The following is a 115,343-nucleotide window of genomic DNA, read 5'->3' on the forward strand; positions in this document are numbered from 1 at the left end:
GCGTAATTCACCAACAGGGATGTTTGTCTTTTCTTCAACGATCTGTTCCATGTCTTTAACACTAACTGCAGGTGTTTCTTCAGTGGACGTGTCGTCTTTTTGCATTTTTTCTAACTTGTTGACTTGGTCACGGTAATAAGCCGCTTTTTCATAGTCTTCTTGTTTCAATGCTTGTTGCTTTTGTTCTTCTGCTTGATCCATTTTTTCCTTGATCACTTTAGGATCAACGGTATCGATCGTTAAGTTCTTACGTGAACCAGCTTCATCGAGTAAGTCAATGGCCTTATCTGGCAAGTAACGATCCTGGATGTAGCGATTAGAAAGATTAGCAGCAGCTTCGATGGCTTCATCACTATATTTAACGTGATGATAGTCTTCATATTTCTTCTGTAAACCTTTCAGGATTTGAATCGTTTCTTCAACGGTTGGTTCATCGACCCGAACTGGTTGGAACCGCCGTTCAAGTGCGGAATCTTTTTCAATTTTACGATATTCATTTAGCGTCGTGGCACCCATTAATTGGAAATCTCCACGGGCAAGAGCTGGTTTCAAAACATTACCAGCATCCATACCGCCTTCAGCGTTACCGGCACCCATGATTTCATGAATTTCATCAATAAAGAGGATCACATTCGTATTTTTACGGACTTCATCCATTAATTGTTGCATCCGTTGTTCAAATTGACCACGGATACCAGTGCCTTGAACCAAAGAAACAACATCTAAACGAATGACTTCTTTACTTTGTAGTTTTTGTGGTACCTGACCGGCAACGATTTTTTGGGCTAGGCCTTCAACAACGGCTGTTTTACCAACCCCAGCTTCGCCAATTAGAACAGGGTTATTTTTCGTCCGCCGATTAAGGATCTCGATCACACGAGAAATTTCTTTGTCCCGGCCGATAACGGGATCGACTTTACCTTGGCGGGCAAGGTTAGTCAAATTGATCCCAAATTGAGCCAACAAGCCACCGCCGTTTTTATTGTTGCCACGGCCACCACCATTACGTCCAGCTTGAGTTTGCGGACCTTGTTCGAAACCCATTTGCTGGTTGGCATCCATGCCACCTTGACCCATAGCACGGAAAATGTCATCTAAATTACTAAAGCCAAAAGGATCACTAGGGCCTGCATTACGCACTTGGCCGCCTTGCTGCTGCTTTAATTGCTGATAACAATTCTGGCAGAGATCGATTTGCTTACGGGCGCCATTCACATTTGTGTACAAGTGAATCGTTGCCTCGTTTTTGCGACAATTTTGACACAGCATAGATCGCTTCACAACCTTTCGTACGAGTTCTGTATCGTAGCTCATTCTAAAAGATCAAAATTCGTTTGACCAACTTTGACCTTCAAACAGTATTATACCCCCCGACTTCTGAAATACAAGTGTTTGGCTCGCTTTTTTAGCAGAAAAATTTTTGAGTGCTAATTTGCGCAACTAAAAAATTTCGCTTACAATGTCAGTTTAGTATAGGTAAGGAAATGAGGCAAAAATTATGACCGATTATTTAACCCAGATCAAAGAATTAGCAACCGGTGAACGTAAGCAGATCGAGGTGAGACAAGCTGATTTTTACGCATTTCGGCGTGCTTGGTTGGAATTTCCACAACGGAAAAGTATTGTCGGTGAAGCACAGCGTGGTGGCGATGTCATCTATCATTTTGAAAAAGGGACTGAACAGTAGTCACATATCAATTTTCATACCAGTTTGCAAGCAAAAACGTCGGTAACAAGCCGGAAAATGGGCAAAAAAGGTTGTCGAACCGGTTGAAAAATGGTAGTCTTAAATGTTGAAAGGGCGACCTTGTTTTGTTGTCGATTAAAAGGAAAACCCTAACATAACTTTTAAACGCTAAAGGAGAATGATCAATCATGGAAAAACGCGATTTTCATATTATTGCTGAAACAGGTATTCATGCTCGTCCAGCTACATTGTTAGTACAATCAGCAAGCAAATTTAACTCAGATATCAACTTGGAATATAAAGGCAAGTCAGTTAACTTGAAGTCCATCATGGGTGTTATGTCACTTGGTGTTGGTAAAGATGCTGACGTTACAATTTCAGCTGAAGGTGCTGACGAAGCAGACGCCATTGCTGCAATTGCAGATACAATGACTAAGGAAGGTTTATCAGACTAATGACGGAAATGTTAAAAGGGATTGCTGCTAGTGACGGCATTGCTCGCGCAAAAGCCTACTTGCTTGTTCAACCTGATTTATCATTTTCTAAAAAGTCGATCGACTCGGTTGATGGTGAAGTTGCTCGTTTACAGGCGGCAGTGACAGCTTCAACAGAAGAACTACAAAAGATTCGTGATATTGCCGTCAAAAGCTTAGGTGAAGAAGAAGCTCAAGTATTTGATGCACACATGATGATTTTGGCTGATCCAGAATTTGTTGGTGCAGTTGAAACCGGCATTAAAAATGATAAAACCAATGCTGAACAAGTATTGCATGACGTTTCAACACAATTTGTTGAAATGTTTGAGGCAATGACTGATAACCCGTATATGCAAGAACGGGCAGCTGATATCCGCGATGTAACTAAGCGGGTTATGAGTCATTTATTAGGCGTAACTTTACCTAATCCTGCTTTAATCGATGAAGAAGTTGTTATTATTGCGCATGATTTGACACCAAGTGATACTGCGCAATTAAATCGTAAATACGTTAAAGGTTTTATCACTGACTTAGGCGGTCGGACCAGTCATTCAGCAATTATGGCACGCTCATTGGAAATTCCTGCAATCGTAGGGACGGAAAAAGCGACTGAAGTTGTGAATGAAGATCAGATGGTTATTGTTGATGGTAATACCGGTGACGCTTTACTTGATCCATCAGATGCTGATATTGCTAAGTATGACCAAGCAGCTAAGGACTTTGCGGCCCAAAAAGCTGAATGGGAAAAGCTAAAGAATGAACGGACTGTCACTAAAGACGGTAAGAATTTCATTACGGCAGCTAATATTGGTACCCCTGATGATGTTGTTGGTGCAACTGATAATGGTGCTGAAGCGGTCGGTTTATTCCGTTCTGAATTCTTATATATGGATTCAGCAGAATTACCAACTGAAGATGAACAATTCGAAGCTTATAAAAAAGCGCTCGAAGGGATGAATGGTAACCAAGTCGTTGTCCGGACAATGGATATCGGCGGGGACAAGCATTTACCTTATTTACCATTACCAGAAGAAATGAACCCATTCTTGGGTTACCGTGCAATTCGGATCAGTCTTGATCGTCAGGATATTTTCCGGACACAGTTGCGTGCTTTGTTGCGTGCATCTAACTACGGTAACTTAGCAATTATGTTCCCTATGATCGCAACCGTTAGTGAATTTAAGCAAGCGCGTGCAATCTATGATGAAGAACGGGCTAAGCTAGTTAAAGCTGGTACACCAGTTGCCGACAAGATCGAAGTCGGTATGATGATGGAAATTCCAGCAGCTGCTGTTATTGCGGATAAGTTAGCTAAGTATGCTGATTTCTTCAGTATTGGTACTAACGACTTGATCCAATATTCAATGGCTGCTGATCGGGGTAACGAACATGTTTCCTACCTATACCAACCTTATAACCCATCAATTTTACGTTTGGTTAAGCGGATCATTGATGCAGCGCATGCTGAAGGTAAATGGGCAGGTATGTGTGGCGAAGCTGCTGGCGACCCAATCATGGTACCATTATTGTTAGGCATGGGCTTAGACGAATATTCAATGAGTGCAACTTCAATCTTGAAGATTCGTAGCTTAATGCGGCAATTGGACACTAATGATATGAAAGCTTTGGCGGATAAAGCATTAACTGATGCGGAAACCAACGAAGCTGTCATTGCATTAGTTAAGTCAGTTACACAAGCTTAATTAACGTACAGAAGCGTCGAGTAATCGGCGCTTTTTTTGTGGATTGAAAGCTGTTGCGGACCGGTGACTGAAGGGGCTGACGCTTTTTTCTTATTGTTAGACGGATTACTGAGGAAAAACTCAGACTTTTGTGTGATTATTTTTTAGCTTTGTTTGGTTATAATTAGGTAACGTTGATTGGAGTGGGGGATTAAGGTGGCTGTTATTTGCGCTTTGGTTGCATTCCCACTATAATTAATCCAATAGACTGGTTTGGAAAGAAGGCAAATTGCGCGTGAACATTGGTATATTTACAGATACATACTTTCCACAGGTAAGTGGGGTTGCGACTTCGATCAAGACACTTCGTGATGAGCTTGAGCGTGAAGGGCACTCCGTTTACATTTTTACAACAACCGATCCGCATGTGGATAAGGACGAATTTGAACCGAATATTTTCCGATTTGCGAGCGTTCCTTTTGTTTCTTTTACCGATCGGCGAATTGCGGTACGCGGCTTATTTCATGCTTATCAGGTCGCACGTGATCTAGATCTTGATATCGTCCATACCCAGACTGAATTTTCGATGGGCTATATCGGTAAATTTGTGGCTAAAAATTTAAAAATTCCGTGCGTGCATACGTACCACACGATGTACCAAGACTATCTTCATTATATTTTAAATGGGAAGTTATTGCGGCCATACCACGTTAAGCAGGCAATGCGCGCTTATTTACATCATATGTATGGTGTGATTGCACCTAGTGAGCGTGTCGTAGCGACATTACAAAGTTATGGTGTTAAATCACCGATGCGCATCATTCCCACGGGGATCGATATTTCGCAATATGAAAATCCAGTTCCGGTTGAGTGCCGTAAGAAGTTAGGTATCAGCCCGGAGACACCGGTATTACTCTCGCTTAGTCGAGTAGCATATGAGAAAAATATTCATGAGATTATCGCGGCGTTACCACAAATTTTAGTTAAACAACCCACCGTACAATTAGTGATCGTTGGTGATGGGCCGGCGCGGGCTGATTTAGCTCAACAAGCGGAACAATTAGGGATTGCTGATCATGTTATTTTTACGGGTGAAGTACCCAATGATCATGTATCAGCGTACTATCACATGGCTGATCTATTCGTTTCGGCTTCGCACTCTGAATCGCAAGGGCTAACTTACGTTGAAGCGATGGCCAGTGGGTTAAAGGCGGTGGCAGCGGCCAGTCCGTACACTAATGAATTGTTGGATGATCCAGCGATCGGCACGACCTTTGAAAGCCAAGTGGAAATGGTCCATCAGATTTTGAATTATTTAGCTCATCCACAAAGTTACTCAGATCCAGCACCACGACAACAAAAGCTTTACTCGATTTCGGCGGAGCATTTTGCCGAGCAAGTAGTTCGTTTTTATCAAGATACACAGGTTTACTACGCTGAACGCCACCGCGATTCCGCGGATGTTAGCGATTAACAGCAATCTTTTATAATTGGAGATATAACTAGCATGTTAGACATACACATGTTTTCTACGGCCACTAAGGTCAAGGGACAAGGCGTTGGTAGTGCTTATATGGAGTTAGTCCAGCTACTGCAACGCCATTTTCAAAATGAATTTAAGGTCAGCATTAATCAATATGGTCGTTCAGATATTAGTCATTACCACACGATCAATTTTCGGTTTTTTCTCTCAACTTTTTTCCGGCGCCGAGGCCGTAAAATTGGTTATGTTCATTTTTTGCCGGAAACGCTAGAAGGTAGTTTAACGATTCCGCAGCCGTTTAAAGGGATTTTTTATCATTATGTGATCGCCTTTTATCGGCGGATGGATCACTTAGTGGTGGTTAATCCTAGTTTTATTCCTAAGCTGATCGCCTACCAAATTCCAGCTAACAAAATTACATATATTCCTAATTTTGTGTCGCGTAAGGAGTTTTATCCGCAATCACCAGAACAGATCACGGCGTTACGGCAGCATTATCAGATTCCAGCTGATCAGTTTGTGATCCTCGGTGCGGGACAGATTCAAGAGCGCAAAGGGGTTGACGATTTTGTCGAATTAGCTCGACGTAATCCCGATATTCAGTTTATTTGGGCCGGTGGTTTTTCTTTTGGCAAAATGACTGACGGTTATGAGCGTTACAAAAAAATCGTTGATACGCCCCCAGCAAATTTACGATTTACTGGGATCATCGAGCGGTCGGAACTGATGAACTTTTATAATCTAAGTGACTTATTCTTGCTGCCTTCCTACAACGAGTTGTTCCCGATGTCGGTATTGGAAAGCTTTGCTTGTGGGACACCAGTCTTGTTGCGTGATCTATCTTTGTATCGTGCGATCATTGCCGGTTACTACGTTGCTGCTACCGATGTTGACGATATGCATCAAAAAATCGCTGATCTGCGAGAAAAACCCGCTTCACTGGCTTATATGCAGCAACAAGCTCAGGCGGCGGCTGATTATTATTCAGAAGAGCGTTTGGTGAAAATCTGGCATCGTTTTTACGTTGAACAGGCTAAAGAGGGCTAGCCATGAGTCGAAAAAATATTGCAGTCCTAATTGGGATGTTGCTATTAGGCGGTGGCATTTTTGCCTACGAGTTGCGTACGGTGCGTTTGAGTCAATTATTACGCGAAATTGCACAACTTAATTGGTGGTGGTTATTGGTAGCAGCTGGGTGCATGGGCCTCTATTGGCTGATGGAAGCCTTTGTCGTTAAATTATTACTAAAGGGGCGCGTCGATCATTTTTCGTTTAAAAACGCGTTGCGGATACCGCTAGTTGAGCAGCTATTTAATTCATTGACGCCATTTTCTTCTGGTGGGCAACCGGCCCAGTTGATGGCGTTGATGCAATCGGGAGTCGATGGTGGCCGGGCTAGTTCATTACTATTGATGAAGTTTATTGTTTTTCAAGCAATGGTGTTGATCAACTTCATCTTGACCTTGGTTTTTGGCTTTAAGTTAGTTGCGGCTAAGTTCACTTATCTGGCTTGGCTAGTTGTTTTTGGTTTTCTGATTCACTTGGCGGTCATTACGGGACTACTACTGGTCATGTATTGGTACAATTTCACCAAAGGCTTGGTACGATTATTGTTACGGCCACTACATTGGGTAATGGCTGAGTCACGGGTCAATAAGTTAGAGGCAACTTTAAACCTTAAGATCGATAATTTTTATCGCGAAAGTTTGCGCATCAAAAATCAAACCGGCATGTTGATCAAAGCTAGCATACTGACTTTTATTCAATTGATCTTTTACTATAGCGTGCCGTATTTTGTGTTATTAGCCCTAGGGCTGCAGCCAAGCTTTATGGAAGTTTTAGTGATGCATATTATGATTGTCATGATCATTTCACTATTTCCGATCCCAGGCGGTTCTGGAGGCGCAGAGATCAGCTTCCGTGCGCTATTTGCGACCTTTGTTGTGGTAAATAGTAAATTAGTATTGGCGATGATCCTGTGGCGGTTTATGACTTATTATTTAGGGATGTTTATTGGCATCTTTGCTTTAGTCGTCAAGCCGGATAAAGTGAAAGAAATTGATTAGTGGCTTCGATAATATTAGAATTTCATGAAAAAGGTACCGCTAGAAGTTGGTTTAGTAGGCTATTGACCGAAAAAAACTAATATTTTTGAAATAACTGGCGCTGAAATGCTCACTTGGCCCGATTTTCTGGTATCATTATTGGGTAAAGATCGAATGAAGGGAGTCACGTCATGAAAAGCTCACAGCTAGTTGCGATCATCAGTCGTTTGGAAGCCATGCAGCAAGGTTCTGCGGACGATGAAGTCCGGACTCGCCGCTTTGAAAAAAATGGTGCCGAACGTGGTTTAGTCAGTTTTGACCCACAAACAGAAACTTACGAGTTAGAAGAATTAACTAATCATCAAAAATTTGAGTTCGATGATATTGATCTAATTGCGATGGAAATCTATGATCTGCTTGATGACTAATTAGTCTTCAAACGAATAAAACGAATCGACAGTCGTCAGCAAACTTATGTAGTATGGGTTTGTTGGCGGCTGTTTGTTACCAGATAAATAGGCGATTGAAATGTTTTGTCAATTGTCGCTAAATTATTTTTATTGCTGATTTAGTGTAAACATGGCAAAGAGTAGCTTATTCCGGATAGCTACACAATCCAAACGCTGCTTATTATTTTGCTAGGCTAGGTTCTATAAGCTGAGCTTTTTTAACATTCAGCAGTTAACAATATTAAATATTTCGTGAAGCTCGTGACCAGCAATTGTTTTTCGCAAGTAAATCCAGTATGATTTAAGAGACTTTGAATCGTATTTTATGTGACGGAGGTAAGTAATCATTATGGGGCAAGCTTTAAAGAAAGTGCGGTCGGGACTTAATACACGACTTGGCTTCTTTATCCTCGCAGTCTTACTGTTTAGTATCAAATCATATTTTGCATACAAAACAAAATTCAGCTTAGGGGTCAGTGGCGGGATGCAGGAATTACTGCTAGCGTTTAACCCGCTACCATTTGCTGTATTATTACTAGGACTAGCGTTATACATGCGCGGGCGTAAATCATATTGGTTTATGCTGCTGATCGACGCCATTATGGCGACTTGGCTATTTGCCAATATTCTCTATTATCGTGAATTCTCTGACTTTTTAACGTTTAACTTGATGAAGGGTTCTAGCGCCGTTTCGAATAACCTGAATCAAAGTATTGCTGGAATCATTCATCCGACTGACTTTTTAGTCTTTGCGGATGTGATCTTCTTGATCATTTTGTTAGCTTTCAAAGTGATTCGGATGGATACCAGAGTATTTAAATTGCGTTACGCTGCTTTAGTTTCTAGTTTGGCGGTCTTACTGTTTGGCGCTAATCTAAGCTTAGCGGAAACTGATCGCTCAGGCTTGTTGACCCGCACTTTTGATAATAACTATATTGTTAAATATCTTGGGTTAGAGGCGTACACCGTTTACGATGGGGTCAAAACGACGCAGAATAATGCTACCAAGGCTAATGCGGATAGTTCTGATTTAACCAGTGTACAGAATTTTCTATCCAAGAATCGAGTATCACCGAACGTGGAATACTCTGGTGTAGCTAAAGGCAAGAATGTTTTCATTATTCATTTGGAAAGCCTGCAGCAATTCATGATCGACTACAAATGGGATGGCCAAGAAGTCATGCCTAATATTGACAAACTCTATCATTCATCAGATACGCTAAGCTTCGATAATTTCTATAATCAAGTTGGCCAAGGAAAAACGGCTGATGCAGAAATGATGTTGGAAAATAGTTTATATGGATTACCAGAAGGCTCAGCGATGGTTATGGACGGTACAACTAATACGTTCCAAGCCGCACCAGCTATTTTAGGTCAAAATGGTTATACAACTGCAGCTTTTCATGGTGATGTGCCTAGTTTTTGGAATCGGGATAACACCTATAAATCATGGGGCTATGACTATTACTTCAGTAAGTCTTTCTTCCCGAATGCCGACAAGTCTAGCTATAACTTAGGCTATGGGATGAAAGATAAGATCTTCTTGCGGGATTCAGCACAGTATATCCAGCAACTACCACAACCGTTCTATGCTAAATTGATCACAGTTACCAACCATTACCCATACCTGATCGATTCACAGAACGAGTCGATTAAACCGTTCAATACCGGCGACTCAACTGTTGATTCTTATGTGCAAACAGCACGGTATCTGGATCAGGCGGTTGGAGAACTGATGACTTGGCTGCAAAAAACGGGGTTGGATAAAAACAGTATGGTGGTTCTGTACGGTGATCATTATGGGATTTCAAATAACCATAAACCTGCGATTGCTAAATTATTGGGTAAAAAGAAGGTCACTAACTATGATCTAGCTAATTTCCAGAAAGTACCATTTATGATCCATATGCCGGGGCTAAAGGGTGGAATCAACCACACTTATGGTGGTGAAATTGATGTTTTACCAACGTTGCTTAATTTATTAGGCGTCAAGAACTCGGATACGATTCAATTTGGGACCGACTTATTAGCGACTAATCGCAAACAGACGGTAGCTTTCCGTAATGGTGATTTTGCTTCACCAACTTATACAAAATATAATGGCGATTATTATGATAGTACGGGTAAACAACTTAAAAATTTAACAACAGCGCAGAAAAAGTCGATTGATGATATGCAAAACTACGTCACTAATACGCTATCTGCTTCAGACAAAGTGATCAACGGTGATTTACTACGTTTTTATCAACCAGAGGGCTTTAAAAAGGTCATTAAGGGTGCTTATAACTATAAGAAGTCAGCAGCCTTAAAACAGCTTAAAAAAGCGAATAAAAAGCAATCAACTAGTCTGGTTAGCAAAAATGGCGGTAAATCAACGATGAGCGAATATCAAACTGATGCACCAGAATTAAAAAAATAAAATTTTAACCGATAGATTCTTGATGATCTATCGGTTTTTTTATATCGTGAATAGTCATTGATTAGAGTTACAGGTTCTGGCAAACGATTAATTCCGATTTTTTATGCAAAACTAGCTTAAAAAGTTCGGATATAGGTTATTTGAGCCATATAAATTCATTCTTGACGCTACCGCGAAATGTTGATATAGTATTTGTTGTTGTCAGTTATAGCTCATGTCGTTGAAAAAAGTTTTTAAAACTTTTTGTTGACAGATCTTGCTTAACTTGATAAACTAATAAAGTTGTCACTTGTTGAGTTATTCATTCCTACTTGCATAAAGATGCAGAGGGAAAGCTTGATTTAACAAGGCATAACGAAATCGGAAATAAGCGTTTTGAATATTTATTCAAAAAAGTTCTTGACAAGCTTGGCTCGTCATGATAAACTGATTAAGTTGTGTTGAGCAACAAGGTAGACCTTTGAAAACTGAACAAAGTTTCGACAAATCAAATGTGTAGGGTCTTTATTTTTTACCGGCCTTCGGACTGGTTCGAGATAAAGCAAACATTTGCGAAGTCAATTCAATTTGAATTATAACTCGCTAGCAACAAAATCAATTGAGCAATCAATTTTCATTTTATATGAGAGTTTGATCCTGGCTCAGGACGAACGCTGGCGGCGTGCCTAATACATGCAAGTCGAACGCACTGACGTCGACCGAAGCTGCTTGCAGTGGACGTTGATTGACGTGAGTGGCGGACGGGTGAGTAACACGTGGGTAACCTACCCTTAAGTGGGGGATAACATTTGGAAACAGATGCTAATACCGCATAACCATTCAGACCACATGGTCTGAATGTAAAAGACGGCCTTTGGCTGTCACTTTTGGACGGACCCGCGGCGTATTAGTTAGTTGGTAAGGTAACGGCTTACCAAGACAATGATACGTAGCCGACCTGAGAGGGTAATCGGCCACATTGGGACTGAGACACGGCCCAAACTCCTACGGGAGGCAGCAGTAGGGAATCTTCCACAATGGACGAAAGTCTGATGGAGCAACGCCGCGTGAGTGAAGAAGGTTTTAGGATCGTAAAACTCTGTTGTTGGAGAAGAACAGGGACTAGAGTAACTGTTAGTCCTTTGACGGTATCCAACCAGAAAGCCACGGCTAACTACGTGCCAGCAGCCGCGGTAATACGTAGGTGGCAAGCGTTGTCCGGATTTATTGGGCGTAAAGCGAGCGCAGGCGGTTTTTTAAGTCTGATGTGAAAGCCTTCGGCTTAACCGAAGAAGTGCATTAGAAACTGGAAAACTTGAGTGCAGAAGAGGACAGTGGAACTCCATGTGTAGCGGTGAAATGCGTAGATATATGGAAGAACACCAGTGGCGAAGGCGGCTGTCTGGTCTGTAACTGACGCTGAGGCTCGAAAGTATGGGGAGCGAACAGGATTAGATACCCTGGTAGTCCATACCGTAAACGATGAATGCTAAGTGTTGGAGGGTTTCCGCCCTTCAGTGCTGCAGCTAACGCATTAAGCATTCCGCCTGGGGAGTACGACCGCAAGGTTGAAACTCAAAGGAATTGACGGGGGCCCGCACAAGCGGTGGAGCATGTGGTTTAATTCGAAGCAACGCGAAGAACCTTACCAGGTCTTGACATCCTTTGACCACTGTAGAGATACAGCTTTCCCTTCGGGGACAAAGTGACAGGTGGTGCATGGTTGTCGTCAGCTCGTGTCGTGAGATGTTGGGTTAAGTCCCGCAACGAGCGCAACCCTTATGACTAGTTGCCAGCATTTAGTTGGGCACTCTAGTAAGACTGCCGGTGACAAACCGGAGGAAGGTGGGGATGACGTCAAATCAGCATGCCCCTTATGACCTGGGCTACACACGTGCTACAATGGTCGGTACAACGAGTTGCGAACCCGCGAGGGTAAGCTAATCTCTTAAAGCCGATCTCAGTTCGGATTGTAGGCTGCAACTCGCCTACATGAAGCCGGAATCGCTAGTAATCGCGGATCAGCACGCCGCGGTGAATACGTTCCCGGGCCTTGTACACACCGCCCGTCACACCATGAGAGTTTGTAACACCCGAAGTCGGTGGGGTAACCCTTTTAGGGAACTAGCCGCCTAAGGTGGGACAGATGATTGGGGTGAAGTCGTAACAAGGTAGCCGTAGGAGAACCTGCGGCTGGATCACCTCCTTTCTAAGGAATAATTACGGAAACCTACACGATTTGTTTTGAAACTTTGTTTAGTTTTGAGAGGTTTACTCTCATACTTATATTAATTGGACGCTTTTTTTGGGCCTATAGCTCAGCTGGTTAGAGCGCACGCCTGATAAGCGTGAGGTCGATGGTTCAAGTCCATTTAGGCCCATTTCTAATTAATATGGGGGATTAGCTCAGATGGGAGAGCGCCTGCTTTGCACGCAGGAGGTCATCGGTTCGATCCCGTTATCCTCCATTAACAGCGAGAGCTGTTAAACGTTGTACTTTGAAAACTGGATATTCAATTTCTTTGTAATATATAAACCGAGAATTAACACTGCGTTTTAAAGAGTTTTTTAAGAAAGTATTTCTTAATCGCTAAACTCTAACCGTGATACCGTTAGGTATCAAGTAGGTTAAGTTAAGAAGGGCGCACGGTGGATGCCTTGGCACTAGGAGCCGATGAAGGACGGTACTAACACCGATATGCTTCGGGGAGCTGTACGTAAGCTTTGATCCGGAGATTTCCGAATGGGGGAACCCAGCCAACTTAGTCGTTGGTTACTCATAAGTGAATACATAGCTTATGAGAGGTAAACGTGGGGAACTGAAACATCTCAGTACCTGCAGGAACAGAAAGAAAATTCGATTCCCTAAGTAGCGGCGAGCGAACGGGGAACAGCCCAAACCATGATGCTTGCATTGTGGGGTTGTAGGACTGAACTTTGGAGTTACCAAAGTCGTTGATAACTGAGTCAGTTGGAATGCTGAACAAAACAGGGTGAAAGTCCCGTAAGTCAAATCAACGGCTCTTCGTTCAGGATCCTGAGTACGGCGGAACACGTGAAATTCCGTCGGAATCTGGGAGGACCATCTCCCAAGGCTAAATACTACCTAGTGACCGATAGTGGACCAGTACCGTGAGGGAAAGGTGAAAAGAACCCCGGAAGGGGAGTGAAACAGTTCCTGAAACCGTGTGCCTACAATTAGTTAGAGCCCGTTAATGGGTGATAGCGTGCCTTTTGTAGAATGAACCGGCGAGTTACGTTTGCATGCGAGGTTAAGCTGATAAGGCGGAGCCATAGCGAAAGCGAGTCTGAATAGGGCGTTTAGTATGTAGACGTAGACCCGAAACCAAGTGACCTACCCATGTCCAGGTTGAAGGTGTGGTAAAACACACTGGAGGACCGAACCCGTGTATGTTGAAAAATGCTGGGATGAGGTGTGGGTAGCGGTGAAATTCCAAACGAACTTGGAGATAGCTGGTTCTCTTCGAAATAGCTTTAGGGCTAGCCTCGGAATTGACCATCATGGAGGTAGAGCACTGTTTGGACTAGGGGCCCGTCTTGGGTTACTGAATTCAGATAAACTCCGAATGCCATTGATGAATTATCCGGGAGTCAGACAGTGAGTGATAAGATCCATTGTCGAAAGGGAAACAGCCCAGACCACCAGTTAAGGTCCCCAAATTTATGTTAAGTGGAAAAGGATGTGGGGTTGCATAGACAACTAGGATGTTGGCTCAGAAGCAGCCACCATTTAAAGAGTGCGTAATAGCTCACTAGTCGAGTGACCCTGCGCCGAAAATGTACCGGGGCTAAACATAATACCGAAACTGTGGATGACCACTTATGTGGTCATGGTAGGAGAGCGTTCTAAGGGCGTTGAAGGTTGATCGTGAGGACAACTGGAGCGCTTAGAAGTGAGAATGCCGGTATGAGTAGCGAAAGACAGGTGAGAATCCTGTCCACCGTATGACTAAGGTTTCCTGGGGAAGGCTCGTCCTCCCAGGGTTAGTCGGGACCTAAGCTGAGGCCGCAAGGCGTAAGCGATGGCCAACAGGTTGAGATTCCTGTACTAGTTTATTTTGTTTGAACGATGGAGGGACGCAGGAGGCTAAAGGATCCGCACGATTGGAAATGTGCGGCCAAGCAATAAGTCTTGGTGTGAGTCAAATGCTTGCACCTGTACGGACAAGTTGTGATGGGGAGCGAATTTAAGTAGCGAAGTCCTTGATGTCACACTGCCGAGAAAAGCTTCTAGTGAGAAATAAACTACCCGTACCGCAAACCGACACAGGTAGTCGAGGAGAGTATCCTCAGGTGTGCGAGAGAACTCTCGTTAAGGAACTCGGCAAAATGACCCCGTAACTTCGGAAGAAGGGGTGCTGATCTAACGATCAGCCGCAGTGAATAGGCCCAGGCGACTGTTTATCAAAAACACAGGTCTCTGCTAAATCGTAAGATGACGTATAGGGGCTGACGCCTGCCCGGTGCTGGAAGGTTAAGTGGATGAGTTAGTACTTCGGTACGAAGCCCAGAAATGAAGCCCCAGTAAACGGCGGCCGTAACTATAACGGTCCTAAGGTAGCGAAATTCCTTGTCGGGTAAGTTCCGACCCGCACGAAAGGCGTAACGATCTGGGCACTGTCTCGACGAGAGACTCGGTGAAATTATAATACCCGTGAAGATGCGGGTTACCCGCGACAGGACGGAAAGACCCCATGGAGCTTTACTGTAGCTTGATATTGAGTGTTTGTACCGCTTGTACAGGATAGGTAGGAGCCGTTGAAGCCGGAACGCTAGTTTCGGTGGAGGCATTGGTGGGATACTACCCTTGCTGTATGAACCCTCTAACCCGCGCCACTTAGCGTGGCGGGAGACAGTGTCAGGTGGGCAGTTTGACTGGGGCGGTCGCCTCCTAAAAAGTAACGGAGGCGCCCAAAGGTTCCCTCAGAATGGTTGGAAATCATTCATAGCGTGTAAAGGCATAAGGGAGCTTGACTGCGAGACTTACAGGTCGAGCAGGGACGAAAGTCGGGCTTAGTGATCCGGTGGTTCCGTATGGAAGGGCCATCGCTCAACGGATAAAAGCTACCCTGGGGATAACAGGCTTATCTCCCCCAAGAGTCCACATCGACGGGGAGGTTTGGCACCTCGATGTCGGCTCATCACATCCTGGGGCTGTAGTTGGTCCCAAGGGTTGGGCTGTTCGCCCATTAAAGTGGTACGCGAGCTGGGTTCAGAACGTCGTGAGACAGTTCGGTCCCTATCCGTCGCGGGCGTAGGAAATTTGAGTGGAGCTGTTCCTAGTACGAGAGGACCGGAATGGACATACCGCTGGTGTACCAGTTGTGCCGCCAGGCGCATCGCTGGGTAGCTAAGTATGGCCGGGATAAACGCTGAAAGCATCTAAGTGTGAAGCCCCCCACAAGATGAGATTTCCCATTCCTTTATGGAAGTAAGACCCCTGAGAGATGATCAGGTAGATAGGTTGGAAGTGGACGTGCCGTGAGGCATGGAGCGGACCAATACTAATCGGTCGAGGACTTAACCAAGTAGCATGTACGTAGTGTTAGTTTAAGGGCAAAGAAATGAATATCCAGTTTTGAGAGCGCAACGTTCTCAGAAAGTGGTGTGGTGGCGATAGCAAGAAGGATACACCTGTTCCCATGTCGAACACAGAAGTTAAGCTTCTTAGCGCCGAGAGTAGTTGGGGGAGCACCCCCTGCGAGGGTAGGACGTTGCCACGCACTTTTTCATTTGGAGGTTTAGCTCAGCTGGGAGAGCACCTGCCTTACAAGCAGGGGGTCACAGGTTCGAACCCTGTAACCTCCATTTGAGCCGTTAGCTCAGTTGGTAGAGCATCTGACTTTTAATCAGAGGGTCGACAGTTCGAGCCTGTCACGGCTCATTGCCAGTTTTAAATATTTTTGCGGGTGTGGCGGAATTGGCAGACGCACTAGATTTAGGATCTAGCGCCGTAAGGCGTGGGGGTTCGAGTCCCTTCACCCGCACTCGAGAGTTATGCCGACTTAGCTCAGTTGGTAGAGCATCTGATTTGTAATCAGAGGGTCGGGCGTTCGAATCGTCTAGTCGGCATTAATTGAATACATGCGGAAGTAGTTCAGTGGTAGAACATCACCTTGCCATGGTGGGGGTCGCGGGTTCGAATCCCGTCTTCCGCTTTAATAATATGCCGGGGTGGCGGAACTGGCAGACGCACAGGACTTAAAATCCTGCGGTGAGTGATCACCGTACCGGTTCGATTCCGGTCCTCGGCATTATTATTATGCACCCATAGCGCAATTGGATAGAGTGTCTGACTACGAATCAGAAGGTTGTAGGTTCGACTCCTACTGGGTGCATTGAGCGATTAGCTCATTAGTAACACATAAAAAGTTTCGGGAAATAGCTCAGCTTGGTAGAGCACCTGGTTTGGGACCAGGGGGTCGCAGGTTCGAATCCTGTTTTCCCGATTCACATATTTTTCTTGCGGAAGTAGTTCAGTGGTAGAACATCACCTTGCCATGGTGGGGGTCGCGGGTTCGAATCCCGTCTTCCGCTTGTTTTTTTGTTTAAAAATTGAATTCTCGGGAAGTAGCTCAGCTTGGTAGAGCACTACGTTCGGGACGTAGGGGTCGCAGGTTCAAATCCTGTTTTCCCGATTTATTCAACAGTCTAGTTTATGGGCTGCTTTTTTTTTCGCCCAAAAATAAAAACAACGTATTTCTTTGCAATTTTGGTAAATTCATCTATAATAATAGTCAATATTAGTCAAAGTTAAGGGTGAAGACGATGCAAGGGCGAAATATTTCTGATATTATTGAAGCCTACTTGAAAGAGATTCTGGCAGAGTCGGCGCGTGTTGAGATTAAGCGATCCGAAATTGCGGAGTTATTTAATTGTGTCCCATCCCAGATTAATTATGTGATTAAGACACGCTTTACTATTCAGCGTGGTTATTTGGTTCAAAGTAAACGTGGCGGCGGTGGCTATATCCGGATCGAAAAAGTAAAATTACTTGATGATCGTGATATGCTGGATACAATGATTCAACTGATCGGTGAACAAATTAATCAGCGTGATGCATTGTCATTGGTCCAGAAGCTTTATGATGATCAGGTGATCGAGCGTAAGGAAGCTAATTTAATTTTAGCGGCGACCAGTCGTGAGACACTCGCTGTTGCTGACCGTCAATTGGAGGAGCGGCTTCGGGCGCGTATTCTGATCGGTATTTTGAATCATTTACGATACGAACGTGAGTAAGCGAAAGTGAGGGACGCTTAATGGATAATTTATTTACGCCAAGCGCAAAAAACGTATTAGTGTTAGCACAAGAGCAAGCCAAATACTTCCGGCATCATGCGGTAGGCACTGAGCATTTGTTGTTGGCCTTAGTTATTGAAACTGATGGGATTGCTGGCAAAACTTTGCGGCAGTTATCAATCACTGATGACGATATTCGTGAAGAAATCGAACGTTTTACAGGTTATGGGGCTTCGGCTGAAACACAAAGCGATACCTATCTTCCTTATGCTCCTAAAGCTAAACAGATCTTATCGTATGCTGGTGATGAAGCTAAGCGGATGGGTGCCATGAAAATTGGTACGGAACATATTTTGCTTGGATTATTGCGTGAAGACGATATTCTGGCAGCACGAATCTTAACCAATCTAGGTTTGAGCTTAAGTAAAACTCGACAAATAATTTTGAAAAAATTAGGTGTGACGGATACTGCAGCTAAACGGCGTAATGCGCCACGTGGCCGCCAAGCACAAGGAAATAGCAGCGAAGGGACGCCAACTTTGGATTCATTGGCACGTGACCTAACTCAGCTAGCACGCGAGAATCAAATGGATCCAGTGGTTGGTCGTAGTAAAGAAGTACGTCGATTGATCCAAGTATTATCACGGCGGACTAAGAATAACCCAGTATTGATCGGTGAACCTGGTGTTGGTAAAACTGCCATCGCTGAAGGATTAGCGCAGAAGATCATTGCTGGTGATGTTCCTGATGATATGGCCAAGAAGCGGTTAATGATGCTAGACATGGGGTCCTTAGTTGCTGGGACTAAGTATCGTGGGGAATTTGAAGACCGGTTGAAAAAAGTTATTGATGAAATCTATAAAGACGGGCATGTTATCCTGTTTATTGATGAATTGCATACTTTGATTGGTGCCGGTGGTGCTGAAGGTGCAATCGATGCTTCTAACATCTTAAAGCCCGCATTAGCGCGTGGTGAGATGCAAGTGATCGGGGCAACTACTTTGGATGAATACCAAAAGTACATCGAAAAGGACGCTGCGTTAGAACGGCGTTTTGCAACGATCCAAGTTAACGAACCGACACAGGCAGAAGCAGAAGAAATTTTGCTAGGCTTGCGTAGTCGCTATGAAGAACATCATGGTGTAACCATTACTGATGAGGCCGTGCATGAAGCCGTTGTACTTTCGTCACGTTATATCAGTGATCGTTTCTTGCCAGATAAAGCAATTGATTTGATTGATGAATCAGCTGCATCCGTACGCCTAGATGCAGCAAGTAAGAAGACGCCAGAATCTAAACTGGAAACTGAATTAAATCAGTTAGTTAAAGATAAAGAAGCTGCAATTGAGGCCCAAGATTTTGAAAAAGCAGCTAGCATTCGTGAAAACGAAATGGCTTTGAAAGATAAGTTAGCAACTGAGCAAGCAGCTGCACCAACTAATGGTGTGCGTAAAGACGTTAAAGTCACGCCTGATGATATTGCGACAGTTGTTTCACAATGGACTGGTGTGCCATTGACCCAATTGCAAAAGAGCGAAACAGAACGTTTGATCAACTTAGAAAAGGTTCTGCATAAGCGTGTTATTGGACAGGAAGAAGCAGTTTCGGCTGTTTCACGGGCAATTCGGCGTGCACGCAGTGGTTTGAAAGATCCACAGCGGCCAATCGGTTCGTTTATGTTCCTAGGGCCAACTGGTGTTGGTAAAACAGAATTGGCCAAGGCTTTAGCCGAGGCAATGTTTGGCTCGGAGGATAATATGATTCGGGTCGATATGTCCGAGTATATGGAGAAGTATTCAACCTCGCGGCTAGTCGGAGCACCTCCTGGCTATGTTGGCTACGAAGAAGGCGGTCAGTTAACTGAAAAGGTACGGCAGAAGCCTTATTCTGTAGTCTTACTTGATGAAGTTGAAAAAGCCCATCCTGATGTCTTCAATATTTTGTTACAAGTCTTGGATGATGGTTATTTAACTGATTCTAAAGGTCGGCGGGTTGATTTTCGGAATACGATTTTGATCATGACTTCTAATTTAGGGGCCACTGCATTGCGGGATGAAAAATCAGTTGGTTTTGGTGCCCAAAAGGTTCAGCAAGATTACAAAGCAATGCGTAGTCGTATTTTAGAAGAATTAAAGAAGTCATTCCGGCCTGAATTTATCAATCGGATCGATGAAGTGGTTGTCTTCCATTCCTTAACTAAGCCAGAATTACATCAGATCGTGAAGATTATGGCCAAGAATGTGTTGAAACGGCTGCACGATCAAAATATTGATGTTAAGATTACGCCAGCAGCGATCGATGTGATCGCTAAAGCTGGGTTTGACCCTGAGTACGGGGCACGGCCAATTCGACGTGCCATCCAACAACAAGTTGAAGATCGATTAAGTGAAGAATTGCTTTCCGGTCATATCAAAGTTGGCGAGTCGGTGACGATCGGCGCACGTAAAGGTGAGATCACGGTCAATGTCCGCGACTCAGAAACAGATACGACGCCGACCGTTAAAGCTTAAATTGTAGTAATGAAAGTTGTCGCGTAGTTTACGACAACTTTTTTTGTGGCTTCAGATCATGAAATAGTGGTAACGCCTAATTCTTTTTTCATTTCGGCTGTGGTATGCTGAAACCATATATTGATGAGAGAAAGAAGCGAATTTTTTGATTAATCTGATTGCAACTGCAGCTTCGCGTAAGCAAGCAAGCCAACTGCTAGCTGCAGGTATTGATACATTATACGTAGGCGAGGATTATTTTGGCTTACGTTTACCACATAGTTTTGAACGTGCGGAACTAACAGAGCTCGTTGATCTAGTACATCAAGCTGGCAAGAAAGTGACAGTAGCGGTCAATGCGTTGATGCATAACGACCGGATCAATAAAGTTGGTGATTACCTCTACTTTTTAGCTGAGTTAAAAGTGGATCAGATCACAGTCGGCGATCCTGGCGTTGTTTATTTATTACAGCAAGAAAAATTACCGCTGCAATTTATTTACGATAGTGAAGTGCTGATGACTAGTTCGCGACAAATTAATTTTTGGGCGCGCCATGGTGCTATTGGTGCAGTTTTGGCCCGTGAAGTACCTTATGGTGAATTGGTCAAATTAGCGCCAGAACTAAAGATTCCGGCAGAGGTCCAAGTTTATGGGGCAACTTGTATCCATCAATCGGGCCGTCCGTTAGTTCATAACTATTTTAGTTTTGTTCAGGAACATCAAGATCGGGCTGATCGTCAACGTGGCTTGTTTGTTTCTGCACCACACAAACCGGAAACACATTATTCAATTTATGAAGATATTAATGGGACACATTTGTTTGCCAACAATGATCTTAATCTGATGGGGAAGTTACCTCAACTGCAAACATTAGGGTTAACTAATTGGAAGCTTGATGGTTTGTTTGCCGGTGAAGCTGAATTTGTAACGATTGCAAGGCAGTTCGTTCAGGCTAAGCAGGCGTTATCTGCTGGTGAATGGACGCCAGACCTAGCCGCGACACTAAGTGCAGCCGTTGTTGCGCAACAACCAGCCGAACGTGGTTTAGATACTGGTTTTTATGATATAGATCCAAGTGAGGTGCAATAATATGCGAGTAATTACAGATAAACCAGAAGTTTTAGCACCAGCGGGAACGTTGGAAAAATTAAAAGTGGCCATCAATTATGGAGCCGATGCGGTTTATATTGGCGGTGATGCTTATGGACTACGATCACGTGCAGGTAATTTTTCATTTGATCAGATGCGTGAAGGGGTAGCATATGCTCAGGCACACAATGCCAAAGTTTACGTGGCGGCTAATATCGTTGCCCATGAAGGTGATACCGCTGGAGCAGGTCAATTTTTCCGGACATTGCGCGATATTGGCATCAGCGCAGTGATCGTATCTGATCCTTCATTGATCGAGATCGCAATCACTGAAGCACCTGGCTTACCAGTGCATTTGTCCACACAGGCTTCAGCGACTAACTATGAAACCTTGAACTTTTGGCAAGCAGAAGGCTTAGAGCGTGTTGTCTTAGCACGTGAAGTGGGTATTGAGGAGATCAAAGAAATGCGGCGCCATACTGACGTTCAGATCGAGGCCTTTATTCACGGTGCTATGTGTATCGGCTATTCGGGGCGTTGTGTGTTGTCGAATCATATGTCGATGCGCGATGCTAATCGTGGTGGTTGCGCACAGAACTGTCGCTGGAAGTATGATTTATTTGAAATGTCTGGTGGCGAGAAACAGTCACAATTGGAAAATGGCGAGGCTTTTTCAATGAGTGCCGTTGATATGGCGATGATCGAACATATTCCAGATTTGGTTGAAGCCGGAGTTAATAGTTTTAAGATCGAAGGCCGGATGAAGTCGATCCATTACGTCTCCACGGTGGCAAATGTTTATCGGCAAGCAGTGGACAGTTATTGTGCTGACCCTGATCATTATGTTTTGAAGCGTGAATGGGTCGATGAATTATGGAAGGTTGCACAACGAGAAATGTCAACTGGCTTCTATTATGGCACGCCAACGGCTGATGATGAATTATTTGGTAAGCGGCGTAAACGGCCACAGTATGGGTTCGTCGGTGAAGTTTTAGATTATGATGCTGAACGTAAAGTGGCCATCGTGCAACAACGGAATAATTTTGGTGTTGGCGACAAAATTGAATTCTACGGACCGCACTTTACCCATACAGAGCAAGTGGTTGAACGTTTATGGGATCAAGACAATGATATTTTATATCGCGCCCCGGATGCTATGATGATCTGTCAACTGCCAGTTAAACAACCGGTTAAGGCAGGCGATATGATTCGGAAACAGCGGTAATGTATGTTCAATCAGTTCGTGCAATATGCTGATATCTGAGATTTTCGTTCCAAAAATCAGCAGTAGTAGGCTGCATTTTATGATCTGAGCGCTTTTGAAAACACTTTGGGTTGACAATCTTTAAATAGGCGTGTAAGATAAGAATTTGCTAAAAACTGTGGAATAGTCTAGCCTGCGATCTATTGTCCGTAGGCGGCATATATAGAAAAAAACAAAAGTAGTCGACAAATATCGAATGATAGCGTCCTATTTTTGGTTTTTTTTTGCCGAAAAACGACTCAGATTAGCAAATGTAATTTTTATTTAATATTTGTAACAGTAATGTCATATTACGCTAGACGCTACAGAAACCATAGAAGGAGTGAACAATTTGGCAGGCCATTTAGTTAAATACGGTAAACACCGCACTCGTCGTAGTTATTCACGAATTAAAGAAGTGTTGGATCTCCCTAACTTGATCGAGATCCAAAGTAATTCGTATAACTGGTTCTTGGACGAAGGCTTGAAAGAAATGTTCAACGATATCATGCCAATTGATGATTTCGCTGGCAATTTGTCCTTAGAATTTGTTGATTATGAATTATTAGAACCTAAGTATACGGTGGAAGAAGCTCGGCAACATGATGCCAACTACTCTGCACCATTACACGTTACGTTGCGTTTAACTAACCATGAAACTGGCGAAATTAAATCACAGAACGTTTTCTTTGGTGATTTTCCGTTAATGACCGACCAAGGTACCTTTATTATCAATGGTGCTGAACGGGTTATCGTTTCCCAGTTAGTTCGTTCACCAGGGGTTTATTACAACAGTGAAGTGGATAAAAATGGTCGTACAATTTATGGTACAACTGTTATCCCTAACCGTGGTGCTTGGTTAGAATTAGAAACTGATGCTAAAGATATTTCATATGTTCGAATCGACCGGACACGTAAGATTCCGATGTCTGAATTAATTCGTGCTTTAGGCTTTGGTTCCGATGACGATATTATCGGCATGTTAGGTAATAACGAAAGCTTAATGTTAACGATGGAAAAAGACGTCCATAAGAATGCGGACGATTCGCGTGTTGAAGAAGCCTTAAAAGATATCTACGAACGACTACGCCCAGGTGAACCAAAAACTGCCGATAGCTCACGTAGTTTATTGAATGCGCGCTTCTTCGATCCGAAACGTTATGATTTAGCAGCGGTTGGTCGTTACAAGATCAACAAAAAGTTATCCTTAAAAACACGCTTGTTGAACCAAACTTTGGCGGAAACATTAGCTGATCCAGATACTGGTGAAGTTATTGCCCAAAAGGGTGATGTAGTTGATCGTCAAGTAATGGAAAAATTAAGCCCATACTTGGACCGTGAAGACTTTATGACCACCACTTACACACCATCTGATGAAGGTGCAGTTACAGATCCAATGACGCTACAAACAATCAAGGTTGAATCAAAACGCAATCCTGAAACAGTTGTACCGATCATTGGTAATGGTCATATTGAATTAAGCTGGAAACATATTCGTCCTGCCGATATTATTGCTTCAATGAACTACTTCTTGAACTTACAAGAAGGTATTGGCTCAACCGATGATATCGACCATTTGGGTAACCGGCGTATTCGTTCAGTTGGTGAGTTATTACAAAATCAATTCCGAATCGGGTTATCACGGATGGAACGTGTGGTTCGTGAACGGATGTCAATTCAAGACACTAGCACAGTTACACCGCAACAGTTGATCAACATTCGGCCAGTTGTCGCTTCAATCAAAGAATTCTTTGGTTCTTCACAATTGTCCCAGTTTATGGATCAAACGAATCCATTAGGTGAATTAACGCATAAGCGTCGTCTATCAGCCTTAGGCCCTGGTGGTTTAACTCGTGATCGTGCCAGTTATGAAGTCCGGGATGTGCACTACACCCATTATGGTCGTATGTGTCCAATCGAAACACCTGAAGGTCCTAACATTGGTTTGATCAATAGTTTGGCTAGTTACGCCGTTGTTAATAAGTATGGTTTTATTGAAACACCATATCGCCGTGTTGACTGGAATACACATAAAGTTACTGATAAGATCGACTATTTAACTGCCGATGAAGAAGATAACTATGTTGTTGCTCAGGCAAACTCGTTGCTAAACGAAGACGGCTCATTTGTTGATGACACCGTATTGGCTCGTCGTGAAGAAGATAACTTGGAAATTTCCGTTGATCGTGTCGATTACATGGACGTTTCGCCTAAACAGGTTGTCGCTGTTGCTACTGCCTGCATTCCTTTCTTGGAAAACGATGATTCTAACCGTGCCTTGATGGGTGCTAACATGCAACGTCAGGCCGTTCCTTTGATCAATCCACATGCACCATTAGTTGGGACTGGTATGGAATATAAAGCGGCTCATGACTCAGGGACTGCTGTTGTTGCTAAGAACGCTGGTACAGTTGAATATGTTGATGCTAAACAAGTTCGTGTTCGGCGTGAAGATGGTTCATTAGATAAATATGATTTAATGAAATATCGTCGTTCAAACTCAGGTAAGAGTTATAACCAACGTCCAATCGTTAAACTTGGCGATCATATTGACGTTAGCGAAATCTTAGCTGATGGTCCAGCCATGGAAAATGGGGAACTTGCCTTAGGTCAGAACCCAATTATTGCCTTCATGACTTGGAATATGTACAACTATGAAGATGCAATCGTCTTATCCGAAAAATTAGTTCGCGAAGATGCTTATACGTCGATCCATATTGAAGAATATGAATCAGAAGCACGTGATACTAAATTAGGACCTGAAGAAATTACCCGTGAAATTCCTAACGTCGGTGAAGATGCGTTGAAAGACCTCGATGAATTCGGGATCGTCCGCATTGGTGCTGAAGTTAAGGATGGCGATTTGTTAGTCGGTAAGGTGACACCTAAAGGGGTTACGGAACTTTCTGCAGAAGAACGGTTATTGCATGCAATCTTCGGTGAAAAAGCGCGTGAAGTCCGTGATACGTCACTCCGTGTACCTCATGGTGGCGGTGGGATTATCCAAGACGTTAAGATCTTTACCCGTGAAGCTGGTGATGAATTATCACCTGGTGTTAATATGATGGTTCGTGTTTATATCGCCCAGAAACGTAAGATCCAAGTCGGCGATAAAATGGCCGGCCGTCATGGTAACAAAGGGACGGTTTCAATCGTTGTCCCTGAAGAGGATATGCCATTCTTACCAGATGGTACGCCAGTTGATATCTGCTTGAGCCCAATGGGTGTGCCTTCCCGTATGAACATCGGTCAGGTGATCGAATTGCATTTAGGGATGGCCGCACGTAATTTAGGTATTCATGTAGCAACACCTGTCTTTGATGGTGCACAGGATCAAGATATCTGGGCAGCCGTTAAGGAAGCCGGCATGGATGACGATGCGAAGTCAGTTCTTTATGATGGCCGCACCGGTGAACCATTTGCTAACCGTGTTTCTGTCGGGGTTATGTACTACATGAAGTTAGCCCACATGGTTGATGATAAGATGCATGCTCGTTCGATTGGACCTTACTCATTAGTTACGCAACAACCATTAGGTGGTAAAGCCCAATTTGGTGGTCAGCGTTTCGGTGAAATGGAAGTTTGGGCCCTTGAAGCTTACGGTGCAGCTTATACCTTACAAGAAATCTTGACTTACAAGTCTGATGACGTGGTTGGTCGTGTCAAGACCTACGAAGCCATTGTCAAAGGTGAACCAATTCCAAAACCAGGTGTTCCGGAATCATTCCGTGTCTTGGTCAAAGAATTACAATCACTTGGTCTAGATATGAAAGTCTTAGATGCTGACAAGCAAGAAATTGAATTACGCGACATGGACGATGAAGACGATGAAGTCGTTAGCGTCGATGCTTTGAGCAAGTTTGCCAAAGAGCAAGAAGCACAAAAGGCAAAGAAGGCTGCAGAAGAAGCAGCTAATGCTAGCGGCGACAGCGACAACAAATAGGAGGTCAGCTAAGTGATAGACGTCAATAAATTTGAGAGTATGCAGATTGGTTTGGCATCTCCCGATAAAATTCGTAGTTGGTCTTATGGCGAAGTAAAAAAGCCTGAAACGATCAACTACCGGACACTCAAACCAGAGCGTGATGGTTTGTTCGACGAACGTATCTTCGGACCAACCAAAGACTGGGAATGTGCCTGCGGTAAGTACAAACGGATCCGTTACAAGGGGATCGTCTGTGACCGTTGTGGTGTCGAGGTTACCCGCTCTAAAGTACGTCGTGAACGGATGGGTCATATTGAATTAGCTGCCCCCGTTTCACATATCTGGTACTTCAAAGGTATCCCTAGCCGGATGGGCTTAGTTTTAGACATGAGCCCACGTGCCTTAGAAGAAATCATTTATTTCGCATCATATGTCGTTATCGATCCTGGCGACACAGTATTAGAAAAGAAACAATTACTGACTGAACGTGAATATCGTGAAAAATATGACCAATATGGCAAAGGCTTCAAAGCAGCAATGGGCGCTGAAGCCATCAAGGAATTATTAAACGATGTTGACCTTGAAAAAGAAGTCGGTGAATTGAAGGAAGATTTGAAGACTGCCCAAGGCCAAAAGCGGACACGTGCCGTTCGTCGCTTGGACATTTTGGAAGCTTTCCGTCAATCTGGTAATGAACCAAGTTGGATGGTTATGGATGCAATTCCTGTCATTCCACCTGATTTACGGCCAATGGTTCAGTTGGAAGGTGGTCGTTTTGCGACTTCCGATCTGAACGACTTATACCGGCGGGTTATTAACCGGAATAACCGTTTGAAGCGTTTATTGGACTTAAATGCACCAAATATTATCGTACAAAACGAAAAGCGGATGTTACAAGAAGCCGTTGATGCGTTGATCGATAATGGTCGCCGTGGCCGTCCCGTAACGGGTCCTGGTAACCGTCCATTGAAGTCACTTTCCCATATGTTAAAGGGTAAGCAAGGACGTTTCCGTCAGAACTTGTTAGGTAAGCGTGTCGATTATTCTGGTCGTTCGGTTATTGATGTCGGCCCTACCTTGAAGTTCTATCAATGTGGTTTACCACGTGAAATGGCGTTGGAATTATTCAAGCCATTTGTTATGCGCGAATTGGTTAAACGCGAATTAGCTTCTAACATTAAGAACGCTAAGCGTAAGATCGATCGCCGTGATGATGATATCTGGGATGTTTTAGAAGACGTGATCAAGGAACATCCAGTTCTATTGAACCGCGCACCTACATTGCATCGTTTGGGTATTCAAGCGTTCGAACCTGTCTTGGTTGATGGTAAGTCAATTCGTTTACACCCATTGGCTTGTGAAGCTTATAATGCCGATTTTGATGGTGATCAGATGGCGATCCACGTGCCTTTATCTGATGAAGCACAAGCAGAAGCTCGTTTGCTGATGTTAGCTGCCCACCATATCTTGGCACCTAAAGATGGTAAGCCAATCGCAACACCTTCACAGGACGTTGTGCTAGGTAACTACTTCTTAACTTCTGAAGAAGCAGGGGTTATCGGTGAAGGTATGATCTTCAAAGATAGCAATGAAGTTTTGATGGCCTTACAAAATGGTTATGTGCAATTGCATACTCGGATCGGTTTGGCAACCAACTCATTACCTGACAAACCATTTACGCCAGAACAACGGCAAAAAGTGATGTTGACATCAGTTGGTAAAGTCATGTTCAACGAGATCTTGCCAAAGGATTTAGTTTACTTGAACGAACCAACTAATGGTAACTTGATGGAAGGTATCGACGACAAATTCTTTGTTGAACCTGGTACTGACGTTAAAGCTTTGTTAGCTGATCGTGATTTGATTGCACCATTTGGTAAAGGCTTCTTAGCTGATATCATTGCCCAAGTCTTTAATGTTTATCGGGTAACGGAAACTTCTGAACTACTTGATCGGATGAAGACTTTAGGTTACACGCAGGCAACCAATTCTGGGATCACAGTCGGTGTCGCCGATGTCAAAGATTTACCAGAAAAACCTGCTTTGGTGGCTGATGCACATAAACAAGTTGCAACGATCACTAAGCAGTTCCGTCGTGGTTTGATCACCGATGAAGAACGTTACCAACGTGTTATCGGCGTTTGGAACGGTGTCAAAGATCAGATCCAGAAACGACTAATGGACAACATGCCAGCTAATAACCCAATCTTCATGATGAGTGATTCTGGTGCCCGTGGTAACGTGTCTAACTTTACACAGTTAGCCGGTATGCGTGGCTTGATGGCCGCACCTAATGGTCAGATCATGGAATTGCCTGTCATTTCTAACTTCCGTGAAGGCTTATCCGTCATGGAAATGTTTATCTCGACCCATGGTGCCCGTAAAGGGATGACCGATACGGCGTTGAAGACCGCTAACTCCGGTTACTTAACTCGTCGTTTGGTCGATGTAGCTCAGGATGTCATCATTCGTGATGAAGACTGTGGTACTGATCGTGGTTTAGATGTTTCTGCCATTACAGAAGGTAACGAAGTGATCGAACCGTTATACGATCGTCTCTTAGGTCGTTATACGATGAAGTCAGTCTTTAATCCTGAAACTGGGGCAGAAATCGTTGGTAAGAACGTTATGATCGACGAAGTCATTGCACAACAAATTATTGATGCTGGCGTTAAAACTGTCACAATTCGTTCGGTCTTCACATGTAACACTGAACATGGTGTCTGCAAGTATTGTTATGGTCGTAACTTGGCAACTGGGGAAACGGTTGAAGTTGGTGAAGCAGTAGGTACTGTCGCTGCGCAATCAATCGGTGAACCTGGTACTCAGTTAACCATGCGTACATTCCATACCGGTGGTGTTGCCGGGGGCGATATTACCCAAGGGTTGCCGCGTGTGCAAGAAATTATGGAAGCACGTAATCCTAAAGGTTTGGCGACTATTACTGAAGTTACTGGTGAAATTACGGCAATCGATGAAAATCCTGCTGATCACACGAAAGAAATCACGGTCCAAGGTGAAACGGATACGCGGACTTATAGCGTACCATTTACCGCACGTGTACGAGTTCAAGAAGGCGACTATATCCATCGCGGTGAAGCTTTAACTGGTGGTTCAATTGATCCTAAACAGTTATTGCAAGTTCGCGATCGGCTTTCAACGGAAATCTACATGTTACGTGAAATCCAACGTGTTTACCGGTCACAGGGTGTTGAAGTGTCTGATAAGCATATGGAAGTTATGGTTCGGCAGATGTTACGTAAAGTTCGGATCATGGATCCAGGCGATACCGACATCTTACCTGGTACTTTAATGGATATTGCCGACTTCAAACGTCAAAACTATAAGACTTTGATCTCCGGTGGTATTCCTGCGACTTCACGGCCAGTCTTGTTAGGGATTACTAAGGCAGCCTTGGAAACAAATAGTTTCTTATCTGCGGCTTCCTTCCAGGAAACAACGCGTGTCTTAACTGATGCGGCAATTCGTGGTAAAAATGATCCATTACTTGGTTTGAAGGAAAATGTTATTATCGGTAAGATTATTCCTGCTGGTACTGGTATGGCGAAGTATCGTCATATGGAACCAAAAGGCGTCGGTGCCGTATCACAAAATGTCTACTCAATCAGTGATTTAGAAGAGAAGATGGCAAGTGATAACAAGGACCAATCCAAATAAAGTAAATTAAGAGAGCGACTTTTGAACTGCAGTAATGCAGCGCAAAAGTCGCTCTTTTGTATAGCTAAAATATTAAAGGACTGGAAACGCCTTCGGACTTAGATTAGAATAATAAACTAAGTCGTGAAAGTTCCAATTCGAGTAATCCCTTAGTCCACCAAGCTTTACAGCCTAAAAATTAACCTTCAACTATTGCTCATGCTCAGCGTGATCAGCGCCGAAGTTTGAATCGATAAGCCATTTAAAAATTGGTCAATCAGTGTCTTGATCTGCGCAGTCATTTTTGCAGGTGATTTAGTCACCTTTAGGTTAGTCAACTCACCTAGTAACTGGCCGATTGCAGTCGCCAGATCAATGATCGGCAGTAAGGTATCCAATTGATAGAAAATATCGCCAATCGTTGGGTCGCCTGGTTGGCGCCGCTGTTGCCAAGCCAACAGATCATAGGTCATCATGGTCACAGCCATATGCGCACAAAGCCCGTCATAATCCTGGATCTGAGTCTGATCAAGGCGTAAATATTGTTTGGCGGCCTTAAAATAGTTCTCAATCTGCCAACGGCGACTATAAAGTTGAATGATCGCTGCCGGGGTCAGATTGGTTTTTGTGGTCGCTAACACCAGGTAGTCGTTGGCGCAATGGCGTTTAGCGACAAAAACTAAGCGTAACGGTAACTTTGCGGTAGCGGTCTGAACCACGCAACTATATAAATAGTCGGCTCGTGGTTGACGATGCGATTGACGTAAGTACTGATAGAGCGTTTTGACGGTGTATTGGCGGCCACGATAGCGGTAATAGATCTTCTTGGTCCGTTTAAGCATGCCAATACCGATCAACTTTTGGTCGTTTAACGCCGCAAACATTTTAGGCGAGGTAAACCAACTATCGAATAGCACATATTTAGCTTTGAGCCCATTTGCCCGCGCTTGCTTGATCAGTTCTAGTGCGACCGCTGGCATTGGCCGCATCGCTTGGGCCCGCCGTTGTCCGGCTAAGGTGCGTTGATCTAAAGTTTTAGCTGGTGTGCCCACCCGATTACGTGCTTTCTGTGACGACAAAACTGCCGTCGTGACTGGCAACACGAGCTGGCCGTTACTCCAAGCCAAGGTCAAACCACGGTAACCTTTTAAGTAGCGTTGCCGATCATGATCGAAGGTGTTGGCTAAAAGCTCGGTTTGTTTCGCATTCAGTCGTGAGATCAGGGTGTCATCAATGATCAGCGCACCACTTTTGCGGGCGTCGAGCCACTGTGCTAGGCCAGTAATCACCCGTTGTGCCAATAAACAACTAAGCCGTTGCCAATTGATCCGACCGTCATTCAAGATATTGTAGACCGTGCGTTTGGTACACATGCCTGGTGCTTCTGCTCGGTAAAGTGTCCGCCGCTGGAAAATAACCTTGAGTAACCAAATCAAGATTGCAGTTAGTGAAACGTTAGAATGGCGGTGATCATTGAGCAAGCGGACCAAAGCTGGTAGGTGCGCCAAGGCACAAAATTGGGTAATTATTTTAAAACTTGATTTTTCAATTTTATTTTGCGGTATACTAGCCATAGCACAAGCACTCCTTTGTATCGTGGTTTAGACGACTCAAGTATACTTCAAGGAGCTGCTTGTGTTTAATTTTGGGCTAAAATAACCTAGTGCAATCAGGGTTTAGCTGGGTTTTGAACTTTCACGGTTTAGATAATAAAGATATCGGTTATACAAAGTTATAATATAAAATGCGCGCGTTTTATAATCAAGTTAGCCAATTAGATCCGGCTAATTGAAAAAATAAAAAACACCAAGACAAATCTCTGTTATCATTGATGTTCCAACACAAAAATGAAAGAGGTTATTGTCTGGATGCAAGAACAGAATACCACAGTCCGAGAAAAAGGTCACCACCTAACTTCATTTGAGCGCGGCAGAATCGCCACGCTACACAGCCAAGGATACTCTAACCGCGCAATTGCTAGAGTTATCGGCGTTTGTCATCAAACAATCAGTAATGAACTACGCCGTGGTGAGATCGACCAAGTTAAAAAAGTGAACGGTCAACGGCAATATCACCGCGAGTACTCGCCAGAAGCGGCACAGGCCAAATACGAAGCTAACCGAATGTCCTGTCATCGACCTTTGAAACTCGCTGGTGTCGCTGACTTTATCAACTACTTTACGGCCCATTTGCACCAAGACGGTTGGTCGCCTGATGCCGCGGTGGGCCGCGCTAAACTTGAAGGCTTATATCAACCTGAGGAGATGGTTTCGACCAAGACGTTATACCACTATATCGATGCGCAACTACTTGAAGTCCGTAATCTTGATCTGCTCGAAAAAAACCGGCGCCGCACCAAACACCACCATTCACCCAAGCATAAGCGTCTGGCCGGACGAAGTATCGAAGAGCGACCTAAAAGTATTGATCAGGTGGTTCGCTGACAAGACTATCTCCATAATTGCGGACGAAGTATCGAAGAGCGACCTAAAAGTATTGATCAGCGCCAAGAGTTCGGTCACTTTGAGTTGGATACCGTAGTCGGTAAACGTAACGGCCAAGAAAGTGTCATTCTAACGCTGATCGAGCGCCAATCTCGCTGTCAGATCCTGCGTTTGATTGATGGCCGTGACGCCGATTCAGTCAACTACGAACTGGCTAAGATCTGCCAAGAATACGGGCACATCATGAAGTCCGTTACCGCTGACAACGGGGCAGAATTCGCAGCGGCGGGGACGGTGCTTGACGGGGTTGCCGACCTTTATTATGCCCACCCTTACCGCTCTTCAGAACGAGGCACAAATGAGGCGCATAATCGAATGATCCGTCGTGATGTGCCTAAGGGCCTGTCCATGGATACTTTAGGCCCTAGTGATATCCAAGCAGTGGAAGCCAAGCTAAACAACTTACCACGCCGGCAGTCAGGTTACCAAACCCCAAAAGAGCTTTTCTCCGCTGCCGCTGGCTAAAGATTGAATCTTTAAAATATGAATATCAATGAAAATACTGTCTTGCCGGGATTTATTGCGTGGCTAATTTGTTCTTGCAATTTGGGATAATATAAAATGAGTTGGATACGGGGGTATAAGAATGATCTCTTTAGTTGGTACTGATCTAGATGGCACCTTGTTTAATGAGCATAGTCAGGTATCGGTGGCTAATCGTCAGGCGATTCAGCAAATGAGCGCACAGGGGGCAAAAATTGCTATTTGTTCTGGGCGAACCTTGCCAACGGTGGATGCATTATTGCGCGATACGTTACAAGTACCAGGATATCGTGTTTGTTTAAATGGTGCTGTTGTGTATGATCCCAACAATCAACCGTTAGCGGCAATACCAGTAGCTAACGAGTTGTTGATCGCAGCCTTTAAAATTGCACAGCATTGGCAGGTTCGGTTATGCATTTGTAGTTTAGACCAGATGCTAGTATTTGAGCCAAAGGAACTAAAACCGCTGGCCACGCGTGATCAACCTGATGGCCAGAATCAGCAAATAACGAGTTTAACTGAGCTGGAACAGGCTTTAACGCAACCCAATGCTAAGTTCTACAAATTTACGATCAATATGACGCACCATAACGTCTTAGGTGTCAGGCAAGCGGCCAAGGCAATCCAACAATTACCGCTACACTTTGTTCGTTCGGGCCGCTTTTTTTATGAAGCGACCGCACCCGGTGTGGATAAGTCAGCTGGGTTAGCAATTGTTGCTGCTCACGCTAACCTTGAAATGGCCGACTTTATGTGTTTTGGTGATTATGAAAATGATCTAGAAATGATTCGCGATGTTGGTTACGGGGTTGCCATGGCCAACGCAATTCCTAGTGTTAAACAAGTTGCTTGGCGTGAAACTGCTGATCATGATCGGGATGGGGTTGCACAAGTTCTGCAGCAGGTAGTCGCACAGCATTTGGCAATTTAGGGCCTATTCCCAGTATATAGCTGCTAAATCAGAGACTAGAGTGGGATATTGGTTCTTAGCGGCTAGCTCATTATAATCTGTGGCAATCATTTCTAAAAGTTTCTGGTAAGTAGGTGCAGCTTGTAGGCGCTGCTCTAATCCAAAGGGATCTTCATAAGTAACCTGATTATTCGTCGCCCATTTGATCACGGCAGGAACGACGCGAATATCTTGGTTGACGCAATAAAAATCATGATTAGTGGTACTGAATAATAGGAAAAGCCAGAAATTCATATTGGTAAGTGGATTACCAATCCCGGGACTGGAGCTACGTAAGACGCCTAGCTGGATACCATTGATGTAGCCAGGGAAAATACTGCCGAATTGCTCGGCTTGATCGGTGTATAAGTCGATTTGGGTAGGTTGAAAATCAAGTGTTACATTGTGATTTTTACCGTTACTGATCATCCATAGTCGTGCAAAAAAAACACCAAATTTCCCTAATTTACGTGGATATAAGTGACCATCGATTTGGATATTAGTGCGGGTCAGCATACGGTGAATGTTTTCTGGATCATGAGTACGATTGACTTGTGCATTTTGCTTGATTGCTGTTGGAACTTTAGGTTTTAGCATATAGCCCATCTCCTTTTACCCATAGTTTAGCATTAAAAATTAATTATACTAGTATTAAATGTACCAAAAAGGCGTTGCGACAGTTTAGCTGTTCAACGCCTTTTTGGTTGAGGAAAATAGCCCTAATTACTAGTTAAATTGGCTGAATGGAAGTAGAAATTCAGTCCAGGATAAACATAAATTGTTGTTGAGAAGTTGAAGATGATGTTATTCCCATAAAAATTTAGCTGATTCATTGTTAAAGCAGGTGTCCCCGTTGGTAATTCAAGTAGGGCAGCATCTTCTTCCGTCAGCTTTTCTAAGGAAATGTAATCTTCACTATTATTAGCGCTAATACCATAATTTTCGCGTAGGAAAGTAAAAATAGATTGATTGACGCTTTCAACTGACAAAAATGGTACTTCAGCACGTACATAGTAGGCTTGCTCCAAACAGTAAAGCTCGTTATTCAAATACCGCAGTCGGATCACACGATAAAGCTCGCTGCCGTTTTTGATGCTCATACGATTGGCCAAGGCTACGTCAGCATTGATCTTATCAAAGGTGATCACCTTTGATACTAATTTACCGTCGGCTAAGTGTAAGGGTTGTCCCGCACCAACCGATAAATTGATCACAGTTTTTTCCGATAAACTGATGTCGTTAATAAAATAACCGCTACCCTGTACTCGGCGTAGTAATCCCTTTTGATAGACTAAGTCGATCGCTTTACGAATTGTGTTGCGACTAACATTGTAACGCGCCATCAGCTGAACTTCAGTGGGTAATTTTTTGTCGAATAAACCTTCATTAATTGATTTCGTAATATCGTCCGCAATATCGTGGTACACAGTCATCACTCCTGTAAAAAAAATTAATGGTACTTGTAAAATTGGTACCTACGAGTTATACTTTCGTTGTAATGAAAGCGATTTATATGTCAACTCTTTTCGCTCGCTAAAACCTTGAACCAGTCGAATACAGTCGGCGCAAGCGCACAAAACGTTGCAACCCCTTTGTTTGATGCTAACACAAAATGACTAATGGCGCACTCTAATATTTTTCATTTACCGGTGTTGATCTGTGTTTGGCCCTAGAAAATAGTCTGAAATACGTAATCGTTATTTAAATGAAAATGAGGTAGGGATGGCAAATGATCGAAACCGAAACTGAGAACAGTAACTTACAGGCAGTAATGGGGTTGATTCTAAATGGCGGTAACGCAAAAAGTTCAGCCTTTGAGGCAATTAATGCCGCTAAAACGGGTGACTTTACAACGGCTGACGCAAAATTAGCTGAGGCAGATAAATTTCTTGTGGATGCCCACAATGCCCAGACTGGTATGCTGACAGCGGAAGCTAATGGTGAACACGCGAATGTATCACTGCTGATGGTCCATTCGCAAGATCACATCATGACGGCGATCACTTTCCGCGACCTAGCCGGTGAGATCGTTGATTTATACAAGCGTTTGGCGCAAGCAGGTAAATAAAGATCTAGTATTCTAAATAAAGATTACGGAGGCTTATATATGAGTGACGGAATGGCAATGCCTAAAGGTTTTTTATGGGGTGGTGCAGTTGCTGCCCATCAGTTAGAAGGCGGCTGGCAAGAAGGTGGTAAGGGCGTTAGCATCGCTGATGTAATGACAGCAGGTGCTAATGGTGTACCACGACGGGTAACCGATGGGGTTAAAAAAGGTGAGATCTATCCTAATCATTGGGGGATCGATTTTTATCATCGTTATCCGGCAGATCTAAAGTTATTTGCTGAAATGGGCATGACTTGTTTTCGGACATCAATTGCTTGGACCCGGATTTTTCCTAATGGGGACGAAACTGAGCCAAATGAAGCCGGATTGAAGTTCTATGATGATTTATTTGCGGAGTGCTTAAAAAATGGCATTCAACCGGTAGTGACGTTATCACATTTTGAAATGCCGTATCACTTAGTTAAGGCTTATGGTGGTTGGGGTAATCGTAAATTGATCGATTTCTTCCTTAATTTTGCGGAAGTTTGCTTTAAGCGCTACAAGGGCCAAGTTAAATACTGGATGACTTTCAACGAGATCAATAATCAGACTGATTGGCGTGATCCACATCCATTATTGCAAAATTCAGGTCTTCAATTGGATGAAAACGATAATTGGGAAGAAGCAATGTACCAGGCAGCCCATTACGAAATGGTAGCCAGTGCTTTGGCGGTTAAGTTAGGTCACGAGATCGATCCAGATTTTCAAATTGGCGCAATGGTGGCAATGTGCCCGATCTATCCACTGACCGCGAAGCCAGCTGATATTATGATGGCTGAGCGTGCGATGCAAACACGCTATTATTATGGCGATGTTCAGGCTTTAGGTTCTTATCCAGCCTGGTTGACAAAATATTGGCAACGCCATAACTATCAGATCGATATAACTGCTGCTGATAAAGCTGCTTTGCAGGCGGGAACTGTTGATTATGTTGGTTTCAGCTACTACATGTCTTTTGTCACTGAAGCAACAAAGGACGATCCAGATTTTGTTTACGATGAAGCCAATGACCTAGTCAGCAATCCCTATGTTCAAAAATCAGATTGGGGATGGCAAATTGATCCAATTGGTTTGCGTTATGGGATGAACTGGATGACTGATCGGTGGCACAAACCATTATTTATCGTCGAAAATGGTTTTGGTGCGCATGACAAAGTTGAAGTTGACGGCAGTATTCATGATGATTATCGGATCAAGTATTTCCACGATCATATTTTACAAATGGAAAAAGCCGTCGTTGATGATGGTGTCGATTTAATTGGTTATACCCCATGGGGACATATTGATCTAATTTCAGCTAGCACCGGTGAGATGGCAAAGCGCTATGGTTTTATTTACGTCGATCAGGATGATTTAGGTAAGGGCACCCTAAACCGTTCGCGCAAGGATTCTTTTTATTGGTTCAAGCAAGTGGTTGCTAGTAACGGGGCTGATCTAAGCATGAAGCCTCAGTATTAAAAACTATAAATGTCGTATTTTAGTCGTTTAGTGTTTAAGCACAATAACGACATGTTAATCGTTTTAAAAGGATAAGGCGGCAGCTGCTGCCTTATTTTAATTTCAGTTTGGTGATTGACACCGATATATGGAATTTATTCCTACCAATAGTTAAACGTGGTAAACTTACTTTAGTCCATACCAATTCTTTTTAATCTAAAAAAGCAGAAGGTGACAGCATGTTCTCATACCAGCAGATCCGTTCACTCAATCAGCTAGAAATGACGGTTTATAAATTTATTATCAGCCATCCGAATGATGTTGAACGTTTGACGATTCGACAGATGGCTGAACAAAGCCATGTTTCTGCCACTACGATTCTTCGTTTTCTAAAGAAGGTCGGCTATAGTGGCTTCTCTGAGTTTAAGTTTGCATTGAAGCAACAGCGGCAACAAGAAGCAGTCCAACCAAAATTACAGGACTTGGCGCTAATCAAGCAATTCTTCGATCAACTTAGTGATCATCATTTCAATGATCAGATTGCTCACGCTGCAAGTATGGTGGCGGCCGCTAAAACTACGATTTTTTTCGGCTTAGGTACAAGTGGTAGTTTAGCGCAATATGGCGGCCGTTTATTCGCTAATTATGGTATTTATACGCTGATGATCTCAGATCCGTTTCGTACGCCGCCAGTAGTTGAACATGATTTTTATGATAGTTTGTTGATCTTGTTGTCAGTTTCAGGGGAGACTGAAGAAGTTTTGCGGCAAGCACGTTTTTATAAGGAAAATGGTGCCAACATATTGGCAATCACAGCCGATGCGTATTCGACGTTAGCTCAATTAGCCGATTTTAATATTGCATATAATATTCCGCAGACACAGGACGTGCAGGGGCATTTATCTACCCAACTACCAGTTGTCTTTTTATTAGAACAAATTGCACAACACGCGTATCAAGAAGTCGCAGAGCATTTAGTGCTATAGCTTCGGAATATGTTCCAAGTGCGGAACATGTTTTTTTGTACAGTACATTTTCTAATTATGGGTAGAAGGGTATACAAGCTTTATACCAGGTGGTACATTTATTATGTTGAAAGCGCGTTCAACTGTGCTATTTCAATAATTAATGTTAGCCGTAGTCGATTTTTATTCTATTTGTAAATTGCCATTTATAAGATTGCGGGTAATAAAAAATGGGGGTTTTTGTATGAGCGAGAAGAAGTCCAGTTTCGTACAGGATTGATTGATACCATTAACTGGTAAAATCGCTTCTTCACGTCATCTAGTTGCATTGCGTGATGGCTTTGCGCTAGTTATGCCGCTGATCATCATCGGCTCAGTTTTCATGATCATCAGTAACTTTCCAATTCCAGCTTACTTGGCTTGGATGACTTCTGTATTCGGTCCTAATTGGGCGACAGTAGTTGGTTGGGCAACTAACGCAACGTTCTCGATCATTGGGATGGTTGCAGTTATTGGGATCTCTTATCAATTGGCACAATCGTATAAGGATGTTGATCCTTTGGCGGCTAGTATGATTGCCTTAGGTGCATTTATGTTAACGATTCCGTTGCATATTGATAAAGCCGGTGCTGCATTTGTTCCGTTAGCACAACTTGGTTCTGTTGGTTTATTTGAAGCCTTATTGATTGGCTTGTTCATCACTGATTTTATGTGTGGATGATGCATAAGAATTGGCAGTTCCACATGCCAGATACAGTTCCACCGGCCGTTGGTAATGCCTTTTCTTCATTAATTCCAGGTTTTGTGGTCATTATTGTAATGTGGTTGATTCGCTTAGGTATCAGCTTTACTTTCTTTAAAACGATTCCTAATGTGATCACCGTTATTTTAACACAACCATTAACTGCCGTTGGTGGTTCCATCTGGGGTGCGCTAGTTGCTGAATTCTTCGTTTCCTTCTTATGGTTATTCGGTATTCACGGGGCTAACGTTGTCGGCGGGATCATGGCACCAATTTGGTTAGGTCAAATGGCACAAAATGCTGATGCCGTTAAAGCACACAAAGCAATTCCGAATATTGTTAACCAACAATTTGTTGATAACTTCGTTCATGCCGGTGGTTCTGGTGAAACGATCTCCTTAGCTTTGATGATGTTTTTCTTAGCTAAATCTGCTAACTTAAAAGCCATTGGTCAGTTAGCGGGTGCGCCTGCACTATTCAATATTAATGAGCCGATCATGTTTGGGATGCCGATCGTTTTGAACCCAGTCATGGCTATTCCATTTATCGTTGTCCCGCTGGTATCGGTTATTACAACCTATTACTCAATGAAATTTGGGTGGGTGGCTAGAACCATTGGGGTTGCCGTTCCTTGGACAACACCGCCAATTATTTCTGGTTGGTTAGCAACAGGTCATTTATCCGGTGCTGTTTTGCAATTAGTCAACTTTGTTATCGGTGGGGCAATTTACTACCCATTCTTCAAGTTTGCTGATCGTCAAGCTTTGAAAGCTGAAGCAAAAATGGCTGCAGAAGAAGCTGCTGCTGCACAAGAAGCAACTAACTAAGCATTCTATAAAAATCTGTCGGCGTTTGCGGCAGATTTTTTTAGTCAATGGTCAATTAGGCCTGAATACGCTAAGATAAGTGTATAAGGCTAAATAATAACAATCATTCAAAATAAAAAAGTCTGTGAAGGGAAGACAGATCATGAGTAAACATAAACGAGTTGCCAGTGTTCAGGCTGAAGCAGCTGCACAAAAAAATGTGGATACGATTCTGCAGAATATGCATAAGGGGCAAAAAACAATTGCATCATTACCTAAATGGTCACAAGAATTAGCTCATCATCGCTTTGGTTGGTCAGAACTTATTTCATTTTTACCATTGATCATTATTACGCTGACATCACCGTTGTTGTCTAGTCAGGTATCAATGGGGCAAGGCTTGGTGGTTAACAAGAATGCCTTGTTCATCATTCCTTTTGCCAGCTTATTGATCTCAGCCGGATGTTATTTGAATGTTAAAATCCGGCGTAAGGGTGAACGTATTACCGATATCGATCATTTTGCGATGAATGAGATTTTTACCTTGTTATCGAATGTTGTTGTGGTTGCGCTTTGTTCAGGTGTTTTAATTTATCAATTGATTCGAGTATTTACCGCTTAATAAAATGGCTAAACCGCTTAACGCGGTTTTTTAATGCAGAAAAGTGAAAAGCTGTTGCAGCCAGATACCAAGACTGAGGTAGGGGATGAACGGAATCGTTTTGTGTTGGTAAAATGCATGTCCACCGATAGCCAATAAACAAGCAAACAACAGCATTTGGATCGTACTGTTAAATCCATAAAGTAGTCCTATTCCAGCCAGCAGTTGAACATCACCGCTACCAAGGCCACGGGAGAAATGAGCAAATAAACCGAGTCCACTTACGAGCAACAACATAGCCGTCAAATGAAGCGGTTCGTGTGGCAGCAATAGTAGCGTTATTAGCCAGGGCCAAAATAAAACGGGCAATAAGATACGCTGTTTAATGTCGATCCAACTAAATAAAAATAAGCCAGCAAACAATAAGCCAGTAAAACTTGGTGCAGCGGCCGTAAGCCAAATAAAGAGACCAAGAAAACCGCCGATAATTTCGCTGACCCAAGCGGCCAATGGAATTGGTGTTGCGCAGTAATAACAATGCCCCCGTAATAAAGGGTAACTGATCAACGGTAATAGCTGCCACCAACAAAGGGGATGTTGGCAAACCGTACAATGAGACTTGGGTTTGATGAGCGACTGGCCAGCCGTTAAGCGTTCTGCACATAAAAAGAGACCTGAAGCTAAACTAGCTCCAAAATAAATGATCAGTGTATATAATAGAAGTAACATGATAATCCTCCAGATAAATTGTCAGCGGGGTGTAAAAATAGGTCACTATATTTAAACTACGCAATTTTTTCGTAATTTGTTTTTGATCGTAAGTTGACACTGCGAAAATAGCATGGTATTCTAACAAAGGTGCTTTTTGTCGAACAGTTTTCCATTTAATTATGGGCGTGCTGACTGTGAGCGACTGCACATTGATTTCTAGATGTGTTTTCACTCTTTTTTATTGCGCGTAATTCACTACATTTAAAAAAGAGACACCTGGAAGTGTGGACTTATATTTTTGATTTGATTAGGAAGGGAGAATTCTATAGATGCCTACGATTAACCAATTAGTACGTAAAGGTCGTAAATCTAGAACTACTAAATCTGATGCACCTGCTTTAAACTTCGGGTACAACAGTATGAAAAAGATCCAAACTAACAATCCTGCACCACAAAAACGTGGGGTAGCAACTCGTGTCGGTACAATGACACCTAAAAAGCCTAACTCCGCATTACGTAAGTATGCGCGTGTTCGCTTGTCTAACTTGATCGAAGTTACTGCTTATATCCCTGGTATTGGCCATAACTTGCAAGAACATAGTGTTGTTTTGATCCGTGGCGGCCGTGTTAAGGATTTACCTGGTGTACGTTACCATATCGTCCGTGGTGCTTTAGATACTGCCGGTGTTACTGACCGTATGCAAAGCCGTTCCAAGTACGGTACAAAACGTCCTAAGAAATAAGACACTTAATTAACGCTAAAAACATAATTATGTTAGCAAGTAATGACTTGCTGATTCAGGAGGTTACGTAATATGCCAAGAAAAGGCGCTGCAGCAAAACGCGATGTATTACCAGATCCAATTTACAATTCTAAATTGGTTACGCGCTTGATCAACCGTTTGATGGTTGACGGTAAGCGTGGTACTGCGTCCACAATTCTTTACAAATCATTTGACAACATCAAAGAATCAACTGGTAACGATCCATTGGAAGTTTTCGAACAAGCAATGAAGAACATCATGCCAGTTCTTGAAGTTAAAGCTCGCCGTGTTGGTGGCTCTAACTACCAAGTACCGATCGAAGTACGTCCAGATCGTCGTACAACATTAGGTTTACGTTGGTTGGTTCAATATTCACGTCAACGTGGCGAACATACAATGGATGAACGCTTAGCACGTGAAATTATGGATGCCGCTAACAATACCGGCGCAGCAGTTAAGAAGCGTGAAGATACGCATAAAATGGCTGACGCTAACCGTGCATTTGCACATTATCGTTGGTAATCTAAAGTTATTAGTTAAAAGTCGGGCTATTATATGTGTTTCCATATAGTAGCCCCTTTTGCTGAAACGGCTTAATTATAATGACTATTGAGGTCGCATAGACGACTTTTTAATGAGAGGAGAAACATTTCTACAATGGCAAACACTCGTGAATTTCCGTTAGAAAGAACCCGTAATATTGGGATCGTTGCCCATATTGATGCCGGTAAAACAACGGCAACTGAGCGTATCTTGTATTACACTGGTAAAATCCATAAAATTGGTGAAACCCATGAAGGTGCTTCACAAATGGACTGGATGGAACAAGAACAAGAACGTGGTATTACGATCACTTCTGCAGCAACAACTGCACAATGGAAGAACCATCGGATCAACATCATCGATACTCCAGGACACGTTGACTTCACAATCGAAGTTGAACGTTCCCTACGTGTCTTAGATGGTGCCGTTGTTATTCTTGATGCTCAAGCAGGGGTTGAACCACAAACTGAAAATGTTTGGCGTCAATCAACTACTTACGGTGTTCCTCGTATCGTATTCGCTAATAAGATGGATAAGCTTGGTGCAGACTTTGATTATTCCGTTTCTACTATTAGAGATCGTTTACAAGCTAACGCATTGCCAATCCAAATGCCAATCGGTGCTGAAGATGACTTCGAAGGTGTCATTGACTTGGTTGAAATGAAAGCTGATCTTTATGACGAAGATGAATTAGGGACTAAATGGGATACCGTTGACGTACCTGATGAATATAAAGAAGAAGCAGCAAAACGCCGGACACAATTGATTGAACAATTGGCCGACATTGATGATGGCATCATGGAAAAATATCTTGACGGTCAAGATATTCCTAAGGATGAAATCAAAGCAGCTATCCGTAAAGCAACTTTGAATTTGGAAGCTTACCCAGTATTAGCTGGTTCAGCCTTCAAGAACAAAGGTGTGCAGATGATGTTGGATGCCGTTAACGATTACTTGCCATCACCACTTGATGTTAAACCATATCCAGCAACTGATCCTGCTACAGGTGAAGAAGTTGAACTGGTTGCCGGTGACGATAAAAACTTCGCTGCCTTAGCATTTAAGATCGCAACGGATCCATTCGTTGGTCGTTTAACCTTTATCCGTGTGTACTCCGGTACTTTGGAATCAGGTTCATACGTCTTGAACGCAACTAAGGATACTCGTGAACGTGTTGGTCGTTTGCTACAAATGCATTCTAACCACCGTACTGAAATTCCTGAAGTTTTCTCTGGTGATATTGCTGCTGCTATCGGTTTGAAGAACACTACAACTGGTGATTCCTTAACTGATGTTAAGCATCCATTGATTCTTGAATCAATGGAATTTCCTGATCCAGTTATCCAGGTTTCAATCGAACCTAAGACTAAAGCAGATCAAGATAAGATGGATATTGCTTTACAAAAGCTTGCTGAAGAAGATCCAAGTTTCAAGGCTGAAACAAACCCTGAAACTGGCGAAACTTTAATTGCCGGTATGGGCGAATTGCATTTGGATATCATCGTTGACCGTATGCGTCGTGAATTCAACGTTGAAGCAACTGTTGGTGCACCACAAGTTGCTTACCGTGAAACATTCACAAAACAAGCTTCCGCTCAAGGTAAGTTTGTTCGCCAGTCTGGTGGTAAAGGTCAATATGGTGACGTTTGGGTCGAATTTACACCTAACGAAGAGGGTGGCGGCTTCGAATTCGAAGACAACATCGTCGGTGGTGTCGTTCCTCGTGAATTTATCCCAGCCGTTGAACAAGGTTTGAAAGAAGCTATGGCTAACGGTGTCTTGGCTGGTTACCCATTGGTCGACGTTAAGGCTCGTCTATATGATGGTTCTTATCATGATGTCGATTCTAGTGAAGCCGCATTTAAAGTTGCCGCTTCAATGTCACTTCGTGCTGCTGCTAAAAAGGCTGGCGCAGTGATTCTAGAACCAATCATGAAGGTCGAAATCGTTGCTCCTGAAGATAATTTAGGGGACGTTATGGGCCACGTAACAGCTCGTCGCGGCCGTGTTGAAGGTATGGAAGCACGTGGTAACACGCAAATGGTTAATGCCATGGTTCCATTATCCGAAATGTTCGGTTATGCAACAACCTTACGTTCAGCTACCCAAGGCCGTGGTACTTTCACAATGACATTTGATCATTACGAAGCTGTACCTAAGTCAGTTCAAGCTGAAATTATTAAGAAAAATGGCGGCACACCAGCTGCAGACTAATTTAGCTTAATAAATTGTACTAAAAAATCCGTTATGAGAATAATTCTCATAACGGATTTTTTGTTTTAATCAACAATTTTGGCACCAAGGACGTTGGCAAAATGATCTAGGGCCCATTCTTGACCTTGCGGATTAAAAGTGGCTACGGCACCACGATGAATGACTAAGTGGTAGCCGAGGTTATATGCGCTAATGGCGGTGTGCAAAACGCAAATGTCAGTGCAGACGCCAGTTAGATGCAAGGTGTCGATCTGCCGTTCCCGTAAGCGTAAGTCCAAATCAGTGCCAGCGAAGGCACTATAACGCGTTTTGGCGAACTGAATAACTCTGGTCAACTTTTGATTAGTCGTGTACCAGGAAGCTAACTGGCCATATAATTCACGGCCCCAGCTGTCAGCAACATTGTGCGGTGGAAATAATTTGGTTTCAGGATGGTAGGGGTCGTGGGGCTTATGCACATCGGTGGGGAGAAATACCCAGTCATTGCGAGTGATAAATTGATCTGCTAATGCTACGATAGCTGACTCGATTACTTGCGCTGGTTTACCAGCAGTTAAGGCGCCGTTATCAGCTACGAAGTCGTTGGTATAATCAATGATCAGTAACGCGGTATTGTTTGCCAAAAGTAATCACCTCTATATAATAGTAGATTAAGCCTAAATCCACTTAGCGGCCTTGTCAACATAAACGAAATAAATTGCTTCTTGGTCCAAGAATATTGTATGATAGTCACCGTTGAATTACAGGATATTTGCCTTAGATTGAAAAAATGCAGCTTTTTACAAAAAGAGCTTGCAGTACCGGGCGTCTTCTCGTATAATAGACAAGGTGCTGATTTCCAAGGAGAGACAGCCCCTAGGGAAACCTAGAATTAGCAGTGATGTGGAAGGTTGCGACACACCCGGCCGCTTTGCCATGGCAGAGTGTATTGGGAATTTTCACGGAGCTAGTTTATTTTTAAAATGAACGAAGGAGGGAAAAACATGGCAAAACAAAAGATTCGCATTCGCCTAAAGGCTTACGAACATCGTATCTTAGATCAATCTGCTGAAAAGATTGTCGAGACAGCAAAACGGACAGGGGCTACGATCTCTGGTCCAATTCCGTTGCCAACGGAACGTACATTATATACAGTTATCCGGGCAACACATAAGTTTAAAGACTCACGTGAACAATTTGAAATGCGCACACACAAACGTCTAATCGACATCATCAACCCAACACCTAAAACTGTTGACGCTTTGATGAAGTTAGACTTACCAAGTGGTGTGGATATCGAAATTAAATTATAGTTCAAATACAATTAAATTGGAGGTGTACTCATGACCAGAAAAGGAATCTTAGGAACAAAAGTAGGTATGACGCAAGTCTTTACTGACGCCGGTGAATTAATCCCAGTTACTGTTATCCAAGCAACACCTAACGTGGTATTGCAAGTGAAAACACCAGAAACTGACGGTTACGAAGCTATCCAAGTCGGTTTTCAAGACAAACGTGAAGTTTTATCAAACAAACCTGCTAAGGGTCATGTTGCAAAAGCAAATACGACTCCTAAGCGCTTCATTCGAGAATTTCGCGATGTAGACTTAGGAGATATCAAGGTTGGCGATGAAATCAAAGTTGATACATTCGAGGCTGGCGAAATCGTCGACGTCACGGGTACAACTAAGGGTCATGGTTTCCAAGGCGTTATCAAGAAGAACAACCAACGTCGTGGACCTATGGCGCACGGTTCTCGTTACCATCGTCGTCCTGGTTCATTAGGTGCGATCATTAACCGGGTATTCCCAGGTAAAGCACTACCAGGCCGTATGGGTAACAACACCGTTACTATCCAAAACTTAGAAGTCGTTCGTGTTGATACAGACCGTAATGTGATCTTGATCAAGGGTAATGTCCCTGGTGCTAAGAAATCATTAATTACGATTAAAGACGCTGTTAAGGCAGCTAAATAATCAGGAAGGGAGGATTACAAATGCCAAATGTAGCATTATACAAACAAGATGGCAGCCAAAACGGCGACGTTCAATTGAACGATGACATTTTTGGTATTGCCCCTAACGATAACGTTGTGTTTGATGCAATCATCATGCAACGTGCATCATTACGCCAAGGTACACATGCCGTTAAAAACCGTAGTGCCGTTCGCGGTGGTGGCCGCAAGCCATGGCGTCAAAAAGGTACTGGTCGTGCCCGTCAAGGTTCGATCCGTTCACCTCAATGGCGTGGCGGTGGTGTTGTCTTTGGTCCTACACCACGTTCATATAGCTATAAATTACCGAAGAAGGTACGTCGCTTAGCAATTAAGTCCGTTCTTTCCCAAAAAGTGATTGATGGTAACATCATCGTTGTTGATGCATTTAGCTTCGAACAACCTAAAACAAAACTTTTTGCAGAAAGCCTTAAGAGCTTAGATGTACAAACTAAAGCATTAGTAGTTCTTGAAGATGGTAACGATCAAGCTGCACTTGCTGCACGTAACTTGCCAAACGTTTCTGTGGTTTCCGCAGATGGTATTAACGTGCTTGATGTCGTAGCTAACGATAAATTGATCCTGACTCAAGCTGCTCTTTCTCAAGTAGAGGAGGCTCTTGCATAATGGAAGCACGCGAAGTTGTTTTACGCCCATGGATCACTGAACAATCAATGAGCTTGATGGACGATAAAAAATACACATTCGAAGTTGACGTTCGCGCTAACAAGACACAAGTTAAGTACGCGATCGAAGAAATCTTCGACGTTAAAGTTAAAAATGTCAACATTGCAAACGTACGTGGTAAGTTAAAACGCCAAGGTCGTTATGCTGGTATGACTAAGAAACGTCGTAAAGCAGTTGTTGCTTTGACTGACGATTCAAAAGAAATTACAATTTTCGAAAAATAAATCAATTTTAAATTGATTCTAGGAGGGGAAACGCGTGGCGATTAGAAAATACAAACCGACTACAAACGGTCGGCGGAATATGACTGGCTCTGATTTTGCTGAAATCACAAAAACAAAGCCTGAAAAGTCATTAACCGAATATATGACAAAAACTGCGGGCCGTAATGCTCATGGCCATATCACAGTTCGTCATCGCGCCGGCGGTCACAAGCGTCAATACCGTGTGATCGACTTCAAGCGCCAAAAAGATAATGTACCTGCAATCGTTAAAGCTATTGAATACGATCCAAATCGTTCAGCTAACATTGCGTTACTACAATACACAGATGGTATTAAAACTTATATCATTGCACCAAAAGGTTTAGAAGTTGGCATGCAGGTTCAATCTGGCCCAGATGCTGATATCAAAGTTGGTAATGCTTTACCACTTGCTAATATCCCTGTTGGTACAGTTATCCATAATATTGAATTGAAACCAGGCCATGGCGCACAATTAGTTCGCTCAGCTGGTGCTTCAGCTCAGATCTTGGGTAAAGAAGGTAAGTATGCTTTGGTTCGTTTAGGTTCAGGCGAAGTTCGCATGATCTTGATCGTTAACCGGGCTACGATCGGTGCTGTTGGTAATGAACAACACGAATTGATCAACATCGGTAAAGCTGGTCGTAAACGCTGGATGGGTATCCGTCCTACAGTTCGTGGTTCTGTAATGAACCCTAACGACCATCCACACGGTGGTGGTGAAGGTAAGGCTCCTATCGGTCGTCCATCACCATTGTCACCATGGGGTAAAAAGACCCTTGGTAAGAAGACTCGTAACAAGCGCAAACAATCATCTAAATTCATTGTTCGTGATCGTAAACGGGGCAAACATTAATTATAAAATAAATCAGTTACGCCAGAGCCCTTCTGTTTACGACAGAAGGACATCTGCATTTGCAAGTCAGACTGTGTCACTTTTAGAAGTTGACCTGACTTATGAAAAGGAGGTTTCATAATGAGCCGAAGCTTAAAAAAAGGACCATTCGCTGATGACCATTTATTGAAAAAGATCGCTGCACAAGCCGATCAAGACAAGAAGACCGTTATTAAAACTTGGTCTCGTCGTTCGACGATTTTCCCAAGTTTTATTGGTTACACTATTGCCGTATATGATGGACGGAAACATGTCCCAGTTTATATTCAAGATGACATGGTCGGCCATAAATTAGGCGAATTCGTCCCAACACGGACATTCCATGGTCACGCAAGCGATGACCGTAAGACCAAAGCAAAATAAGCGAGAGGAGGATCATTAAATGTCAGAACAAATTACATCAGCTCGTGCCGTTGCTAAAACAGTACGGATCGCTCCTCGGAAAGCTCGCTTAGTAATGGACTTAATCCGTGGAAAGAGTGTTGCTGAAGCAATTGCAATTCTTAAATTCACCCCAAGAGGCGCTTCACCAATTATTGCTAAGGTATTAAACTCAGCAATTGCGAACGCTGAAAACAACTTCGACTTAGATGCTGAAAGCTTGGTAGTTAGCGAAGCTTTTGTTAACGAAGGACCAACTCTGAAACGTTTCCGTCCTCGTGCCAAAGGTTCTGCTTCACCGATCAACAAACGGACAAGCCACATCACAGTCGTTGTATCTGAAAAATAAGGAGGGATAACGCGTGGGTCAAAAAATTAATCCAATCGGTTTACGAGTTGGTATTTCCCGTGATTGGGAAGCCAAATGGTACGCTGAAAAAGATTTCGGTACACTTTTAAACGAAGATTTAAAAGTACGTAGTTTTATCGAAAAACGTTTAGCAGATGCTTCTGTATCAAAAGTAGAGATCGAACGTGCTGCTAACCGTGTCAATGTTTCAATTCATACTGCAAAACCAGGTATGGTTATCGGTAAAGGCGGTTCTGAAGTTGAAAACTTGCGTAAGCAGTTAAACAACCTAACCGGCAAACGTGTCCACATCAATATCGTTGAAATCAAACAACCAGATCTTGATGCAAAATTAGTTGGCGAAAGTATCGCTCAACAACTTGAAGCGCGTGTTGCTTTCCGTCGTGCCATGAAACAAGCCATCCAACGTACAATGCGTGCTGGTGCTCATGGTATCAAGACAATGGTTTCTGGCCGTTTAAACGGTGCAGATATTGCGCGTAAAGAAATGTATTCAGATGGTACTGTGCCATTGCATACATTACGTGCTGATATTGACTATTCTTGGGACGAAGCAGTTACCACTTATGGTAAATTAGGCGTTAAAACTTGGATCTACCGCGGCGACATCTTACCAGGTGAAACACACGGTGATTCAATCAAAGATAACATTCCAGCTCAAAATAACCGCAATAGTCGCGGTCGTGGCAGCAACCGTGGTGGTAACAACCGCGGCGGCAACCGCAATAACCGTAACAATGGAGCGAAAGGAGGAAACTAAACATGTTAGTACCAAAACGTGTAAAGCATCGTCGCGAATTTCGTGGCAAGATGCGTGGTGAAGCCAAAGGCGGCAAGAACGTCGATTTTGGTGAATATGGTTTGAAGGCTTTAGATTCTTCTTGGATCTCTAACCGCCAGATCGAAGCAGCTCGTGTTGCGATCACGCGTTATATGAAACGTGGTGGGAAAGTATGGATTCGGATCTTCCCGCATAAATCATATACTGAAAAAGGTATCGGTACTCGTATGGGTTCTGGTAAAGGTGCACCAGCAGGCTGGGTAGCCGTTGTTAAACGTCAAAAAGTGATGTTTGAAGTAGCCGGTGTTCCAGAAGAAGTTGCACGTGAAGCTTTACGCTTAGCTGCGAACAAATTACCAGTTCGGACTAAGATCGTAGCACGTGAGGAAGTAGGTGGCGAATCAAATGAAGGCTAAAGAAATTAAAGACTTAACCACTGCTGAAATGCTTGACCGCGAAAAAGAATATAAAGAAGAACTTTTTAATCTTCGTTTCCAATTGGCTACTGGTCAATTAGAAAACACTGCGCGTTTAAAACAAGTACGTAAAAATATTGCTCGCATCAAGACAGTATTACGTCAACAAGAATTAAACCAAGGCTAATAGCAGATCATAGATTAAAGGAGGTCAAACATTTTGAGCGAAAAAGAAACACGTAACGCACGTAAAGTCATCCAAGGCCGTGTCGTATCCGATAAAATGGAAAAAACGATCACTGTTGCGGTAGAAACGACAAAGCAACACCGTACTTACGGCAAGCGGATTCGTTATACAAAGAAATACTACGCTCACGACGAAAACAATGAAGCAAAAACTGGCGATATTGTCCAAATCATGGAAACTCGTCCGTTGTCTGCTAAGAAACGTTTCCGTCTGCTCAAGGTCGTAGAAAAGGCAGTTATTCTATAAACTGAATTATTAACGAGAGGAGGGCTTTTCCGTGATTCAACAAGAAAGTCGTTTAAAAGTCGCTGATAATTCTGGTGCTCGTGAGATCTTAACCATCAAAATTTTAGGCGGTTCACGTGTCAAAACAGCAAATATCGGTGATATTATTGTTGCAACGGTTAAACAAGCAACACCAGGTGGCGTTGTCAAAAAAGGTGACGTTGTCAAAGCGGTTATCGTTCGTACTAAGTCAGGTGCACATCGCCCAGATGGTTCTTACATCAAGTTTGATGAGAACGCAGCTGTAATCATCAACGCTGATAAGAGCCCAAGAGGAACACGTATCTTTGGACCTGTTGCCCGTGAATTACGTGACAACAACTTCATGAAGATTGTTTCTTTGGCACCAGAAGTATTGTAAACAAACAATCTGCAAAGGAGGTTCACCCATGTTCGTAAAAACTGGCGATAAAGTTCGTGTCATCAGCGGTAAAGACAAAGGTAAAGAAGGTACTGTTACTAAAGCATTACCTAAAACTGATCAAGTCATCGTTGAAGGCGTACATGCGATCAAGAAGCATCAAAAAGCAACTAATACTAACCCACAAGGTGGTATTATTGACGCTAATGCTCCAATCCATGTATCTAACGTTATGTTGATCGATCCATCCACTAACGAACCAACTCGTGTCGGTTATAAAGTTGTCGATGGTAAAAAAGTACGTGTCTCCAAAAAATCTGGAGAAGTTATCGATAAATAATTAATTGAAAGGAGGAAAATCGCTCAATGGCTAATCGTTTAAAAGAAAGATACGTAAAAGAAATTACACCAGCAATGATGGAAAAATTCAATTACACATCCGTAATGCAAACACCAAAGGTTGAAAAGATCGTGTTAAATATGGGTGTTGGTGATGCAGTTGCAAATGCTAAAAACTTAGATAATGCAGTTGCTGAATTAAAACTGATTTCTGGTCAACAACCAATCATCACTAAAGCTAAGAAGTCAATTGCCGGCTTCCGCTTACGTGAGGGTATGGCAATCGGGACTAAAGTTACGCTACGTGGTGAACGTATGTATGACTTTTTAGATAAATTAATCAATGTTTCCTTGCCACGTGTCCGTGATTTCCACGGTGTTAGCACAAAGTCATTTGATGGCCGTGGTAACTATACATTAGGTGTTCGTGAACAATTGATTTTCCCAGAAATCGATTATGATCAGGTTGATAAAGTCCGCGGTATGGATATCGTCATTGTTACAACTGCTAACACTGATGAAGAATCACGCGAATTACTGACACAAATCGGAATGCCATTCACAAAATAATAGGGAGGTAATATATCTTGGCTAAGAAATCAATGGTCGCTAAGCAGCAACGTCCTGCTAAATTTTCATCACAAGCTTATACTCGTTGTGAGCGTTGTGGTCGTCCACATTCAGTTTATCGTAAATTCCATTTATGCCGGATCTGCCTTCGTGAATTAGCGCATGCTGGTCAAATTCCAGGCTTAAAGAAAGCTAGCTGGTAAATCTAACTTAAAGGGAGGTTAAACTAAATGGTCATGACTGATCCAATCGCAGATTACTTGACTCGTATTCGTAACGCCAATATGGTGCGTCACGAGTCCTTAGAAGTACCTGCATCTAATATGCTCCGCAGCATTTCAGAAATCTTGAAGCGTGAAGGTTTTATCCGCGACTTCGAATCCGTTGAAGATGACAAACAAGGCATCATCCGCGTATTCTTGAAGTACGGTAAAGATAACGAACGCGTTATTTCCGGCCTCAAACGTATTTCAAAACCAGGTTTACGTGCATACGTCAAAGCTGATGCTGTACCGAAGGTTTTAAACGGCTTAGGTATTGCAATCTTATCCACTTCTGAAGGTGTTCTCACTGATAAAGAAGCTCGGGCTAAGAACATCGGTGGCGAAGTTCTCGCCTACATCTGGTAATTATTCTAAACAATAGGGAGGTGTAACACGTGAGTCGTATCGGTTACAAAGTAATCAATGTACCTGAAAAGGTAACAGTAACTAAAACTGGTGACAGCGTCACAGTTAAAGGTCCTAAAGGTGAATTGACCCGTGAATTCAATCCGTTGATCACAATCACACAGAAAGATAATGTGATTAGTTTTGAACGTGCTGATCATGGTAAAAAGAGCCGTGAATTGCATGGTACAGCCCGGGCTAACTTGGCTAACATGGTCGAAGGTGTCTCCAATGGCTTCACTAAGAAGTTACAATTGGTTGGTGTCGGATATCGTGCCCAATTACAAGGTAAGAAATTGATTTTAAACGTTGGTTATTCCAACCCAGTTGAAATGGAAACTCCAGAAGGCTTGAGCCTTGAAGTTCCTTCAAATACTGAAATCAATGTTTCTGGTATCAGCAAACAAGCTGTTGGTGAATTTGCCGCAGTTATCCGTAGTGTCCGTGCCCCAGAACCTTATAAAGGTAAAGGTATTCGCTACGTTGACGAATATGTTCGTCGTAAGGAAGGCAAGACTGGTAAATAGTTTTACCCAGTCATTCAAAGTTTTACAATACAATTCGCGGTTAAGTGCCGCATAATCTAACTATCAGAGGTGAACATTGTGATTTCTAAACCAGATAAGAATAAGACACGCCAAAAGCGCCATTTACGTGTCCGTGGTAAGATCTCTGGTACTGCTGAGCGCCCACGCTTGAACGTTTTCCGTTCTAATAAGAACATCTACGCGCAATTAATTGATGACGTAGCGGGTGTGACGCTAGCAAGTGCCTCTACATTGGACAAAGAAGTTGAAGCAAGTTCAAAGACTGAAGCTGCAAAAGCTGTTGGCGAATTGATCGCTAAACGTGCCGTTGCTGCTGGTCATGAAAATGTTGTCTTCGATCGTGGCGGCTATTTATATCATGGCCGTGTCCAAGCTTTAGCTGAAGCTGCACGCGAAAACGGATTAGATTTTTAGGAAAAGGAGGAAAACCCATTTATGGCTAAAGCGTTTATTGATCCAAACAAGTTAGACTTGGAAGACAATGTTGTATCCATCAACCGTGTTACTAAGGTTGTCAAAGGTGGCCGTCGTTTGCGTTTTGCTGCGATCGTTATCGTTGGTGACCATAATGGACACGTTGGCTTTGGTACCGGTAAAGCTCAAGAAGTTCCTGAAGCTATCCGTAAAGCCGTTGAAGACGCAAAGAAGAACTTGATCGAAGTACCGATCGTCGGCACAACTGTACCGCATGAAATCATCGGTCGTTTCGGTGGTGCGCGTATCTTGATCAAACCTGCTATTGCTGGTTCTGGTGTTGCAGCTGGTGGTGCTGTACGTTCGATCATGGAACTTGCTGGTGTCCAAGATGTCACTAGTCAATTCTTAGGTTCACATACACCGATCAATGTGGTTCGTGCGACTATGGAAGGTCTTAAGGGCTTACGTCGTGCTGAAAAAGTGGCTGAACTTCGCGGCATTCCAGTCGATCAATTAGAAAACTAGGAGGGCGAAATTCATGGCACAATTAAAAATCACGTTAAAGCGTAGTGCAGCACATCGGATTCCAAATCATCGTGCAATTGTTAAATCAATGGGCCTGTCTAAAGTTAATAGTTCAGTAACATTGCCTGACAATGAAGCCGTTCGTGGCCAATTATTCAAGATTGGTTACTTGGTTAACGTTGAAGAAGTTAAGTAACAATTATTTAGTTTAAGGAGGTGCTCCAACTCAATGAAATTACACGAATTACAAGCAAGCGAAGGCTCGCGTCACGTTCGTAACCGAGTTGGCCGTGGGACTTCATCCGGTAATGGTAAAACAGCCGGTCGTGGTCAAAAGGGTCAAAAAGCTCGTGGTAAAGTACGTTTGGGCTTCGAAGGTGGCCAAATGCCATTATTCCGTCGTATGCCAAAACGTGGTTTCTCGAACATTAACCGCAAAGAATATGCTATTGTAAGTTTGAATGACTTGAATCGTTTCGACGAAGGTACTGATATCACACCAGCATTGTTGGTTGAATCTGGTATCGTTAAAAACGAAAAAGCCGGTATCAAATTATTAGCAAACGGCGAAATCACTAAGAAAGTTACAGTTACGGTTAGCAAGGCTTCGGCTGCAGCTAAACAAGCTGTTGAAGCTGCTGGCGGTAAAATTGAGGTGATTTAATGCTGTCGACCATCAAAAATGCTTGGCATGTGAAGGACATTCGAAATCGGATGTTCTTTACGTTAGGTATTTTGTTAATTTTCCGTTTAGGGACATTTATTACTGTTCCCGGTGTTGATGCAAAGGCATTAACATCGATTGCTTCTTCCGGATTAGTTAGCATGCTGAATATGTTCGGTGGTGGTGGATTAACCAATTATTCCATTTTTGCGATGGGGGTTTCTCCTTACATCACTGCACAAATTGTCATCCAACTTTTGCAGATGGATATTGTGCCCAAATTTGTTGAGTGGAGCAAACAAGGGGAAGTTGGTCGACGTAAGTTAAATCAAATTACACGTTATCTGACGATTGTTCTTGCATTTTTGCAATCAATCGGTATTACTGCTGGCTTTAACGCTTTAAGCGGGCTAGGTTTGGTCAAGAATCCAAATTGGCAAACCTTTGTTATGATCGGTATTATCCTAACTGGTGGCACTATGTTGGTTACTTGGATGGGTGAACAGATCACGGATAAAGGCTTAGGTAATGGGATCTCAATGATCATCTTTGCCGGGATTATTGCGCGCTTACCAAGTGGGATTTATCAAGTTTACCAGCAATGGTTTGAGACAAATCCAAGTACCACACAATTCTGGTTGTACATTTTGTACGCTGTCTTGTTGGTGATCGCAATTTTCCTTGTCGTTGTCCTTGTTACTTACGTCCAACAAGCGGAACGGCGTATCCCGATTCGTTATACACGGCGGGTAACAGATGCTGGCGATAATAGCTACCTACCATTAAAAGTCAACGTTGCGGGGGTTATTCCCGTTATCTTTGCAAGTTCATTTATTGCAACACCGGGTACGATTTTGCAGTATTTTAGTAACACACACTCTGAAGATCAGTGGTTCAAGATCATGACCGATATATTTAGTATGACAACCATTCCTGGTTCAATCTTATATACAGTTTTGATCATTGTCTTCACTTTCTTCTATGCGTTTGTTCAGGTCAATCCGGAAAAGGTTGCCGAAAATTTGCAGAAGCAAGGTAGTTATATTCCAAGTGTTTGGCCAGGAAAAACAACTCAAAAATATATTTCCGGCACGTTGATGCGTTTATCAACTGTTGGTTCTGTCTTCTTGGGTTTGGTAGCTTTGCTGCCGATCTTGGCGCAGAATATTTGGAGTTTACCTGAATCAATCGGACTAGGTGGTACTAGTTTATTGATCGTGGTCGGGGTTGCTTTAGAAGCAGCTCGTCAGATCGAAGGATTGATGATGAAACGACATTACGTTGGTTTTATCCGCTAGAAACGTGTTGAAGCGCTAGCTTTAGCACGTTTCTTATCAATATGGTGAAAAGGAGTGCGTCTTTGATGAATTTGATTTTAATGGGTTTACCTGGTGCTGGTAAAGGGACCCAAGCTGAACAGATTGTAGATACTTACAAAATTCCCCATATTTCTACTGGGGATATGTTCCGGGCAGCAATGAAAGATGAAACTGAATTAGGCCTAAAAGCTAAATCCTTTATGGATAACGGTGATTTGGTTCCTGATGAAGTGACAAACGGAATTGTTAAGGATCGTTTGGCGGAAGCTGATACTAAAGTCGGCTATTTGTTAGATGGTTTTCCACGTAACCTAAGCCAGGCAGAAGCCTTAGAACAAATCACAGCAGATTTAAATAAGCCCCTTGATGGTGTGATCAACATTCAGGTTGATCCTGCATCATTGATGGAACGACTTACTGGTCGTTTTATCTGTAAATCTTGTGGCGCAACTTACCATAAACTTTACAATCCAACAAAAGTTGCTGGCACTTGTGATCGTTGCGGCGGGCATGATTTCTTCCAACGTGATGATGATAAGCCAGAAACTGTCAAGAATCGTTTGGCAGTAAACGAAAAGATGAATACACCGTTACTTGATTTTTACGGCAAAAAGAATTTGTTATTCAATGTTGATGGTAATCAAGATATCAATGATGTTTTTGCTGACATTAAAAAGATCTTAGATCCATTAGCAAGCAAGTAAACCGCAAGGATGCTTGCGTGACTTATGACATTTTGCTATAATTAGCAAGGTTATCTTTTCAAGCCGGTTAGATTATGGTATAATCTGCTGGTTAAAAATCGAAAAGGTGAGTGCAACGTGCTCTCACCATTTTTATATGGAATTGAGCACTTGTCTTAATCGTTTACGATTTGCGTGGTTTCGGCTGTGTAAATAGCGCTCGATTCAAGTAAGTATTGGTAGTCAGTTCAATTTTGGTTGTTGAAGCATAGCGGTTCGTTAGCGAATCAGCTGTAATCAGTTAAGGAGGTACTTCTGCGTGGCGAAAGATGATGTCATTGAGGTCGAAGGAAAAGTCACTGATACATTGCCAAATGCAATGTTCAAGGTAGAACTTGAAAATGGGGCAACAATTCTAGCGACTGTTTCTGGTAAGATCAGAATGCACTATATTCGGATCCTGCCGGGTGATCGAGTTACTGTTGAGTTGTCACCATATGACTTAACACGTGGCCGCATTACCTATCGCTTTAAATAGCATTTTGTATAGGACCGGAAGTTTAGCCTTTTATCTTAGGAGGTATTAGTCATGAAAGTAAGACCATCAGTAAAACGGATGTGTGAACATTGCCGCGTTATCAAACGTAAGGGCCGTGTCATGGTCATTTGTTCTGCTAATCCAAAGCATAAACAACGCCAAGGATAGTAACTAATTCAATTTAATGGAGGTGTCATTTAAATGGCTCGTTTTGAAGGTATTGATTTACCCCGTGGCAAGCAGATTGTCATTGCGTTAACTTACATTTACGGTATTGGTAATACCACTGCTAAAAAAGTTTTAGCAGCTGCTGGTGTCGCTGAGAATATTCGTCAAGATGATCTCACACCAGAACAAGAAGACAAGATCCGTGTTGAACTTGATAAGGTCAAAGTCGAAGGTGACTTACGCCGTGAAGTTAACATGAACATCAAACGTCTTCAAGAAATCGGTTCTTATCGCGGTATGCGTCATCGTCGTGGCTTGCCAGTTCGTGGTCAAAATACCAAGAACAACGCTCGTACACGTAAAGGCAAAAAAGCATCAATCGCCGGTAAGAAAAAATAATCAGTAAAAGGAGGTAAGTAATTAATGGCAAATAGAAAAACAACACGTCGTCGTCGGGTAAAGAAGAATATCGAATCTGGCGTGGCACATATTCATTCTACTTTTAACAACACCTTGATCATGATCACTGATCCCCAAGGGAATGCAATTGCATGGTCTTCAGCAGGTGCTTTAGGTTTTAAGGGTAGTCGTAAATCTACACCGTTTGCTGCACAAATGGCAGCTGAAACAGCTGCTAAAGCATCAATGGAATATGGTATGAAATCCGTTGAAGTTGCAGTTAAAGGTCCTGGTTCAGGTCGTGAAGCAGCAATTCGTTCATTGCAAGCAACTGGTTTGGAAATTACCGCAATTCGCGATGTAACGCCAGTTCCTCATAATGGGTCTCGTCCTCCGAAGCGCCGTCGTGTTTAGTGAGTACGTTTTTCATTTTGAGTTATAAACTGAAACGTACAACATCAAAGACACTTCTCGTTTTGAAAGGGGTAAGAAACTAAATGATCGAATTTGAAAAACCAAATATTGCCAAGGTTGATGAAAGCACAAACTATGGTAAGTTTGTCATTGAGCCGTTAGAACGTGGCTATGGGACAACTTTAGGTAATTCATTGCGGCGTATCCTCTTGGCTTCATTGCCAGGTGCAGCCGTAACGAGTGTTCAAATCGATGGTGTTTTACATGAATTTTCGACCATTGATGGTGTAACCGAAGATGTCACACAAATCATCTTAAACATCAAAAAACTCGCTTTGAAGTTGGATTCTGACGATGATAAGACACTAGAAATCGACGTCAAAGGTCCGGCAACAGTCACTGCTGGTGACATTGAAGCTGATGGGGACGTTGAGATCTTAAATCCTGATCTGTATATTTGTACAGTCGCTGAAGGTGGTCGTTTCCACATTCGGATGACTGCACACAAAGGTCGTGGCTACGTTGCCGCTGATGGTAATAAGGTTGATGACATGCCGATCGGTGTTTTGCCAATCGATTCGATTTATACCCCAATCAGTCGTGTTAATTATCAAGTTGAAAGCACCCGTGTTGGTCGCCGTAACGACTTTGATAAATTAACCTTGGATGTTTGGACGAATGGTTCTATTAGTCCACGAGAAGCAATTAGTTTGGCAGCTAAGATCTTGACTGAGCATTTGGATATCTTCGTTAACTTAACTGATGAAGCTAAAAACGCTGAAATCATGGTAGAAAAAGAAGAAACCCATAAAGAAAAAATGCTTGAAATGACAATCGAAGAACTTGATTTATCTGTTCGTTCATACAACTGTTTGAAACGTGCTGGTATTAATACAGTTCAAGAATTGACTAACAAGACTGAAGCTGACATGATGAAAGTCCGTAACCTTGGACGTAAGTCTTTGGAAGAAGTTAAGGCTAAATTAACTGACTTAGGTCTTTCATTACGTAAAGAAGATTAATCACTTAAATCCATCAAGGGAGGGAACACATTAATGAGTTACCGCAAATTAGGTCGCACAAGTTCACAACGTAAAGCTTTGCTACGCGATTTGACGACTGATTTAATCATGAACGAATCGATCACAACAACTGAAGCTCGTGCTAAAGAAGTACGTTCAACAACTGAAAAAATGATCACTTTAGGTAAAAAAGGCACTTTAGCTGCTCGTCGCCAAGCTGCTGCTTTTATCCGTGATGAAATTGCTGATGTACGTGAAGAAGACGAAAAAGTTGTCGTACAAACAGTTTTACAAAAATTATTTAGTGATGTTGCACCACGTTATGCAGAACGTAACGGTGGTTACACACAAATCTACAAAACCATGCCTCGTCGCGGCGATGGCGCACCAATGGTTGTTTTAAAATTTGTTGACTAATTGTCAATGATCAACCAGGATTAAAAACGATCACTTCTAAAATGTTTGACTAGAGTGTTATGATGTTGGTTAGTTGTTTTTCCAAGTCTAGCTCGATGGTTGGCGAATCGTGTATTCGATCACATTTTAGAATGTGATTTTTTTTTACGCAAAATTTTTGTCTTAGTGGAAAAAGACACACGAAAAGCGCTTAATATGCTATCATGGAAACATTGAGAAAAAGTAAATTGAACGGTAAAGGTGACTGTTGTGACAAAAATTATTGAAGTCGAACATTTAAATTTCCGTTACCCGCAAACGGAAGGACGACCAGCGCTAAGTGATGTTAATTTAACGATTGAGCAAGGCGAGTGGGTTGCTATCATCGGCCATAACGGTAGTGGTAAGTCGACTTTGGCGAAGTCACTAGATGGGTTGCTACCATTGAACCCAGAAAGTGGTAAAATTCGCGTTGCTGGAATTGAATTAACTGAAGATAGTGTGTGGGATATTCGACGCCAAATTGGCATGGTTTTTCAGAATCCTGATAATCAATTTGTTGGGGCTACTGTTGAAGATGATGTCGCCTTTGGCTTGGAAAATATTGGCTTGCCACGTGATGAGATGGTTACGCGTGTGCATGACGCTTTGGCACGCGTACGGATGACCGAGTTCGCTGATCGTGAACCAGCTCGTTTATCGGGTGGGCAAAAGCAACGGGTGGCGATTGCTGGTGTAATCGCGTTGCAACCGCAGATCATTATTTTAGATGAATCGACGAGTATGCTTGATCCCAATGGGCGGATCGAAGTTCTAGATACAGTTCGTGAGCTAAAGGAACAGGAAAATTTGACAGTGATCTCGATCACCCATGATATCGATGAAGCAGCTAACGCTAACCGCATTGTTATTTTGGACGATGGTGAGATCAAGGAATCAGGCACGCCAGCGGAAATCTTTCAGTATGGCGAGCGTTTGATCGAATTAGGTCTTGATGTTCCTTATGCCGAGCGGTTAAAGGCGGCCTTGCATCGCCAAGGCTTAATTGTACCGCAACAATACTTAACTGAGGAAGGGTTGGTGGATTGGCTATGGACATTACATTCCAAGATGTAGCTTATACTTACCAGGCCGGAACGCCCTTTGAAAGCCAGGCGCTACATGATATTAATTTAACGATCGCAGATCAGAGTTTCACGGCGATCATTGGCCATACCGGTAGTGGCAAATCAACCCTAGTCCAACACCTTAATGCATTGTTAAAACCTACTAGCGGCACAGTAACGATTGGTGACCGGCAAATTACGCCGGAGACCAACAATAAAAATTTAAAACCCTTGCGGCAAAAAGTTGGAATGGTGTTCCAATTTCCAGAGAACCAGTTATTTGAGGAAACCGTTGCTAAAGATATTGCATTTGGTCCGATGAATTTTGGCATGAGTGCAACTGATGCAGCGAAGAAGGCTGCTGAGATGCTTGATTTAGTAGGTCTACCGGCTGAATTACTGGAACGCTCACCATTTGATCTATCTGGTGGTCAAATGCGGCGTGTGGCTATTGCTGGCGTTTTAGCGATGGCTCCTGAAGTTTTGATCCTGGATGAACCAACAGCGGGCTTAGATCCAGCCGGTCGTCGTGAGATTATGGGGATGGTCACACGATTACATGAGCAACAAAAATTAACCGTTGTTTTGATCACGCATCATATGGAAGATGTGGCTAATTATGCTGATCACGTGATCGTGATGGAACATGGGACAGTAGCTAAGGTAGGCCAACCAAGCGAGATATTTCAGGATGTAGAGTGGCTGCAGAAACGGCAACTGGGTGTACCGGAAACCACTGAATTTGCGGCGCGGCTGCAAAAGCGAGGCTTTAAGTTTACCCGGTTACCACTAACTGAAGTTGAATTGGCAGCGGCGTTGTTGCCTCAATTACCTCGAGAGGCGGTGAGTCAGCCACATGATGAATAAATTGCTGTTTGGCCGTTTTATTCCTGGTAACTCGGTGATCCATCGTTTGGATCCGCGGAATAAATTATTGCTTAGTTTCTATTATATTGGAATCATTTTTTTAGCCAACAACTGGTTGACCTATCTAGTCTTGTTCTTGTTTACCATTTTAGCTGTACGTTTATCGAATATTAAGATGAGTTTCTTTATTCGCGGTGTTCGACCGTTGATCTGGCTGATTCTCTTCACCGTACTACTACAAGTATTCTTTACGCGTGGGGGAACTACCTATTGGTCTTGGGGACCGATTGTTTTATCCCAATTTGGGATCGTTAACGGGGTTTATATCTTCATGCGCTTTGTACTGATTATTTTCATGTCGACTTTATTGACGCTGACGACACCCCCCTTATCATTGGCTGATGCAATCGAGGCAATTTTGAAACCGCTGCGGATCGTACATTTTCCAGTGTATGAAGTTGCGTTAATGCTTTCAATTGCGCTACGGTTTGTGCCAACATTGATGGATGAAACTGAAAAAATCATGAACGCGCAACGAGCGCGCGGGGTTGATTTTGGCGAAGGTAATATTTTTCAACAGATGCGTGCAGTTGTTCCTTTACTGATTCCGTTATTCGTTAGTTCGTTTAATCGTGCTGAAGATTTAGCGACAGCGATGGAAGCGCGTGGCTATCAAGGCGGTGAAGGTCGCAGTAAATACCGCATTCTAACTTGGCGCGCTGCTGACAATTGGGCAGTGATTGCTTTTGTGTTACTGACAGGTATTTTAATTTGGTTACGTGCATAAATAATAACTGGTGGGTTTGAGGTGAGTAGTGCCTTTAACCCACCGTTTTTATTGGCGTTACAACAGGTGTAACATCAAGGTTGATCAGCGTTTTTTGCTAATCAACTACCTTAAAAGTGAAGTAGAGCCATGTTTCTTGCGGGACGATTTTTACCACAAGAATGGCCATCGCCCGTAACATCAAGGTTGATTAGCGTTTTTTGCTGATCAACTACCTTAAAAGTGAAGTAGAGCCATGTTTCTTGCGGGACGATTTTTACCACAAGAATGGCCATCGCCCGTAACATCAAGGTTGATTAGCGTTTTTTGCTGATCAACTACCTTAAAAGTGAAGTAGAAAGGAGAGCTTGGTTTGTTACGTTATAAAGTTACGATTGCCTATGACGGTACTCAATTTGCAGGCTTTCAGCTCCAAGTGAAGCAACGGACTGTACAGGGGGTCATGGAGAAGGCTGTACGAACCATTGCTAAATCACCAACCCGGATCGTGGTCAACGGTTCTGGCCGTACCGATGCGGGTGTTCATGCATTAGGGCAGGTCGTGCATTTTGATTTTCCATTTGTCTTACCAGCCGCTGCGATGTTAAAAGCCTTAAATAGTTTGCTACCATTGGATGTAGTGGTCAAGGATTGCCAAGTTGCGGACCCGGGATTCCATGCGCGCTATGACACAACAGGTAAACGGTATGTTTATCGCGTTAGCCGTGGTTATTATACGGATCCTTTTCGTCGTTTTTACACTGGTCATTGGAAGTACGCTTTAGATGTGGATAAAATTGAACTAGCGCTGACTGATTTTATTGGTACGCATGATTTTAGTAGTTTTGCTGCATCTGGTGGCAGTATTAAAAATAAGGTACGCACAATTTTTGCTGCCACTGTAACTGAGGATCCAGCGAGTGATGAATTAATTTTTGAATTCTATGGTAATGGCTTCTTATATAATATGGTACGTATTATGGTTGGGGTTGCTTTAGAAATTGGTAATGGTCGTCGGCCAGTGCACGATATTTTACGTTTATACGAAGTTAAAGACCGTACACAAGCACGTTACACGGCACCGGCTAGTGGACTTTACTTGAAAAAAGTCTATTATGGTGATGGTCCAGCTGATAAAGGTGATTTGGTTACGCTTTAATGATAAATAATTGCGAAATTGATTGACAGTTTGTAGTAAAATAGTTAAGATTATAGCTGGTACTGTTTACCCCACGATAAGCCCCGGAAACTTACTGGTGTTTAAACAGACACAGAAAAATGGAGGAATACACGTGCGCTCAACATATTTAGCAAAACCAGGCGAAGTAGAACACAAATGGTACGTTGTCGATGCAACTGATATTGCATTAGGCCGTTTATCCACAGTTGTGGCTTCTATCTTACGCGGTAAAAACAAACCAACATTTACACCAAACGTTGATACTGGTGACCACGTCATCATCATCAATGCAGAAAAAGTACTCTTAACTGGCCGTAAAGCGACTGATAAGATTTACTATCATCATACCCTTCATCCAGGCGGTTTGAAGCAGATTTCTGCAGGCGAATTGCGTGAAAAGAACCCAGTTCGTTTATTGGAATTATCCATCAAAGGGATGCTTCCAAAGAACACATTGGGTCATGCTCAATTTATGAAATTGCATGTTTACGCAGGTCCTGAACATAAGAATGCTGCACAACAACCAGAAACTTTGGATATTACAAACCTAATTTAAGGAGGGAAATGAATTGGCAGAAAAAGTTCAATATATTGGTACAGGCCGTCGTAAAAACTCAGTTGCCCGTGTACGTTTAGTACCAGGTACTGGTAAAATTACGATCAACGGTAAAGACCAAACAGATTATATTCCATTTGCAAATATTCGCGAAGATATGGTTCAACCATTTGGTATCACTGATACAAATGATAGTTACGATGTTTTCGTTAACGTTAACGGCGGTGGCTTCTCTGGCCAAGCCGGCGCAATTCGTCATGGTATTTCACGGGCACTATTAAACGTAGACCCTGATTTCCGTGGACCTTTAAAACGCGCAGGTCTCTTAACTCGTGACCCACGTATGAAAGAACGTAAGAAGCCAGGCTTGAAGAAAGCTCGTAAGGCTAGTCAGTTCTCAAAGCGTTAATCCGGCACGTTATAACAGGCCTGATTACGATTTTAATTTTTACCCCAATCAACAAAATTCGCTCAGAAAATTGAACGTTGGGGTAAGATTTGGGGTAATGGTTACCCTACAGAGAATGCTGAACGTCAGATTATCTAATCTGGCGTTTTTTTGTGCGCTCTTTTTTTAAACGATTCACGAACATTTCGTGCACCTTGGTGGAAATGATATCCGGTGTATTAACGTAGATCTTTGTTGTTGCTAAGTCAGAATGGGTGAGTGCTTCGGAGATATCCTCAAGGGAAGCACCACCTTCACGGGCAAGTGTACCAAAAGTGTGGCGCAACTTGTGTGGGTGTAATTTAGCTAATTCTGGATGCCGATGATGGATCGACTTGATTCGGTAATTTAGGTAGTCAGAATGTAAGGGAACATTCATGTGACCACGAAAATCGGTATACGTGAATACAAATTGTTCAGATGTTTGTTCAATTCCAATCTGCGCTAACTCTTCAGCTTGTTGCGCTTTCCATTCTGCAATCTCACTAACCAGTTCTTCTGGAATAGTTAGTTGAGTGAACTTATGGCCTTTAGTATCTTTGAGCTGTTTAGATTTGGAAAGACTCTGAATGATGAATAGTGAATTAGTCTTTAAATCGATGTGGCGCCATTGTAGACCATAAGTTTCACTTTTACGGTCACCTACATGTAAGGTCAGTAAGAAAAGTAAGTGCTGCATTAATGTGATTTTGCCAGCTTGATAGTCTTCTTCTAGTGCTTCGAGCCAATCTAGCAGTTCTTGCGCCGTGAGTGCTTCTCCTTTCGCTTGACGTTGCCTTTTCAGCTGATCATGATAAGGAGACGCTATCATGTTTAATACCTTACCAACGCGATTATATTCAATGTAATCCATTGCTTCTGCAAGCTCAAAAAATTGTCGAGTATAGCTCTTAATGTTACGAATATTGCTAAAAGTGGCAGATTTCATCGTTAGCTCGCTAATGATAACTTCTTTGTGATTATTTAAATAATTCAACGAGTAATTACCAAACATTGGTAGAGGATATGAAGTCTGAAAAGTGATTTTTGGTAATCAACAGTTTCTCTGGTTGGTACGACGTGTGTTCGACCAGTTGCACCTTTAACGTAAACATCCATGAAAACATTGTGGTAAAAGTCGCTGAAAGACATTTCTCCTTTGACTTGTAATGAACGGGGGCTATCATCCTTTCGTACTTGTTCAATTTGTAATAGTACATTCGCTTCTTGAACCTTGGCGGCCTTGAAGTTTGGCAGAGTTTTCCTATAGCGGCGTTTATTGTCGAAAAAAGGTCTGAGCGTTTTCGGGTATTGCACCTCTACAAGATAACTTCCTGATTTTGTTTTGCTAATAGTCATAACTACATTCCTCCAAAAAATTAATTGAAATTAATCAGAGCGAACGTAAGGCTTCGAAATCATTTTACCTCGAATGATTTAATTCGTCAGCTCTATTCTTTAACCAGTCATCAACTGCTGGACGATCAAAGCGAACACAACCGCCAACAATAATTACCGGCAAGCCTTGAGCAATCCAATTATCTAATGTATTGTTAGCAATTTGTAAATAATCACATAAATCCTTTTTCTTTAGATAACGAGCACCGATTGCTGCATCTTCACGTACTTTTTTGACTTCACTCATAATTAGTTGGTAGATTTCTGAACGCAGCTTATTTTGTTGTTGGTCGCTAATAACGATTGTAAACTCTGAAGTAGCGATAATATCATCTCCAATCAAGTAAAAGGGGCTTTGGCTGCAGCGTTAAGAAAAACATCACTTCCTCTCGTAAGAAAAATACTGATTCTAGTTAATATTAGAACTTGTTACCCTGTTCCGTCACTAACGGACATAGGAATTTCACCTCTCCTGCTTACGTGGGAGCCTCGCGGAAGTATCATTATCTACTTAAATTGTACGATCACTAGTTAAAGATCATAATTGAGAAGTGGGTGGCGCTCGCGCTTGGGTCATGGCGTCCACCAATCAACAGTTCAAGAAAAGTAAGAAAGTTAGGGTAGCAATATTCAATTGTCAAAGGGCACGCAGCTCATGTTATCTGCTCACTATATACATACAAATAAAAATAAAAGATGAAACCAAAAAAGCAAATTAATCAAAAAAAGATTAACTTGCTTCTTCGTCGTTCTATAAATACCGCTCTAAATCAAATTTATAGACGGTGCGAATGAAATGTTCACTCAATATTTGATAACGATCCTCGTCAAATTTAAATTGACCCCAACAAGTGATGCTAATAATTAGTGGCTGAAATTCTTCCAATATCCGTGCCATGGCAAGGGGATCACCATGCTGTGCGGCGTAAATCGTTTCGGTATAATTCATCGCTGTTCGCTCTCCTAGAGTTAGATTTGGGTCGTCTAATTCTAGAGAGTGTGGGGGGAGATCGAATACTTATAGTTAAGCTAGTCGTAGAATTTTGCGCCGATTTTGCTTAACACCTTGCGATGTTGTTTGGAAATCGCTTGGCTACTAACATGAAAGATTTGGCCGATTGCCTTATCTGACAGTTGCTCAACGTACTTATAATAAAGCAGCTTCTTTTGTAAATCAGTTAATCTGGCTACTGACATAATTAGGCGTTCATTAACAAAATACTCTTCAAGATGGACAGCCTGTTCTGCTGTAAGCAACTTAACAATCGGTGGTCTTTCCTCAATTGGATACTCGACTGTTTCTTCATTCAACGACATTTGGGGAACCTGGTGTTGTTCTTGCGAATAGAGTGAGCGAGTTTTGTTTACGAGTGATAGCTTGGCGTAGTGTGAAAAAGCTTGTTTGACATCTTGATCAGACATGACGATTCCTCCTTTTACCAAGCAAATACTTAACAAGTATTAAACATGAAACCGTATTGATAAATTTTTTAGATTTTGTTTGATTGATATACCGAAAAATGTAGTTGCTCTTTCAAAATAGGGTAATTAACGAAATAACATCGTTAATTACCCTATAATTAAACAAGCCCTTTGATTATTTTGTTGCGACTGTTTTGAGAATCAAATAACATTTTCCAGTCCAAATTTTTAAATCACTCAAAATCAATTAAAAGCAAAGCGTACTGAAATATTGCATTCCAATTAGACAGGTTTTCGATTTAAGGGTAATAAATATTTTGTGTTTTGTTGTTCCCAATTTTGTGCTGCAATTTGGACCGCATCCCAAGGTGATCCGACTGGTGGTGAATAGGATAAGTCCAGATCGCTGATTTCAGCCACAGTCATATCATTAAAAATTGCTGTTGCAAAAATATCACTACGTTTAGCCACTTCACTACCATAATGACCAATTAGCTGTACACCTAAGAGCCGCCCAGTTTTCTTATCACCAGTAATTCTGATTCTAATTTTTTGAGAGCCGGGGAAATAGGCCTTATGATCATCAACAACGGTGGTTACCGTTAGAGGATCGAACCCTGCATGTATTGCCTCACTTGCTAATAACCCAGCTCGTGCAACCACTAAATCGAATACTTTTAAAACCTGTGTTCCGATACTACCTTTAAAGGCACGTTGAATACCTGCAATATTAAAGCCTGCAGTTCGTCCCTGTTTATGAGCAGTTGTACCTAATGGTAAATACGTTTCGCCTAGCAAATGGTGTTTTGTTTCTACTAAATCACCAGCCGCCCATATATCAGGTAATGAGGTATGCATATATTGATCAACCTTGATTGCACCTGCAATTCCCGTTGTTGCTCCAGCCTTAATAAGTAATTCGGCATTAGGTTGCACCCCAACTACAATTAACACTAAATCGAACTTATAAGCTTCTGACTTATGACGTTCATTTAAGCCAATAACTTCCACATTTCGATTGTTTTCGTTTATTTCTGAAACGGTTAAGCCAGTAACAACATTAACTGAATTCATAGATAATTTTCGATGAACAATTTGGCCTAAATCAGCATCTACAGTGGAAAGTATTTCTGTACTGCGCTGAAAAATAGTTACATCTAATTGGCGTTTTTTTAGGGCTTCTGCCATTTCAATCCCAATATAGCCCGAACCAACAATTGCCACTTCTTGAGTATCATTTGTAGCTAGATTTTTTTCGATTGCAAAGTAATCCGCCATTGTGTGCAGAACATGGACTTTGCGCGACTGTTGTGTTCGTGATAGATCAACACCCTTAATATGCGATAGCTTGGGTTTTGCCCCGGTTGCCACAACCAAGTGATTATAGTGATATACTTTTAACTCACCTGAAAGCGAATGTACCACAACTTCATGTTGCTGTGAGTCAATTTTTTCTGCAATCATGTTCATTTGAAACTTGACACCGGTCGCGGTCAATTCTTTCAAACCGCGATGAGCCAATGACCGCCAATTAGCTACCTCACCACTGATTGCATAAGGTAAACCACAAATTGACAAATTGGGATATTCATCTGCCAACAAAACTTGAACTTCGAGTTCTGGTTTTAGTTCTTTGGCTTTTAGGGCAGCTGAAACCCCTGCATCACTACCACCAATAATCAATAATTTTTCCGCTTTATTTGCCACTTATTTATTTCCTCCACACTTGTTAATGGACGCGTGCACGACTTAAATCTTGATGTAAATAATTTGAAAATTCCTGGAAGGTTGGATATCCACCTTGTTTAGTAATTATCCCATCAACTATGGTTATGGGTAAAATCGCAATCCCATATTTTTCTAGCAACGCCTGTATCTGATGATTACGAGCAAAAGCATCTGGATTTTGAGTGAGATTTCTACGGATAATCAGGTTCTTACCATCCGCATTAACATGTCGTTGAATCGCAGTTGTTTGAACGAATATTTTATTTACGCTAGGCCCACACACCGGTTGCACAACACATTGCTTCTTCAAATATTTTAATTTTAACCATGCTTTACCTCGCCGATTAAACGATGAAAACGTTCAAGCTCTTCCTCTACCTGTGTATAATCACGAAAATAACTGACTGCTAAATTGTTTAAAACTAATTGGTTTATTTTTATAAATGCGCGCGTTTTATAATTAAGTTAGCCACCCAGCCAAAATGGTAAAAAAAAGACACCAAGACGAAAAATTCAGGTATCATTGAAGTTCCTACAACAAACAATGAAAGAAGTTTTCGTCTTGATGCAAGAACAGTCTATCACACCACGCCCAAAAGGTCACCATTTATCGGAAATCGAACGCGGTCAAATCGCCGCTTGGCACATTGAAGGATGCTCAGCACGGCAAATAGCGATTCGATTAGGCGTCTGCCACCAGACCGTCAATAATGAGCTCAAGCGTGGTCGAGTCACGCAAGTTAAACGCGTTAATAATCAGAAACACTACTTTGAAATTTACAGCCCTGAAGCCGCTCAGAATCGCTATGAAATAAAGCGGCAAAACTGTGGACGTCCATTAAAATTTAGCCAAGTGACGGCCTTCTTAGCCTACTTTGATGATAAGTTCTGCCATGAGGGTTGGTCGCCGGACGCTGCTGTTGGTTATGCCCGTAAGCACCGGTTATTTAAGCCGGCCAAAATGGTCTGTACGAAGACTTTGTACAACTATATCGATGCGCAACTATTGGAGATCCGTAACCTTGATCTGCTGGAAAAAACAAAACGCCGGACGACCCAGCACTACTCGCACCAACATCAGCGCCTACTCGGTCGTAGTATTGAAGAACGGCCAAAGCGAGTAGAAACGCGCCACGAGTTTGGTCATTTTGAGATCGATACTGTCATTGGCAAACGTGCTGGTAGCGAGAGTGTCCTATTAACGTTTACCGAACGTAAAACGCGCTATGAGATTGTCCGCTTGATCGAGGGTAAAGACGCTGAATCTGTGGCTTATGCCATGCAAAATATTACGGCTGAATTCGGTGACGTTATGCGGACAGTTACGGCGGATAACGGAACAGAGTTCACCACGCTAACGGCTGCGCTTGAGGGTATTGCCGAGACTTATTATGCCCACCCTTATAGCTCGGCCGAACGCGCCACTAATGAGGTCCACAATCGTATACTCAGACGTTACTTTCCTAAGGGGCAATCACTCGATCTAGCTACACCCAGTCTGGTCCGTCAAGCTGAATCTCGGCTCAACCATCTCCCGCGCCGCTTACTTAAGTTCTGTACACCAGCTGAAGTATTTCGAAAGGAATTAGCACGTGCGCGCAAAGGCCGAGCCGCCTAATCCTGATCCACCTGGAACTCCCATGAGCCATTTCGTCTGTGTGCTTTATCGGTACTGGCTAACTTACTATTGCAATTTGCGATTTTTATAAATGCAATTTTCACACGATATAGCTGCTGTTGGATCGTTGATTCGCCACTATATTGCAATTCAAGTAAATTGATTTCTTGATTGGCTTGAATCAAATAAGCAGCAGCAATTGATCCTATTTCCGTCTTTGCAGCTTGACTCACTAAAGTGTCAATTATGCTTAAACTACTTTCCAACAAATTTTGCTGTTCATATTTAGTTTGTATCATAATAAACCAGCCTTTCTTAACCGAAAATACTTAATGATAACCATAAGCCGCATAAAGTAATGAATAAAACTGGAATTGTGATCGTGATACCAATTTTAAAATAAGTTCCCCAAGCAATTTTGACGCCTTTTTGCGCCAAAACATGTAACCATACTAAGGTGGCTAGTGAACCGATTGGTGTGATCTTTGGTCCTAGATCGGAACCAATAATGTTTGCATAAACTAAGGTTTGGTGCATTAGTCCCGATACATTGGCGCCTTTGATCGACAAGGCATTGATCATGACTGTTGGCATATTATTCATCGCTGATGATAAGAACGCTGCTAAGTAACCCATGCCCATAGTTGCCACGAAGCGGCCGCCAGTGGCCATTTTAGCGATCACACCGGCAAGTAGCGCCGTTAAACCGACATTTTGCAATCCATAAACCACCACGTACATCCCCAGCGAAAAGAAGACGATGTTCCATGGTGCGCCTTTAATGACTGCCCGCGTGTCCACTTGCGGGCTTTGTTGACCGACCAACAAGAAAATCAAGGCGATCGTCAAGGCAATAAATGAGACCGGAATATTTAGAAAACTGCTACTAAAGTAGCCGATCAATAGCGCCGCCAAAACGACCCAAGAGAATTTAAATAACCGTTGATCCTTGATCGCCGATTTTGGTTCAGCGACTTGACTGACATCATAGCGCTTAGGTAGCGCTTTGCGGAAATATAAGTATAAAATGCTGATACTAGCAACTAAGGAGAACAGATCCGGGAGCCACATTCTCAGTGCATACTCGGAAAACGTAATTCCGAAAAAGTCGGCAGAGACAATATTAACTAGATTACTGACGACTAAAGGTAACGAGGTGGCATCGGCAATAAAGCCACTGGCAATAATAAACGGGAAAACTTTTTTTTCATCAAAATGTAATGCACGGACCATGGCTAAAACGATCGGGGTCAAAATCAACGCGGCGCCATCATTGGCAAATAGTGCCGCCACGATCGCACCTAAAACGGCGATCAAAATGAACATCCGTACGCCATTGCCTTTAGCCAACCGCGCCATATGCAACGCGGCCCACTCGAAAAAGCCGATCTCATCTAAAATCAATGAGATCAAAATAATCGCGACAAACGATAAAGTGGCGTTCCAAACGATTCCCGTAACAGTGCCCACATCTTGAAGCGTGACGACCCGAAATAATAGTGCCAGTAATGCGCCACCAATTGCGGTCCAGCCGATCGATAACCCTTTAGGCTGCCAGATAACAAATAATAACGTGAGTAAAAATATAAAAACGGCTAAAAAAACTTGCATAATTTCCTCCAACGACCAAAATCAGGGTACCACTACCCTGATCAACTGATTTTTATTTAAATAGTTAATAACGTTTGTTCAAAATTAGGTTGCCATTGTTCCACCGCAAAATGATCGGCCGAAATGGCTTTGACTTTTTCGATCCATTCAACTTCATTTTGGGCACGCGCCTGTAAACACGGATGCGTGGTTTGTGTGGCTAACATACTTTGATTGACCAGCCACCAGGTATGCGCGATCTTTGCGCGCTTCAAGTCTTCATTAAGCCGCATTGATTCGTAGACCGGCGTGGTTTCTGGTAAAGTCACCATCACGATCTCGGTCTGAGCGGGATCTTGCAACCTTGGTAATAGCTCAATAATGGCCTGTGGCACATCACCAGCTGTGCGTTGCACTTCCTTAGCATAGCTTTGCGTTGAATCCAGCAGCAACAAAGTGTGCCCAGTTGGTGCGGTATCGATCACCACCACATCGCTGTCATTTTGCGCCACAATATTGGCAAAAGCGCGGAAAACGGCAATTTCTTGCGTGCAGGGTGACCGCAGATCTTCGGCGACGTAATCGACGTCAGCCGACTGCATCGTCTGCCGTGCCGCAGCTAACACTTCAGCTTGATAATCCTGCAACACTTGTTGTTCGTCAATATGACTGATCGTAACTGCTGGATCATCTGTTTTGAAAAAATCAAGATGATCGGCGGGATCAGTGGTCGCTAAGTGCACCGTTTTATGTTGGGCGACCAGCTTTTGCGTAATTTGGACTGCAACCGTTGTTTTACCGACACCGCCTTTACCCATTGTAAAAATGATTTTTTTATTCGTTTTGATCAGATCAGCAACGATCCGATCTAAGGTGGGATAATCATTGTTCAGCGGCGGATAAGCTGCCAATACCGGTTGTTCTGCTTGTAAAACTAAGCGCAATTTATCTAGGCCAGTCACATTATAGGCCCGCAATGGGACCTCATATTGGGTAAATTCCTTTAAAATCGCCGGCATCTGCTGCAAATCAGCTTGTTGTTGCGTATAAATAGCTTGCGAAGCCTGATCCATTGGTGCCTTAAGCGTCCCATTAATGATCAATTGTTGATTTTGCATCCCGATTGCAGCTAGTTCCTGAGCCGCCCGGGCCGCCTCAAGTAACGCTGTCTTTTGTGGTCGTGTGACTAACATTAAGGTAGTCAACTCGCTATTACTCAGTGTTGCTACGGCCTTGGCGTAAACGGCTTTTTTATCACCCATGCCTGCTAATTGACCGAGACAAGAAGCACCGCGATCATTTTCAGCTAAATAATTATTCCACGCCGCGGGTAGTTGCAACATCCGTAAGGCATGGCCAGTCGGTGCCGTGTCAAAAATAATATAATCAAAACGCTGGTCGATCGTCGGATCAGTTAGGAAATTGGCAAACTCATTAAACGAAGCGATCTCGACGGTACAAGAGCCGGATAGTTGTTCTTCCATGTTTTTAACTGCGGCATCAGGCAATACCCCGCGGTAAGGGCCAACAACACTTTCCCGGTACTCACCAGCAGCCGTCACCGGATCGAAATTAGCGGCAAATAGGCCGGGCACCCCGTTGATCGCCTGTGGTTTATTAGTTAATTCTGTATTGAAAACATCTTGTAAATTACTGGCTGGGTCGGTGGAAACCAACATAACTTGCTTACCAGCATCGGCTAAATTGATTGCCGTGGCGCTGGCCGTTGTCGTTTTACCCACGCCGCCTTTACCGGTAAAAAACAAGTAATGCGTTAAATGTGCTTTTTGTGGTTGATAGTCTTGCATCGATATCCTCCTCAGTTATATAGATGATTGTCTATATATTATTTAAAAAGAAATGGCCGTGCCATCTCTTAAATTAAGTAAAATCAACAACAGCCACTGGCACCGCCACAGCAACCACCTGACTGCTCAGCCGGCACAAAAACCAGCCCCGTATAGTCAGATAACTCGTCAATAGTTGGATAAGCACCAGTTTTAACGATCTGCCCATCAACAACGGTGATCGGCAATACGGCATCGGGATCATCCTTGATTGCTGCTAAAATATCAGCCCGTTCGCTAAACACGTCAGGATTATTACTGAGATTGTAACGATCGGCTTCAATCGTTTTAACGCCTTGCAGCGCATCAAAAGCTGACGTGATCATTAAAAGAGCAGGATCAACGGACGGACCACAAAGGCCAGTCGAGCAGCACATTGCTGGTTCAAATAATTCAATTTTTTTCATTAGTTACAACAACCTTTCCGGAAGCACACGCTGTACAAGTCACATCATGACAGACACACTGATCATCACTGGACAATAATTGTGCCGTATCTTGTTTAAAGGTCGCCATGAATTCGGCCTGTAGCGTATAATGCTGCCATTTACCTTCTTTACGTGCGGCCACGATACCTGCATTTTGCAATACTTTCATATGGTGGGATAAGGTCGGCTGTGAAAAGTCAAAATGCTCTAAAATATCACAGGCGCACAAAGAGCCACAAGAAAGCAGATCAATAATTTTCAAACGATTGGGATCAGCCATTGCTTTAAGCATTTGAACATACTTTTGATAGTCCATTTGTAAACCTCGATTCCACGATTTAAGCTAATTTATTAGCCAAGTCCAACTCCTGGCAGTGACCAAGACCGTACATTATAAATATAGACGCGCATCTATGTTTATAATATAGACCTATGTCTATGTAAACGTCAAGCATTATTTAAAATCAACATAGCATCTATTAACAAACCTTTGATTTTAGTTTTAATTACATTAGGATAATTAAGACTATTTTACAATTCAAATAAGTATGTATACACGACTGCACTAGGCCCTGTCAAGTTGACAGATGAAATAATATAAAATTGAATCTGTCTCTAAGCGGCTTCACTCCAGTACTCATCTGGAGTGAGGCCGTTTCTTTGTGCTGAACGGTTGTGGTGATTGAAGTATTCAATGCCTTCTTCAACCAGCTTCACGAGTTCTTCAAAGGTTTTAGGCATCGGATGGCGATCCATCCAGCGAAGCTTAAACTCATTCCACCAACGCTCCATCGGCGCGTTATCGTATGGTGTGCCTGGACGAGACATGCTACGAGTCACATCGTAACGTCCAAGAAAGTTGTTGAAGGCGCCAGATGTATAAGCTGACCCGCGATCTGTGTGGATCAGTGGATGAACATCTCCGACTCTTTCAAATGCACGTTGAAATACTTCTATTTCCGCAGCCGAGGTTTCGGTAATGCTGAGATGGTGTGACAAGAGAAGACGCCCATAGAGATCGAGAACACCACTCAGCCGAATCCTATATTCGCCATTTGGACCAAGTTTTAATTCAGTCGAGTCGGACAACCAAACTTTGTTAGGCGCGTCTGTTTCAAAGTTCTGGTTTAAGACATTGTCTTGAACGTATTGATCAATAGCTTTTTGGCGACTGTGTTTCTTGACTCGAATCTGACACCTCAATCCGAGTTCTCGCATCACACGTCGAACCATTTTATAAGTAACTTCGAAGGCAATCAGCTCATCATGTTGAAGATTCACTAAGAGATTCCCAGCACCGATACCTTGATGATGAAAATCAAACCAGTATTGCGTCCGTTCCTTGAGTTGACGATCACGGGCTTCCCAAGCGGTTTCTTCTCGCTTTAACCCTTTATAGTATGCCTGCCGGCTTACGCCGACAACGGCTAATAGCTTAGTGAGTGCACCACGCTTACCTTGACTGACCTCTTTGATTGCGACATAGGCCAGCCGATGTTGTTTGTTCACCCCTTGCGCTGAAGTTCCAGCAATTTTTTTGCGAATTGTTCCACCAATTCTTTGTCTTTAAGCTCGGCTTCTAGTTGGCGAATGCGAAGGTTCGCCTTATCGAGATCAGTCAGTTCAGATTCATCTTTGTGCTGACCACGATTATCAACGAGTGCCTCATAACCACTATTCTTGGCCTTAAGCACCCAGGAACGTGCTTGTTGATACGAAACTTGAAAGTGCTCTGCGGCCTCAGTGTATGAATGCTTGTGTTTGACCACGTACTCAACTACTTCAATTCGTTCTTCGAAAGTCGTCTTCTTACGCATAGTGGGGACCTGCTTTCTGGACGGTGATGCCGTCAAAGGTTTGTCTCCATTATACTTATCGACCCAGACTTTTGCTTGCGTTGAGTTACGCAGACCATATTTATCGGCCACTTCCTCTAAAGTGCCTTCTCCATTCAGGTAGGCAAAGACAACGGTATGCTTCAACTCCTTGCTGTAGTGAATGTTCTTCTTGGCTTCTTCAAGACCTTCAATTCCATCTCTCTGGTAACGCATCAACCATCTTCTAAGTGTATCCTGACTGATTCCGTGCTGTCTTGCATACGTAGCTCTTGGCAGGTCTGACTGTTGGTAAACTTTAAGTAGATTGAACTTCTCCAGTGCCGTGAACTTAGATCTGGACATACAAAAATCCCTCCATAATCATCAGATGAATTATTGTATTTCATCTGACAACCATAAAGGGATTATCGCAGACATTCAAATTGAGTGCCGCGTTTTTATTTTCTACAAACCGGACTTGATTGTCCAGTTTGAACCTGACTTTTCTAAAACAAGTGTGTACTGCGAATACTGGATCATATCCGTCTCACTATCGAGAAACTTAACAGTTGCGTCAACTTGAATATTGTCACCTTGACGATGGAATGTGGGATTAACTAATTCCGCAAACCGATAGTCTTTATTTAACGGTTTCGTACCACCAGCAACGTAATATTTTAGTTCATTGGCGGTGCCGCTTGGATAAAGAGTAAAGAAAGTTGTTAGAAACTTAGTGATGCTACCAGTGGTTTCAGCGTTAATTGTGCTATCCGTTTGAAGTTGCTTTTCGGCTATTTTGGCCTTAGTCGGAGCGGCCGCGATTGTTGGATTAGTGAAAATCACCATATCACCATCTTTATTCTTCATAACGTTCAAGGAGTAGGTGGACTCGATTGGTTTTGGGATATCTTCTTTTTGACTATTTTTGATCTGCTGATTAACCGTAAATAATACTTTATTGACCTGATTTTTCTTAGCTTCAACTTTCCAAATCCGAATATCAGACACGGTGGAAGTTGTCGGAATATCTGAACGTAGCGCATCAGCATTCAGGGTCACTAAACCATTTAACATGAACTTACCAAGATCCTTTTGCCGTGTTTCTAATTTTTCTTGGTTAGGTTCCCATGTGTAATAAACTTTGGCGAAGTCAGTAACAAAAGCTTCTATCGCATTGGTATCAGTCAACTTAACTTTAACTATCTCGCGTTCATGCACCGTGTGTTTATTGATGGCCGTGAAGTTCTTATACACGCCAAAACTCACACTAGCGAGTAAGATCAGCCAGCATAACCAAGTGGTTTTTCGCCGAATACCGACACGCGGTTGTTTTAATTTACGAGGCTTTTTTTCTTTCACCGGTTTTGGTTGGCGTTTTGGTGATCGTTGCCGCTTAATTTTTTTACGTGGCCGTTTGGGACGAGTTTTCTTATGTGAAGCGACTTGGTGATTGATTGGACGTTCGTTGTATTCATACCGTGGATCGTGTTCATCTTCTCGATTGTAGGGTGGCCGTGGTTCACGTTGCTCATACTCGTGAGGCGGATAACGTTCTTCGCGATAATCATTCGGTGATCGGCGATAGTTACGGGCGTCCCGTTTCTGTATTTGCTGCGGTGGTTGACTGTCATAATCTTCATGATACCGTGGTCGCGGTCGTTTTGCATAATGATGATTGCGGGAATCTTCGTAGTCATCGTAATCATAGTCATAGTCTTCATAATCTTGACGAGCCATGTTGTTCCTCCTTGTGGATCAGCCTTACCATCTGAGTTTGGTAGCGAGATTAGCAATATTATTTTGCTGTAAAATGGCAAGGTGATTATTTTTTTGATTGTTGTGGTCAAGTTCATAGCACTGATAAAATTCGGGATAGTCATTGCGAAAACGGTCAAATAGTTGGTGCAGTCGGATTTGGGTGTAACCGCGATAGTCTAGGTCGCTGTAAATATCATATTTATCATCAGTAGTGAAGAATTGTTCGGCGAGGTGTAGTTCACGATCAAGGATGTATTGACGATCGGCTTCACGAAACTTAGTGTTGCCTAGCCAATCTTTGACATTTTATTCATGTTCTAAAGCCAAGCGAAACTCACGGCGTTTACCATATTCAAATTGCGGTAATTCGGCGACAAAGTAATCAATTGTTTTGATCAGATCATCAACGTTAGGTTCATGCTGTTCAAAAAACTTAATGCGTTCCCATTCAGCTGAAGCGTGGTCAAGTTGTTGGTTGCGCAACAGGCGATTATCGCCATAGTTCAAATCAATCCGACTTTCTACTAAAGTGTGGTCGCTGGCATTGGTCAACAGGTCCATCCAGTGATCGTAGCTAAAACCATCTTCATTTAAGTTAGTCAGGAAAATCACCTTATTTCTTGATCCGGCCAGCCCCGACAAGATGTGCTTGCCAGTAGGCGGTATTGAGATTCGCATAGCCAAGAGGATCACCAGCATTGTACATGCGCATATTACCGACATAGATGCCAACATGGGTAATGTAGTCGGAAGTGGCGTAAGTGCCTTTGAAAAATACTAGGTCACCAGCTTTTGCACTTTTAATACTGATGTGTTGCGTTGCGTCATATTGTGCTTGAGCGGTACGCGGAAGTTGAATGCCAGCTTTGGCATAGACCCAACTAGTTAGCCCAGAACAGTCAAATCCTGTAGTTGGTGTTGAGCCACCAAAAACGTAGGGTGTGCCTTGATATTTAAGGGCCTCGGTCATAATCGCTTTAACCGTTTTATCGCTAAAATTAGCTACAGTCGGGCTAAGATACTGGCTGACTAAACTTACGTAGAACATATTGCCATAGGCGTAGCGCCAGCCTTCATCAGAGACTGGATTGGTGTAAGTGACTTTTTTACCACCAGCTTTTTCTTTAGCAAAATCACTGGCTATTTGGAGCGAATATTTCTTGCCATGAGTAGCCACGTAATTAATAAAGGCACCACCAAAGTTGTAGCTTTGAATGGCCGTATTTAAATCGGTTTTAGTTGCTTTCATCGACTTGATCAAACTGGCAAAGTATTTCACGCCTTGTTTGATCGAAGCATCTGGTGACAAGCTACCAGGTGCTTGACCCAGCGATTCGCTAGATTGCATCACATCGCTGCCTTTGCCGCCAGATTCAACCTGCATAATCGCAAGGATCACCGTTACTTGGTCAGGAATACCAAACTCCTTACAATATTTTTCAACGGTGCTTTTGTACTTGAGCACTTCAGCGGAAAGATTCATTGAATCAACGACTAAAGCGGTCGTATCACCGCTATCATCGTCATCAGCCGTCATTGCCACTGAAAAGAACAACAAGCTAATGAGTATGATCGGTAAGACGGCTAAGACTAACCATTTTTTAGTCATTTGTGCTTTGGTCGCTGCTTAGTTGGCAATTTACGGCGCATGGCGTTTTGTTTAACAACGAGATTCAGTGGCTTGCCATTCGTCTGCTTAAGTTGCCGTTTTGTGCCTGCTTTGGGTGCTGTGGTGAATGATTGTTTTGTGTGCGGTGTCGGTGTTTTGATTGGATCTTTCGGATGGGCTAATTTAGTCGTACTTGGATCACGTGGCTTGAGTTGCGTGACAGATGAAGCTGTCGGCTTTTTCTTGATCGGATCAGAATTAGATGGTTGCCGTGGATTCTTAGGTGGATCAACCACTAGTTTACGTCGTTGCATTTCTTCACAACGTTTCTTTGCGGCCAGTTCGCGTTCTGATTGATTGTCTTGGCGTTGATTTTTCAAGCCATTTTTGAAATCATCGATTCCCTTTTTAGCCGTTGCTTTGCCTTGATGTAGGCCGTACTTAGTATTGGTTGGTAAGTCCTTTAACTGTTCCTTAGTCCGTTTGGCAGTTGCGGCCATTTTCTTTTTGGTGTCTAATGCGGCACCGACTTTTTTACCGGCACGGGTCATCTTGCTAGTGGTGGCATCGCGTTTATTTGGTTGGGGTCGTTTGGGCTTACCTTTACTGTTTGCGTCAGTACCAGTTTCAGGCTGTGGTTGCGATCGTGGTTTTAAACCGCGGGCGAGCATACCACCCATTGCGGCGTTACCCATGACTTGCCGGATCAAACGACTACCACTGCGGCGCAGACGACTGGCACCAGCTTGAGAGTCAGAACTTTTAAGTTGCATCATCCCCATTAAATCGCCCAGTTTCATCCAGATACCGGCAAAGATGACAATTTGGAGAAAGGCAACTAGGAAGAATGGGGTGGTGGTCGATAGTCCATAGATCATGGTGGAAAGGCAGAAGGTCAACGTTAAGACGATGGTGATGCCAGCCCGCATCATGATCGTATTGAATAGACGTAAAACCGCCGTTTTCATTAGGCCGTTAAAGCCTGGGATCATAGCTAAGAGACAACTGATCGGCAAGAAAATGGCGTAGATAATGAAGAGGATCTGACTAAATAACATCATTGCCATTAGAAAGAATACAAATATGGTGATCGCGATATCGAAGATACTGACAAAGGTGGTCACGCCTAAACGTTGAATCGTTTTGACCGCCGATAGATTGTCGTTTTCTTTATCCTCAATTTCAGCTTTGACGATCTCGGTGCGGTCTTTACCTTTGTTTTTGAATGGATCAGTTTTGACCAGCTTATTGACGCGGTCTTCACCAACTTCTTTAATATTGGAATCGCCAAACTGTAATAACGTCCACGGCTGTTTGACCTGAATGTTGAATAAGGTTTCACGAATCGCATCAACACCGTTTTTTGAGGTGGATTGCTTATTTTGCATGATCATTTTAGAACCTGTATTTAAAGCCGAAGTACTCATATCGGCGGAAAATTGATTGATCTTACCAATATAATCGGGTGAGTAGGCAATGAAGCTCGCTGATAGAATGAAAATCACCACAAAATTGACCACCGCTGAGATAGCTTTGGAAGATTCACGTTTGACCAGGCCGGTATAGGCGACATATACACCGAGCACTAACACCAGTAACAAAAGCATACCGGGATAAAAGCCATCGTAACTAAACCCATTTTTAGAAACGCCAGCGAGTAGCTGCATATTTTTGCCAATGGCATCAGTCGTATCTTTGATGAAGTCTAATGAATAAGCTTGTTGAATCAGGTAGCCAGTGGCGTAGGAAAGATAAACTGAGATCAACCACAGAAAGTTAGTGATGGCATAAACGGCGTACATCACCGACTTACCAATACCATCACCCCAGTTCCACGGCAACCAATCCCATGATGAATCAACGAAATAATCTAATTGATAATTGTTGACCGGGTATTTAGAAAATTCGTGTTTATTATTGACGGTTTCATCGACTAAGCCGGCTGCGTGGACACTTTGGAGCGAAGTAGCACTCACTAACACCACGACTAGTACAAGGCCAATCAGTAATAAAAGTCGTTTTTTACGGGGCGACATTTACTCACCTCCAGTTATCTGCGCTGGTGGGCGAGTATCGAAAGCCTTGTATAAGTGTTCAAAGATGTAATCAAAGTGCAGAACGCCGACATGACCCCAAATATCTTGGAATAAGCATTCACCATTATCTAGTGAACGTAAGCGGTGTTGATTGCTTTCATCTTCGGCGTCTAGGCCAAAGAAAGTGAGCGTGTTTTTGATTTCATTGATATCGGTCGAGCGAAAGGCAAATTTCATACCGATATTATTTTTCATCTTTTCGTCTAAGAGATCATTGGCATTTTGGGTGACCAGATAAACGCCGGCGTTCATTGAGCGACCTTCACGGATCAATTTCATGGATAAGGCTTTACCTTGCGCCACGTTCAGAAACGCCCAGGCTTCATCGAGATCCACAATTTTAAATTGCGAACGATCGGCATGGATAAAGTCGATGGCAAAAGTCGAGATGATCATCAACATGGCTACGGATAACGTTTCCGCGGTGATGTATTCTTCTTGGGTTTTGTCGGCATCCGGTAAGACCAAATCGGCAATTTGAATGATATTGATTTTGCGGTCCAAGGCGATCGAACGGCGAGTGGAGCCATTTGAAAAGAGTAAGGCAGCAAAATCATAGTCGGTGAACGATTCAATATGATCAGCGATATTGTTGGCAATCGGCGTCCCTTCGCGGCGCAGTTCAGTGATCACTTTCAATAATCCTGGTTGTGGATCAAGGGTGACGTTGCGAATTGCTTTACGTAAAGTAGGAAATCGTTCGGCATCACGACTAGAGATCCCGGTCAAAAAGGTTAAAGTATCGACTGCCAAACTTTCAGAATCTTTTGGGTTGCTAAGAATGATGTAAGGATCAAGTAAACCACGATTAGCTTCTTCACTAGTTAAGTTAACGATATTGATATCGTCTTGCATGAAATCTAAATTTTTCGCCCAATCAGTTCGTTCCGATTTTGGATCAAGAATTAAAGCTTGCGCGCCATAGAGGACGGCGTAATAGACAAGTAAGTTATTAGAAAATGATTTACCACCACCTAGTGAACCTAAAAACGCGGCGGAAAGGGCATTCGTTACGGTTCCTTTCAAACCTTGTGCGGCTAAGTCAGGTTTGATGAAAACATTACGACCGGTATCCACGTTGTAGCCCACATAAATGCCTTCACGTTCACCTAAAGCTTGGGTAGCACCGAAGCCTAATGAGGCAATGAAATCACTAGTCACATATTGAATGTAGTCGTTCATGTAGCGCTTTGATGCGGGCATAAACTCACTGTGTAAGCCCAGCATATCGCCGAAAGGGCGAACTAATTTGATGTTCAACGAATCATAGAAATCAAGCACTTGATCGGCACGCTTTTTCATTTCATCGTAGCTTTTGCCACTGACGCGAATAACATAGGAAATTTTGTACATCGCGTCTTTAGTTTGATCAAGTTCAGCTTCTAGGTCGTCAACGGAATCAAGGGCATCGGCGACACCGCGAGTGGTTTCATTATTAGATTCATAGGCGTGATTATCTAAATCTTTCAGCTCTTTCTTTTTGTTACGGACCTTAGTTAACGCCTTTTTGTTAGTCACAATTTCAACATTTAGTGAGGTATCAATGGGAAAGTCGAATTGTTGTTGCTGGAAATAGAAAACCTCACTACCAGGAAAATCTAATTCACCAACAATATCGGACAAGGCCATATAGGTGACATAGGATTCAGTAAAGCCGTGGGTAATGATCAAGTAACGTTGCTTTTGTTCGATCAATGAGCGGGTTGGTTTGATCAAGTCATATTTTTTGATCACTGTATCTTGATCATCTTTTTGTCGTGGCAGGTGGTATTGGTAGTCTTCATAATCTTGCCCTGACATACCGTAGAGATGTTCTAACAAGTAGCCAAAATCATCTTTGATCAGTGGTCGAATTTTAAAGCGACGACTGACTTTATCGGCCAGAAAACGGGCGACTTTACGAAATCGATCAACTTCACTGTTGTTCATCACCATGAAGTCACCGGTATATTTTTCGTTGAATTCGTGGAGAAAGTCCTGAATGCCGAGCATAATATCATGCCAAACGCCTTTGGCGGATAGCTCGCGATCATTTAACAACAGTTTGAAACCAATAAAAAAACGATAATCAACTTGATTATCGCCAATATTGTCGATCAATGCGGCGGTTTGACCGTCAATATGCGTATCGGCAATACTTTTTAAATTACCTTTGACCGTGGCTTTGGAACGGCGCATCGTGTCTTTGATACTGGATTCGGTGGCAAGCTGCAAGAGATGCAGTTTACCATCACGGTTTTGTGAGATCAACTGACGGAAATTTTCGTGGACTTCCGCTTTTTGATCAGGCGAGAGAAAGGAATAGTTGTAGGGGACAAGTTCGTAATAGGCGAAGCATTCGCCATCACGATTAAATACTAAATTGTCTTCGATATATTTTATGGGAAACTTCACTGGTCGAACCTCCTTACGTGAGTGATGTGGTCAAGGACATGGGCTTTAACAGGTTTGACTGACCGTCCGGCAAACGTGACTTTCTGGGCGGTAAAATAAGTGATCACCGAGCGCAGAAAACCTAGTGGCCGTTTGTTATCAAAAGTCTTTTGACTCATGAACCAAGTAATGGCCGCCGGAATACCGAGATATTTCAGGAATGCGCCATCAATGAAACTAAGTGGTGGTACATCACCAAGCAACATGACCAAAAATAAGGCGACGATGAACCAAGTCATTTGCGTGAATGTGACGGGGAACGGTAGATTAACATCGTTGATCGCGTAAAGCACTTTTTCCACGGACCAAATGCTGGTGTAACTACGAATCTTTTTCATAAGTGACCTCCTTTCTTTGGGGTAAAGAGGACTGATCCATTTGCTAGACCAGCCCCCGAGCAGAAACTTAATTTGCGTATTCATAAATAGCGCTGTTAGTAACCAAGTAATTACCTTCAATTTCCATATCGCGACCCAGTGCTTCAAAGTCGAGGTAGGCAATGACTTGATCTGGCAGGTCACCGAAAACGGCACCAGATTCCACAGCATCTTGTGCCAGCTCGGCCATATCTGAAACACCTTTATAGATAATGATATCCTCAGCGTTTTCAGCTAGTTCTTCAATATCACGGAACCATTCGCCAATCAAGGCACTAACGTCAGCGCCAAAATCATATTCTTCAAGCCGTTCTAAAGCGGCATACTTACGATTGATCTCGTCTATTGAATCAAAGCGATCAATTTCAAATGGTGCTTCGTAATCATGGATCGCGTACTCTTCACTGTCATTTTTCAATTCCAGTTGTTCGGCAATAGCGTCAGGGTATAACGGCGGTGTGAACCATTTGCCAGTGGGTTTGCCTTGATTGTAATAACCTAAGTTGACGATAAAAACGCGTACCGTTTCCATTTAGCTCCCTCTTTTCTTGCAGTAATTAGGCACCAACAACACGATTGAATAAGTTCAATAGCACATCTTTGACGCCGGCGGTATTAAATACCAGCCCCACGGCGATCAATGCAATGATCAGAAAGCCGATCAGTTTAGAAAATTCACGTTTAAAGCCTAAGAAAACACCGATCACTGCAATTGCCATTAGCACTAAAGACTGGGCGTTGCTTGTAAACCAGTTGAAGAGATTTTGTCCAAAGTTCATTTATTATCAATTCCTTTCTAAATTTACCAAAGTGAGGTTTGCGACGAGTGATGTTGCTTGATCCGAGCTAAGGCCTTTTGATAATAATTTGGATCAAGTTCGTAACCAATGTAGTGCCGGTCAGTATTAATACAAGCAATAGCCGTTGTGGCGGAACCCATGCAATTATCTAAAACAACTTGTCCGGGTAACGTATAAGTTTTGATCAGGTATTCAAACAATGCGACTGGCTTCTGGGTTGGGTGCCAAATATTTTTATCAGCTTTAAACCGTAGAATATCATTCGGATAGTTCTGGTACTCTTGAACATATTGTTCTGGCGCTGCCCATGGGTGTACTTGGTTACCAAAGCCTTTAGTTTGCGCATTAGTGATGGTTTTGTTCATGGGCATCAGGTCCTGTGGGTAATAGAACATGGCATTATCAGAATTAGCCACCGGCGCTTTTGAAAATACAAGTACTTCTTCATACCGTGACATTGGCCGATGGTGGGCGTTAATAAAATTAGTGACATTACTTTTGACCCAGACCCACTTGTAACGGAATAGTTCAGGCTGGGAGTTGTAGAGCTGAAAACTAAAACGTTGATTACTGGTTAGAACAATTGCACTGCGAGGTTTGATCAAACGTAAATATTGTTGCCAAAGTTGTTCAAACGGAATGATCGAATCCCATGTGTTAGGAGTTGTGCCGTAAGGAAGATCACAAAGAATCAAGTCAACGGATTGATCCGGTAGTTTCTTCATTCCAAGTAAACAGTCTTCATTATAAATAGTGTCAAGTAAAATATTGGTTTCACCGCCACAGGTTTATTTCAGTACTTGCTCCTTTTAAATTGCATTATTTTTGTCAGGGTATAACGCGACCATTCAGTAGTAGTTGTTAATCTAAAAACGTTGATTTAGTAAGGCTAAGCCAGTTTTGGCACTGACACTAAATAAGAAATTCAGATATTCATCGTTGTAACAGGGTTTACCGTAAACGTTAAGCATTGGCGTTGGCCGATGAATTGAAAAACGCCAATCAAAGTAATCGACCGGTGTGGAGAAGTACTGGGTCATTTCGAAAAGTTGTAGATAGTTTGTATCTTCCACCAGGCCGATAATTTGACCATGATAGTCATAAGCATTGAAGATCCAATCCTTATGTTCAGTGATCAAGGTTGCTAGGGGACTATTCATGCTGATCTCGATTGTTTGTTTGATATTGACCGTAAATCGGAATATGATATTGGACGCTAATGGCGGTTATTTTTTTGAGTAAACATTTATCGTTTGACGGTATACCGTGAACATCCAATAAGGGTGACGGCCAATACAAACGAAAACGCCAAGCAATATAATTAACAGGTTTAACAAATTCGGTGAGTTCAAAGAGTTGTAATAAATTAGTGCGTTCGATCACGCCAACAATATGGTTACGATAGCGATAAATATTTAACACATATTCTTTTTGGTCAGTAGATAGACTAACAAGGGGTAAGTTGGTATTCAATCAGTTTCCTCCTTTGTAAAATAATCACCGATTACGTTATCTTTAGTGACGGTGTGTTGTTCAAGCAGTTTTAGATGTTTCTGTTGGAGTTCAACACTTTTGATCATGGTCATCGTTTGATTGTTGCCTTCATAGCCATCAATTTTTAGCAGTACTTTTAACATTGGAGCGACTTGCTTTTTGATCCAACCGCGGGTTTTGCGTAGGTCGAATGGTTCAGGTTTTAGCGTAAGCCGCAAGGGCGGCCGTCCCTTACCACAAAAGGCCGCCCAAGTTTGATTAGTCGGCCAATTGGAACGTTCTTCACCTTTACCGGGATCTACGAAGCGAACGTAGCGGGTGATAATGCCAAAGGCAGTACGTTCAACATTGCGATAACTGAGTAAATCTTCAATCGCAACGGTAGCCCGATCATTTTTCAAGCGAATTTCAAAACGATTCTTGATGCTAGTATCTGCGAATTCTTCACCATAGCGAAAAATTTGTTCGGCGGCCTTTTCATAAACACAAAAGTAGATATCACTTTTCATAGAACCAATATATAGTGTGGCGCCTTCACCGTTGATGCCATCATCAGTCATGGCACCGGAGTTCAGACCTTGAAAGCGGCGCATAACAGAGACACATTCATTGTGTTGACATTTAACAATTAATTCTGGAATATTTAACATGCCAACACGATCGTTGACGGCTAAGTCAATTCTTTTAAAGATGGCCTTAGCTTCGTAACATTTGCGGAAGAAATCAAACCATGTCTGGTTATGAGCTAGTAAAATACCTTCAAATTCACGGCAGCCTTGTCCTTTCAATTCGAGTAGAACACCTAACTTGTCGTTTGTCGGGGCAATCATGACCTGAATGTTGGAGAAGGTGTAGTGTGCTTCATAACCGTAGAAACCCCAGTCATCAAAGAGCATGTAATCTTTATTCAAATAAAGAAAATTCTGTAGTACCCAATCTACGTCATGTGTGGGGAAACGAATCCGGACATAGTCGATATTAAGATCCAATTCCGTTTCGTTGATCCAGTTATCAAGGGTCAAATCAATTTCTTCCTGTAGGGAAACACTGGCGTTTTGTTTGCCTGATTCCACGCGTTGCAAATGTTGGCGCGTAATACCAATTTTTTCGGCTAACTGAGCTTGAGTAAGTTCCAGCGCTTTGCGCTTAGCCTTAACGTTATCAGCCCATGTCATTGATCCACTTCCTTTTTAGGCAAAATAAAAAGCAACTTTTTTAGGTCAAAGTTGCTTTTGCAAGATCGTATTTAATTGTTGATATATCACGGTTGATACATGTTTTTGCGATGTTGAATTGTCTATTTCTACCCCCCTGTTAGATACTGGGGGTTGAGCGACCGGCTAAAGCCGGCCGCAGCCCGCTCGCGCTTTTCGCGTTGCCACGCGGCGGGCTGGTACTTGTTGCCAAGTTTCTAATTAATAGTATTAGTATCGCTAATTTTGCTGTAGTATTACCTTAAGACTGGTCATAAAGGAGTTTTGGGGTAATGTCTATTAAATCAGATAATATTAATGCCATATTTAACCAATTTTCTTCTACCAATTTACCTTCGTTTGTTAATGATTTTTTTATTCATAGCGATGTTGTTTTAAGGGCTATTGATGATGGAAAAATGGATGAAATATACAAATTTGATGATCAACATCAGTATATTATTAACTTGAATTATAGAGTACTTGAAAAGCCAAAATATATATACAGTAATGGAGCAGAGTCAATAAAATATTATGCTTTTAAAAATGATTTGACCTTACGACCTATGGGAATTGCCAATCCTCTTTGGTATTTTGCATTTGCACACAATATTCTTCTGGCCCATGATGACTGGCTAATGCCTTTTTATGCTGATGGGGACGGGTACAAAACTGTTACTAACCATTCTGATTCGCCAATATTAGGTCAGGACTTAACAGTTTTTTCAAGAATGGATTATGATTTAAAGAAAACTGTAAACTTGAATATACTTCACGGATTTAGAAATGAAGTTCAGACAAAATCGAATGATGTCTATAAATATAATCAGATTAGAAATATTACTGATGAGGGAGAACATCCTTTCTATATGAAGCTAGATGTTGAAAGCTATTATCAGAATATCTATACTCATCAGCTTGATAAATTAGCTGATTTACCACCGTTTACAGGTAATGTAACAGTTGGAATGTGTAGGCCGCTTCTTACATTTTTAGATGTTTTCAATATGCGAATCAGTGATAATCAAACTAAAGGTATTCTACAAGGACCATTTTCTTCGCAATTTAGTGCTGAATTACTTGGTTTAGCACTAGATTCCGCAATTCAAACTATACTTAACAGTCGACCAGAATTGAAAGAAATAACTTTTAAGAGATTTGTGGATGATTTTACTTTTTATGGAGATAATCAGGCTGCACTCAGCTTAGCACTTGTTCAAATTGATCGTATTTTTCGTTCTTTTGGTTTAAATAGGAAAGTAGAGAAGACCAAGATTGGACGCGGATTTCCAGCGATAAAGGGTGGTAATTTTGATGATCCAATTTTCAATGAAAAAAAAGGGTCAATTTTTGGTGAAGCCGCTGTTCTGACAATGAATAACGTCGTTGACTTGCGAAAGAAGATTGGTACGCTTATTGACGAAAATAATATTTCTCAAATTCGTACGATTTTGACAAGTTTTAAGAATAAGGTCGTTTCAAAAAAAGTTAAGAAAACACATGTATCCGTGTTACAGAGTTTGTGCCTAGTAATTTTAAAAACGGCTATTGCTTATCCAGTTGTTTCAGTACACTGTTACCGACTTGTGGATGCGATACTCTTGATGATTGGTAGGTCTGAACGTCAAAATATTGTTTTGAATACATTAATGAATGTGACCCAATTTGTAAATGAAAATTACCCAGAAACAGAATTACAGATCTGGCACTATAATTTATTAGGTAGTTATCTTTCGAGTAAGCCTCGAAAAAAGGTTCTCGGCGAATTATTGTTAATGATTCAAAGCGCAAATACTTTGAGCAATGATGTACTATTATTGTGTCCTTTTGTAAAAAAAGATTTTGCTCAAAACAAGCGTATTTGGAATGTTGTTAAGTCGCAGTATTGTATTCAGGCCAAGGTCAGTTTAAGTGATAAGCCTATTGGAATTGAAAATTCACGTTGGTTTCCCATTTTACTTGAACTTTATCAATATGCTAGAAAAATGCAGGTTAAGAAACATCAAAAGGATAGACATGCCTTTAAAAAAGAAATTATGAATTTCTTTCAAGATAGAAAAACTGGTAAGATTTCGTACAATAAGCTTGGAGTTTTTAAGTTAATGTTTAAAGTGGACGACTAAACTAATAACTCTTCAATATTGTCGATAGGCCTTTATAAATTTTGTGCATTTTTACTTATCGTCGTGGTATCCTGTATACGTCATAGTCAAGCCATTTTTTTGTGTGCCGACTGAAAAATCAAAAATTTTGCTAATACCGTTCTTCGTAGCTTGTGAAGGACACTGAAGAAATAAGTTACTATCAGGGCTTTCACGTGCTTTACCACACATGTATTCAAGATAGTCCTCGGCATCACGAGTTGTTAAGTTGGTGGTGACTTTAGAAAAATCTTCGATAAAATCGATATCATTGATCAATTGAATATTTTGCATGGTGGCACCTTCTTTCATTTTTAATGTAGAAGAAATACTTCAACTAGATTGATGTGATTCTTGGTAGGCATGACCAATTGTTTCGATAAAATCGTAATGCTTTGGAACTAATGGTGTGTAAAATTCGCTAATGACACTTAAACCGGTATCAACATAGCCACGGCCTTTAATTGGCTTTAGAAAGAAGTCCTTATTGGTTTGACCGTACATCATGGTGTAGCCGATCTCTGACATACGACCAAGCGCAACACGGAACATAAACTGGTCACGAATGCCATCACCAAGGTATTTAGCATCTGGGCGCTGGCAAGCTAAAATTAGAAAGAAACCTGATTGACGGCCAAGTAGGGCGATTTGTTTAAGCTTGTTAATGGCAGTCATGGCATCACGGCCAATCATATCCATAAAGGCAACGTATTCGTCAAAAATTAGAAAATGGGCAGGTAAACCAAGTGCGGCATAGTTTTGACCGGTTTGGTAGCCGTCCATTTTTTTCATTTCCGTGTTGCGTTGCCGCATTTCATCATAGAAGCGGCTTAGTGCAGCTAACATATTATCGGGATCGTAATAAACATCAGGAAGTACTTCCTCTAAGTCAGCCAAATCAGCATTTTTAGGATCGAGAATAGTTAGTTTGGCATTGGTTTTACTCAAGGCTTCAATCAAAGTTAGAATGAAATAAGTTTTACCACCACCGGTACCGCCAGCGATTAGCATATGCGGTAAAGCATCATATTCCCAGTAGACATTTTCCATCAATTTGACGGCGCCGTCTTTACAGACAACCTGGTCAATCGAAAGCCGATGAGCGATTGTGTCATAGAGTAGCGTGTATTCAACGTAAGAATCATGCAGAATTTTATCGACCATTTCGCAATAAAGGCCAGATTCTAATTTTGGTTCAAGGTGGAGTAATTGTTCTTGGTATGATGACATCATGATTTCAACTTGAACATGAATTAGGCCATCCTTTAAACGATAATAGATGCGGGGAAAGTGAGCAATTCGTTCTTTAGTTTTACCTGTATCTAAATCTTTGAAGAAACCACCTGACTGTTGCGTATTCTTTTCGTACCAGTTGTTAGTCATAAACATTCTGGCAATCTTTTGGCGATGGACTAATTTACGATAATAATCGGGAAACTTGTACATGACTAAAAGCACAACAAGAATTAAGCAAAATAATGTTACGGCTAAGCTAATGATCAGTCCTTGATACGACCAAGGCAGTTGTCGAATTAGCGGCCATGAAATAGTCTTAATATTAATATGACTGAGCACCGGACAGTAAAATAGAATGGTCAGTGGAAACCAAAGTAGTAGGGCCGAGCCTAAAACAGTCTGTAAAATTAAGTTTTGATCACGCGGACGAATTTTAGTTCCGCGATATTGAAAAAGTTCACGCAATTTTTTCACCTACCTTTTGTTGATTGAATCAGGCACCATCAGTCATACCCAGATAGGTCATGATGGCACCCTCATCTGATTGTGCGGTGCTAAAAGTAAATTCTTTTGCGATACCATCTTTGGTCATTTCAGGTAAAGCAGTCAAGCCAAAGTTGGAATCAGGACACTCGATAGCAATAGTTCGCGCTGTTTCTAATTTATCTTCGGCGTTGCTAGGTGTGCCGTCCTTAATGACAGCGACAAAGTCATCCATAAAGCCGATTTCGTTAAAGACTGTCAGTGCTTTCATAAATAACCTCTGTCCATAATAAAAAGCCAAGACTTTTTGTCTTGACTTTGATATTACGATAAATTTGAAATGTCGATTTTAGCGTATTAATTTTTAATTTCTTTCATGAGATTGAAAAGTGCTTCTAGTGCGGCTGTGTAGCTAATTGATTGTGCGTAGTCATATTGTTGCTGGTACTGTTGCCACGAAGTGTGTAAGCTTTCAGAATCGGATAGGGCACTGATTTCAGTTAAACGATTTTCAATCGTTTTGTCTGGGATATGATCAAACGCCGTACTTTTGAAAAATTCTTTTTTTAAAAGCACAAGATCAATGTCAGTTCGATAGAGAATGGACAATGAATAAACATCAAATAAATCCTTAGCACGAGTGTTTAACATGCCGTGATTAAGAAATGCTGATAATTTATCTGCCAAGATTTTTTCAATGGGGATGCCATAAATTGAAAACTTTTCATCCGCGTTTAAAATGCTCTGATGATCAATCATGATTGGAATCGTCTCATGGGAATTACCTTTTGAAATATCCAGCTTGACACTAACTTTACTTTTTCCCATTTGTGCCAGCAGGTTGACACGAATTCCGGGATAATCATCATCAAGTTGTTTTTGTTCAATCGACTTGATTGTAAAATTGACATAATCGGTGGATTGCTCGAAGACTTCATGCAAAACGGTTGCTAATTTATCTGGTTGTAAAGCCGGCCCAATATAGATTGCGTCAAGATCCTGGGTCATTCTGTTTTCAATTCCGACAAGGCTTTGGATTTCAAAACCACCTTTGAGAACAAAGTAACGGCGATAATTAGATTCAGAGATCTGCTTTAAAAAGTGTTCTAGAAAAAAAAGTTTCTGAAAATGTTGAATATTGTAGCCAAGCTCACGGGCACGTTTTCTGATCATTGGTAGAATTTTATCAACTTCACTCATTGCATGTAGACCTCCATTACTTTTAGTAGAGTACTGTTTGGGTATAATTTGTCCTTGATTTCAGTTAGATCTTTGAGCTTATTTGCAGCAGGTGAGTTGGCTAAATATTTTTTAAGCGCATCATTTTTGATGTAGGGTTGGATTTGTTTTGATTCCCAAACATCTAATAAGGTTCGTTCCTTAGAATAAACTTGAACCGTGCCACCATTTTCGGTTTGGCCGGTTTCGATACCAAGTAAATAGCGCTTTTTCGATAGATAGCGCGCCTTAATAGAGTACTTTTTCAATGATGCGGCGCTTGGATGATATCCTTGGGGAAAGGTCAGATCGTAATGAAGCGGCATTTCATCAGTCAAATCATGAATGATTAGGGCGCTAACTAACGAGAAGACGCTACGCGAGAACTTTTGACTGATCAAGCTAAATTCATCGAGTAGGTAGCCTGGAAAAATATAGATACCACGTTCAAGCTTTTCAATGGTGCCATCAGTTGATAATTCACGAATCTCATCCTTGGATAAACCGTATTCTTGTGCGGTTTTGTAAATGAACGTTGGGTAGTCGTGTTCTAGTTGGGCTAAAGTATCCATTGTTATTAAACACCACCTTATATACTGTAATTTATCATATTTATAGTATATAGGTTAGAGAAGTGATTCGCAACTCTCAATATGACTTTACTATGTTTCGGTTGGATTTATTAATACCTGCCGATAGTTGGTAGGAGAACGAATTTTCCGTTTCATTGAGTTATTTCTTTTCATTAGTTGGTTTTTCCTGAATTTTGTTGTGGTTTACTGGAATAAGATCGTCGGCTTTGAGATACCATGAAACTGACATACCAACACCAAACTCATAAGAAGAAACAGTATCGATAACTGGGTTGATCATTTCGACCAGCTGATTATAATCAAACCTCTTTTCACCAGCCGCCACTGGAATCGAAACTTGAATCATTTTTCCTTTCTCAAAGCTCTTTAAATCAAAAGTACGTTCAGAAATCTCAGTGGTCTGGTTACCTTCATCATCGTTGATAAAACGTTCACGACGCATTGCCGAGAATTTTAAGGCTCCAAATGTTTTGATTGAATCGAGTGCAATACCTTCTGCTAAGCGCATATTAATTCCTACCCTTCATTATTTAGTTAAATCCTTTTTGACAATATCATCGGCATAACATTCATATTTGACGAATGACTGATTCTCCACACGATAGCCGACTGCAATCACGCGCGGGTTGACTAAATCAATCGGTGAATCTTGTTTGATACTGGCCTTCACTCCGGCAGCAGCTGGTAGAATGATTTCAATGTTATCAGCCTTTTGGATATCTGAAAAAACGCTAAATCTTCGTGATGCAACGCGGCCGTTATTGTTACGAGATGGTTCACGAATTTCTTCGATCATTTTGCCAAATTCAAGCCGACCAAATGTTTCGCGTACTTTGGGGATAATGTAATCTAATTCCATGGAGAATTCCTCGCTTTCAAATTTTGCATATTTTAAAAGTCAGAATTGTTTTTGAGTTCTGACTTATAGTGGTTGTAGTATTCGATTGTTTGTTGAAGTAAATATTGATAAAGTTCAGCGGATAGGGGATATACGACACGGCCTTGAGTAGTTTCAGGAAATTTTAGAAACAGACGCTGGTTACCGCGAATCAATTTAACATTGTTAATGATCATAGCGTGATTGATTACAATCGTACCGGTCATTAAAACACTGGGTTCTTTTGAAAGATACATATTAATAGATGAAATAAAGATCATTCACTGTCATCCTCGTCATTATACAAGTCATCACTAGCTTTTCTTGAATGATGCATCCACCACACAATTAAGCCAGTAATTAATAGTAGAATCACGCCAATAACGCTTAACAATTGATTACGTTCTTCACCGGTTTGTGGTAGGCGAAGTAGTGGCGTATCAACGGCTTCATCTTTCATTTGCGCTTTGACGATTTCACCATCTTTAGTAATTTCAAAATCAACTGGCGTTTCGTTGATTTTATAGCCTTTTGGTGCGTCATACTCCACAAACTGATATTTGCCAGCAGGTAGGTTGGCAAAACTGAAAACTCCTTTATCATTGGTCCGACCGGACACAACGGTTTTACCGTCTTGATTAAGGATCTTGATACCAGTGTTTGGCAAGACTTTACCATCGCTGACATTGGTCTTGGTTAGTTCACCAGTCCCCTTGATCAAACTATTTTGCAACGTGAAACTAATTTCTGGTGTTTCGGTGGTTTCCTTAGTTTCAGTTGCTGCTTTTTCGTCTGCCTGTTTTTTATCCTGACTAATTAATTGACCTTTAGCATTGTAGGCAGTGATACCAGTTTTTGTTGAAACGATTTTAGTTAAATCCTTAGTTAAAACTAGGTTAGTCGCGGAAGGCGTCTTTTCCCGTAAATAGAAGGTGCCGACTGGTACGTTCTTAAAGGCACCAATCGACTTGTCATCAATTGTAGTGGTTTGAATGACCTTCTTATCCTTATCCAGTAATTCAAACACTGCACCTTTGGCGTTGCCATCAAAAGTGAATTGATAACCTTTATCTTCAACTAGCTTGGCGGTTTCATTGATTTTCTTAAAGGTAAATTCGTTGAAGTGTAATTTATTTAGAATTGGGGTGTCTTTATCACCGTTGATCGTTAAATTCTTAGTCGTGGTGTTGTCAGTTGCCTTAAATTCAAAATCATAAGTTTGGTCATCAAGCTGATAAGCTTCACCGGCATCTAGTTCTTGCACATAATAGCTACCTTCAGGCAATTGAATGTCGGCAAAAGTTGCTTTACCATCTTTGACGGTCGCAGTTGCGACTAATGCTTTTGCCGGAACATTGATGTCACCTTTGTTGTAGCCGGCTTTACTGAACAGTCCGAAGACTTGACCATTAGCAGCTTTATTTTCAATCGTGGGTTTGTTCTTATCCCAATTCTTGATTTGTTCTGCTTGTTTGTTAACAGTCACGTTCAACTTCTGAAAATCGTTAGTCGCTTTGAGTGAAGTGGAGGTCACTTCAACATTTTGACCAGCATATTTCAATTCAAAATCAATTGGCTTGTCATTAAGAACAAAACCATTTGGTGCAGCAACTTCTTTAACTGAATATTTGCCGAGATAAAGTTGTGGCGTTTTGATTTGTCCATTAGCGTCAGTCGTAGCAGTGGCGACAATTTCACCCTTTTTGGCATGGACGGTACCATCAGCGGTGGTGATGTTTTCGCTGGCAGTAAATTCAAACTTGGCACCGGCCAGTGGGGTGTAGTCATAGTTAAAACCGTATTGTTCGCCGTACTTGGTTGACTGTTTAGTCACTTCAACCGGCGTGGCGCCAGTCTTATTCAAAGTGACAATGCCTTTTTGCGACTTATCCGTGAACTTGACGGTCACAATACCATCACTATCTTTGCCAGTGATCGAAAATTTAGCTGGGTCTTTGGCAAGAACATAGCCTAATGGTGCTTGTGTTTCGACTAATTCATATTGACCATAGGGGAGCGCCTCAGTTGTGGTCAAGTAGCCCTCTTCATTAGTCATAAAAGTATCAGTTGTTCCATCGTGATTGAGGTTAGGCATGGAAACATATTTACCAGTTTGCAGTGATTTGATTTTAAAACCGGCGTTGGCGCGCGAAATTGTTTTCCCGGATTCAGCGTCAGCCTTGACCACTTTCAAACGTTCTTCCAATACATTATTGACGACTGAATAATGATGGGTCTCGTTTTGTTGATGAATCGTGACTTTGAATGGATCGGCGGTTTTGTAGCCCTCTGGTGTTTTTGTTTCCGTCACGGTATAAGTGTCATAGGGAAGATCAGTAAACTTGAGATAACCTTCTTTATCGGTTGTCCCTGTTGTGACGACCTTGTTTGTTGTGTTGCTAGTGACTGTAAATTCAACGTTAGCCAGTGGGTTAGACTTATTTTCTTTACCGGTTAAATGACTAGAAAGTGCGGTGTGCCAATCATAGTTACCAATTTTGATTAAATCGAAACCACCCGTAATAACTTGTTCCTTAACCGTTGTTGATGCGGTGGCCGTTTTCGCATTTTGACCAGCATAGGCTAGTTTGAACGCGTGTTTTTCAGTATCTTTAATATAGCCAGTTGGTGCCGTCTTTTCGATCCAGTAGTAGTCATCCAATTTTAAATTGGCGACACTCGCTTGATTGTTTTTAATTGTAACGGTATCAACCAGCTCATCATTGGAAGTTCGATGTAATTCATAAACGGCACCATCAAGTGAAGCAGAGCCTTGTGGGGCTTTACCAGTTTTAGCATCTTCCTTGATCAAAGTGGCAGTGCCGAATTGTTCATCATCGGTCGCTTTAACCGAGGTAGCAGTGACAGCAACGTTTTGACCAGCATATTTCAATTCAAAAGGTATTTTCTCGTTATTAAGGATATAACCGGCTGGTGCCTTTTCTTCAACGGCGTAGTAGTTGCCGAGCTTCAGATTTTGTAGTGTACCTTTGCCGGTGCTATCGGTAGTGATCGTCCCAACTTTTTTACCATCAGTTGAATAAACACCGTACATGGCACCATTTAATGAATAGTACCTGTTAAACATATTGGTGCCGAACTGACGGCCAATCTTCGTTAGATTTACATTGCCAAGTTGTTCTTTATTGCCAAGAACGACTTCGATTGTTTGGTTAGGTGTGATTGTTGCCGTTTTGATTTCACCTTTATTAACGTAGCCATTAGGTGCGGTTACTTCTGAAACTTTGACTTGCGTACCCGCCTTGATGTCGTTTAAAGCGGCGTAACCATCAGTGCCGGTGGTGACCTCTTTGGTTTGACCATTGTACTCAAATTTGAGTTTCGCACCTGGCAAAGCTTTATTGGTATCCGCGTCAACTTTCTTAGCTTTCAAATTACCATTGAGATTGACTTTGATATTGAGATCGAAGTTGTTACCATTTGGCAGTTTGAAATAGGCGAGTTTTTGTTGATTGCCTTTGCCATAGAGTAATGAGGTCCCAATGTTAGCTGCTTTAGCTTTAGCAAAGGAAATTTTACCAGATTCTTTGGAGTTAGCTGTAGCGGCTAAAGTTAATTTGTCACCAGATTTTGTGATATTTAAGTTGGCAGTATTAGCGGTTTGTTCAATGTATGAAGCTAAAGTACCGTTATTGTCGGTTAAAGTGATTGAATCACCAACGTTTAAAGTAATGTTTTGACCATTGAATGACGGCTTAGTGTTGAATGTAGTCACTTTTTTCAACACAGCCGCTTTTTTTGCCTGATAATCTGGGTAATTGGTGGTCAATAGCTCACTATTTAGTTCTTCCCAAATCATGATTTGTGCAAGCCCATAATTAGCGTCAGTTGGGTTTTGTTGGTAAGCAAAGTAGGCTATTGAGGCTAATTTATCTTTTTCTGCTGCTGAATAGTTAGTGGGTGTCCAACCTGAACCAGAATTTTCAATATCGATTCCATGTTCGACACAAAAGGCAACCTGACCATCAACCACCTTTTTGTAAATACCATTGTCTGTCCAATGGAGACCATTCAACAGATTTAGTTGCCAAGAGGATATCCAATCACCTGCTTTAATGTTGGTCATGTCAGCGGCAAAAGCACTTGTGATCGGGGTCATAAAAATTGAAGTGAACAAGGTCAGCAAGGCTAACCAGACAGAAACTTTACGGGTTGCTGTTTGCAATGACAGCACCTCCTTAAATATTTGTTGAAGAATTTCAGTGCAAATAAAAAGTAGACCAATTTTAATATTGATCTACTGAACAGGAGGTTATGAACGTGTATGTGGAATTGAAACCCGAGTTGATAAGCAGTTGTTGGTTGTGTTTCTACCATTAAATAGTAGTTGAACGAACAATCGCAATTAATGTTAATAATTCGTGAATTGATTTCTAGGTTTGAAGCCTTACGTTCCTCCGAAGTGTACCCCAATTTGGGGTAAAACGGTTGAAACAATAAGAAAGACCTAGAATTCTGAAATTCATAAACGTTAATTTAACGGGTTTTTTGAACGCTATGTAAACTTATTAACCTACGAGTATTTAAAGCCAGGTTTGAAAAAAGCCCGCAAAGCTTCACAGTTCTCAAAACGTTAATCAGAACCGCTTTGTATCAACGTTTGTGGCTGTTTCTGGTGCAATCTTGGTGCAATTTGGCTCGTTGAGCCAGTTATATCAAGGAGTTCCAGACACACAAATTATTCTGATAAAGAATTCAAAAAATCTAGGCTCTTTGTCAAATCCTGTTGATGAATAGCTTTTACAGAGTTGAAAGTCATGCGACTTTCAACTCTGTTTTTTTCATTGGTTTTGTTCTCATTTGCCGTAACTTAATACGTGAAATCATATGATGGTAATTACGGAATCCAAATGCTGTGCGTTGAATTTGTTTAATCATTCGATTCATGCCTTCGACTGGGCCATTCGTATAGTCCGATTCACTGGCGTTGAGTACAACCACTAAGTTCTTTTTGAACGTTTGAAACACTGCTTTCATGTAGGGACTTATATTTTGATTTGTATATAGATCTTCCACAAGCTTGTCTTTGTCTTGATTCTTAAGGTTTTCCATGATGCTTTGCATCGACTCGTACGATGCTTTAAGTTCTTCGTTAATTGTCAGTCCTTGTTCTACACGTTCTAGTTGTGTGAGTTGTTTTCGCAGGTGTCGGTCATAAAAGACATGTTCCTCATCTAGATTTCCGGCATACTTCAAATAAAGCCGCCAGGCGAACTTTAACGTGCGATATTCATAGGATCTTTTATTGTACTTTTTCATGGCTTGCACCCGAGTTTGATTAAAAGCTCGAGTCATCATTGCAACGATGTGAAAGCGGTCGATCACAATTTTTGCCTGCGGAAACATTGCCTTGGCAATGTCTTGATAGTAACTATTTAGATCTACGGTAACTGTTTTGACACGTGCTCGAACACTTGCTGGAAATTGTTTAAAATAATCAGTAATACTTTGCTTGAATCGGTCTGGCAGAATTTGTTGAATTTCATGCTCACCAGCGCCATTAATACAGATGAAATGGAGCCGACCACCAATTCCTCTAAATTCATCCATGGCGAGATGAACCGGTAGATAGTTAAGATTTCTGCGAAATAAGTCATCATAGTTGTCTAAGTAACGACAGACAGTGCTAGCTGATATGCCGGCATCGATCGCAATGCTAGCTTGAGTGCGGTCGTCTTGTAGACTCATAAACACTTTCTGACGCGTGGCTCGGGAGATACAACAGTACTTGTCTACCACATCAGAAGTAGCCATAAACGACGCTTTACAATTACGACAAATGACGCGTTCTTTATGGAGTTCTAAATAAACTGGTTCACTCGCATTCGCTGCCAGATAGGTCACGCGTGATACGTAGTGTCCATTATGACTTAGCTCGCAAAAGCCACAGTTAGCGCAATGTTTCTGGTCGAACTTAACCGTGGCTATATATACTTTTGCGCGCTTAGCTTTAATCACTTGATAGTTATATTTGTAAAAAACTACATTTGGGTCTTTAATACTGAGCGCAAATTTTATATTATTATCTACAAAGGTAGATTGTAAAATTTAAGTTGAACATATTAGTGGACAGAAAAACCCATAAAGGTCTTTAATGGTGTCACCACAACATTCCACTAGAAAGAAGGACCTTTATGGGCACCACTATTTTATCATTTGAAGACCGCGTTGTCATCGAAACACTTCATCATGAAAAGCACTCACTTCAATGTATTGCCGATTATTTAGGCTTTAGTAAAACCACTATCTTTAATGAGGTTCATCGCTTAGCTGGTGAGTATCACGCAGTTAAGGCTCAAACTGACCATGAAGTTAAACTTAGTCATCGTGGTCGTAAAACCATCTTAACGACTAACCTAAAGCGATTGATTGAAGAAAAAATCAAGATCCAAAAATGGTCAATTGAACAAGTGGCTCATGTAGTTAGAATTGCCTACAAAACCATCTATAACTGGATTGATCAGGGACTACTGGATATTAATGTGACTGATTTACCTGACCATGGTATTCGTCGCAAACGATCTAAAGAAACCCGTGGTAGTTTTAGTCATGGACGTTCCATCGAAGATCGTCCAGCTGAAATTTCTGATCGTAATACTTCAGGTCACTTCGAAGCTGATACAGTTTTATCTGGAAAACGTAAAGGTCAAGCAGTAGCTACGTTTGTCGAGCGTAAGAGTCGGCTTACCATCGTTAAACGGCTTAATGGACGAGATAGTACTTCAATGACCAAGGCTATTTTAGAATTGGCTAACCAGTTAGGAGATAATCTCAAGACCCTTACTGTTGACCATGGGAAAGAATTCGCCAACTACAATTTGATTGAAGAACAGACCGGTGTTCCGCTGTACTTTGCGCACGCTTATTCGCCACATGAACGAGGCAGTAATGAAAATCGCAACCGAGTACTACGCCGCTTCATTCCCAAAGGTCAACCGATTGATGAGATTACCGATGATGAATTGATTCAAATTAACTGGTATTTGAATTCCCGACCACTCAAATGTTTAAATTGGCGAACACCGATTGAGATCTTTTTGCGTAATCTGCGTTACTAAATTTGTTCAAGTTATTTCTTGCAATCTGCCAAAATAAAAAACACCAAGACAAATCTCTGTTATCATTGATGTTCCTACACAAACAATGAAAGAGGTTATTGTCTTGATGCAAGAACAGAATACCACAGTCAGAAAAAAAGGTCAGCACCTAACTTCGTTTGAACGAGGCAGAATTGCTACGCTGCACAGCCAAGGCTATTCCAATCGTGCAATTGCCAGAGCGCTTAATGTTTGTCATCAAACAATCAATAATGAATTGTGCCGCGGCGAGATCGACCAAGTAAAAAAAGTGAATGGTCAACGCCAATATTACGCTGTATACTCACCAGAAACAGCACAAGCTAAGTACGAAGCTAATCGAGCCCACTGTCATCGACCTTTGAAACTCGTCGGTGTCGCTGATTTTATCGACTATTTTACGACTCATTTGCGTCAAGATGGTTGGTCGCCTGATGCAGCAGTAGGACGGGCCAAACTTGAAGGCTTATATCAACCTGAGGAGATGGTCTCGACCAAGACGCTATACCACTATATTGATGCCCAGTTACTTGAAGTCCGTAATCTTGATCTACTCGAAAAAACGCGCCACCGTGCTAAACATCATCACTCGATCAAGCACAAGCGTCTGGCCGGACGGAGTATTGATGAACGGCCTAAAAGTATCGACCAGCGCCAAGAGTTCGGCCATTTCGAATTGGACACCGTGGTGGGCAAGCGCAACGGTCAAGAGAGTGTGATCTTAACGCTGATCGAGCGTCAATCCCGCTGCCAAATTCTACGTTTGATCGATGGTCGTGATGCCGATTCAGTCAACTATGAGCTGGCCAAGATCTGTCAAGAATACGGATCAATCATGAAGTCAGTTACTGCCGATAATGGCGCTGAGTTCTCGGAAGTTGGCGCTGTACTTACCGGTGTCGCTGACCTTTATTATGCCCATCCATATCGTTCCTCTGAGCGTGGGACTAACGAAGCGCATAATCGAATGATCCGCCGCGATGTACCCAAGGGTCTATCCATGGATATTTTGGGTCCTCATGATATCCAAGCAGTTGAGTCAAAGCTAAACAATTTACCGCGCCGGCAAACTGGCTATCAAACACCCAAAGCGCTTTTCTCCGCTGCTTCCGCCGGTTAAGTTAAGTCCATAAAATATGAATATTAATGAAAATACTGATTTAATAGGATTTATCGTGTGGCTAATTTGTTCTTGCAATTTGGGATAAAATAAAAAAAGCTAACAACTCATCGTTTTAGATAAGTTATTAGCTGGAACAAGCATGAAATTATTATCTAACTTCAACTGCCACGTCGTTAGGCATGACTTTGCGTAATTGGGTCAGCAAGGTTTCCATTGTTTGGGTGAACACTAAACTGATGCGGCGATTGCGTTTAGTTCTGAAGACGGCGATCACGCGGCTACGATTACCCGGCATGGGTTGCTGGATCAAAGTGATCGTTTCTAGATCCGTAAAGCGGACCGCAGTGGCGTAGAAAATACCGTTAGTGATCACACGCTCAGGGGTCAGCCCACCAATACCAGAGATGATATTGATCAGGATAAAGGCCGCAGTAAAGACAATATATGACCAGTCATTGACCATGCTGGTTGTGAGCAAGATTCCGAAGACAACGCCGTAGCCTAAAGACCAGTAATTATATTTTGCACGCAAAGTGATTTGTGATTGCCAATAGATCGATACGGCCGCACTGGCCAGCACCATTAAATCTAATATCCACCAAAAAATAGTCATTGAGTTGACTCCTTAAATTAGAATGTTTAAACTCATTATAACGTAGTTCTTGCGTTCACTGGTGAAAAAAGTGTGCGGAATTTAAGAAGGTGACGATTATCGCAATCGAATTGAATGAAAGTAATTTTATAGCGTTCGTCAAATCAGGCGATGTACTGGTCGACTTTTGGGCAGCCTGGTGCGTTCCTTGTCAAAAAATGACCCCGATCTTATTGGCCTGTGAGCAGGCCTTGCCCCAGTTAAGCGTCGGTCGTTTAAATGTGGACGATTACCCGCAATTGACCAAAAAGTTGCAAGTTCAAGGTTTGCCAACGCTATTATTGTTTCAAAATGGTGAGCCGGTGGCGCGGGTCAGTGGCTTTCAACCTAAGTCGCGCTTACTTGATTATTTACAACGTAGATTGGGGCGTGAACAGCATGCTTAGTGGGGTTGAACGGCGAACACAGATCAAGGAACAGTTGCTGGCGGCACAAAAACCGCTTAGCGCCAATTTTTTTGCCGGTCAATTTAAGGTCAGTCGCCAGACGATCGTTGGTGATATTGCGCTATTACGTGCTAGTGGCGAGGCCATCACTGCTGCTTTCAACGGTTATCTGTACCGGAATGAGCAGGCAGTATTTACCGGAAAAATCGTTTGTAAGCACACACCGTCAGAAGCAGAGACCGAATTGCGTTTGGTTGTTGCCAATGGTGGGCAGGTACTAGATGTGACGGTTGCGCATGAGCTTTACGGTGAACTAACTGGACAGTTGAATTTAACTAATAATCAGGAGATCACGCGGTTTATGCACAATTACCGAACTAAGCAGGCACATTTGCTATCAGAATTGACTGCCGGCGTCCATCTACATACGATCAGTTGTGCCGATGCAGCGCAGTTTAATGTGATCAAAGCAAAACTGGCGGATGCGGGAATTTTGTATTCAGCGGATTAAAAAACTCACGACTGAATTTGCCGTGAGCTTAGTTGTCTATTTAAGTCAGCTTACCAGCTGGCTTTTTTAATACCCGGAATCTGGCCACGATGTGCGTATTCACGAAAATTAATTCGTGATAAACCGAATTTACGCATATAACCGTGGGGGCGACCGTCGAGGACATCGCGGTTATGCATGCGGGTCGGTGAAGCGTTGCGCGGGAGACGGCTCAGCGCAGTGTAATCATGCGCTGCCTTTAATTCAGCGCGTTGTGCCGCGTAACGTTCAACGGTAGCCGCAATTTTTGCTGCCTTGGCGATTTTTGATTTTTTTGCCATTGGTACCCTCCGTAAAAAGATTTATATTAAACGATTTGAATTATTCTCACTCAATTAAGCCCAGTTAGTGTACCATTTTTGCCGGTAGTGACCAACTGATTTGTTGTCGAAATTTTAAGTTGACTAGGTTGACAAGACACCTGAGTATGCTATTCTATTTCCATTAGGTGACAAGACACCTAAAATAGTATACAAGTAGGCGGAAAAATGCAAAAAGTTAGTGAAGGTAAACTGTTGACGGTGGCTGGGTTTGCGTGGTTGTTTGATGCGTTAGATGTGGGTTTGTTATCGTTTATTATTGCGGCGTTAAAAAGTGAATGGCAACTGAATACTGTACAAATGGGTTGGCTGGGCAGTATCAGTTCGATCGGGATGGCAGTTGGTGCCTTATTTTTTGGTATTTTAGCTGATCGCATTGGTCGGCGCGATGTTTTAGTATTAACGTTGTTATTATTTTCTATCGGTAGTGGGATTTCTGTTTTGGCGACTAGTTTCACCATTTTTGCAATTATTCGTTTTTTTGTTGGTGCTGGCCTTGGCGGTGAACTGCCGGTGGCGTCAACGTTGGTTTCCGAAAGCGTTGCGCCAGAAAAGCGCGGGCGCATCGTGGTTTTATTGGAGAGTTTTTGGGCCGGTGGTTGGATCTGTGCGGCGTTGATCGCTTATTTTATAATTCCGCGTTTCGGCTGGCGTGTTGCCGCTTTAGGCACTGCCTTGACGGCGGTTTATGCGCTATACATTCGCTGGCAAATTCATGAGCCAGTGACGGTTGCTAAAAGTGAGCGGCCAACTTTATTGCAAAATATTCGTGCGGTTTGGTCAGCGCCATACGCTAAGGCTACATTAATGTTGTGGTTATTATGGTTTGCGGTGGTCTTTTCATATTATGGGATGTTTCTCTGGTTACCTAGTGTTTTAGTGCTGAAAGGGTACAGTCTGTTAAATAGTTTCGGTTATGTACTGGCGATGACGTTGGCGCAATTACCGGGTTATTTCACCGCGGCATGGTTGATCGAAAAGTGGGGCCGTAAATGGGTACTGATCGTGTATTTGTTAGGGACGGCGTTAAGCGCCTATTATTTTGGTCATGCCGCCAGTTTAGGAAATTTGTTAGTTTCCGGCGCTTTGCTGTCGTTTTTTGATTTAGGTGCTTGGGGTGCGTTGTACGCTTATTCACCAGAGCAGTATCCCACTGCCATTCGTGGAACTGGAACCGGGATGGCCGCAGCCTTTGGTCGGATCGGCGGTATTGTGGGGCCGCTGTTAGTGGGTTACTTATTAACCGCGCAGGTCAGCGTTAATGCAATCTTCGCTATTTTTACTGGGGCGATCATTATCGGTATTTTAGCGGTGGCGTTATTAGGTGAGGAAACGCGCGGTCGTGTTTTGGCGTAGTGCTTTAAAAGGAAAGCGTGGCTAAAAATAGTCACGCTTTTTATTGTACTGTTTGTTATATATGATATAATACAACTGAAATAAAGAAACGGGTGAGCAAATGCGGTTACGAATTGATGTGGCCAGTGAAGTGCCGCTTTATCAGCAGATCCATGATCAAATTATTTTAGGCTTAGCGGCTGGGGCGTTGCGGCCAGGTGAAGCCTTACCGGCGGTGCGCCAGTTGGCCGATGAATTAAACGTAAATATGCTAACGGTGGCAAAGGGATACAACTTGTTGAAGTCTGAGGGCTACTTGATCAGTGATCGTAGCCAAGGGACACGAGTGGCGGCTGATTTTCAAGCCGATACGATATTTATGCAGGCACTACAAACACAGTTACACTTACTGACGGCGGCGGCCAAGATTCGCGGCTTATCAGTCCAAGATGTGCAGCAGTTAGTAACTGAACAGTATCGTGGGTTTACGAAGGGGGAATGACTATGCTGAATTGGATCTTTGTTGGTTTAAATATTTTTGTGGCGGTGGTGATGGCGGCCACAGCTATGCTGCCAGCTAAACCGCATAAAAATGTGATCTTGGAAACGACATTGCCTGGGGCACAGTTAAAGCACCCTGCAGTGCGCCAACTAACGCAACAGTACACTAAGCAATTATGGTGGTTAGCATTATTTTTTAGTTTAGTTGGTCTGCCGTTGATCTTTGTTCACTTTGATTCATTAGCGTTACTTTATTTTGTTTTATTATTATTCGGTTTGATCGGTGCTTTTTATGGAACCGAAGTTCATTTTATTCATAAAATGAATCGACTTAAACGGCAGCAAGGCTGGGCGTTGCCGGCTACCACGGAAAAGGTGGTCGATACGCAGTTAGTTTTGACTAAAAATCGGCGCTTGCTGTCGCTCAACTGGTTTGGCGGTAGTGGGTCACTGTTATTGATTGGTTTAGTCAGTAACTATTTTACGCTGGGCTGGGCAACTAGTTGGCCTTTGATGTTAGCTTTGCTCCTTTGCTGGGGGCTGTTTCTACTATTATATTGGGTCGTTGCTGCTTTACCAGTGCGTGCATTGACGACGCAACCGGAACATGACCGAGCACTTAATGATGCTTATCGGCAAACCTGGTCGCGCCAAATGGTTATTGGCAGTTATATGCTAGGGGTGTTGCCGCTGGTGGTCACTTTAACGACGATCACTTTCAGCATTATTTACGTCTATTTAGTTCTGGTCATTATTTTTTGCGTGTACTTGGTCTATGATTTGATTCGTGAACGTAATTTTGAAGATCGGCTGCTAGGTGAATTTGCGCTGAAGACAACGACTGATGAAGATCGTTTCTGGCGTTACGCGATGTATAATAATCCCAGCGACCGCCGTCTATTTGTACCAGATCGGGTCGGCACTAATATTTCGTTAAATTTAGGTCGGCCAGCCGGCAAAATCATAGGCGGTGTGACGCTAGTTTTGGTGCTAGGTTTACTTTTTGGCGTTGTTGGTAATTTATTGGCGTTGGATTTTGGTGGTGGTGGTATTCGCGCCAGTGCAACCACTGAGCAAGTCACATTAAAAGCGCCAGGTACGGCTACCAGTCAGATCAAGCGGCAACAGATCAAGTAGGTACGTTTATTGCAACAATTACCGGTCGGTGCGGTACGGATGAATGGGATCGGCACGACTCATTTTGCTTTAGGTAACTTTCGCGTGGAGAAACGGGCGGCAAAATTATATGTGGCTCAAGATACTGGAGCGGTTTTGCTGATCCGCACAAAACAGCGTGATTATTATTTTGCCGCGAAACAACCACAAGAAACGCGCCGTTTATATCGGGCACTGCAATAATAAAAGGCCGGGACTTTTGTCCTAGCCTTTTATCAATTATTTACCGAGACCGGCGAACATTAATTGTTTGTAAGCCTCAACGCCAGGCTGATCGAACGGATTGATCTGCGCCAGCGTTGCCGAGATAAAGACGGCGTATTCGAAAAAATAGAATAAACTACCGATACTAGTAACGTCTAACTCGGCCAAATGCAACTTGATAATGGGTACGCCGCTTTCCTGATGCGCGGTGATCGTCGCATCTTCAGCGATTTTGTTGATCTGCCAAAGGCCTAAGCCGTTTAAATAATCAAGATCATCGTTGACACCACTAAGCTGGATCGTTAAATCAGTTTGCGGTTGATCAATGATCACCATGGTTTCCAATAATTGCCGTTGACCTTGTTGAATATACTGGCCAACGGAATGAAGATCTTCAGAATAGGTCAGCGCAACGGGGAACAGGCCGCTACATTGTTTACCTTCACTTTCGGCAAAAAGTTGTGTCCACCAACGACCAAAGTAATCTAATTGCGGTTCAAAATGGGCCAATACTTCGATATTCTTGCCATGGTGTAATAGAAAATTACGCAGTGTGGCGTATTGAAAAGCGGGATTATTGATGGTGATATCGGTTTGCAGCGCGGTCCGCATTTGCATGGCCCCGTGAACCAATGTGGTGATGTCGATCCCAGCGACGGCCATTGGAAACAGGCCAACGTTGCTAAAGGCGGAGAACCGGCTACCGGTATCGGTGGGAAAAGTGAGAAAAGCGTAGCCTTCAGCTTGTGCTAATTTTTCCAAATTACTGCCGTGCGTGCCGGTGACGATTAGATGTTTGGCATAAGCAGCACCGTATTTTTGTTGTAGGAATGGTTTGAAGATTCGGTAGCCGATTCCCGGTTCCAGCGTGGTGAAATTTTTGGCGATCACATCGACATAGACCTCTTTATCCGCTAGATCCGCGAGTAAGCGCCGATAAATAATCAGGTGAAAGGTTAGTGCCGGCATAAATGATCTGCACCTGATCGTGCTTTTGACCAAAGGCTTCAATAACGGCACGTGCGGCCTGATTGGCGCCACCAACACCAATGATCACAAGAACATCGGCGTAGGCTTGTACTTTAGCTGCCAGTTCTTTCAGGTGTTCCTGCTCCATTGAATCAGCCCACTCAGTGACGGTCAACCAGCCGAGATCCGCACTATTAGTTGGATCAGCGGCTTGAACGTGGTGCAAACTATCCAGATTTGTTTGTTGATAAGTATTAAATTTAGTGTCAGCGAATTGCGAATCGGTTTTTAAGTTAACGGTGAGCATAAGATAACTTCCTTTTGCGCGGCCGTGATGGTTTATCGCGCCGCCTTATTTTGATCAGCCAAAGAGTACCGGCAATCGATTATCACCTATCATATAATCACTAACTTAAATGGAACTAAAGAGTGTGACATAAGGCGCCCAGCTTTTGAGCATTAGCCTAGAGCGGCGAATAATTCACGTAGTGGATTATTTGACGATCGTAGCTAAGCGGAAAAAATTGCCTTATGTCACAACTCCTGTTAACACGTGCCCTTAATTCACGGGCTAATTGTGTGCAAGTTGAACGATTTTTGCAGGGTGCTGTGGCTGCGCTTGCGCTGGGATACCAACCGCCGTGTGACCAGCCGCAACGTCATCAAGGACCACCGCGCCAGCACCAATTTTAGCATTGTCATGGATCGTGATCGGACCGAGAATTTGCGCGTGGGCACCAATCAGTACGTTGTTACCCACTTGGGGATGACGGCGGCCATTGGTGGCGTGGCGCGAACCCAGGGTGACACCGTGTAAGATCGTCACGTTATCACCCACGATAGCAGTTTCGCCGATCACAACGCCGGCACCATGATCAATAAAAAGCTGCCGGCCGATCTGGGCGCCGGGATGAATTTCGATCCCGGTAATTTTTTTGGCCCAATGCGCACTGAGACTAGCGGCTAAATAAAAATGATGTTGGTAAAGCCAGTGTGAAAAACGATGCCACGTCAGCGCATGCAATCCAGAGTATGTCAGTAAAACTTCCAGTAAACTGTGCGCCGCTGGATCACGTCGTTGAATGGCCTTCGCGGTGGCAAACATGATGGGTTCCTCCTTTATTAGAATCGATTTATTGCTTATAGTGCAGCAAAGGCTTGGTCTAAATCAGCGATCAGATCGGTAATATCTTCTAGGCCAACTGATAACCGGATCAGTTCATCTTGAATACCATTGGCTAAACGAATTTCACGGGGAATTGAGCCATGAGTCATCACTGCCGGCACTTCGATCAAACTTTCTAGTGAGCCTAAGCTTTCGGCCAAAGCCACTAACTTCAAACTTTCAACGAAAGTTTTGGCGTCTAAACCAGCTTGTAATTCAAAGGAGATCATCCCGCCAAAGCCATCCATTTGCGCTTTGGCCGTTGCATAATCTTCAGTGCCCGGTTGGCCAGGATAATAGATTTTAGCAACTTTTGTTTGTTTTTCCAAATAGTGGAAAACGGCTTGGGTGTTAGCTTCATGGGCCCGCATCCGGACGCCTAATGTTTTAATGCCGCGTTGTAATAACCAACTATCTTGGGGGCCAAGAATCGCGCCGATCGCGTTTTGCAAGAAGCCAATGCGTTCGGCCAAATCGGTATTGTTCGTGACCGCTAAGCCAGCCACAAGATCGCTATGACCACCGAGGTATTTGGAGGCGCTATGCACCACAATATCAGCGCCCAGTTCCAGTGGCCGTTGGTTGTACGGTGTGGCGAACGTGTTATCAACGATCGTCAGCAGATCATGCTTTTTAGCTAGACTGCTAAGTGCTTTCAAATCAGAAACGTGTAGCAGCGGGTTAGTGGGGGTTTCTAAATATAAGGCTTTGGTGTTATCTTGGATGGCCGCAGCAACGGCATCCAGGTCACGTGTGTCGACAGCAGTAAAGGTCAAGCCTTGGCGAACCATTACTTGATTTAGCAAGCGGAAAGTACCGCCGTAAACATCGTTGCCGACAACTAAATGATCACCTTGTGAAAATAGGGATAAAACAGCATGAATAGCTGCTGAACCGGAAGCAAAGGCAAAACCAGCTACGCCGCCTTCAAGATCGGCGATTAATTGTTCTACGGCATTGCGGGTTGGGTTACCGGTGCGGGCGTATTCCCATTTAGGTTCGCCACCAAGAACATGTTGATGGAAAGTGGAACTTTGGTAGATCGGCACACTAACGGCACCTGTATCTTTGTCTTCGCTAACGCCGCCGTGGATCAAGGTTGTATCAAATTTCATGTTAAATTCCTCCATTTTCTATTGATAAATATTTTCGCTAAGATAACGTTCGCTGCTGTCTGGAAAAATAGTGATGATGTTGCTGCCAGCTGGTAGTGTAGCAGCTACTTGTAGACTGGCGGCCAATGCAGCGCCACTAGAGCTACCAACGAGTAAGCCATGTTCCTGTGCCAATAATTTAACGTTGGTAAAGGCATCATCATCGCTGATCGTGTAGATTTGATCGATTTTGACGTCTTGGAAAAAAGGTGGTACAAATTCAACGCCAATCCCTTCGGTGCGGTGACTATGCTCGGGGCCACCATTAAGGATCGAGCCTTCAGGTTCAACGGTATAAGCCTTAACTTGCGGCAGGCGATCCTGTAAATATTTTGCAATACCTGCAAAGGTACCACCACTACCAGCACCAGCGACAAAGGCATCGATCTTGGTGCCTAGGTCAGCAGTCAATTCAGGGCCTAAAGTATCGTAATAAGCCTGCGGATTCGCTGGATTCTTAAACTGCATCGGGACGAAACTGCTCGGTGTTGCCGCCGCCAATTCTTCCGCTTTAGCGATAGCGCCTTTGATACCAGCAGCAGTTGGCGTATTGATCAACTTAGCGCCAAGTGCTTTCATCAACGTTTGTTTTTCAAAGCTGAATTTTTCCGGTACTACCAGAATGACTGGTAAGTGATGTTGTTGGGCTGCCAGTGCCACACCAATGCCAGTATTGCCGGCAGTTGGTTCGATGATCGTTGTACCAGTAGTGATCTTACCTTGTTTAATGCCGGCTTCAATCATGGCCACACCGAGGCGATCTTTAATGCTACCACCAGGGTTAAACATTTCTAATTTGGCATAAATATGGCTGTCGTTTGGAACCGGTAAATCCAATTCTAACAAGGGTGTGTCGCCGATCAATTGGTTGACGTTTTGATAGATCATAGTACTTCCTCTTTTCTTGGGCGCAAGTTTAGGATAGAAAAAAGGCGCGGATTTGTTTTAAACAAATCTGCGCCTTTCACAATTCAACTGATTAAGATAAGCTGCTAACCGAATTATTTTTGGGTAGCACAATCAGTGTATCGCGAAAGACGCGGTACACAACAACATACGCTAGCATTGACAAACGTTAAGTTGAACATTGATTGTGCCTCCTTAATTCAAGAATGGGTTGAAAAATCTGCTTTTTCAACCAGGTTTACGCTAATTAGCGTAAAATTAACCTTGCAATATTTCCCAGACAAAATTTTAAGTTGCGCTCATTCGTCCGGATTGATTACTCTTTCAGAATACGGGCTGACCGAATGATTGTCAAGTGAAAAATTTATTTTGTTAAAAATTGGCCGCCACGTAAATACTGACCAGTGGCAAACAATAAGTCGCTTAAAATAATGCCATAACGGCGCTCGCGTTGGCTATGCGCCGTTTGTTGCAACGCCAAAAAAGTGCCGTTGACCGCATATTTGATTGCGGTAGGCAACCCTTCACCATGCTGTAAAAAGCCCGTTAGTAGGGCAGTTAACACATCGCCACTGCCATAAAAGTGACCGGGTAAGCGTGGGTAACCGGAGAATTGCAACCGGCCATGAGTCAACCAAATACAACCAATTTGTTGCTGCTGAACAACACTGGTGATCACCGCATGACCGTGCGCCGATAATTTTTGTTCCAGCGCCTTTAGCAATTGATACTGTTCATTTTGGGTTGGCGTTGTGCCAACGGTGATACCAGTTAGTAGCTGAGCTTCGGTTAGATTCGGTGTGATCACTGTGGCGTAGGGCAATAGTTTGGCTAGGTGGTAGGGGTAATCGGCTGGTAGATCAGGATAAAGTGCGTTTTGGTCGGCCATTACAGGATCAAAAATAATCGTCGGTAGCGACTGGCGTGCGACCAACTGTTGTATGATCGCGACTAAGTCGTTAGTGCCCAAATAGCCTAATAAAAGTCCAGAAAAAGTTAGCTTTTGTTGCTGCCAGTGATGAAAGGTTGCTAAAAGCCATGGCGCGATTTTTGCGGCGGCCGGTGGGTTAAAGCCTTCAGTTTGAGTCGAAAAAAGGTTAGTCGGTAAGGCCGCTAGTGGTAGATCAAACGCACTTAATATGGGCAGCGCCACTTGTAACGATAGGCTGCCAATGGCGGAGAGATCTTGTGCCACTAGCAACGGGGCCACCGGTAAACTATTTTTATTCTGCCGCATCATAATTTCAGTGGTTGGCGCAATTTGATCACCAGTGGTAAGGCGACTACAGCGCCGGCAATGACTTGTACAGCGTTGGTTGGAATGCCAACTAATCCTGGTGTTAGTGAGTACAATAATGTATCAGTGACAAAGTAGCCAGCAATCACGATCAAACCGCCAACTAAAAGCGCGAATAATTGGACCTTGCGCACTGCTTGGTAGCCGATCCACCCAACAATAAAGCCTTCTAGGCCATGAACCACTAATGAAAAGACCATGTATTGTGAGTAACCGGAAATCAGATCCAGTAAAAAGCCACTTAAACCGCCCACAAGTAAGCCAGTTCGGCGACCATAAAGTAGTGCCGCAATAAAGATCCCAGCGTCACAAAGATTGATATTCCCATGTGTCATCGGCACCGGAATAATAAAAATACGCGCGATCACAACATTTAATGCGATCAGTAGCGCCGGCAATACCAAGCGCTTAGCTAATTGATTTGTTTGCATAAAATAACCTCCCCAAGTAAATAAATTTTAGTATTTCTTAATTGCACTTATTTTGACAAGTAAAAAAAGTTTAGGTATGCTTAAACTAGCGTTAAGAAAAAAGCTAAATTGTTTTTTTATATTAATGCTAATTTGCTTAAATAAATTAGATTATTTTTAATAATATGATTCATTTAGGTAACTATAAAAATTTAAGAAAGTAGTGTTACTGTGATAATACGAGAAGCAACACCTGATGATGCGGGCCAGATAGCCCCCTTGATCAACCTGATCTACGATGAAATGCAATTAGACGAACTTGAAGACGTTCCTGAAGGTGACTTACTGAAGGTCATCAGGGCAGCTTACCAGTTACCGACTTATTTGTCGGGGATGGCAACTACCGTGGTGGCCGAAATCAACCAACGGATCGTGGGTGTGGCTTTCGGCTATCCTGACAAAAATGAGGATCATGTCGACGCCATACTGACGAAGATCTCCCAGCGCGTCAAAAGTTTTCAAACTCAACCCCTGATTCCTGATTCCGAAGCATTCAATAATGAATGGTATCTTGATTCGATCGCCGTTGACCCTAATTATCAGGGCAAAGGGATCGGTAGTCAACTGCTTAAAGCCTTGCCGCGCCTTGTTAAAAATAGCGGCCTGTCTACGATCGGCTTGAACGTTGACTTTGCTAATCCTGGTGCAAAGCGTTTGTATCAGGGCCATGACTTTGAAACTGTCGGAACGATGATGATCGGGGATCATCATTATTATCACATGCAACTTGACTTAGACGATGCACCGGCAATTGCCAGCTAGTCGTGTCATGGCCAACTATTCGCAACCGAGTAGTTGGCTTTTTTTAATGCGTTTAAGCTTGAGTGGACTTACAACCTAGAAAAATAATTTATACTAAGAATAAATAATAGTGATATCATTTTTTTCGGGTAATTTAAAGGGGCGCTGGTAATGGTTCTGCATTTGTTTAATACGTTTTTCTGGTCGTTTTTCTTTGCGATC

The 115,343-nt window shown here is 42.6% G+C and carries 119 protein-coding genes, 12 tRNA genes, 3 rRNA genes and 3 pseudogenes (2 of these 137 cut by a window edge); 86 read left to right on the forward strand and 51 right to left on the reverse strand.

Translation table 11 applies throughout. The features are described 5' to 3' along the window. A protein-coding gene (locus tag LC20001_RS03335) for an ATP-dependent Clp protease ATP-binding subunit (RefSeq protein WP_029507742.1) crosses the window boundary here: on the reverse strand, positions 1–1,269 show its 5' portion. 966 nt of this gene lie to the left of the window's left edge; only the first 1,269 of its 2,235 coding nucleotides appear in the window; it begins with the start codon at positions 1,267–1,269; its stop codon lies beyond the left edge, outside the window. 229 nt (positions 1,270–1,498) lie between these two features. On the opposite strand from LC20001_RS03335, the gene LC20001_RS03340 reads away from it, so the two are divergent. The 29 genes from LC20001_RS03340 (at position 1,499) to rpoC (ending at position 29,905) form a co-directional block, all read left to right on the forward strand. Beyond that, positions 1,499–1,687, forward strand: a complete 189-nt coding sequence (locus LC20001_RS03340) for a protein YkzS (RefSeq protein ID WP_010010924.1) — start codon at positions 1,499–1,501, stop codon at positions 1,685–1,687. A gap of 188 nt (positions 1,688–1,875) precedes the next feature. Continuing rightward, the gene (locus tag LC20001_RS03345) at positions 1,876–2,142 is read left to right on the forward strand and encodes a phosphocarrier protein HPr (protein WP_003677166.1); all 267 of its coding nucleotides are present in this window, start codon (positions 1,876–1,878) and stop codon (positions 2,140–2,142) included. Continuing rightward, complete coding sequence (gene ptsP / locus LC20001_RS03350; protein WP_010010925.1) at positions 2,142–3,866, forward strand: phosphoenolpyruvate--protein phosphotransferase; 1,725 nt, start codon at positions 2,142–2,144, stop codon at positions 3,864–3,866. Before LC20001_RS03345 ends, ptsP begins: the two co-directional genes overlap by 1 nt. 274 nt (positions 3,867–4,140) lie before the next feature. Continuing rightward, positions 4,141–5,319 carry a glycosyltransferase family 4 protein gene (locus LC20001_RS03355; protein WP_010010927.1) on the forward strand — a complete coding sequence of 393 codons (1,179 nt, stop codon included), beginning with the start codon at positions 4,141–4,143 and terminating at the stop codon, positions 5,317–5,319. Between the two features lie 33 nt (positions 5,320–5,352). Beyond that, a complete protein-coding gene (locus tag LC20001_RS03360) occupies positions 5,353–6,375 on the forward strand; it encodes a glycosyltransferase family 4 protein (RefSeq protein ID WP_010010928.1) in 1,023 nt (340 codons plus the stop codon). A 2-nt stretch (positions 6,376–6,377) separates the two neighbouring features. Further along, a complete protein-coding gene (locus LC20001_RS03365) occupies positions 6,378–7,394 on the forward strand; it encodes a lysylphosphatidylglycerol synthase transmembrane domain-containing protein (protein ID WP_010010929.1) in 1,017 nt (338 codons plus the stop codon). A 170-nt stretch (positions 7,395–7,564) separates the two neighbouring features. Beyond that, complete coding sequence (locus tag LC20001_RS03370; protein WP_010010930.1) at positions 7,565–7,801, forward strand: YkuJ family protein; 237 nt, start codon at positions 7,565–7,567, stop codon at positions 7,799–7,801. A 370-nt stretch (positions 7,802–8,171) separates the two neighbouring features. Then, positions 8,172–10,241, forward strand: a complete 2,070-nt coding sequence (locus LC20001_RS03375; RefSeq protein ID WP_056943314.1) for an LTA synthase family protein — start codon at positions 8,172–8,174, stop codon at positions 10,239–10,241. 618 nt (positions 10,242–10,859) lie between these two features. Next, positions 10,860–12,429, forward strand: a 16S ribosomal RNA gene (locus tag LC20001_RS03380). A gap of 98 nt (positions 12,430–12,527) precedes the next feature. Next, positions 12,528–12,601, forward strand: a tRNA-Ile gene (locus tag LC20001_RS03385). A gap of 14 nt (positions 12,602–12,615) precedes the next feature. Continuing rightward, a tRNA-Ala gene (locus LC20001_RS03390) sits at positions 12,616–12,688 on the forward strand. Positions 12,689–12,846: 158 nt separating this feature from the next. Beyond that, a 23S ribosomal RNA gene (locus LC20001_RS03395) occupies positions 12,847–15,769 on the forward strand. A gap of 78 nt (positions 15,770–15,847) precedes the next feature. Next, positions 15,848–15,964: ribosomal RNA gene (rrf, locus tag LC20001_RS03400) — 5S ribosomal RNA — on the forward strand. The 16S, 23S and 5S rRNA genes sit together here with 12 tRNA genes alongside, the layout of an rRNA operon. Positions 15,965–15,976: 12 nt before the next feature. Continuing rightward, positions 15,977–16,049: transfer RNA gene (locus tag LC20001_RS03405), tRNA-Val, on the forward strand. Positions 16,050–16,052: 3 nt separating this feature from the next. After that, positions 16,053–16,125, forward strand: a tRNA-Lys gene (locus LC20001_RS03410). A gap of 21 nt (positions 16,126–16,146) precedes the next feature. Continuing rightward, positions 16,147–16,228: transfer RNA gene (locus LC20001_RS03415), tRNA-Leu, on the forward strand. 12 nt (positions 16,229–16,240) lie between these two features. After that, positions 16,241–16,313: transfer RNA gene (locus tag LC20001_RS03420), tRNA-Thr, on the forward strand. Between the two features lie 14 nt (positions 16,314–16,327). Next, positions 16,328–16,399, forward strand: a tRNA-Gly gene (locus tag LC20001_RS03425). A 10-nt stretch (positions 16,400–16,409) separates the two neighbouring features. Continuing rightward, a tRNA-Leu gene (locus LC20001_RS03430) sits at positions 16,410–16,495 on the forward strand. A gap of 10 nt (positions 16,496–16,505) precedes the next feature. Then, a tRNA-Arg gene (locus LC20001_RS03435) sits at positions 16,506–16,579 on the forward strand. A gap of 37 nt (positions 16,580–16,616) precedes the next feature. Beyond that, positions 16,617–16,690: transfer RNA gene (locus LC20001_RS03440), tRNA-Pro, on the forward strand. A 16-nt stretch (positions 16,691–16,706) separates the two neighbouring features. Beyond that, positions 16,707–16,778 (forward strand) — tRNA-Gly (locus tag LC20001_RS03445). Between the two features lie 27 nt (positions 16,779–16,805). Beyond that, positions 16,806–16,879: transfer RNA gene (locus LC20001_RS03450), tRNA-Pro, on the forward strand. 130 nt (positions 16,880–17,009) lie between these two features. After that, positions 17,010–17,480, forward strand: coding sequence for a CtsR family transcriptional regulator (locus tag LC20001_RS03455; RefSeq protein WP_010011787.1), 471 nt, complete (start codon positions 17,010–17,012; stop codon positions 17,478–17,480). A gap of 20 nt (positions 17,481–17,500) precedes the next feature. Further along, the gene (locus LC20001_RS03460; protein WP_010011786.1) at positions 17,501–19,990 is read left to right on the forward strand and encodes an ATP-dependent Clp protease ATP-binding subunit; all 2,490 of its coding nucleotides are present in this window, start codon (positions 17,501–17,503) and stop codon (positions 19,988–19,990) included. 145 nt (positions 19,991–20,135) lie between these two features. Beyond that, positions 20,136–21,059, forward strand: a complete 924-nt coding sequence (locus LC20001_RS03465) for a peptidase U32 family protein (RefSeq protein ID WP_010011785.1) — start codon at positions 20,136–20,138, stop codon at positions 21,057–21,059. 1 nt (position 21,060) lies between these two features. Beyond that, a complete protein-coding gene (locus tag LC20001_RS03470; protein ID WP_010011784.1) occupies positions 21,061–22,284 on the forward strand; it encodes a peptidase U32 family protein in 1,224 nt (407 codons plus the stop codon). Between the two features lie 361 nt (positions 22,285–22,645). After that, on the forward strand, positions 22,646–26,245 hold the full coding sequence (gene rpoB / locus LC20001_RS03475) for a DNA-directed RNA polymerase subunit beta (RefSeq protein ID WP_003679860.1): 3,600 nt from the start codon (positions 22,646–22,648) through the stop codon (positions 26,243–26,245). A gap of 12 nt (positions 26,246–26,257) precedes the next feature. Beyond that, on the forward strand, positions 26,258–29,905 hold the full coding sequence (rpoC, locus tag LC20001_RS03480) for a DNA-directed RNA polymerase subunit beta' (RefSeq protein WP_003679858.1): 3,648 nt from the start codon (positions 26,258–26,260) through the stop codon (positions 29,903–29,905). A 185-nt stretch (positions 29,906–30,090) separates the two neighbouring features. Here rpoC and LC20001_RS03485 read toward each other — a convergent pair whose 3' ends face one another. Beyond that, entirely contained in the window at positions 30,091–31,458 is a 1,368-nt protein-coding gene (locus tag LC20001_RS03485) for an IS4 family transposase (RefSeq protein WP_099235908.1), read from the reverse strand. 294 nt (positions 31,459–31,752) lie between these two features. On the opposite strand from LC20001_RS03485, the pseudogene LC20001_RS03490 reads away from it, so the two are divergent. Beyond that, positions 31,753–32,853 (forward strand): annotated as a pseudogene (locus LC20001_RS03490) (IS30 family transposase). A gap of 121 nt (positions 32,854–32,974) precedes the next feature. Beyond that, entirely contained in the window at positions 32,975–33,802 is an 828-nt protein-coding gene (locus tag LC20001_RS03495) for a Cof-type HAD-IIB family hydrolase (protein ID WP_010011781.1), read from the forward strand. Positions 33,803–33,805: 3 nt separating this feature from the next. On the opposite strand, the gene LC20001_RS03500 is transcribed toward LC20001_RS03495, so the two are convergent. Continuing rightward, complete coding sequence (locus LC20001_RS03500; protein ID WP_010011780.1) at positions 33,806–34,417, reverse strand: hypothetical protein; 612 nt, start codon at positions 34,415–34,417, stop codon at positions 33,806–33,808. A gap of 122 nt (positions 34,418–34,539) precedes the next feature. After that, positions 34,540–35,247, reverse strand: coding sequence for a GntR family transcriptional regulator (locus tag LC20001_RS03505; RefSeq protein WP_010011779.1), 708 nt, complete (start codon positions 35,245–35,247; stop codon positions 34,540–34,542). A 302-nt stretch (positions 35,248–35,549) separates the two neighbouring features. Here LC20001_RS03505 and LC20001_RS03510 point away from each other — a divergent pair, with 302 nt between their 5' ends. The 5 genes and pseudogenes from LC20001_RS03510 (at position 35,550) to LC20001_RS03530 (ending at position 40,499) form a co-directional block, all read left to right on the forward strand. Then, positions 35,550–35,888: a PTS lactose/cellobiose transporter subunit IIA gene (locus LC20001_RS03510; protein WP_010011778.1), complete on the forward strand. Its 339-nt coding sequence runs from the start codon at positions 35,550–35,552 to the stop codon at positions 35,886–35,888. Positions 35,889–35,927: 39 nt separating this feature from the next. Further along, on the forward strand, positions 35,928–37,385 hold the full coding sequence (locus LC20001_RS03515) for a 6-phospho-beta-glucosidase (protein WP_010011776.1): 1,458 nt from the start codon (positions 35,928–35,930) through the stop codon (positions 37,383–37,385). Between the two features lie 218 nt (positions 37,386–37,603). Next, positions 37,604–38,350, forward strand: coding sequence for a MurR/RpiR family transcriptional regulator (locus tag LC20001_RS03520; protein WP_010011774.1), 747 nt, complete (start codon positions 37,604–37,606; stop codon positions 38,348–38,350). A gap of 259 nt (positions 38,351–38,609) precedes the next feature. Then, positions 38,610–39,898, forward strand: a pseudogene (gene celB / locus LC20001_RS03525) (PTS cellobiose transporter subunit IIC). A 142-nt stretch (positions 39,899–40,040) separates the two neighbouring features. Further along, positions 40,041–40,499 carry a hypothetical protein gene (locus LC20001_RS03530; RefSeq protein ID WP_010011773.1) on the forward strand — a complete coding sequence of 153 codons (459 nt, stop codon included), beginning with the start codon at positions 40,041–40,043 and terminating at the stop codon, positions 40,497–40,499. Positions 40,500–40,529: 30 nt separating this feature from the next. Here LC20001_RS03530 and LC20001_RS03535 read toward each other — a convergent pair whose 3' ends face one another. After that, a complete protein-coding gene (locus LC20001_RS03535) occupies positions 40,530–41,207 on the reverse strand; it encodes a prepilin peptidase (protein ID WP_010011772.1) in 678 nt (225 codons plus the stop codon). A 311-nt stretch (positions 41,208–41,518) separates the two neighbouring features. Here LC20001_RS03535 and rpsL point away from each other — a divergent pair, with 311 nt between their 5' ends. The 3 genes from rpsL (at position 41,519) to fusA (ending at position 44,710) form a co-directional block, all read left to right on the forward strand. Further along, positions 41,519–41,932: a 30S ribosomal protein S12 gene (gene rpsL, locus LC20001_RS03540; protein ID WP_003680373.1), complete on the forward strand. Its 414-nt coding sequence runs from the start codon at positions 41,519–41,521 to the stop codon at positions 41,930–41,932. Between the two features lie 72 nt (positions 41,933–42,004). Beyond that, complete coding sequence (gene rpsG, locus LC20001_RS03545) at positions 42,005–42,475, forward strand: 30S ribosomal protein S7 (protein ID WP_003680374.1); 471 nt, start codon at positions 42,005–42,007, stop codon at positions 42,473–42,475. A 135-nt stretch (positions 42,476–42,610) separates the two neighbouring features. Beyond that, positions 42,611–44,710 carry an elongation factor G gene (gene fusA, locus LC20001_RS03550; protein WP_003680375.1) on the forward strand — a complete coding sequence of 700 codons (2,100 nt, stop codon included), beginning with the start codon at positions 42,611–42,613 and terminating at the stop codon, positions 44,708–44,710. Positions 44,711–44,775: 65 nt separating this feature from the next. Here the strand turns inward: fusA and LC20001_RS03555 are convergent, their stop codons facing one another. Next, positions 44,776–45,333, reverse strand: a complete 558-nt coding sequence (locus LC20001_RS03555) for a cysteine hydrolase family protein (RefSeq protein ID WP_010011771.1) — start codon at positions 45,331–45,333, stop codon at positions 44,776–44,778. Between the two features lie 360 nt (positions 45,334–45,693). Between LC20001_RS03555 and rpsJ the strand changes: the two genes are divergently transcribed. The 35 genes and pseudogenes from rpsJ to rpsI all read left to right on the forward strand — a co-directional run bounded on the left by rpsJ (position 45,694) and on the right by rpsI (position 64,901). Beyond that, a complete protein-coding gene (gene rpsJ, locus LC20001_RS03560; protein ID WP_010011769.1) occupies positions 45,694–46,002 on the forward strand; it encodes a 30S ribosomal protein S10 in 309 nt (102 codons plus the stop codon). A gap of 30 nt (positions 46,003–46,032) precedes the next feature. Continuing rightward, complete coding sequence (rplC, locus tag LC20001_RS03565) at positions 46,033–46,665, forward strand: 50S ribosomal protein L3 (protein ID WP_003679404.1); 633 nt, start codon at positions 46,033–46,035, stop codon at positions 46,663–46,665. A 20-nt stretch (positions 46,666–46,685) separates the two neighbouring features. Beyond that, positions 46,686–47,309 carry a 50S ribosomal protein L4 gene (rplD, locus tag LC20001_RS03570; protein ID WP_003679403.1) on the forward strand — a complete coding sequence of 208 codons (624 nt, stop codon included), beginning with the start codon at positions 46,686–46,688 and terminating at the stop codon, positions 47,307–47,309. Further along, positions 47,309–47,593: a 50S ribosomal protein L23 gene (rplW, locus tag LC20001_RS03575; protein WP_003679398.1), complete on the forward strand. Its 285-nt coding sequence runs from the start codon at positions 47,309–47,311 to the stop codon at positions 47,591–47,593. The genes rplD and rplW overlap by 1 nt, the downstream gene beginning before the upstream one ends. A 34-nt stretch (positions 47,594–47,627) precedes the next feature. After that, the gene (gene rplB, locus LC20001_RS03580; RefSeq protein ID WP_003679396.1) at positions 47,628–48,467 is read left to right on the forward strand and encodes a 50S ribosomal protein L2; all 840 of its coding nucleotides are present in this window, start codon (positions 47,628–47,630) and stop codon (positions 48,465–48,467) included. A gap of 120 nt (positions 48,468–48,587) precedes the next feature. Then, a complete protein-coding gene (gene rpsS, locus LC20001_RS03585) occupies positions 48,588–48,869 on the forward strand; it encodes a 30S ribosomal protein S19 (RefSeq protein WP_003679394.1) in 282 nt (93 codons plus the stop codon). Positions 48,870–48,888: 19 nt separating this feature from the next. Next, a complete protein-coding gene (rplV, locus tag LC20001_RS03590; protein ID WP_010011767.1) occupies positions 48,889–49,236 on the forward strand; it encodes a 50S ribosomal protein L22 in 348 nt (115 codons plus the stop codon). Positions 49,237–49,249: 13 nt separating this feature from the next. Beyond that, positions 49,250–49,873 (forward strand): annotated as a pseudogene (rpsC, locus tag LC20001_RS03595) (30S ribosomal protein S3); the annotation flags it as partial. A 146-nt stretch (positions 49,874–50,019) separates the two neighbouring features. Beyond that, positions 50,020–50,454, forward strand: coding sequence for a 50S ribosomal protein L16 (gene rplP, locus LC20001_RS03600; RefSeq protein ID WP_003679390.1), 435 nt, complete (start codon positions 50,020–50,022; stop codon positions 50,452–50,454). Beyond that, a complete protein-coding gene (rpmC, locus tag LC20001_RS03605; protein WP_010011765.1) occupies positions 50,444–50,641 on the forward strand; it encodes a 50S ribosomal protein L29 in 198 nt (65 codons plus the stop codon). The genes rplP and rpmC overlap by 11 nt, the downstream gene beginning before the upstream one ends. Before the next feature lie 33 nt (positions 50,642–50,674). Further along, on the forward strand, positions 50,675–50,947 hold the full coding sequence (rpsQ, locus tag LC20001_RS03610) for a 30S ribosomal protein S17 (RefSeq protein ID WP_010011764.1): 273 nt from the start codon (positions 50,675–50,677) through the stop codon (positions 50,945–50,947). Between the two features lie 31 nt (positions 50,948–50,978). Beyond that, the gene (rplN, locus tag LC20001_RS03615; protein ID WP_003679387.1) at positions 50,979–51,347 is read left to right on the forward strand and encodes a 50S ribosomal protein L14; all 369 of its coding nucleotides are present in this window, start codon (positions 50,979–50,981) and stop codon (positions 51,345–51,347) included. A 28-nt stretch (positions 51,348–51,375) separates the two neighbouring features. Further along, positions 51,376–51,687, forward strand: a complete 312-nt coding sequence (gene rplX / locus LC20001_RS03620) for a 50S ribosomal protein L24 (RefSeq protein ID WP_003679386.1) — start codon at positions 51,376–51,378, stop codon at positions 51,685–51,687. A gap of 26 nt (positions 51,688–51,713) precedes the next feature. Beyond that, positions 51,714–52,256: a 50S ribosomal protein L5 gene (rplE, locus tag LC20001_RS03625; protein WP_003679383.1), complete on the forward strand. Its 543-nt coding sequence runs from the start codon at positions 51,714–51,716 to the stop codon at positions 52,254–52,256. A gap of 17 nt (positions 52,257–52,273) precedes the next feature. Further along, entirely contained in the window at positions 52,274–52,459 is a 186-nt protein-coding gene (locus LC20001_RS03630; RefSeq protein ID WP_010011761.1) for a type Z 30S ribosomal protein S14, read from the forward strand. 27 nt (positions 52,460–52,486) lie between these two features. Next, the gene (gene rpsH / locus LC20001_RS03635; protein ID WP_003679380.1) at positions 52,487–52,885 is read left to right on the forward strand and encodes a 30S ribosomal protein S8; all 399 of its coding nucleotides are present in this window, start codon (positions 52,487–52,489) and stop codon (positions 52,883–52,885) included. A 29-nt stretch (positions 52,886–52,914) separates the two neighbouring features. Continuing rightward, positions 52,915–53,451: a 50S ribosomal protein L6 gene (gene rplF / locus LC20001_RS03640; RefSeq protein WP_003679378.1), complete on the forward strand. Its 537-nt coding sequence runs from the start codon at positions 52,915–52,917 to the stop codon at positions 53,449–53,451. Positions 53,452–53,520: 69 nt separating this feature from the next. Beyond that, positions 53,521–53,886 carry a 50S ribosomal protein L18 gene (gene rplR / locus LC20001_RS03645; protein WP_003679376.1) on the forward strand — a complete coding sequence of 122 codons (366 nt, stop codon included), beginning with the start codon at positions 53,521–53,523 and terminating at the stop codon, positions 53,884–53,886. A gap of 21 nt (positions 53,887–53,907) precedes the next feature. Continuing rightward, positions 53,908–54,414, forward strand: a complete 507-nt coding sequence (rpsE, locus tag LC20001_RS03650; protein ID WP_003679374.1) for a 30S ribosomal protein S5 — start codon at positions 53,908–53,910, stop codon at positions 54,412–54,414. A gap of 13 nt (positions 54,415–54,427) precedes the next feature. Continuing rightward, the gene (gene rpmD, locus LC20001_RS03655) at positions 54,428–54,610 is read left to right on the forward strand and encodes a 50S ribosomal protein L30 (RefSeq protein ID WP_010011759.1); all 183 of its coding nucleotides are present in this window, start codon (positions 54,428–54,430) and stop codon (positions 54,608–54,610) included. Between the two features lie 33 nt (positions 54,611–54,643). Next, entirely contained in the window at positions 54,644–55,078 is a 435-nt protein-coding gene (rplO, locus tag LC20001_RS03660) for a 50S ribosomal protein L15 (protein WP_003679372.1), read from the forward strand. Then, positions 55,078–56,376, forward strand: a complete 1,299-nt coding sequence (gene secY / locus LC20001_RS03665; RefSeq protein ID WP_010011757.1) for a preprotein translocase subunit SecY — start codon at positions 55,078–55,080, stop codon at positions 56,374–56,376. The genes rplO and secY overlap by 1 nt, the downstream gene beginning before the upstream one ends. 65 nt (positions 56,377–56,441) lie before the next feature. Continuing rightward, on the forward strand, positions 56,442–57,101 hold the full coding sequence (locus LC20001_RS03670; RefSeq protein WP_003679368.1) for an adenylate kinase: 660 nt from the start codon (positions 56,442–56,444) through the stop codon (positions 57,099–57,101). Between the two features lie 298 nt (positions 57,102–57,399). Then, complete coding sequence (gene infA, locus LC20001_RS03675) at positions 57,400–57,618, forward strand: translation initiation factor IF-1 (RefSeq protein WP_010011755.1); 219 nt, start codon at positions 57,400–57,402, stop codon at positions 57,616–57,618. Positions 57,619–57,669: 51 nt separating this feature from the next. Continuing rightward, positions 57,670–57,786: a 50S ribosomal protein L36 gene (rpmJ, locus tag LC20001_RS03680; protein ID WP_010011753.1), complete on the forward strand. Its 117-nt coding sequence runs from the start codon at positions 57,670–57,672 to the stop codon at positions 57,784–57,786. Positions 57,787–57,819: 33 nt separating this feature from the next. Continuing rightward, positions 57,820–58,185 (forward strand): 30S ribosomal protein S13, encoded by a 366-nt coding sequence (rpsM, locus tag LC20001_RS03685; protein WP_003679366.1) that lies wholly within the window; start codon positions 57,820–57,822, stop codon positions 58,183–58,185. Positions 58,186–58,209: 24 nt separating this feature from the next. Beyond that, positions 58,210–58,599: a 30S ribosomal protein S11 gene (gene rpsK, locus LC20001_RS03690; protein ID WP_003679365.1), complete on the forward strand. Its 390-nt coding sequence runs from the start codon at positions 58,210–58,212 to the stop codon at positions 58,597–58,599. A gap of 83 nt (positions 58,600–58,682) precedes the next feature. Continuing rightward, the gene (locus tag LC20001_RS03695) at positions 58,683–59,621 is read left to right on the forward strand and encodes a DNA-directed RNA polymerase subunit alpha (protein WP_003679363.1); all 939 of its coding nucleotides are present in this window, start codon (positions 58,683–58,685) and stop codon (positions 59,619–59,621) included. 33 nt (positions 59,622–59,654) lie between these two features. Next, on the forward strand, positions 59,655–60,038 hold the full coding sequence (gene rplQ / locus LC20001_RS03700; protein WP_003679362.1) for a 50S ribosomal protein L17: 384 nt from the start codon (positions 59,655–59,657) through the stop codon (positions 60,036–60,038). A gap of 249 nt (positions 60,039–60,287) precedes the next feature. Continuing rightward, on the forward strand, positions 60,288–61,133 hold the full coding sequence (locus LC20001_RS03705) for an energy-coupling factor ABC transporter ATP-binding protein (protein ID WP_010011750.1): 846 nt from the start codon (positions 60,288–60,290) through the stop codon (positions 61,131–61,133). After that, positions 61,109–61,990 (forward strand): energy-coupling factor ABC transporter ATP-binding protein, encoded by an 882-nt coding sequence (locus LC20001_RS03710; protein ID WP_003679358.1) that lies wholly within the window; start codon positions 61,109–61,111, stop codon positions 61,988–61,990. Before LC20001_RS03705 ends, LC20001_RS03710 begins: the two co-directional genes overlap by 25 nt. Beyond that, positions 61,980–62,777 (forward strand): energy-coupling factor transporter transmembrane component T family protein, encoded by a 798-nt coding sequence (locus LC20001_RS03715; protein WP_010011749.1) that lies wholly within the window; start codon positions 61,980–61,982, stop codon positions 62,775–62,777. The genes LC20001_RS03710 and LC20001_RS03715 overlap by 11 nt, the downstream gene beginning before the upstream one ends. 352 nt (positions 62,778–63,129) lie before the next feature. Beyond that, positions 63,130–63,915 (forward strand): tRNA pseudouridine(38-40) synthase TruA, encoded by a 786-nt coding sequence (gene truA / locus LC20001_RS03720; protein WP_010011746.1) that lies wholly within the window; start codon positions 63,130–63,132, stop codon positions 63,913–63,915. Between the two features lie 133 nt (positions 63,916–64,048). Further along, complete coding sequence (gene rplM, locus LC20001_RS03725) at positions 64,049–64,492, forward strand: 50S ribosomal protein L13 (protein WP_003679352.1); 444 nt, start codon at positions 64,049–64,051, stop codon at positions 64,490–64,492. 13 nt (positions 64,493–64,505) lie between these two features. After that, positions 64,506–64,901, forward strand: coding sequence for a 30S ribosomal protein S9 (gene rpsI / locus LC20001_RS03730; protein ID WP_003679350.1), 396 nt, complete (start codon positions 64,506–64,508; stop codon positions 64,899–64,901). Positions 64,902–65,031: 130 nt separating this feature from the next. On the opposite strand, the gene LC20001_RS14565 is transcribed toward rpsI, so the two are convergent. The 7 genes from LC20001_RS14565 to LC20001_RS03760 form a co-directional block, all read right to left on the reverse strand. Next, positions 65,032–65,793 (reverse strand): tyrosine-type recombinase/integrase, encoded by a 762-nt coding sequence (locus tag LC20001_RS14565; RefSeq protein ID WP_225358897.1) that lies wholly within the window; start codon positions 65,791–65,793, stop codon positions 65,032–65,034. A gap of 119 nt (positions 65,794–65,912) precedes the next feature. Then, positions 65,913–66,278: a hypothetical protein gene (locus tag LC20001_RS14570; protein WP_225358896.1), complete on the reverse strand. Its 366-nt coding sequence runs from the start codon at positions 66,276–66,278 to the stop codon at positions 65,913–65,915. Between the two features lie 64 nt (positions 66,279–66,342). Beyond that, positions 66,343–66,660, reverse strand: a complete 318-nt coding sequence (locus LC20001_RS03740) for a helix-turn-helix transcriptional regulator (protein ID WP_010011745.1) — start codon at positions 66,658–66,660, stop codon at positions 66,343–66,345. Between the two features lie 408 nt (positions 66,661–67,068). Continuing rightward, entirely contained in the window at positions 67,069–67,266 is a 198-nt protein-coding gene (locus LC20001_RS03745; protein WP_010011744.1) for a helix-turn-helix domain-containing protein, read from the reverse strand. A gap of 80 nt (positions 67,267–67,346) precedes the next feature. After that, a complete protein-coding gene (locus LC20001_RS03750) occupies positions 67,347–67,739 on the reverse strand; it encodes a sigma-70 family RNA polymerase sigma factor (RefSeq protein WP_010011742.1) in 393 nt (130 codons plus the stop codon). Between the two features lie 282 nt (positions 67,740–68,021). Next, positions 68,022–69,446, reverse strand: a complete 1,425-nt coding sequence (locus LC20001_RS03755) for an FAD-dependent oxidoreductase (RefSeq protein ID WP_010011741.1) — start codon at positions 69,444–69,446, stop codon at positions 68,022–68,024. 22 nt (positions 69,447–69,468) lie between these two features. Next, positions 69,469–69,759, reverse strand: coding sequence for an arsenic metallochaperone ArsD family protein (locus LC20001_RS03760; protein WP_010011740.1), 291 nt, complete (start codon positions 69,757–69,759; stop codon positions 69,469–69,471). Positions 69,760–70,011: 252 nt separating this feature from the next. Between LC20001_RS03760 and LC20001_RS03770 the strand changes: the two genes are divergently transcribed. Continuing rightward, positions 70,012–71,085, forward strand: coding sequence for an IS30 family transposase (locus LC20001_RS03770; RefSeq protein ID WP_099267112.1), 1,074 nt, complete (start codon positions 70,012–70,014; stop codon positions 71,083–71,085). On the opposite strand, the gene LC20001_RS03775 is transcribed toward LC20001_RS03770, so the two are convergent. From LC20001_RS03775 to LC20001_RS03865, 19 genes are all read right to left on the reverse strand, one after another. Beyond that, positions 71,082–71,384 carry a hypothetical protein gene (locus LC20001_RS03775; protein ID WP_225358879.1) on the reverse strand — a complete coding sequence of 101 codons (303 nt, stop codon included), beginning with the start codon at positions 71,382–71,384 and terminating at the stop codon, positions 71,082–71,084. The genes LC20001_RS03770 and LC20001_RS03775 overlap by 4 nt on opposite strands. A 16-nt stretch (positions 71,385–71,400) precedes the next feature. Then, positions 71,401–72,696, reverse strand: coding sequence for an arsenic transporter (locus tag LC20001_RS03780; protein WP_010011737.1), 1,296 nt, complete (start codon positions 72,694–72,696; stop codon positions 71,401–71,403). A gap of 56 nt (positions 72,697–72,752) precedes the next feature. After that, positions 72,753–74,483: an arsenical pump-driving ATPase gene (arsA, locus tag LC20001_RS03785; RefSeq protein WP_010011736.1), complete on the reverse strand. Its 1,731-nt coding sequence runs from the start codon at positions 74,481–74,483 to the stop codon at positions 72,753–72,755. Between the two features lie 83 nt (positions 74,484–74,566). After that, entirely contained in the window at positions 74,567–74,929 is a 363-nt protein-coding gene (gene arsD, locus LC20001_RS03790; protein ID WP_010011734.1) for an arsenite efflux transporter metallochaperone ArsD, read from the reverse strand. Then, on the reverse strand, positions 74,916–75,266 hold the full coding sequence (locus tag LC20001_RS03795; RefSeq protein WP_010011732.1) for an ArsR/SmtB family transcription factor: 351 nt from the start codon (positions 75,264–75,266) through the stop codon (positions 74,916–74,918). The genes arsD and LC20001_RS03795 overlap by 14 nt, the downstream gene beginning before the upstream one ends. A 299-nt stretch (positions 75,267–75,565) precedes the next feature. Then, a complete protein-coding gene (locus LC20001_RS03800; protein WP_010011731.1) occupies positions 75,566–76,459 on the reverse strand; it encodes an IS3 family transposase in 894 nt (297 codons plus the stop codon). Continuing rightward, a complete protein-coding gene (locus LC20001_RS03805; protein WP_010011730.1) occupies positions 76,456–77,130 on the reverse strand; it encodes a helix-turn-helix domain-containing protein in 675 nt (224 codons plus the stop codon). The genes LC20001_RS03800 and LC20001_RS03805 overlap by 4 nt, the downstream gene beginning before the upstream one ends. 102 nt (positions 77,131–77,232) lie before the next feature. Next, positions 77,233–78,504, reverse strand: a complete 1,272-nt coding sequence (locus tag LC20001_RS03810; RefSeq protein WP_010011729.1) for a conjugal transfer protein — start codon at positions 78,502–78,504, stop codon at positions 77,233–77,235. 327 nt (positions 78,505–78,831) lie between these two features. Then, positions 78,832–79,167 (reverse strand): hypothetical protein, encoded by a 336-nt coding sequence (locus tag LC20001_RS03815; RefSeq protein ID WP_225358883.1) that lies wholly within the window; start codon positions 79,165–79,167, stop codon positions 78,832–78,834. Beyond that, on the reverse strand, positions 79,139–80,134 hold the full coding sequence (locus LC20001_RS03820; RefSeq protein ID WP_056943271.1) for a bifunctional lytic transglycosylase/C40 family peptidase: 996 nt from the start codon (positions 80,132–80,134) through the stop codon (positions 79,139–79,141). Before LC20001_RS03820 ends, LC20001_RS03815 begins: the two co-directional genes overlap by 29 nt. Further along, entirely contained in the window at positions 80,131–82,170 is a 2,040-nt protein-coding gene (locus LC20001_RS03825) for a CD3337/EF1877 family mobilome membrane protein (RefSeq protein WP_056943272.1), read from the reverse strand. Before LC20001_RS03825 ends, LC20001_RS03820 begins: the two co-directional genes overlap by 4 nt. After that, entirely contained in the window at positions 82,171–84,624 is a 2,454-nt protein-coding gene (tcpF, locus tag LC20001_RS03830; RefSeq protein ID WP_010011725.1) for a conjugal transfer ATPase TcpF, read from the reverse strand. After that, entirely contained in the window at positions 84,621–85,001 is a 381-nt protein-coding gene (locus LC20001_RS03835) for a conjugal transfer protein (RefSeq protein WP_010011724.1), read from the reverse strand. The genes tcpF and LC20001_RS03835 overlap by 4 nt, the downstream gene beginning before the upstream one ends. A 67-nt stretch (positions 85,002–85,068) precedes the next feature. Then, the gene (locus LC20001_RS03840; protein ID WP_003678269.1) at positions 85,069–85,572 is read right to left on the reverse strand and encodes an antirestriction protein ArdA; all 504 of its coding nucleotides are present in this window, start codon (positions 85,570–85,572) and stop codon (positions 85,069–85,071) included. 25 nt (positions 85,573–85,597) lie between these two features. After that, positions 85,598–85,819, reverse strand: a complete 222-nt coding sequence (locus tag LC20001_RS03845; RefSeq protein ID WP_003678268.1) for a hypothetical protein — start codon at positions 85,817–85,819, stop codon at positions 85,598–85,600. 23 nt (positions 85,820–85,842) lie between these two features. After that, on the reverse strand, positions 85,843–86,565 hold the full coding sequence (locus tag LC20001_RS03850; protein WP_003678263.1) for a DNA-methyltransferase: 723 nt from the start codon (positions 86,563–86,565) through the stop codon (positions 85,843–85,845). A gap of 141 nt (positions 86,566–86,706) precedes the next feature. Next, on the reverse strand, positions 86,707–87,000 hold the full coding sequence (locus tag LC20001_RS03855) for a hypothetical protein (RefSeq protein ID WP_010011722.1): 294 nt from the start codon (positions 86,998–87,000) through the stop codon (positions 86,707–86,709). After that, on the reverse strand, positions 86,993–87,313 hold the full coding sequence (locus LC20001_RS03860) for a hypothetical protein (protein ID WP_010011721.1): 321 nt from the start codon (positions 87,311–87,313) through the stop codon (positions 86,993–86,995). The genes LC20001_RS03855 and LC20001_RS03860 overlap by 8 nt, the downstream gene beginning before the upstream one ends. Further along, the gene (locus LC20001_RS03865; protein WP_010011720.1) at positions 87,310–88,509 is read right to left on the reverse strand and encodes a replication initiation factor domain-containing protein; all 1,200 of its coding nucleotides are present in this window, start codon (positions 88,507–88,509) and stop codon (positions 87,310–87,312) included. Before LC20001_RS03865 ends, LC20001_RS03860 begins: the two co-directional genes overlap by 4 nt. A gap of 311 nt (positions 88,510–88,820) precedes the next feature. Here LC20001_RS03865 and LC20001_RS03870 point away from each other — a divergent pair, with 311 nt between their 5' ends. Then, the gene (locus LC20001_RS03870; protein ID WP_056943273.1) at positions 88,821–90,650 is read left to right on the forward strand and encodes an RNA-directed DNA polymerase; all 1,830 of its coding nucleotides are present in this window, start codon (positions 88,821–88,823) and stop codon (positions 90,648–90,650) included. A 51-nt stretch (positions 90,651–90,701) separates the two neighbouring features. On the opposite strand, the gene LC20001_RS03875 is transcribed toward LC20001_RS03870, so the two are convergent. From LC20001_RS03875 to LC20001_RS03920, 10 genes are all read right to left on the reverse strand, one after another. Beyond that, positions 90,702–90,962, reverse strand: a complete 261-nt coding sequence (locus tag LC20001_RS03875) for a hypothetical protein (protein ID WP_010011717.1) — start codon at positions 90,960–90,962, stop codon at positions 90,702–90,704. Between the two features lie 39 nt (positions 90,963–91,001). Continuing rightward, entirely contained in the window at positions 91,002–92,369 is a 1,368-nt protein-coding gene (locus LC20001_RS03880; protein ID WP_010011716.1) for an FtsK/SpoIIIE domain-containing protein, read from the reverse strand. Positions 92,370–92,397: 28 nt separating this feature from the next. After that, complete coding sequence (locus LC20001_RS03885; RefSeq protein ID WP_010011715.1) at positions 92,398–92,658, reverse strand: hypothetical protein; 261 nt, start codon at positions 92,656–92,658, stop codon at positions 92,398–92,400. A gap of 86 nt (positions 92,659–92,744) precedes the next feature. Then, the gene (locus tag LC20001_RS03890; RefSeq protein WP_010011713.1) at positions 92,745–93,587 is read right to left on the reverse strand and encodes a nucleotidyl transferase AbiEii/AbiGii toxin family protein; all 843 of its coding nucleotides are present in this window, start codon (positions 93,585–93,587) and stop codon (positions 92,745–92,747) included. After that, complete coding sequence (locus LC20001_RS03895) at positions 93,584–94,177, reverse strand: type IV toxin-antitoxin system AbiEi family antitoxin domain-containing protein (RefSeq protein ID WP_003678254.1); 594 nt, start codon at positions 94,175–94,177, stop codon at positions 93,584–93,586. Before LC20001_RS03895 ends, LC20001_RS03890 begins: the two co-directional genes overlap by 4 nt. 160 nt (positions 94,178–94,337) lie before the next feature. Continuing rightward, the gene (locus LC20001_RS03900) at positions 94,338–94,706 is read right to left on the reverse strand and encodes a YdcP family protein (protein WP_056943274.1); all 369 of its coding nucleotides are present in this window, start codon (positions 94,704–94,706) and stop codon (positions 94,338–94,340) included. Between the two features lie 18 nt (positions 94,707–94,724). Next, entirely contained in the window at positions 94,725–95,057 is a 333-nt protein-coding gene (locus LC20001_RS03905; RefSeq protein ID WP_056943275.1) for a DUF961 family protein, read from the reverse strand. Positions 95,058–95,089: 32 nt separating this feature from the next. Next, positions 95,090–95,356 carry a hypothetical protein gene (locus LC20001_RS03910; RefSeq protein ID WP_056943276.1) on the reverse strand — a complete coding sequence of 89 codons (267 nt, stop codon included), beginning with the start codon at positions 95,354–95,356 and terminating at the stop codon, positions 95,090–95,092. After that, positions 95,353–99,261 carry a SpaA isopeptide-forming pilin-related protein gene (locus LC20001_RS03915; protein WP_056943277.1) on the reverse strand — a complete coding sequence of 1,303 codons (3,909 nt, stop codon included), beginning with the start codon at positions 99,259–99,261 and terminating at the stop codon, positions 95,353–95,355. The genes LC20001_RS03910 and LC20001_RS03915 overlap by 4 nt, the downstream gene beginning before the upstream one ends. A gap of 590 nt (positions 99,262–99,851) precedes the next feature. Then, positions 99,852–101,144 carry an ISL3 family transposase gene (locus tag LC20001_RS03920; RefSeq protein ID WP_099267113.1) on the reverse strand — a complete coding sequence of 431 codons (1,293 nt, stop codon included), beginning with the start codon at positions 101,142–101,144 and terminating at the stop codon, positions 99,852–99,854. A gap of 86 nt (positions 101,145–101,230) precedes the next feature. Here LC20001_RS03920 and LC20001_RS03925 point away from each other — a divergent pair, with 86 nt between their 5' ends. Together LC20001_RS03925 and LC20001_RS03930 are read left to right on the forward strand one after the other, a co-directional pair. Next, positions 101,231–102,154 (forward strand): IS30 family transposase, encoded by a 924-nt coding sequence (locus LC20001_RS03925; RefSeq protein ID WP_099267114.1) that lies wholly within the window; start codon positions 101,231–101,233, stop codon positions 102,152–102,154. 106 nt (positions 102,155–102,260) lie between these two features. Further along, positions 102,261–103,292, forward strand: a complete 1,032-nt coding sequence (locus tag LC20001_RS03930) for an IS30 family transposase (protein ID WP_169925062.1) — start codon at positions 102,261–102,263, stop codon at positions 103,290–103,292. Between the two features lie 151 nt (positions 103,293–103,443). On the opposite strand, the gene LC20001_RS03935 is transcribed toward LC20001_RS03930, so the two are convergent. Beyond that, on the reverse strand, positions 103,444–103,908 hold the full coding sequence (locus LC20001_RS03935) for a hypothetical protein (RefSeq protein WP_010011708.1): 465 nt from the start codon (positions 103,906–103,908) through the stop codon (positions 103,444–103,446). Positions 103,909–103,997: 89 nt separating this feature from the next. Between LC20001_RS03935 and LC20001_RS03940 the strand changes: the two genes are divergently transcribed. Further along, positions 103,998–104,333 carry a thioredoxin family protein gene (locus tag LC20001_RS03940; protein ID WP_010011707.1) on the forward strand — a complete coding sequence of 112 codons (336 nt, stop codon included), beginning with the start codon at positions 103,998–104,000 and terminating at the stop codon, positions 104,331–104,333. Beyond that, on the forward strand, positions 104,326–104,844 hold the full coding sequence (locus tag LC20001_RS03945) for a transcription repressor NadR (protein WP_010011706.1): 519 nt from the start codon (positions 104,326–104,328) through the stop codon (positions 104,842–104,844). Before LC20001_RS03940 ends, LC20001_RS03945 begins: the two co-directional genes overlap by 8 nt. Before the next feature lie 50 nt (positions 104,845–104,894). Here the strand turns inward: LC20001_RS03945 and rpsN are convergent, their stop codons facing one another. Beyond that, on the reverse strand, positions 104,895–105,164 hold the full coding sequence (rpsN, locus tag LC20001_RS03950) for a 30S ribosomal protein S14 (RefSeq protein ID WP_003677967.1): 270 nt from the start codon (positions 105,162–105,164) through the stop codon (positions 104,895–104,897). A 207-nt stretch (positions 105,165–105,371) separates the two neighbouring features. Between rpsN and LC20001_RS03955 the strand changes: the two genes are divergently transcribed. The 4 genes from LC20001_RS03955 to LC20001_RS03970 all read left to right on the forward strand — a co-directional run bounded on the left by LC20001_RS03955 (position 105,372) and on the right by LC20001_RS03970 (position 108,398). Then, positions 105,372–106,559, forward strand: a complete 1,188-nt coding sequence (locus tag LC20001_RS03955; RefSeq protein ID WP_010011705.1) for an MFS transporter — start codon at positions 105,372–105,374, stop codon at positions 106,557–106,559. Between the two features lie 100 nt (positions 106,560–106,659). Then, positions 106,660–107,040, forward strand: coding sequence for a GntR family transcriptional regulator (locus LC20001_RS03960; RefSeq protein ID WP_010011703.1), 381 nt, complete (start codon positions 106,660–106,662; stop codon positions 107,038–107,040). Between the two features lie 2 nt (positions 107,041–107,042). After that, positions 107,043–108,176, forward strand: coding sequence for a hypothetical protein (locus LC20001_RS03965; protein ID WP_010011702.1), 1,134 nt, complete (start codon positions 107,043–107,045; stop codon positions 108,174–108,176). A 9-nt stretch (positions 108,177–108,185) separates the two neighbouring features. Further along, on the forward strand, positions 108,186–108,398 hold the full coding sequence (locus LC20001_RS03970) for a PH domain-containing protein (protein WP_010011701.1): 213 nt from the start codon (positions 108,186–108,188) through the stop codon (positions 108,396–108,398). A 36-nt stretch (positions 108,399–108,434) separates the two neighbouring features. Here the strand turns inward: LC20001_RS03970 and LC20001_RS03975 are convergent, their stop codons facing one another. The 7 genes from LC20001_RS03975 to LC20001_RS04005 form a co-directional block, all read right to left on the reverse strand. Beyond that, positions 108,435–109,388 (reverse strand): phosphoglucose isomerase-related protein, encoded by a 954-nt coding sequence (locus LC20001_RS03975; protein WP_141707562.1) that lies wholly within the window; start codon positions 109,386–109,388, stop codon positions 108,435–108,437. After that, positions 109,327–109,695 (reverse strand): hypothetical protein, encoded by a 369-nt coding sequence (locus LC20001_RS03980; RefSeq protein WP_010011699.1) that lies wholly within the window; start codon positions 109,693–109,695, stop codon positions 109,327–109,329. The genes LC20001_RS03975 and LC20001_RS03980 overlap by 62 nt, the downstream gene beginning before the upstream one ends. 264 nt (positions 109,696–109,959) lie before the next feature. Beyond that, complete coding sequence (gene cysE / locus LC20001_RS03985) at positions 109,960–110,493, reverse strand: serine O-acetyltransferase (protein WP_003677962.1); 534 nt, start codon at positions 110,491–110,493, stop codon at positions 109,960–109,962. A gap of 35 nt (positions 110,494–110,528) precedes the next feature. Further along, a complete protein-coding gene (locus LC20001_RS03990; RefSeq protein ID WP_010011695.1) occupies positions 110,529–111,668 on the reverse strand; it encodes a trans-sulfuration enzyme family protein in 1,140 nt (379 codons plus the stop codon). A gap of 18 nt (positions 111,669–111,686) precedes the next feature. Continuing rightward, a complete protein-coding gene (locus tag LC20001_RS03995; protein ID WP_010011694.1) occupies positions 111,687–112,595 on the reverse strand; it encodes a PLP-dependent cysteine synthase family protein in 909 nt (302 codons plus the stop codon). A 382-nt stretch (positions 112,596–112,977) separates the two neighbouring features. Next, positions 112,978–113,808, reverse strand: a complete 831-nt coding sequence (locus LC20001_RS04000; RefSeq protein ID WP_235804461.1) for a PfkB family carbohydrate kinase — start codon at positions 113,806–113,808, stop codon at positions 112,978–112,980. 41 nt (positions 113,809–113,849) lie between these two features. Continuing rightward, positions 113,850–114,341, reverse strand: a complete 492-nt coding sequence (locus LC20001_RS04005; RefSeq protein ID WP_010011692.1) for an ECF transporter S component — start codon at positions 114,339–114,341, stop codon at positions 113,850–113,852. A 210-nt stretch (positions 114,342–114,551) separates the two neighbouring features. Between LC20001_RS04005 and LC20001_RS04010 the strand changes: the two genes are divergently transcribed. Next, a complete protein-coding gene (locus tag LC20001_RS04010) occupies positions 114,552–115,142 on the forward strand; it encodes a GNAT family N-acetyltransferase (protein ID WP_029508052.1) in 591 nt (196 codons plus the stop codon). Positions 115,143–115,292: 150 nt separating this feature from the next. Further along, on the forward strand, positions 115,293–115,343 hold the 5' portion of the coding sequence (locus tag LC20001_RS04015; RefSeq protein WP_010011688.1) for a GGDEF domain-containing protein. Its footprint extends 1,062 nt past the window's final position; only the first 51 of its 1,113 coding nucleotides appear in the window; the start codon lies at positions 115,293–115,295; its stop codon lies off the right edge, out of view.

This window comes from Loigolactobacillus coryniformis subsp. coryniformis KCTC 3167 = DSM 20001, assembly GCF_002706425.1.
Taxonomy (GTDB): domain Bacteria; phylum Bacillota; class Bacilli; order Lactobacillales; family Lactobacillaceae; genus Loigolactobacillus; species Loigolactobacillus coryniformis.

Coding starts and splice junctions, on each gene's coding strand:
- LC20001_RS14570 (WP_225358896.1), bottom strand. CDS start 66,278: ATGACTATTAGCAAAACAAAATCAGGAAGTTATCTTGTAGAGGTGCAA.
- LC20001_RS03855 (WP_010011722.1), bottom strand. CDS start 87,000: ATGAATAGTCCCCTAGCAACCTTGATCACTGAACATAAGGATTGGATC.
- rpsN (WP_003677967.1), bottom strand. CDS start 105,164: ATGGCAAAAAAATCAAAAATCGCCAAGGCAGCAAAAATTGCGGCTACC.
- LC20001_RS03520 (WP_010011774.1), top strand. CDS start 37,604: ATGTTCTCATACCAGCAGATCCGTTCACTCAATCAGCTAGAAATGACG.
- LC20001_RS03965 (WP_010011702.1), top strand. CDS start 107,043: ATGCTGAATTGGATCTTTGTTGGTTTAAATATTTTTGTGGCGGTGGTG.
- LC20001_RS03980 (WP_010011699.1), bottom strand. CDS start 109,695: ATGCTCACCGTTAACTTAAAAACCGATTCGCAATTCGCTGACACTAAA.
- rpsE (WP_003679374.1), top strand. CDS start 53,908: ATGGCTAAAGCGTTTATTGATCCAAACAAGTTAGACTTGGAAGACAAT.
- LC20001_RS03500 (WP_010011780.1), bottom strand. CDS start 34,417: ATGCTAAAACCTAAAGTTCCAACAGCAATCAAGCAAAATGCACAAGTC.
- rplX (WP_003679386.1), top strand. CDS start 51,376: ATGTTCGTAAAAACTGGCGATAAAGTTCGTGTCATCAGCGGTAAAGAC.
- LC20001_RS03770 (WP_099267112.1), top strand. CDS start 70,012: ATGAAAGAAGTTTTCGTCTTGATGCAAGAACAGTCTATCACACCACGC.
- LC20001_RS03340 (WP_010010924.1), top strand. CDS start 1,499: ATGACCGATTATTTAACCCAGATCAAAGAATTAGCAACCGGTGAACGT.
- rpsJ (WP_010011769.1), top strand. CDS start 45,694: ATGGCAAAACAAAAGATTCGCATTCGCCTAAAGGCTTACGAACATCGT.
- LC20001_RS03995 (WP_010011694.1), bottom strand. CDS start 112,595: ATGATCTATCAAAACGTCAACCAATTGATCGGCGACACACCCTTGTTA.
- LC20001_RS03865 (WP_010011720.1), bottom strand. CDS start 88,509: ATGACATGGGCTGATAACGTTAAGGCTAAGCGCAAAGCGCTGGAACTT.
- rplE (WP_003679383.1), top strand. CDS start 51,714: ATGGCTAATCGTTTAAAAGAAAGATACGTAAAAGAAATTACACCAGCA.
- LC20001_RS03805 (WP_010011730.1), bottom strand. CDS start 77,130: ATGTCCAGATCTAAGTTCACGGCACTGGAGAAGTTCAATCTACTTAAA.
- rplC (WP_003679404.1), top strand. CDS start 46,033: ATGACCAGAAAAGGAATCTTAGGAACAAAAGTAGGTATGACGCAAGTC.
- rplW (WP_003679398.1), top strand. CDS start 47,309: ATGGAAGCACGCGAAGTTGTTTTACGCCCATGGATCACTGAACAATCA.
- LC20001_RS03870 (WP_056943273.1), top strand. CDS start 88,821: ATGTCTATTAAATCAGATAATATTAATGCCATATTTAACCAATTTTCT.
- rpmD (WP_010011759.1), top strand. CDS start 54,428: ATGGCACAATTAAAAATCACGTTAAAGCGTAGTGCAGCACATCGGATT.
- LC20001_RS03495 (WP_010011781.1), top strand. CDS start 32,975: ATGATCTCTTTAGTTGGTACTGATCTAGATGGCACCTTGTTTAATGAG.
- LC20001_RS03460 (WP_010011786.1), top strand. CDS start 17,501: ATGGATAATTTATTTACGCCAAGCGCAAAAAACGTATTAGTGTTAGCA.
- LC20001_RS03710 (WP_003679358.1), top strand. CDS start 61,109: ATGGACATTACATTCCAAGATGTAGCTTATACTTACCAGGCCGGAACG.
- LC20001_RS03360 (WP_010010928.1), top strand. CDS start 5,353: ATGTTAGACATACACATGTTTTCTACGGCCACTAAGGTCAAGGGACAA.
- LC20001_RS03875 (WP_010011717.1), bottom strand. CDS start 90,962: ATGCAAAATATTCAATTGATCAATGATATCGATTTTATCGAAGATTTT.
- LC20001_RS03840 (WP_003678269.1), bottom strand. CDS start 85,572: ATGGAAACGGTACGCGTTTTTATCGTCAACTTAGGTTATTACAATCAA.
- LC20001_RS03845 (WP_003678268.1), bottom strand. CDS start 85,819: ATGAACTTTGGACAAAATCTCTTCAACTGGTTTACAAGCAACGCCCAG.
- LC20001_RS03960 (WP_010011703.1), top strand. CDS start 106,660: ATGCGGTTACGAATTGATGTGGCCAGTGAAGTGCCGCTTTATCAGCAG.
- LC20001_RS03670 (WP_003679368.1), top strand. CDS start 56,442: ATGAATTTGATTTTAATGGGTTTACCTGGTGCTGGTAAAGGGACCCAA.
- LC20001_RS03945 (WP_010011706.1), top strand. CDS start 104,326: ATGCTTAGTGGGGTTGAACGGCGAACACAGATCAAGGAACAGTTGCTG.
- LC20001_RS04005 (WP_010011692.1), bottom strand. CDS start 114,341: ATGCAAACAAATCAATTAGCTAAGCGCTTGGTATTGCCGGCGCTACTG.
- secY (WP_010011757.1), top strand. CDS start 55,078: ATGCTGTCGACCATCAAAAATGCTTGGCATGTGAAGGACATTCGAAAT.
- arsD (WP_010011734.1), bottom strand. CDS start 74,929: ATGAAAAAAATTGAATTATTTGAACCAGCAATGTGCTGCTCGACTGGC.
- fusA (WP_003680375.1), top strand. CDS start 42,611: ATGGCAAACACTCGTGAATTTCCGTTAGAAAGAACCCGTAATATTGGG.
- rplV (WP_010011767.1), top strand. CDS start 48,889: ATGTCAGAACAAATTACATCAGCTCGTGCCGTTGCTAAAACAGTACGG.
- rpsL (WP_003680373.1), top strand. CDS start 41,519: ATGCCTACGATTAACCAATTAGTACGTAAAGGTCGTAAATCTAGAACT.
- rplQ (WP_003679362.1), top strand. CDS start 59,655: ATGAGTTACCGCAAATTAGGTCGCACAAGTTCACAACGTAAAGCTTTG.
- rpsH (WP_003679380.1), top strand. CDS start 52,487: ATGGTCATGACTGATCCAATCGCAGATTACTTGACTCGTATTCGTAAC.
- rplD (WP_003679403.1), top strand. CDS start 46,686: ATGCCAAATGTAGCATTATACAAACAAGATGGCAGCCAAAACGGCGAC.
- LC20001_RS03745 (WP_010011744.1), bottom strand. CDS start 67,266: ATGAATTATACCGAAACGATTTACGCCGCACAGCATGGTGATCCCCTT.
- LC20001_RS03905 (WP_056943275.1), bottom strand. CDS start 95,057: ATGGAATTAGATTACATTATCCCCAAAGTACGCGAAACATTTGGTCGG.
- LC20001_RS03910 (WP_056943276.1), bottom strand. CDS start 95,356: ATGATCTTTATTTCATCTATTAATATGTATCTTTCAAAAGAACCCAGT.
- LC20001_RS03955 (WP_010011705.1), top strand. CDS start 105,372: ATGCAAAAAGTTAGTGAAGGTAAACTGTTGACGGTGGCTGGGTTTGCG.
- LC20001_RS03900 (WP_056943274.1), bottom strand. CDS start 94,706: ATGCGCTTAGCAGAAGGTATTGCACTCGATTCAATCAAAACATTTGGA.
- rpsG (WP_003680374.1), top strand. CDS start 42,005: ATGCCAAGAAAAGGCGCTGCAGCAAAACGCGATGTATTACCAGATCCA.
- LC20001_RS03530 (WP_010011773.1), top strand. CDS start 40,041: ATGAGTAAACATAAACGAGTTGCCAGTGTTCAGGCTGAAGCAGCTGCA.
- LC20001_RS03535 (WP_010011772.1), bottom strand. CDS start 41,207: ATGTTACTTCTATTATATACACTGATCATTTATTTTGGAGCTAGTTTA.
- rpsS (WP_003679394.1), top strand. CDS start 48,588: ATGAGCCGAAGCTTAAAAAAAGGACCATTCGCTGATGACCATTTATTG.
- LC20001_RS03885 (WP_010011715.1), bottom strand. CDS start 92,658: ATGAAAGCACTGACAGTCTTTAACGAAATCGGCTTTATGGATGACTTT.
- LC20001_RS03820 (WP_056943271.1), bottom strand. CDS start 80,134: ATGACTAAAAAATGGTTAGTCTTAGCCGTCTTACCGATCATACTCATT.
- rpsM (WP_003679366.1), top strand. CDS start 57,820: ATGGCTCGTTTTGAAGGTATTGATTTACCCCGTGGCAAGCAGATTGTC.
- cysE (WP_003677962.1), bottom strand. CDS start 110,493: ATGTTTGCCACCGCGAAGGCCATTCAACGACGTGATCCAGCGGCGCAC.
- rplO (WP_003679372.1), top strand. CDS start 54,644: ATGAAATTACACGAATTACAAGCAAGCGAAGGCTCGCGTCACGTTCGT.
- arsA (WP_010011736.1), bottom strand. CDS start 74,483: ATGCAAGACTATCAACCACAAAAAGCACATTTAACGCATTACTTGTTT.
- LC20001_RS03455 (WP_010011787.1), top strand. CDS start 17,010: ATGCAAGGGCGAAATATTTCTGATATTATTGAAGCCTACTTGAAAGAG.
- LC20001_RS14565 (WP_225358897.1), bottom strand. CDS start 65,793: ATGGATTACATTGAATATAATCGCGTTGGTAAGGTATTAAACATGATA.
- LC20001_RS03795 (WP_010011732.1), bottom strand. CDS start 75,266: ATGGACTATCAAAAGTATGTTCAAATGCTTAAAGCAATGGCTGATCCC.
- LC20001_RS03930 (WP_169925062.1), top strand. CDS start 102,261: ATGCAAGAACAGAATACCACAGTCAGAAAAAAAGGTCAGCACCTAACT.
- LC20001_RS03850 (WP_003678263.1), bottom strand. CDS start 86,565: ATGAAGAAACTACCGGATCAATCCGTTGACTTGATTCTTTGTGATCTT.
- LC20001_RS03825 (WP_056943272.1), bottom strand. CDS start 82,170: ATGTCGCCCCGTAAAAAACGACTTTTATTACTGATTGGCCTTGTACTA.
- LC20001_RS03515 (WP_010011776.1), top strand. CDS start 35,928: ATGAGTGACGGAATGGCAATGCCTAAAGGTTTTTTATGGGGTGGTGCA.
- LC20001_RS03890 (WP_010011713.1), bottom strand. CDS start 93,587: ATGAGTGAAGTTGATAAAATTCTACCAATGATCAGAAAACGTGCCCGT.
- LC20001_RS03775 (WP_225358879.1), bottom strand. CDS start 71,384: ATGATACAAACTAAATATGAACAGCAAAATTTGTTGGAAAGTAGTTTA.
- LC20001_RS03925 (WP_099267114.1), top strand. CDS start 101,231: ATGGGCACCACTATTTTATCATTTGAAGACCGCGTTGTCATCGAAACA.
- LC20001_RS03470 (WP_010011784.1), top strand. CDS start 21,061: ATGCGAGTAATTACAGATAAACCAGAAGTTTTAGCACCAGCGGGAACG.
- LC20001_RS03835 (WP_010011724.1), bottom strand. CDS start 85,001: ATGAAAAAGATTCGTAGTTACACCAGCATTTGGTCCGTGGAAAAAGTG.
- rpsK (WP_003679365.1), top strand. CDS start 58,210: ATGGCAAATAGAAAAACAACACGTCGTCGTCGGGTAAAGAAGAATATC.
- rpmC (WP_010011765.1), top strand. CDS start 50,444: ATGAAGGCTAAAGAAATTAAAGACTTAACCACTGCTGAAATGCTTGAC.
- LC20001_RS03975 (WP_141707562.1), bottom strand. CDS start 109,388: ATGCCGGCACTAACCTTTCACCTGATTATTTATCGGCGCTTACTCGCG.
- LC20001_RS03375 (WP_056943314.1), top strand. CDS start 8,172: ATGGGGCAAGCTTTAAAGAAAGTGCGGTCGGGACTTAATACACGACTT.
- LC20001_RS03715 (WP_010011749.1), top strand. CDS start 61,980: ATGATGAATAAATTGCTGTTTGGCCGTTTTATTCCTGGTAACTCGGTG.
- LC20001_RS03345 (WP_003677166.1), top strand. CDS start 1,876: ATGGAAAAACGCGATTTTCATATTATTGCTGAAACAGGTATTCATGCT.
- rpmJ (WP_010011753.1), top strand. CDS start 57,670: ATGAAAGTAAGACCATCAGTAAAACGGATGTGTGAACATTGCCGCGTT.
- LC20001_RS03370 (WP_010010930.1), top strand. CDS start 7,565: ATGAAAAGCTCACAGCTAGTTGCGATCATCAGTCGTTTGGAAGCCATG.
- rplP (WP_003679390.1), top strand. CDS start 50,020: ATGTTAGTACCAAAACGTGTAAAGCATCGTCGCGAATTTCGTGGCAAG.
- LC20001_RS03935 (WP_010011708.1), bottom strand. CDS start 103,908: ATGACTATTTTTTGGTGGATATTAGATTTAATGGTGCTGGCCAGTGCG.
- LC20001_RS03990 (WP_010011695.1), bottom strand. CDS start 111,668: ATGAAATTTGATACAACCTTGATCCACGGCGGCGTTAGCGAAGACAAA.
- LC20001_RS03365 (WP_010010929.1), top strand. CDS start 6,378: ATGAGTCGAAAAAATATTGCAGTCCTAATTGGGATGTTGCTATTAGGC.
- LC20001_RS03810 (WP_010011729.1), bottom strand. CDS start 78,504: ATGGCTCGTCAAGATTATGAAGACTATGACTATGATTACGATGACTAC.
- LC20001_RS03485 (WP_099235908.1), bottom strand. CDS start 31,458: ATGGCTAGTATACCGCAAAATAAAATTGAAAAATCAAGTTTTAAAATA.
- LC20001_RS03750 (WP_010011742.1), bottom strand. CDS start 67,739: ATGTCTGATCAAGATGTCAAACAAGCTTTTTCACACTACGCCAAGCTA.
- LC20001_RS03780 (WP_010011737.1), bottom strand. CDS start 72,696: ATGCAAGTTTTTTTAGCCGTTTTTATATTTTTACTCACGTTATTATTT.
- ptsP (WP_010010925.1), top strand. CDS start 2,142: ATGACGGAAATGTTAAAAGGGATTGCTGCTAGTGACGGCATTGCTCGC.
- LC20001_RS03695 (WP_003679363.1), top strand. CDS start 58,683: ATGATCGAATTTGAAAAACCAAATATTGCCAAGGTTGATGAAAGCACA.
- LC20001_RS03895 (WP_003678254.1), bottom strand. CDS start 94,177: ATGGATACTTTAGCCCAACTAGAACACGACTACCCAACGTTCATTTAC.
- LC20001_RS03510 (WP_010011778.1), top strand. CDS start 35,550: ATGATCGAAACCGAAACTGAGAACAGTAACTTACAGGCAGTAATGGGG.